Genomic DNA, 86,789 nt, shown 5'->3' on the forward strand with positions numbered 1-86,789 from the left:
CAGACGGTTTCCTGTTGCGATGCGCAGAACCGGGTGCTGGTGGACGGTAAGCCGCTGAACGAGCCCTACATCTACTACCAGCAGGGCCTGGGGAACAAGCAGGCCCCGTTCAAGCCGGTCAAGATTCCGCAGGGGCAGTTGTGGGTGATGGGGGACAACCGCAACAACTCCTACGACTCGCGGTATCAGAACGGTGCGCAGGCCGACCCCGTGCGCGGCACCGTTCCGGTGGACAACGTGATCGGCAAGGCGCGGTTGATCATCTGGCCGCCCTCGCGCTGGCAGGGTGTACGCACCGATGATCCGCATGCGATGTCGATGCCCGCTCCGCCGATCGAGCACTCGAACGTGCCACCGGGTGCGCCGCTCGGGGCCGGTTTCGTGCTCGCGGTCCCGACCGTGTGGACCGGACGAAAGGTGCGCGCGCTCGTGCGTGACAAACGTGGCAGGCGGCGGTGACCACACTCGCGCCCGCACTTCCCAGGCCGCCGCGCGCGGTGCTGCGCGGGTGGCCCGGTAGCTGGACCCTGCAGTCCGCACTCGAACGGCGTGGGCTCGGCCCGGTCGCGGGAGTGGACGAGGCGGGGCGCGGCGCCTGCGCCGGTCCACTCGTGGTCGCGGCGGCGACACTGCGCCCCGGTGATGCGGGCAGGCTCTCCGAGCTCACCGACTCGAAGCTGCTCACCGCGGCCGCGCGGGAGCGGATGTACGAGCTGCTGCTCCGCCGCTGCGCGCAGACCTCGATCGTGGTCATCGACGTCACCGAGGTCGACGCGACCGGGGTGCACTTCGCGAACATCGAGGGCATGCGCCGTGCGGTGGCGCGTCTCGAAACCCATCCCGGGTACGTGCTCACCGACGGGTTCCGGGTTCCCGGACTGACCGCGCCGAGCATGGGCGTGATCAAGGGGGACCGGGTCGCCGCCTGCGTGGCCGCCGCGTCCGTGCTCGCCAAGGTCACCAGGGACCGGATCATGGCGGGGCTGCACGAGCAGTACCCGCAGTACGGTTTCGAGGAGCACAAGGGTTACTCGACCGCGAGCCACAAGGCGGCGCTGCGCGAACACGGTCCCAGCGAGATGCACCGCTGGTCGTTCGTCAACGTCACCGCCTACGCGGCCGAGCACAACATCACCCCGCCGAGGCGGGTGCAACGCAGCGCCGCGGCGGGGCGCATGGTTCACAATGAGGGTGGTGGCGATGAAGATGGCGGGTAATCGCAGCGGAGGAGAGCTCATGAGCGAGCTTGCGAGCGAACGGAAGGCACGGCGCCAGCGCGAAGCGCCGGGCTCCCGCAGGGAGGGAGAGCGATGAGCGCGGAAGACCTCGAGAAGTACGAGACCGACATGGAGCTGTCGCTCTACAAGGAGTACCGCGACATCGTCGGCCAGTTCACCTATGTGGTCGAGACCGAACGACGGTTCTATCTCGCCAACGCCGTGGATGTCGCGGTGCGCAACGGCGACGGTGAGGTGTACTTCGAGGTACGGATGTCGGATGCCTGGGTCTGGGACATGTACCGCCCGGCCCGATTCGTCAAGCAGGTCAGGGTGATCACCTTCAAGGACGTCAACGTCGAGGAGTTGGAGAAGCCCGATCTGCGCCTCGAGGACGGGCCGTTCAACGGCTGAGCACAGGCTTCGAAGGAAACGGCACCGGTGATCGCACCGGTGCCGTTTCTCGTCTGCGCCGGTCGTTTGTATGCCGGACCATCCACAGCGAGCCCGCCCGTCCACAGATTGCCCGCGCCACCTTGCCGGGACGCGAATCGCGGGCAGACTCGGTCCCCAGGAGATGACCGATGCGACTGGGGGTCGAGGGCATGCCGGTACGGAAGCCACCGCGGAGAGCGGGCGGGCAGCGACTGGGAAAGGCGGGCGAGGACCACGCCGTGGAGTACCTCCGGGGAAAGCACTGCGTGATCCTGCACCGGAACTGGCGATGTCCGCGAGGTGAGCTGGACATCGTGGCCACCGACGGGATCCGGCTGATCGTGGCCGAGGTGAAAACCCGTTCGGGAACCGGTTTCGGCGCACCCGCCGAGGCCGTGCCACCGGCGAAGGCGGAGCGGATCCGGGAACTCACCCGTGCCTGGCTCGCCGAGTATCCCCTGCCGCTGCGGGAGATCCGCTTCGACGTGCTCGCCGTGCTGTGGCCACCGGGGCGCCCTCCGGAGGTGGAACACATCGAGGGGGCGTTCTGATGGTGCTGGCGCGCGTGTGGTCGGTCGCCATGCACGGCGTGGACGGGACCATGGTGGAGATCGAGGCCGATCTCGGACCGGGAGTGCCCGGCGTGCACCTGATGGGTCTTCCGGACGCCGCGTTGCGCGAGGCGAAGGAACGTGTCAGATCCGCGGTGCGCAACAGCGGAGTGGTCTGGCCGCAACGGCAGGTGCGCCTCGCGCTGTCCCCGGCCGATCTCCCGAAGGCGGGTGCGGCCTACGACCTCGCCCTCGCCTGCGGCCTGCTCGCCGCGGCCGAGGTGGTCTCCCCGGACTCGCTCACCGGCGTCGCCTTGCTCGGTGAACTCGCCCTCGACGGGCGCACCCGCGCCGTGCGCGGGGTACTTCCCGCGCTGCTCGCCGCGCACAAAGCGGGGTTCGGCACCGCGATCGTGCCTGCCGCGAACCTGGCCGAGGCCGGGCTGGCCGAGGGGATACGGGTGCTCGGCGCCGAGCAACTGAGCGAGGTCTTGGACTGGCTGCGCGGCGAGCCGCACGGTCTGCGCGAACCGGCTCCGGTCACCGGTGTCCCCACTACCGACGGCCCCGATCTCGCGGAGGTGGTCGGCCAGTCCGAGGCACGCTGGGCGCTCGAGGTCGCCGCGGCGGGCGGGCATCATCTCCTGCTCACCGGCCCACCGGGAACGGGCAAGACGATGCTGGCGAGCAGGCTTCCCGGGCTGCTGCCCTCGCTGTCCCCGGCACAGGCCATCGAACTGGCCGCGGTGTGCTCGCTCGCCGGAACCCTGCCCGCCGACGGCGGGCTGCTGGATCGCCCGCCGTTCGTCGATCCGCACCATTCGATATCGGTGGCCGCGCTCGTCGGTGGCGGCAGCGGAACAGCGCGGCCCGGTGCCGTCTCCCGCGCCCACAACGGGGTGCTCTTCCTGGACGAGGCAGCCGAGTTCGGCCCGCAGCGGCTCAACGCCCTGCGCACCGCACTCGAGGACGGCGAGGTGCGGCACGCCCGCCGGGAGGGGGTCGCCCGCTATCCGGCCCGGTTTCAGCTGGTGCTCGCGACCAATCCGTGCCCGTGCGCTCCGGCCCGCGATATCGACTGCACCTGCCTGCCCCGGGTGCGCAAGCAGTATCTGGGGCGGCTTTCCGGTCCGCTGCTGGACCGGGTGGACCTGCGGGTACAGATGCGCCCGATCACCGCGATCGCCGGTGGCGCCAGCGAATCGAGCGCCGTGGTCCGCGAACGGGTCACGGAGGCACGGGAACGCGCCGCGCACCGCTGGTCCGGGCACGGACTGCGCGCGAATTCGGAGATCCCCGGGCCGGTGCTGCGTGGTGAGCACGCCCTGTCCACGGCGGCGACCGCGCTCCTGGAACGGGGGCTGCGTTCGGGCGCGGTGAGCGCGCGCGGCGCGGATCGCTGTCTGCGGGTCGCGTGGACCCTCAGCGATCTGGCCGGTACCGCGCGGCCCACCCCGGACCACGTCGCGGCCGCGCTCGGGTTCCGGGAACGGAGTGCCGCATGACCGGCTCGAACCCGCGCACCGCCCGCGCCTATCTGCTCCGGGTCGCCGAACCGCCCGCGATCGCGCTGCGGGCCTTCGTCGCCCGGCACGGTCCGGAACGAGCCGCCGAACTCGTGCGCGCCGGGCAGGTTCCGGTCGCCGTGGACAAGGAGACCTCGGCGCGCAGGCACCTCGACCGGGCCGCGCGCGATCTCGAACACGCGGCCGCTGCGGGAGCCCGTCTCGTCACCCCCGAGGACGAGGAGTGGCCGAGCTGGCGGTTCCTCGCGCTCGAGCTCGCCGCGCGCCGGGGTGTCCGGTATTCCGGTGAACCCATCGGGCTCTGGGCGCGCGGGCGAGCGCTCACCGGGCTCGGCGACCGAACGCTGGCCGTGGTCGGTGCCCGGGCGGCCACCCGGTACGGCGAACACGTGGCCACCGATCTCGCCCACGGTCTCGCGCAGGAGGGCGTGGGCGTGGTCTCGGGTGCGGCCTATGGGATCGACGGCGCGGCACACAAGGGAGCGCTCGCCGCAGGCGGAACCACGGCCGCCGTCCTCGCCTGCGGAATCGATGTGCCCTATCCGGCGGGGCACGCGCGGCTGCTCGAGCACATCGCCGAACACGGCAGCGTGGTCAGTGAGTATCCGCCGGGCACCAAACCGGCCAGGTACCGCTTCCTCGCCCGCAACCGGCTCATCGCCGCGCTCGGGGACGGCACCCTCGTCGTCGAGGCGGGCAGGCGAAGCGGCGCCCGCAACACCGCGGCGACCGCGCACGCCATCGGGCGCCCCGTGCTCGCCGTCCCCGGACCGATCACCTCGGCCATGTCGCTTGGCTGCCACCAACTACTACGAGACGGGGATGCCGCGCTCGCCGGAAACCTCGCGGATGTGCGGGCGGCCATCGGACCGTTCGACGCGAGCGCGGGGGCCGAGCCCGCGGGCGAGATCGATCCGGTCGACGAACTCGATCAGGAGGCCAAACGGGTACTCGAGACGCTCGGCCGGACCGTGGCACGTGATCCGGAGCAGGTCGCGGCCGCGACGGGGATCGAACTGGCCTCCGTGCGCGCGAACCTGACCAGGCTCGAATTGTCCGGACTGGCGCGCAACGGGGAGCTCGGCTGGCAGCGAATCGTGGCCCTGTCGGCCGCCGATGCCGGACGGCACACCGCGCACGGTACTTGACCAAAAGTAGACGATGGCGCACTGTTCCTTGCGTGTCCTCGCAAACTCGTCCTACCGCTGGGCGGTCGAACCCGCGCGAGCGGCGTGCGGGTCTGCCGGTCTGGCAGCAGCGGCTTCTCGATGAGTACGAGCAGCACCTGCGGCTCGAGCGGGATCTCTCGGCGCACACAGTGCGCGCCTACCTCGGCGACGTGATGAGCCTGCTCGCCGAACTCGAGGACGAGGACGAACACCACGAGGTACCAGGGAACGGCTGTCTCGACGGGATCGACCTCGCCGGTCTGCGTTCCTGGCTCGCCGGGCAGCGCGAAGCGGGGGCGAGCCGGACGAGCATGGCGCGGCGGGCCGCGGCCGCGCGCGGTTTCACCGCATGGGCCGCAGGGCGTGGCTATCTCACGAGCGATCCGGGCCAGCGGCTCGCCGCACCACGTGCCCACCGCACGCTGCCCTCGGTGCTGCGGGCCAATCAGGCCGAGGAGGCCATGCACGCGGCCGCACTGGGCGCCGAGCAGGGAGACCCGGTCGCCCTGCGGGACAAGGCGATGCTGGAGCTGCTGTACGCGACCGGGGTCCGGGTCTCCGAACTGTGCGGGCTCGACCTCGGGGACGTGGACGAGCAGCGCAAGGTGATCACCGTGCTCGGCAAGGGACGCAAACAGCGCACCGTGCCCTACGGGGAACCGGCGCTCGCGGCCCTGCGGGACTGGCTCGGGGCCCGGCAGACGCTGGTCAACGAGCGCAGCGGGGCGGCACTGTTCCTCGGCAGCCGGGGCGGGCGCGTCGATCAGCGCGCCGTGCGCCGGGTGGTGCACGACGCCGTCGGCGCGGTGTCCTCGGCCGCGGACATGGGACCGCACGGGCTGCGCCACAGCGCGGCCACTCATCTGCTGGAAGGCGGTGCGGATCTGCGCGTGGTCCAAGAACTTCTCGGGCACGCTACCCTTGCTACGACCCAGCTTTACACGCACGTGACAGTCGAACGGCTGAAGGCCATCCATGACCGAGCGCATCCACGATCCCGCTGACCGCCCGAGGCCGGCGACGCGACTTCGGCTCGTCGATCCACCGCCCGAGCAACGCACCGGGGCTTACGGCCCCGGGCAGCCGGACGGTGTACTCGACGGCGACCGCCGCAGCGCGGACGATGTCGAGGCGGGCATCGTCGCCCTGTGGCAGTGGTTCGCGCGCGAACGCGACCGCGCCACCCGGGACCGCCTCGTCCTGCACTACGCACCGCTCGTGAAGTACGTCGCCGGCCGGGTCGGTGTCGGGCTTCCCGCGCACGTGGACATCGCCGATCTCGTGCAGTCGGGCATCTTCGGGCTCGTGGACGCGATCGAGAAGTTCGAACCCGAACGCGGGCTCAAGTTCGAGACCTACGCGATGCAACGTATCCGCGGCGCCATCCTGGACGACCTGCGCGCCCAGGACTGGGTGCCGCGTTCGGTGCGCGGCAAGGCACGCGACCTGGAGCGGGTACTCGAATCCCTCGGCGCCCGGCTGCAGCGCACCCCGACCGATTCCGAGCTCGCCGCCGAACTGGGGATCGGAGTCACCGAACTGCGCGAGCTCTACGGTCAGCTCCAGCTCACCAGCGTCATGGCACTGGACGAACTGATCGCGGGGGAGCGCACGACCGCGCTGGCCGACACCCTGCGCGACGATGCCGCGATCGATCCGGTGGCCAGCCTGGTCGACCGGGACACCCGTAAGCAGCTCGCCGATGCCATCGCGAAGCTCGCCGAACGCGACCGGGTCGTGGTGACGCTCTACTACTTCGAGAACCTCACCCTCGCCGAGATCGGCAAGGTACTCGGGGTGACCGAGTCCCGGGTCTGCCAGCTGCACACCCGGGCGGTGCTGCGGCTGCGCAACACCATGCAGGCGCAGTCCAGCGAGTAATCCGCGATCAGGGGCGGTACCAGGGCAGCAGCCGCACGTGCCCGCCCGAGAGCAGGCCGAGAGGATCGCGGTAGTCGGTCTCCCCGTACCGGGCGCCCCAGTGCAGGCAGGCCGCTACGCGCGGGGCTCCGCAGTCGTGCCCGCCCCGCAGCGTTCCGATCGGCTGGCCACCATGCACCTGGTCACCCTTGGCGACCGTGGCGGCGACCGGTTCGTAGGTGGTGCGCATGCCGTCCGCGTGCTGGATGGAGACCACACCGTGCCCGGCGACCGGTCCCGCGAACGCCACTACCCCGCCCGCGGCCGCGCTGACCCGGGAGCCCTCCGTGGCACCGAGATCCACGCCGCGGTGCCCGGGACCGTAGGGGTTCGCCGGAGCGTCGAATCCGCGCACGACCGGATGCGGGGGTGCGATCGGCCAGCCGTAGCCGACCGCGGCGGTCGCGGCGTGCGCGGAGGCGGTGACGAGCTTGCCCGGACCGGCGAGCGCGAGCCCGAGCAGCGGCACGAAGAGCACCACGGCGAACAGCTTGGCTATCGCCGCGTGCACCCGCGTCGGCGGGCTGGACCGGATCGGCATGCCACCAAGGGTGCATGCTCGGAACTCGGATGGGAAGTGCGCGCCCCCGTGTTGTGGACCGTTCACGGGTAATCCACAGGAACAGCGGCCATCCCGCATACCCATCGATACTGCGATGACGTGCGAATCGGGCCTGGTTTACACTGGTCGAGCGCCACGTCTCCGTACGTGGTGACTTCGCGTGCCGATTCTTCCCGCAGGGAGGGCACCGCGATCCGACGGTCCCCGGATGTTCCGGGGTTCGGATCGCCGATCGGCACCAGGGCCAGGTGGTCACCCGGCCGCCCGGCGAAGAACCGAACCAGCGTGCTCCGTCCGTTTCGAGCTGTCGGCCCGGCGGGGTGCGCGTGAGCAAAGACAGAGGTGTATCCGGCCATGGCCGTCGTCACCATGAAGGAGCTGCTGGACTCCGGTGTCCACTTCGGGCACCAGACCCGCCGCTGGAACCCGAAGATGAAGCGCTACATCTTCACCGAGCGCAACGGCATCTACATCATCGACCTGCAGCAGACGCTGTCCTACATCGACCGCGCCTACGAGTTCGTCAAGCAGACGGTCGCGCACGGCGGCTCGATCCTGTTCGTCGGCACGAAGAAGCAGGCCCAGGAAGCGATCGCGCGCGAGGCGCAGCGGGTCGGCATGCCGTACGTCAACCAGCGCTGGCTCGGCGGGATGCTGACCAACTTCCAGACGGTGCACAAGCGCCTGCAGCGGCTCAAGGAACTCGAGTCGATGGAGCAGACCGGTGGCTTCGCCGGGCTGACCAAGCGCGAGATCCTGACCCTGACCAGGGAGAAGAACAAGCTCGACCGCACCCTCGGCGGTATCCGCGACATGGCGAAGGTGCCGAGCGCGGTGTGGATCGTGGACACCAAGAAGGAGCACATCGCGGTCGGTGAGGCGCGCAAGCTCAATGTGCCCATCGTCGCGATCCTCGATACGAACTGTGATCCGGACGAGGTCGACTACCCGATCCCGGGCAACGACGACGCGATCCGCTCCGCCGCGCTGCTGACCAAGGTGGTCGCCGAGGCCGCGGCCGCCGGGCTGATGGCCCGTGCCGGTGCGCGCAACGGCTCCGGCGGGGACGAGAAGCCCGAGCCGGGAGTGGCCAGCGATGAGCCGCTCGCCGAGTGGGAGCAGGAGCTGCTCACCAGCCCCGAGACCGCCGAGGCGACCGTCGCGGCCGGCTCCGAGGGCGACCAGGCGTAACGCGCTCGAACCAGAGACGAGTCGTGCGGGTGGGTGTGCGCACCCACCCGCACGACTGAGCAGGCACTAACCGTAAGGAACGAGATTTCATGGCGAACTACTCAGCGGCGGACGTCAAGCGTCTGCGCGAGGCGACCGGGTCCGGCATGATGGACTGCAAGAAGGCGCTCGAGGAAGCCGAGGGCGACTTCGACAAGGCCGTCGAGATCCTGCGTGTCAAGGGTGCGAAGGACGTCGGCAAGCGGGCCGAGCGCACCACCGCGCAGGGCCTGATCGCGGCGGCCGGCCCCGCGATGGTCGAGCTCAACAGCGAGACCGACTTCGTGGCCAAGAACCCCGAATTCGTCGCGCTCGCGGACAAGATCGTCGCCACCGCGCGGGACAACAAGATCGGCGAGCTGGACGCCCTGCTCGCGGCCGACCTCGACGGCTCGACGGTCTCCGAGGCCATCGCCGCGCTGTCCGCGAAGATCGGCGAGAAGCTCGAGCTGCGCCGGATCACCCTCTTCGACGGCAACGTCACCAGCTACCTGCACCGGCGCTCCGCCGACCTGCCCCCGGCCGTCGGCGTGCTCGTCGAGTACACCGGTAGCGACGAGGAAGCCGCCCGCGGCGCGGCCATGCAGGTCGCCGCGCTCAACGCGCGCTACACCAACCGCGAGGACGTGCCGGAGGAGACCGTCGCGAACGAGCGGCGCATCGCCGAGCAGACCGCCCGCGAGGAGGGCAAGCCCGAGCAGGCCATGCCCAAGATCGTCGAGGGCAAGGTCAACGCCTACTACAAGGACTTCGTGCTCAACGAGCAGCCTTCGGTCACCGACAACAAGAAGACCGTCAAGGCCGTGCTCGACGAGGCCGGTGTCAGTGTCGTGCGCTTCGCGCGCTTCGAGGTCGGCGTCGCCTGACCTGCCGGCACGGTGTGCCACCCTTCGCGCGCGAGAGCGGAGGACCCGAGTACCGTGTGCCCCGCCTTCTTCACGAGGGCGGGGCACACGCATGTGAGGAGGGCCGAATGGGTTACAAGCGAGTACTGCTGAAACTCGGTGGCGAGATGTTCGGTGGCGGCGCTGTCGGAGTGGATCCCGATGTGGTGCACACCGTGGCTCGGCAGATCGCCGACGTGGTGCGCACCGGCGCGCAACTGGCCGTCGTCATCGGCGGCGGCAACTACTTCCGGGGCGCCGAGCTGTCCCAGCGTGGCATGGACCGGGACCGCGCCGACTACATGGCGATGCTCGGCACCGTGATGAACAGCCTCGCCCTGCAGGACTTCCTGGAGAAAGAGGGCGTGCCGACCAGGGTGCAGACCGCGATCAGCATGGGCCAGGTCGCCGAGCCCTATGTCCCGCGCCGCGCGGAACGGCACCTGGACAAGGGCCGCGTGGTGATCTTCGCGGCCGGGACGGGCATGCCCTACTTCTCCACCGATACCGGGGCCGCCCAGCGCGCGCTCGAGATCGGCTGCGAGGCGGTCCTGATGGCCAAGGCCGTGGACGGGGTGTACACCGCGGACCCGAAACTGGACCCCAAGGCCACCATGTTCGACACCATCACGCACCACGAGGTCATCGAGCGTGGTCTCAAGGTGGCCGACGCGACCGCGTTCTCGCTGTGCATGGACAACAACATGCCGATACTGGTGTTCAATCTGCTTACCGAGGGCAATATCGCCCGGGCCGTTCGCGGTGAGAAGATCGGGACACTGGTCAGTACTCCCGCATAGGCATGAGCACGCTGCACGCACGAAGGAGAAAGCAGTGATCGACGATACGCTCCTCGACGCCGAGGAAAAGATGGAGAAAGCCGTCTCGGTCGCCAAGGACGACCTCGCGTCGGTGCGTACCGGGCGGGCCACTCCCGCGATGTTCTCCAGGATCCACGTCGAGGCATACGGCGTGCCGACCCCGCTGAACGAGGTCGCGAGCGTGAGCATCCCGGAGGCACGGATGGTCGTGATCAAGCCCTACGACCCGAGCCAGCTGCGCGCCATCGAGAAGGCCATCCAGGAATCGGATCTCGGGGTGAACCCCTCCGATGACGGGCAGATCATCCGCATCAACGTTCCGCAGCTCTCCGAGGAGCGCCGCCGCGAGATGGTCAAGGTCGCCAAGGCCAAGGGCGAGGATGCGCGGGTCACCATCCGCAACATCCGCCGCAAGGGCAAGGACGAGCTGGACAAGCTGGTCAAGGACGGCGAGGTGGGCGAGGACGAGGGCGCCCGCGCCGAGAAGGAACTACAGAACCTCACCGACCAGTACATCCACCAGGTGGAGGAACTGGTCAAGCACAAGGAATCCGAGCTGCTCGAGGTTTAGCCGGGCTTGTTCAGGGTGACGCAGGTCAGCCGTGCCGTGCAGGTGCGGCGACCCTGCTCATCGGTGATCGTGATCTCGATGGTGCTCGTCGACCGCCCGGTGTGCACCGGCACCGCGACCGCGGTGACCTTCCCGTCCTTGACCCCACGGTGATGTGTGCAGGACAGCTCGAGCCCGACGACCGGGTGACCGGGCGCCGCGTTGAGCGCCGCTGCCTGCGATCCCACCGATTCGGCGAGTGAGGCGTTCGCCCCGCCGTGTATCAGCCCGTACGGCTGCCGGTTGCCGTCCACCGGCATGGTCGCGACCACCCGTTCCGGGCTCGCTTCGAGGACCTCGATGCCGAGTTTGGCATCGAGCAACTGTCCGGCCGGTTGCGCCGGGAACGGGTTGAGCTGCTGCTGTTCGGACACGGGACGGGGCCTCCAGACTTGTCGGTGCTTCACCATAGACTTCATCCGTGAGCGCGAAGACCGATACCGGAAGTGACCAACCTCGCTTGTTGCTGCTCGACGGCCATTCGCTGGCCTACCGGGCGTTCTTCGCCTTGCCCGCGGAGAACTTCAGCACCACGACGGGCCAGACCACGAACGCCGTGTACGGCTTCACCTCGATGCTGATCAACCTGCTCCGGGACGAGCAGCCGACGCATCTGGCCGTGGCCTTCGACGTGTCCCGCAAGACCTTCCGCAGCGAGGCCTATGCCGAGTACAAGTCGAACCGCTCGAGTACCCCGGACGAGTTCCGTGGCCAGGTCTCGCTGATCGAGGACGTGCTCGCCACCCTGCGCGTGCCGACCCTGCGCAAGGAGGGCTACGAGGCCGACGACCTGATCGCCACGCTGACCACCGAGGCCGTGGCCGACGGGATGCGGGTGTCCATCTGCACCGGGGACCGGGACGCGCTGCAGCTGGTCGACGACTCGGTGACGGTGCTCTACCCGCGCAAGGGCGTCTCCGATCTGGTCCGGTTCACCCCGGAGGCCGTGGAGGAGAAGTACACCCTCACGCCGAAGCAGTACCCCGATTTCGCCGCGCTGCGCGGTGACCCCTCGGACAACCTGCCGGGGATCCCCGGGGTCGGCGAGAAGACCGCGGCGAAGTGGATCAGGCAGTTCGGTTCCCTCGCCGATCTGGTCGACCGGGTGGACGAGGTAAAGGGCAAGGTCGGCGAGGCGCTGCGTGCGCACCTCGACTCGGTGCTGCTCAACCGCCAGCTGACCGAACTGGTCCGGAACGTCGAACTGGACAAGCACGCGAACGAGCTCGAGCTCCAGCCCTGGGACCGGGACGCGGTGCACCGGCTGTTCGACGACCTCGAGTTCCGGGTGCTGCGCGACCGGTTGTTCGAGACCCTGTCCTCCGCGGAGCCCGAGGCCGAGTCCGGGCTGGACATCGAGGGCGGGCGGATCGAGACCGGGGCGCTGCGGGACTGGCTCGCCGAGCACGCCTCGGGGCGCCGCACCGGCCTCGCCGTGCGCGGGAACTTCGCGATGGGCGGCGGTGACGTCTACTCGGTGACCCTCGCCGCGGGCGGGGTCGGCGGCTTTGTGGAGGTCGCCGCGATGGACGAGGCCGATGAGCGCGCGCTGGCCGCCTGGCTCGCCGATCCGGAAGCACCGAAGGCCGGGCACGACGTGAAGGGCGCGATCAACGCGTTCGCCGCACGCGGCTGGGAGTTCGCCGGGCTCACCTCGGACACCGCGCTCGCCGCCTATCTGGTGCGCCCCGGGCAGCGCTCCTTCGCGCTCGACGATCTGGTGCTGCGCTACCTGCAGCGGGAACTGCGCGCCGAGGCCGGGGAGACCCAGCTGTCCCTGCTGGACGGCGCGGACGGTGAGGACACCGCGCTGATCAACGCGGAGCTGCTGCGCGCGGTCGCGATCGCCGAGCTCGCCGACGCACTGGACGCCGAGCTCGCCAAGATCGAGGCGACCGGGCTGCTGCGCGATCTCGAGCTGCCGCTGCTGCGGGTGCTCGCGCGGATGGAGCAGATCGGGATCGCCGTGGATGTCGAGGCGCTCACCGCCCTGGAGGCGCACTTCGCCGCGCGGGTGAAGAACGCCGCGCAGGAGGCGTACGCGGTGATCGGCAAGGAGATCAACCTCGGCTCGCCGAAACAGCTGCAGGTGGTGCTGTTCGAAGACCTCGAGATGCCGAAGACCAAGCGCACCAAGACCGGGTACACCACGGACGCGGACGCGCTGCAGACCCTGTTCGAGCAGACCGAGCACCCCTTCCTCGCGCACCTGCTCGAACACCGGGACGCCACCCGGCTCAAGACGACCGCCGAGGGACTGCTCAAGACCGTCGCCGACGACGAGCGGATCCACACCACCTACAACCAGACGATCGCGGCGACCGGCAGGCTTTCCTCGACCGATCCGAACCTGCAGAACATCCCGATCCGCACCGAGGAGGGCCGCCGGATCCGCGAGGGCTTCGTGGTCGGGCGGGGCTTCGCCGAACTGATGACCGCGGACTACTCGCAGATCGAGATGCGCATCATGGCGCACCTCTCCGAGGACGCCGAGCTCATCCAGGCCTTCCAGTCGGGGACCGACTTCCACGCCGAGACCGCGGCCCGGGTGTTCGGGGTGGACGCCGGGGAGGTGTCCACCGAACAGCGCGCCAAGATCAAGGCGATGAACTACGGGCTCGCCTACGGGCTCTCCGCGTACGGGCTCTCCGGGCAGCTGCGTATCGCCGTGGACGAGGCGCGCGGGCTGATGGACGACTACTTCGCCCAGTTCGGCGGGGTGCGCGACTATCTGCGCGAGCTGGTGGACGCCGCCCGCAAGGACGGATACACCTCCACGATCCTCGGGCGGCGGCGCTACCTGCCCGACCTGAACTCGGACAACCGGCAGCGCCGCGAGATGGCCGAGCGGATGGCGCTCAACGCCCCCATCCAGGGATCGGCCGCGGACATCATCAAGGTCGCCATGCTCGGCGTCGGCAAGGCACTCGACGAGGCCGGGGTGCGCTCCAGGATGCTGCTTCAGGTGCACGACGAACTCGTGCTCGAGGTGGTCGAGGGCGAACACGACCGGATCGAGTCGATCGTGCGCGAGCAGATGGGGTCGGCCTACGAACTCCAGGTGCCGCTGGAGGTTTCGGTCGGCGTCGGCCGCTCCTGGCACGAGGCAGCTCACTAGGACCCATCGTGGCTGGTTTGCGTGGCGGTGCCAGCCGCTCGGGTGGAGCAGCGGCTCCGCCGCTGATGAAACTGCTCGAACCGAACGATGGGGGGCAAGGGATCCGGTGGATCGGGTCGGACCGCTCACGCACCTGCGCCGGGCGCGGGACGTGATCGATGCGCGGTTCGCCGATCCGCTGACCGCGCCCGAACTGGCGGGCATCGCCTGCTACCGGGAACCGAACGCTCACTGTCCGCACATTCCCGGCTGTTTCGTGCTGATGGCGACCGCGTCCCGGGAACGGTCACTCTCGGATAAGCCGGATACCGCGACGATTCCGGGAACTGGTTCTCCCTCGGCCAGCCGAACGCGGAACTCGATGCCGGCAAGCCCTGGGACGACCGCGAGGCCGAACAGGCCGGTGGAGACCGGTACGCCCCCGGTACAGCGCTAGCCGCTCGCCGACCAGCTCGCCACCCGGCTCACCCGCACGGCGATGACCGAACTGCCCAGCTCCACCTCGCCGTACTGCGGGTACTTCGCGCGCAGCAGCGCGTGTGCCTCGGTGGCCACCGCATCGCCGGAGTGCACCGCTGCCTCGCCGTCGACCCGCACCCACCACAGCAGCGACCAGTCCTCGGCGTAGCGGTCGGCGAGCAGGCTGACCCGCGGCTCGTGCGCGATGTTCGCCAGGCGCAGCAAGGGTTTCCCGCTCTTGGGCTTGCCGTCGACCGGGGTGTACACGAACTCCGCTGAGCAGGCGAACACGACGGGGACCAGATGCGGGCGGCCGTCGGCGCGCACGGTGGCCAGACTTGCGGTGCGTGCTTCGGTGAAACGGGAGTCCATGCGCCCAGTCAACACGGTTCCGCGCTTGCCTGTTCCCGTATCCTGTTGTCGATGTCACACGATCGGAGACAGCGGGCGCTGGTGATCGGTGGCGGCGGAATGCTCAGTGACTGTGTGGAGCAACTGCTCGCGCAGGGTTGGCATGTCGTGCTGCCGAGCAAGCGGTACCGCCCGCTCGGCAAGTGCCCGAAACTCGACGGCTCGGGCGGAACGGCGCGCTGGGTGCGCGCCGACTGGTCCGCGCCCGCCGCGCTCGCCCGCGATGTGGCCCGAGAGCTCGACGGGCCCGCCGATCTGCTCGTGGCCTGGCTGCCGGAGAACCACCGGGTGCCGGTACTGCGCGCAGTCGGCGGATCGCTGGCCGGTGGAGCCGGAGTGGTCGAGGTCTACTCCTGCGCGGAACTCCCCGGAGGGCTTCCCGAACCCGCGCTTCCCGAGCACGTCACCCAGCGAGTGGCGCTCGGCTACATCCCCCTGCGCCGGGGCAGGCGGCACGCCAACCACGCCGAGACGAGCGCGGCCATCACGGCGGCCGTGACGCGAGCGCTGCGGGACGCGCCGCCCGAGGCGGACCAGATCGGGGAACCCGATATCTGGCCGCACCTCGCGCAGCTGCGTTCCTGAAATCCCGGCTACAGGGCGAACTCCGGGCGCACCCGGTTCGCCGTCCACACCCGCTTGCGGCGGGCGGCGACCATGCCGAGCACCAGCCCGAGGATGCCCCACAGTATGAGTACCCCGACATCGATCGCGGTCGCGGTGAGCGTGCCGCCGTAGCAGAGCTGGCGTATCCCATCGGTCGCGTAGCCCATCGGCAGCACGGTGTTCAGCCCCTGCAGCACCGCGGGCAGGGTTTGCGCGGGATAGGCACCGCCGCTGGTGAACAGCTGCAGCACCAGCAGCGCCAGGCCGATGATCCGGCCCACCGAGCCGAACAGCGCGCCGAGCCCGTGCAGCAGCGCGGTGAAGCTGAGCCCCACGACGATCAGGAACACCGCGGCCAGGATCGGCTGTGAGGGTTTGATACCGATCGCGAACACCACGGTCACGTACACGACGATGGCCTGCACGACCGCGAACGCCGCGGCGGGCAGCCAGCCGCCGACCGCGGTGCGCCACACCGAGGCACGGGCGGCCAGCGCGCGGGAGGACAGCGGGCGCAGCAGCAGGAACAGCGCGAACGCGCCGACCCACATGGCGAGGGCCAGGAAGAACGGGGCAAGACCCGCGGTGTAGCTGCTCGCCTTGGCCACCCCGTCGGAGGAGACGTTGACCGGATCGGCGGGATTCTTGCCCGCCTCGCCGACCGGGCTCGTGGTCAGCTGCTGCTGGATCTGGCTCGCGGATCCGGCCAGCGATCCGGCGTCGTTGCGCAGCTGCGTGGAGCTGCCGACCAGTTTCGAGGTCGCGTCCGCCGCGCCCTTGGCGCTGTCCCGGGCCTGGCCCGCGGGGCCGACGAGCCGACCGGCGCTGGTGGCCGCGTCGGAGACCGGTTTGGCGATGCCCGGGGCGGCCGCGGAGAGCTCGGTGGCCTCACTCGAGGCCTGCTTCGCGCTGTTCACCGCGGTGCTGAGCTGGCTGCCCGAGTCGTGCACCTTGGTGTTCGCATCGGCGAGCTTTCCCTTGGCGTCGTTGACGATGCCGAGCACCTTGTTCAGCTCGGCGGGGGAGACCTTGCCCTCGAGCTCGTCCCGGATGTCCCCGCTCATTCCGTCGATCTGACCGGTGAATCCGCTGGCCGCCTCGACGAACTGGGAGCCGGCCGAGGAGAACGAGGAACCGGAATCGGCGGCCTTCTTGGTGTCGTCGGCGATCTTGCCCGCCTGCTGCGGAAGCTGATTCGCCTTGTCCCGCGCGGCATTGAGCCCGTTGGTCATATCGGTCATGCCGTCGCCGACCTGCTTGCTCTGCTGGGAGATCTGCTGCTGGGTGGCGTTGAGCTTGCCGATCGCGTCCGAGACGCCGACGGCTCCGTCCCGGGTCTTGCTCGCCCCGTCGGCGAGCTGCTTCGCGGTCTCTCCGGCATTGGCCAGCTGACCGCCCGCCGGGGAGAAGCCGATGAGCAGCCGGTTCGCCGCGTCCGGGCCGACCTCCTGGGAGACGGCGTCACGCACCGATTTGGAGACCGACTCGGCGATCGGTGCCGCGAGATAGTTCTGCGCGTTGCTGGTGGTCAGCCGCAGCAGGCCCTTCTGGTCCCCGCTGCGCTGCGGCGCGGTGAGCGCGGCCGAGAACTCCGGCGGGAGGGTCAGCGAGAAGGTGTACTTCCCGGACTTCAGGCCGTTCGCCGCGTCCTCGGGGTTGGTGCGCGTCCAGTCGAAGCCGCGCGCGCTCTGCAGCGCGGTCCCGACATCCTGGCCGACGTTGACCGCGTTGCCACCGGACTGCGCGCCCGTGTCCGAGACGACGAGCGCGGCGGGCAGCTTGTTCAGCTTCTTGCCCGGATCATCGTTGGTGACCAGGTACATCGAGCCGTAGACGAGCGGGACGAGGATGAGCGCGATGGTCACGAGCAAGGGCATCCTGCCCGAGGTCACCCTGCGCAGCTCCCCAAGGGCAAGGCGGATGGTGGTCACGAATCCTCCCGGTCGACAACGTGGTGCAGGGTGGTGGTCTCTTCGGGGTCGCCGCCGTGTGCGGGCGGCTGCGCCTCGCCGGTGTCGTCGCCGGCGAGCCGGGCGCTGATCCCGCTGAGCGAGTCCCAGCGCCGCGTCGGCTCGGACGGCTGCTCCGCGGGCGCGGCGGGTTCCTCGAAGTCCGCGTCGCTGTAGTGGTGCTCGCTGTACTGGTGGTCGCCGAGCCGCGGTTCGTCCTCGAGTGCCGGTGGTTCGTCCTCGAGGGCCCGATCATCCTCAAGGAAAATGGGCTGCATCGTGGTCTTCTCGGCGTCGGTCTCCTCGGGCACCTCCTCGGGGGCCCGGTCTCCCCAGAACTCCTCGTAGGAGTGCTCGCCGCTGATGTAGCCCTCTTCGGGGTGGCCCCCTGCGGGGTACACATCGCCGTACTGGGTGCCGAAGCTGGGATCGGTCGGCGGGACATCGGCGAACTGCACTCCGTCCGGGCCGATCGTGATCGGCGGCGGCTGCTGCATCTGGCCGACCTTCGCGGTCTCCGGGTGCAGTCCGCGCGCGGTGCCGTCGGCACAGAGCACGACGACCCCGAGGCCGCGCTGGGCCTGGCGCAGTGCGACCGACCACCAGGTCTGCGCATCACCGGTGTGCCGGTCCGGGGTGTCCAGGATCAGGATCCGGACCTGTTCGTCCGCGAGCGCGAGCTCCACGAGCAGCCGGGTGCGCAGCGGTGCGGGCAGGGTCTCGAAGCGGTATTTCGCGTACTGCTCGGCGTGCTGTTCGACGAGCCAGTCCTCCACGGTCGCGCGGCCCGCGGGCTGGCGGGCGAGCGCGAGCGATTCGGCGACGACCGCGGCGAGGGTGCGGGAGGGCTCCGGTTCGGTGACCCGTGGCGCGTCGACGATCGCGACATGCTCACGCAGTGCCGCCTGATTCCCCTCGCCGTCGAGCAGTACCGCGCCGTCGTCCGGTTCGATCCGCCCGGAAAGCGCGAGCGCCAGCGTCGTCGCTTCGTCGCCGAGACAGCGCACGACGGTGAGCTGTCCTTCGGCCACCAGCAGCGAGGTCGGCGGCAACAGCTGCTTGTAACGGCCGTTGACGGCTATGTGGCGAGCATGGATGTCCAACGGGGTTCCCTCTATCGAACGGTATCGAGTTTTTCGCCGGTGAGATGCACAGGCAACCTACCGTGTGGGATACACACGGTGACACACCTGTCGACTAAGCAGAGATACCGCGCATCGGCGGGCTGGCGTGGGCTTTCCCGCCCGAACCCCCCGAACGGGTGGTGCTTGCCTGAACGGGTGGTTCTCTACTGCAGCGCGCGCGCCGGGCGCACCTCCCAGACGGTCCACAATGGACGGTAACCCTGCCGTGGCCAGAACACCGAGGAAAGCGGATTTGCCGGATTGTAATAGAGATAGTCCCCCGTACGGTCCGCAGGAAGTTCCGCGTGCGCCCGCGCCATGAGCGCCCTGCCGACCCCGGAGGCGCGCCATCGCCGGTGCACCGAAAGGCAGTTCACGTAGCCCCACAGCCCTTCGGGGAGCAACCGCGGCCTGCTGTCCTCGTCGAGCAGGGCCGCGCGGAACTGCACCGTGCCCGCGGCCTCGCCGTCCCGTTCGGCGAGCAGCATCGGGAATCGGTCGTCCAGCCAGTCGCGCAGCGCCGTGGCCTTGAGCCGTTCGGCGTCCTCGCGGACCACGGCGGAACCGACCCGCGCGGCGAACCGCAGTTCGGCCATGGCCAGCTCGAGCAGGTCGGGGAGGTCGTCCTCGCCGGCCCGCCGGACGGGGGTGCCGTTCTCCCTCGGCTCCTCGACCGGGGGACCGGTGCGCACGGCGAGCACGGTCAGCGGGGCGAAACCGTGCCGCAGCAGCACCTGGGTCGCCTCGGTGTCCCGGCTCGGCCAGGTGAGCAGGCAGGCGGAGTCCACGCCCGGATCGCGGCGGTCGTCGAGCAGTTCCCGCCAGCGCCGCAGCAGCGGATCCAGCTCGGCACCCGAGGCGACCAGGGGATACAGCTGCTGGCTCACCCGCGCCGACCACAGGCTCGACGCGGTCCCCGGTGGGTGCGACTCCTCGCGGAGCAGCGCGAGCAGCGGTTTGCGGTCCTCGCTCAGCGCACCGATGGGTTCCCCGCCGTGGGGTAGCACGGGAGTGGGCAGCAGCGGGTCGAGCGCCGCGAAATGCGCCGCCTGGGCCCGGACGAAGGACTCCGGCGCGGTCACGAGAGCGGTTCCGGCGGCTTGTGCGTGCAGAAGATGGCGGTCCCGGGGAACAGCGCGCCGCGCAGCGGGGTCCACTGTCCCCATTCCCGAGTGAACCCCGGCGGCCACTCCGGTTCGACCAGCCGGTGCAGCACCAGCCCCGCCGCGGCGATCGCGCCCACGAAGTCCCCGAGGGTGCGGTGGTGCTCCACGTAGGTGGCGTGGCCGTGCGCGTCCACCTCCACGTACGGGGTCCGGTCGAAGTAGGACTGGGTCACCGTCAGGCCGGCCGGTCCGCCGACATCGGGGAAGGCCCAGCGCATCGGGTGGCTCACCGCGAACACCCAGCGGCCTCCCGGTTTCAGCACCCTGGCGACCTCGGTGAACACCGCGGTGACCGAGGCGACGAACGGGACCGCGCCGAACGCGGAGCAGGCGTGGTCGAAGGATCCGGAGGCGAACGGCAGGTGTTCCGCATCGGCCTGGATCAGGGCGAGCGTGTCCGAGGCGGATCGGGCGTAGCCGAGCATCGCCTCGGACACATCCAGCCCGACCGGGCGGGCGCCCTGCCCGGCGAGCCAGCGCGAACAGGGCGCCGATCCGCAGCCGAGCTCGAGGATCCGCCGCCCGCTCAGTTCACCGGGCTCGCCGAGCAGCCGGGCGTCCTGCTCGCGCAGCCCCTCCGGGCACCACACGAAGTCGGCGGCACCGTTCGCGCCGAGGAATTCGCCGTGTGTCCGGTGATAGTCCTCGGCATCGGCGTTCCACCAGGCGCGGTTGGCGCGCGCGGACTCCGCGGAACCGGCCTCGCGGGCCTCGATTCCCACCGTGCCAAGCATTTCCTCGGCCCGTGCGTGCCGGTTCTCGGTCACCGGAGTACCCTTCTTCCCTGTTCATCCGACCCTGGTTTGCCGCTGCGCAAGCCCGCCGCGTACCATACTTTTGCGCAGTGGGTAGATGCTGTCTGCGATAGTCACCTCTGGCGTCAGACGCTGTTTCTCGTGGGGTCGTCGCGTTCGATTCGCCTCAGCGTAGGCCCGCGGCGCGCGCACATTGTCCAAAGCACATACCTACGATCATCCGTACCGGAGCCACCTACCACATGTCCATCGACACCACCGCCGCCCCGACGACCACACAGGTCGCGATCAACGACATCGGGTCGGAGGAAGACTTCCTCGCCGCCATCGACAAGACGATCAAGTACTTCAACGATGGCGACATCGTCGAAGGCACCATCGTCAAGGTCGACCGCGACGAAGTGCTGCTCGACATCGGTTACAAGACCGAGGGCGTGATCCCGTCACGCGAACTGTCCATCAAGCACGATGTCGACCCGAACGAGGTCGTCACCGTCGGCGATGAGGTCGAGGCCCTCGTCCTCCAGAAAGAGGACAAGGAAGGCAGGCTGATCCTGTCCAAGAAGCGCGCTCAGTACGAGCGCGCCTGGGGCACGATCGAAGAGCTCAAGGAAAAGGACGAGCCGGTTCGCGGCACCGTCATCGAGGTCGTCAAGGGCGGCCTCATCCTGGACATCGGGCTCCGCGGCTTCCTCCCCGCCTCGCTGGTGGAGATGCGCCGGGTTCGCGACCTGCAGCCCTACGTGCACAAGGAGCTCGAGGCCAAGATCATCGAGCTGGACAAGAACCGCAACAACGTGGTGCTCTCCCGCCGCGCCTGGCTGGAGCAGACCCAGTCCGAGGTGCGCAGCGAGTTCCTCAACGCGCTGGCCAAGGGCCAGGTCCGCAAGGGCGTCGTGTCCTCCATCGTCAACTTCGGTGCGTTCGTGGACCTCGGCGGCGTCGACGGTCTGGTGCACGTCTCCGAGCTGTCCTGGAAGCACATCGACCACCCGAGCGAGGTCGTCGAGGTCGGCCAGGAAGTCACCGTCGAGGTGCTCGACGTGGACATGGACCGCGAGCGCGTCTCCCTCTCGCTCAAGGCCACCCAGGAAGACCCGTGGCGCCAGTTCGCCCGCACCCACGCGATCGGCCAGATCGTGCCGGGCAAGGTCACCAAGCTCGTCCCGTTCGGCGCGTTCGTGCGCGTCCAGGACGGCATCGAGGGTCTGGTGCACATCTCCGAGCTCGCCGAGCGGCACGTGGAACTGCCCGAGCAGGTCGTGCAGGTCGGCGGCGAGGTCATGGTCAAGGTCATCGACATCGACCTGGAGCGGCGGCGTATCTCGCTCTCGCTCAAGCAGGCCAACGAGGGCTTCACCCCGGACTCGGAGTTCGACCCGACGCAGTACGGCATGACCGCCGACTACGACAACGAGGGCAACTACATCTACCCCGAGGGCTTCGACCCGGAGACCCAGGAGTGGCAGGAAGGCTTCGACAAGCAGCGTGAGGAGTGGGAGCGGCAGTACGCCGAGGCCCACCGCCGCTACGAGCAGCACATGGCGCAGGTCGCCCGCGCGGCTCAGCTCGACGCCGAGGCCGGTGCCGAGGGCGGCGAGGACACCGGTGCCCCCGCGACCGACGGCGGATACTCCTCCGCTCCGGCCGCGCCGTCCACCAACGGCGGCACCCTCGCCTCCGACGAGCAGCTCGCCGCACTGCGCGAGAAGCTCTCCGGTAACTGAGCGACAGTTCCCGAAGGAACGGCCCCACGCGTTTGCGTGGGGCCGTTTCTCGTGTCCGGTGGTGTGCCCCGGCACAGTGAACCACCCAGGTCATGAGCCGATCGTGGGGCGGCATTAGTCTGGTCTCGTGACATCTTGGACCGTCGACATCCCGGTTGACACCCTTCCGGAACTACCGCCCCTTCCGCCGCACCTGCGTACCAACCTCGACGAGGCGCTCGCCCGCCCCGCGGCACAACAGCCGCAGTGGCCGGATGCCGAGCAGACCCGGCAGGTGCGCACGGTGCTGGAGAGCGTGCCGCCGGTGACGCTGCCGAACGAGGTGGCCCGCCTGCAGGAGCGGCTCGCCGAGGTGGCGCGCGGGGAAGCCTTCCTGTTGCAGGGCGGCGACTGCGCGGAGACGTTCGAGACCAACACCGAGCCGCACATTCGCGGCAACATCCGCACGCTGCTGCAGATGGCGGTGGTGCTGACCTACGCGGCCTCCACCCCGGTGGTGAAGGTGGCGCGGATCGCCGGCCAGTACGGCAAGCCGCGGTCCAACGAACTGGACGCCTTCGGGCTCCCGGTGTACCGGGGCGACATCGTGAACTCGCTGCACACCAGCGAGCAGGCCCGGATTCCCGATCCCTCGCGGATGATCCGCGCCTACGCGAACGCGAGCGCGGCGATGAACCTGGTGCGCGCGCTGACCTCGGAGGGCATGGCCGATCTGCACCGGGTGCACGACTGGAACAAGGACTTCGTGCGCACCTCGCCCGCGGGTGCCCGGTACGAGGCGCTCGCCGGGGAGATCGACCGCGGGCTGCGATTCATGAACGCCTGCGGGGTCACCGACCATTCGCTGCACGGCACCGAGATCTTCGCCAGCCACGAGGCGCTGCTGATCGACTACGAGCGTGCCCTGCTGCGCATGGACACCTCGGATCCGGCCGACCCGAAGCTGTACGACCTGTCCTCGCACTTCCTCTGGATCGGGGAGCGCACCAGGGAACTCGACGGGGCGCACATCGCGCTCGCCGAGCTGCTGGCGAACCCGGTCGGGGTGAAGATCGGCCCGAAGACCACCCCGGAGCAGGCACTCGAATACGTGCACCGGCTCGACCCGCACAATGTGCCCGGCAGGCTGACCCTGGTCTCCCGGATGGGGAACACGAAGGTGCGCGAGGTGCTCCCGGCGATCATCGAGAAGGTCGAGGCCAGCGGGCACAAGGTGATCTGGCAGTGCGACCCGATGCACGGCAACACCTACGAGTCCTCCACTGGCTACAAGACCCGGCACTTCGACCGGATCGTGGACGAGGTGCACGGCTTCTTCGAGGTGCACAACTCGCTGGGCAGTCACCCCGGCGGCATGCACGTCGAGCTGACCGGTGAGGACGTCACCGAATGCATCGGCGGTGCCCAGGACATCTCCGACACCGATCTGTCCGGGCGCTACGAGACCGCGATGGACCCGAGGCTGAACACCCAGCAGTCCCTCGAGCTCGCCTTCCTGGTCGCCGAGATGCTGCGCGGCTGAACGAGCCAACAGAGGAACCCGGCCACCGACCAGGTGGGCCGGGTTTTTCGCGTCCTGCGGCCGTTACGGCAGCGCGTTCAGGGTGATCTCGGTGCCCGGGGCGACCGTGGTCTCCGGCGGGGTGGACTGGGTGAGCACCTGCGAATCGTCACTCTGCAGGAACTGGTGCACCTGCACCTTCAGCCCGAGCCCTTCCAGGGTGGAGCGTGCCTCGCCGACCTTCTTACCGGTCACATCGGGTAGCTGCACCCCGGTGGATACCACGACCCCGACGCGGCGGTCGGCGTCCGCGGGCACGCTGGCGCCGGCCGCGGGATTGGTCTGCAGCACGGTGCCCGGTTTGCCCGAGCCGGTGAACTGCCCGGGCAGGTCGTAGGGGCTCAGCCCGGCTTTGCGTAGTGCCTGGAACGCGTCGTCGTGCGCGGAACCGGTGACATCCGGGACCTTGATCGGCGCGACTCCCTTGGACAGCACCAGGGTCACCTCGGCGTTCCCGGGCAGCGGGGTGCCGGGGGAGGGGGTCACGGCGAATACCGCGCCCTTGGCCACCGAGGGGCTGTAGCGGTCCCCGGAGGAGTCGTGCACCGGCCGCAGCCCCGCGTTCCGGATCGCCTGCTCGGCCTCCTGCCTGCTGGTGCCCGGTTCGATCTTCGGGACCTTCGGCTTCCCGGTGGACACCACGAGCTCGACCTGGCTGCCACGCAGCGCGTCCGCCCCGGTCGACGGATTGGAACTGATCACGGTGCCCGCGGGAACCGTGTTGTTCTGCCGCATGGTCAGCCGCGTGGTCAGGTCGGCCTGTTCCGCGTTGTGCTGGGCCTGCGTCTTGCTCAGCCCGGACAGCGCGGGCACCGCGGTCCATCGCCCGGAGCCGAACCACCAGGCGCCCACGCCGATGAGCGCGGCGAGCAGCAGCACGAGTACCAGGACCACGGCCAGCCAGCGCCTGCTCCGCCGCCGGTCCTTGCGGTACCCGGCGCTCGGATCCGGTGCGACCGGCTCGGCCTGGGTCTCGGTGGCCGGTTCCGGTTCGAGCACCTCCGCGGCCGAACGGGTGAACATCCTGGTCCCGGACGGGCCGCCGTGGTCGACGGGTCCGGTCGCCGCTTCGAGGTTGGTGAGCGTGGGCGGCGCGGCAACCGGGACGGGAACCTTCGGCAGCCCGAGGCCACCGCGCACCCGTTCGATGGCGAGCGCCAGATCGGCCGCGTTCTGCTGGCGCGCCGCCGGGTCCCGCCGGGTGGCCTGCAGCACGAGGTTGTCCAGCGCGGGGGCCAGATCCGGGCGCAGCTCACCGGGGGCGGGCACGTCCTCGTGCACGTGCCGGTAGGCGACCGAGAGCGCGGTGTCCCCGTTGTACGGCGGGCGGCCGGTGAGCATCTCGAACAGCAGGATCCCGAGCGCGTACACGTCGCTGCGCGGATCGGCGTCCCCGGTGGCGACCTGTTCGGGGGACAGGTAGGCGACCGTGCCGAGGATGACGTTCCCGGTGGAGAGGCTGGACCCGCTCAGCGCGCGCACCAGTCCGAAGTCAGCCACCTTGACCGCGCCCCCGCCGTGCTCCTGCCAGCCGATGAGCACGTTCTCCGGCTTGATGTCGCGGTGCACGAGCCCGGCCCGGTGCGCGGCGGTGAGCGCGGAGGCGACCGGTTCGGCGATGGCGAGGGCGAGCGCGGGATCCAGTGGCCCGCGTTCCTCGAGCAGATCGCGCAGGGTTCCCCCGGAGACGAGCTCCATGACCAGGTAGACGGCCGCCTCGTCGATGCCCTGGTCGTACACGGCGACGATGTTCGGGTGGTGCAGCTTCGCCGCGGCGCGCGCCTCCAGCTCGAAGCGGCGCATGAAGGTGGGATTGTCTGCGAGTTTGCGATCCATCACCTTGATCGCGACCGGTCGCTCGAGCCGCAGGTCAAGGCCTGCGTACACGGTCGACATACCACCTGTGGCGAGCAGCGAGTCCACCCGGTACCTGCCCTCGAGCACCGTGCCTGCCATGTCCGCGACTCCACTCGTCACAGCTGTTGATCGTACTGGTGCGCGCCGAAACCCCGTGCTTGCCGGCCGCCGCGTGTGGCACAGTAGTCGCCGTGAGTTCGATTCCCCTCGCCGAGGACGTGCTTGACGCCGACTCGGCCGTCATCCCGATCTCCGAGCTCGCCGGCCAGGTCGGCGTTCCCGTGTCCAAGCTGCAGCAGATGGTGCGTGACGGGCAGCTCATCGCGCTCCGGAGGGACCGCGAGGTGTGCGTGCCCGCGGACTTCGTCGACGAGTCCGGCGTGGTCAAGGGCCTCACCGGCACGATGACGGTGCTCTCCGACGCCGGGTTCACCCGCTCCGAGTCGCTGCGCTGGCTGTTCACCGCCGACGAGTCCCTTCCCGGGCGCCCGATCGACGCGCTGCGCGGGAACCGGGGCACCGAGGTCAAGCGCCGCGCCCAGGCGATGGCCTTCTAGGCGGACCGCTCCGGCGATCCCGGTCCGGCGGCACTGTCCCGCGCGAGCAGGAAGTCCGGTTCGTGCGCGGACAGCCGCAGCGGGTCCGGGCGCACCAGCGCGAGGGCGGCGAGCGCCGCGACCACGGCACAGCAGGCCACGTAGAGCCAGTTGTACAGCGCGGTGTCCCCGGACGGATAGGTCACGAGCACCAGCCACACCGAGGCGCCCGTGATCGCGACCAGTCCGGTCCCGGAGTAGACGAGGACCGCACCGAGGGTGATCGGCCAGCTGAAGTACCAGGGCAGGCAGGCCGGGCCGAGCAGGGCCAGCGCGAGCAGGGCGATGTTCGAGCGGCGCACCGCCTCCGATCCGCCGACCCGGGCACGCCACCACTGCCAGATGACCAGCACGGCGAGCACGGCTTCCCCGATCAGCCGCATGCTCTCGATGAACAGGCCACCGGGCAACCGGGCGAACCAGCCGCCGACCATGTCCAGGAACTGGCCGATCGCGCTCGGGATGGAAAGCCAGTTCACGATCGCGCTCGAGGAGGACAGCGCGGGGATCCAACCGAGGTCCACCCCGGCGAGCAGGGTGATCCCGCCGAACACGACCGCGACCACGGCGATCCCGCCCGCGGCCGCGATGACGAACCGCCGCCAGGCCGGACCGCGCAGCTTGCCCGCCCACACCCACACCAGGAAGGGCAGCACCAGGGCGGCACTGGCCTTGATCGCGACCGCCACGGTCACCATGGCGAATCCGCTCACCGGTTTGCGCTCCAGCACCAGCACGATGCCGAGCAGCATGAACCCGACCATGGGCAGATCGTTGTGCCCGCCGCCGATGAGGTGCACCAGGATCAGCGGGTTCGCCGCGCCGAACCAGAGCGCGAGCTCGGGGCGCCCGCCGAAATGCCTGGCCAGCCTCGGGATGGCCCACACGATCAGCGCGAAACCGGGGAGCATGAGCAGCCGGATCAGGATCACCCCGGGGATGATCTGCTGTCCGGTCACCGCGACCGTGGCCTTGGCGACCAGCACGAACAGCGGCCCGTACGGTGCCGGGGTGTTCTGCCACACCCAGCTCACGTTCTCCGCGAGCGCGCCGGAGAGCACCGAGGGGCCCACCTGGTAGGGATCGAAGCCGTGCAGCGCGATATCGCCCTGTGCCAGGTAGGAGTAGATGTCCTTGGAGAACAGCGGCGGGGCGAACACCAGCGGGAGCGTCCACGCCGTGATCGCGTACAGCACGCAGCGTTTGCCGAGGCGGCGCGCGCGCACCGCACGGCCGAGCCGGATCCACGCCCAGATCAGCATGGCGAGCCCGGCGTAGAGGGCCACGGTGGCCAGCTGGCGCCCGTGCCCATAACGGATCCAGGCCAGCGGCCCGGTGGAGAGCAGGGGGTCGTGGGCGAGCGTGGCACCGGCACCGACCGCGGCCAGCGCCATCACGCAGGAGCCGAGGAAACCGAGCAGGAGCAGGGCTCTCGGCAGCTGCCCGACGCGCTCGGATTCCGGGGAGTCAGGGCTTTCCCCGGCATGACCGACCGGCGTCGAACCCTGTTCGGCGCTGCTGATCGAGAGTGAACGAGTCGTGGCCATCGCGGCACGTATGGTCGCACAACGGCGTTCGGGGGAATTCGCGGTCCCCATATCAGGGACTGGGAAATCGGTCGATGACCCGCACGAATCGGGCTTACCTTGTCACACAGCACTCTACGGGGTGCCGGATTGTGACTAAGGTTGTTCGTTATGACCTCGGTAGTACAACGACTGGAAACTGGCCAGCCAACGTTCTCCGTGGAGTTCTTCCCTCCTCGTGACGCGGAGGACGAGCAGATCCTCTGGCGGGCCATCCGCAATCTGGAAGTGCTCGATCCCGCCTATGTCTCGGTCACTTATGGCGCGGGAGGACACAACAGGGACCGCACCATCCGGACCACGGGCAGGATCGCGAGCGAGACCACCTTGGTGCCGATGGCGCACCTGACCGCGGTCGACCACTCGGTGACCGAGTTGCGCAATGTGCTCGGCTGGTACGCGGCCGTCGGCGTGCAGAACGTGCTCGCGATCCGTGGCGATCCGCCAGGAGACGTGAACGGGGAATGGATCCCGCACCCCGAGGGGCTGCGCTATGCCGAAGAACTCGTGGAGCTCGTGCGCGAGCTCGGCGACTTCTGCGTCGGGGTCGCCGCCTCGCCGTACGGACATCCCCGTTCCACCGATCTGGAAAGCGACACCAAGTACCTGGTACGCAAGCTCAACGCGGGTGCGGACTTCGCGATCGCGCAGCTGTTCTTCGCCCCGGAGGACTTCCTCCGGCTGCGGGACCGGATCGCGGCAGCGGGCTGCGAGAAGCGGATGATCCCCGGAATCCTCCCGCTGACCACGAAGAAGACCCTCGCCAAGACGGCGGAGCTTTCCGGGGCGCCGATCCCGGACTGGCTCGCGCGCAGGCTCGACCCCTACGCCGACGACCCCAAGGGGTTCCGGGCCGCGGGCATGGATGTGATCGCCGAGAACTGCCGCAGGCTGCTCGACGAGGGAGTGGACAACCTGCACTTCTACACCTTCAACCGGTCCAAGGCGACCAGTGAGCTGGTCGAGCGCCTCGGCCTGGTGCCCGCGCGCACCGGGTAACGTGCTCGGGCATGCGAGACAACAGCGTGCATGCCCGGGTGGATGAGTACGTTCGCGACTATGTCGGGCTCGACCCGGTCACCGCGACCGTGATCGGTGAGCAGGGCAGTGATGCCCTGCTCACCGATTTCTCTCCGGAGGCGGTGACCGAGCGGGCCGAACTCGGCAAGCGTGCACTGGCCGAGGTGCGGCGCATCGAACCGGCCGATGACGCCGAACGGATCGCCAAGGCCGTGTTCACCGAACGCATGGAGGTCGCGGGGGAGCTGTTCGACGCCGGTGCGGAAATCGGTGCGCTGAACGTCATCGAGAGTCCCGTGCACTCGCTGCGCGAGGTCTTCGACCTCATGCCTGCCGAGACCGAACAGCAGTGGGCCACGCTGGCCGCGCGCATGCGTGCCCTGCCGCGTGCCCTCGAACAGGTGCGCGCGGGACTCGAGCAGGCGGCCCGCACCGGGCACACCGCCGCGGTGCGCCAGGTGGACAAGGTCGCCACGCAGTGCGCGCGCTGGTCGGGGGACGGTGGCCGGTCCTATTTCCACGGGCTGCTGGACGGCGCACCCGAGGCGCTGGCCGATGAGCTCGGCGCGGCCGCGGACACGGCGGCGGGCGCGTACGCGGGGATGAGCGAGTACCTGCGCGAACAGCTGGCCCCGAAGGCGCCGCGGGCGGACGCGGTCGGTGCCGAGCGGTACCGGTTGCACTCCCGGCAGTTCACCGGGGCGGTGCTGGACCTGGACGAGGCCTATCAATGGGCCTGGGAGGAGTTCGCCCGGATCGAGGCCGAGATGGTCGAGGTCGCCGGGCGTATCGAACCGGGAGCGAGCCCCGCGCGGGCCGCCGAACTGCTGGACGCCGATCCGCGCCACCGGGTCAGCGGTATCGACGGGCTCGCCGCCTGGCTGCAACAGGTCTCCGACGAGGCGCTGGATTCCCTGCGGGACACGCACTTCACGCTGCCCGAAGAGCTCATGCGGCTGGACTGCAAGATCGCCCCGCCCGGTGGGGTGCTCGGCGCGTACTACATCGGGCCGACCGATGATTTCGGCAGGCCGGGCAGCATGTGGTGGTCGGTGGACCACGAGCAGCCGAGCTTCCCGGTCTGGCGGGATGTGACCACCGTCTACCACGAGGGTGTTCCCGGACATCACCTCCAGGTCGCCACGGCCGTCTACCACGCCGACCGGCTCAACCGGTTCCAGCGGCAGCTGTGCTTCATCTCCGGGCACGGCGAGGGCTGGGCACTCTACGCGGAGCAGCTGATGCGCGAACTCGGCCACCTCGGTTCGGACCACGCCCTGCTCGGCCTGCTCGACGCGCAGATCTTCCGCACCGCGCGGGTGCTCGTGGACATCGGCATGCACCTCGAACTGCCCATTCCGGCGGGCACCGGGTTCCACGAAGGGCAGCGGTGGTCACCCGAACTCGGGCTGGAGTTCATGACCACGCGCACCCTCGGCGCGCACGACTATCTCGCCGACGAGGTGGACCGCTACCTCGGCTGGCCGGGGCAGGCGCCCTCGTACAAGCTGGGCGAGCGTGCCTGGCTGGCCGCGCGGGAACAGGCCCGTTCCCGGGCGGGGGAGTCGTTCGACAGCAAGGCCTTCCACGGGCGGGCGCTCGAACTGGGCCCGATCGGGCTGGACGCGCTCGGCGCCGAGCTGGCCCGGTCGCTATAGCGGCAGGGTGCGGCCGAGCACCGCGAACGGCCGTGGATCGCCGACGAACTGGTGCCTGCGGAGCACATCCAGGAAACCGAGCCGCCGATAGAGCCGCCAGGCCCGGCTCTCGCCCTCCGGGGTGGACAGCAGCACGTGCCGGGAGCGCACATCCCGGAGCAGCGAGCGCAGCAGCCGCTCCCCGAGACCGGTGCCCTGCCGGTCCGGGCGCACGTGCAGCTCGGTCAGCTCGAAATAGTCGCTCATCCAGGCCGACGCGGCCGCCTCGCCCCCGGTCTTGAGCAGCCCGCCGCGTACCTGTTCGTACCACCACTGGCCGCGCTGGCCGGTGTAGCCGTACGCGATCCCGGAAAGCGAGTCGCCGTGCAGCGCGGCGACGCAGCGCCAGCCGGGACGGAGCATGTGCGCGAGCCACATCGGGGCACGCGCGTCCACCGTCCCCTTCGGATACCCCATCGCCTCGACATAGATCGAGAGCGCTTCCCGCAGGTGTGCTCGCAGATCCTCCGCGGTGAACTCGAGAATCTGGGCGTCGTCTGGTTTCTGCTGCGGCGTCATGGCCGTTCCGGTCAGGCGACGGTCGCTTCGGAGCCGCCGGTGAGTGCCACCAGATCGGCGAAGCTGGTCGGGTAGACCGTCTTGGGATGCCCGGCGGCGGCCCAGACCACCGGGTACTCGGCGAGCGCGCGGTCCACGAGGGTGCGGATCGGTTCCGGATGCCCGATCGGGGCGACCCCGCCGATCACCTGGCCGGTGTGCTCACCGACGAAGGCCGCGTCGGCCTTGCCGACCGTGTCCGCGCCGACGAGTCCGGCGAGCTTGCCGGTGTCCGCGCGATGCGCTCCGGAGGTGAGCACCAGCAGCGGGCTGTGCCGGGTTCCGTGTACGGCGGTGAACACGAGGCTGTTCGCGATGGCGCCCGGTACGACGCCCAGTGCCGCGGCCGCGGCCGCGGCGGTGCGCACCTCGTCCCCCAGGACGCGAATGCCCTCGGCCGCCTCCCGCTGGCCGGAAGCGAGCAGGGCGGCGCGCACTTTCGCCACCGAGCGGTGATCGGTCTCCGGCTGCGCGGTCATATCGCTCCTTACCTCGTCCCTGCCGTAGACAGGGGTTCATCAGATCACGCGGCGCCACCTCGGCGATAGCGGGTTTGACCGTGCCACGGGAAGAGGGGTTGAGCGGGGCCGCCCGGCGAGCTACAGTGGTGTTCGAACATACGTTCGATAGAGCTTCGGTGAAGTCCGGAGAAGGCACTCGGTGCCTGTCTTCGGTGAAGGTCTTCAGTGAATGTCTTCGACGGTGGCCTGGACGATGGCTTGGAGGAGGACGGAATGTCGGCGCTCATTGATTTCCCAGTCGGCGTGCGGCGTGGACCGGGGCGGGTCCTGGAACGGAAGGTGGCGTTCGACCCGGCCTCGGCTGCCGTTCCGCTGCTGCGCGAGGCCGACCGTGCCCTGCTCGAAGCGGAGTGGGAGGCGGAACCGACGGGCAAGTTCACCTCCGCCTATCTCGCCGCGCTGCGCGGTGCGGCCGCGATGCTCGCGCTGCGCGGGCGGCCGCACCGGGGCAGGTCCAAGCCGACGAGCGCGTGGCTGCTGTTGTCGAAGGTGGCTCCCGAGCTCGGCGAGTGGGCGGAGATCTTCGCCGCGGTCTCCCCGGTCAACGCCGCGGTCAGCGCGGGGATCCACAAGCCGATGACGCCCGGGTTCGCCGAGGACATGGTGCGCAAGACCGGGCAGTTCCTCGCGGTCGTGGAACGCGCGATGACCCAGCGGGAGCCGTGATCGTGTACGGAGGCACCGGTACCGCACCGAGGACGCCGAGGCAGTGGCGTTCCCGGGGACCGATGCTGGGCGAACCTCCGGGGGCGGCGCGGTTCGCGCGGTGGAGGAACGACCGGGGGAGCGAACGGGGAAGGGAGACGGGGACGGTCATGGGTGAGCCGGGCATCGACTACGGGCGGATGCTCGAGGTGCTCGACCTCGAGGTGGAGCTGCTCGCCGATGCCACGCACCGGGCGCCAAGCGATCGGGTGGTCACCGCCTGCCCCGGTCTCACGCTCGGCGAGACGGCCCGGCATGTCGGGGCCATCTACCGGATGCTGTTCACCTGGCTCAGCGACGGGGTGCGGCCCACGGAATGGCGGCGCACCCCGAAGAAGGGGCAACCGGTCGTGGACTACCTCCACGAGGGCTACGCCTCGCTGCGGTCCCGGTTCGCCGCGCACGGTCCCGCGGATCCCTGCGTCACCTGGTATCCGCCCCAGCAGCACTACGGATTCTGGGTGCGCAGGATGCTGCACGAGACCACGGTGCACCGCTACGACGCGCAGATCACGGCGGGGATCGAGCGGGCCCCGGTCGCGCAGGAGATCGCCACCGACGGCGTGGACGAGGTGCTCTCGGTCTGGTTCGAGCACCGCCTCGCCGAACTCGGGATCCGGGCGAACAAGACCGCGGGCGTGCTCGTGGAGACCGGGGGCAGGCGCTGGCTGGCCCGGATGAGCAGGCAGAACATCGAGGTGCGCGAGGTCGAGGGGCAGGGCGAACGGCTCGGCGAGGACAACGGCAAGGTGCGCTACGTGGTGGATGCCGTGGTGCGCGGTTCTCCCCTCGACGTGTATTTGTGGCTGTGGGGGCGGGCGCCGTTCGGCAGGGGGTTCGTCGAGGTGATCGGTTCCGCGGGGGAAGGGACCGAACACGAGGATGCCGTCGCCCAGATGTGGGCACTGCTACGCCTGGCGACCCGGTGATCCGTGCGGGCCGCCCGCGTGGCGCTCGCGGATTCGCAGGGCAAGGAGTTCTGCATTCCGGCGCCGCGTTGACAATGAGTTCGCCGTGTGATTGAGGCCATACCCTGCGAGGATGAATCCGGCGGGGTGCACGTGCAGACTGTGCGGGTGCCTCGCGTCCGCGAACTGAGCCCGTATGTCGAACTGAACCGTGACCAGTGGCGAGAGTTGCGGGCCACCACACCGCTTCGTCTCACCGATGCGGAACTGAACAGACTGCGCGGTATCGGCGAATCCATCGTGCTCGATGAGGTGGCCGATATCTACCTGCCGCTGTCCCGGTTGATCAACCTCCAGGTGGCGGCCCGGCAGCGGCTGCACGCCGCCACGACGACGTTCCTGGGGGAGCGTGCCGAGCGGGTGCCGTTCGTCATCGGGATCGCGGGCAGTGTCGCGGTCGGCAAGTCGACCACCGCGCGGTTGCTGCGCGCGCTGCTCGCGCACTGGCCGGATCACCCGAGGGTGGATCTGGTGACCACGGACGGCTTCCTGCTCCCGACCGCGGAGCTGGAGCGGCAGAACCTCATGCACCGCAAGGGCTTCCCGGAAAGCTACGACCGGCGCGCCCTGGTGCGGTTCGTCTCCGAGGTGAAGGCGGGCGCCGAGGAGGTGCACGCCCCGGTCTACTCCCATCTGAGCTACGACATCGTGCCCGGCGAGTCCCAGGTGGTGCGCAAGCCGGACATTCTCATCGTGGAGGGGCTCAACGTCCTCCAGCCCGCCGCCCGGCTCGCGGTCTCCGACCTGTTCGACTTCTCGATCTACGTGGACGCGCACGTCGAGGACATCCGCAACTGGTACGTGAACCGCTTCCTGCGGCTGCGGGACACCGCCTTCGCCGATCCGCAGTCCTACTTCCACCACTATGCCGCGCTCAGCGACGAGGAGGCGCGGGCCACCGCCGCCGGGATCTGGACGAGCATCAACGAACCCAACCTGGTGCACAACATCCGCCCGAGCCGGGGCCGCGCCAAACTGGTGCTGCAGAAGGGGCCCGATCACTCGATCAACCGGGTGCGGCTGCGCAAACTCTGAACGCCGCCGGGCTCAGGCGCGCAACCGCAGTCCGGACGGGGTGGAGCGGAATCCGGCCTCGGCGAGGATCCCGTGCAGCGCCGAGGTGAGCGCGGAGGCGCCATCGGCCTTGCGCACGGTGAGCGTGTCGAGCCTGCCGTCGTGCACCGCCTCGGCCAGCGCCCGGGCCGCGGCACCGAGCAGCGCCTGGTCCTCGGTGAAGCTCAGCAGCGAGCGGCCGCCGCGTTCGAGGTAGAGCGCCGGTGCCCCGTCGGTGAGCACGACCACGGCCCCGGCCTTGCGCCCCGGCCGGTGCCGCGTCTCACCGAGCGCCTCCGGCCAGGCGAGCGCGGCCCCGTAGGGCTGCGCCGGATCGGTCGCGGCCAGTACGAGCACCGAGCCCGGATCGGTTTCCCCGCCCCGGCCGCCCGGTTCTCCGGGGCCCGCGAGCGCGCGCAGCCGGTCGACGGCCCCGTGCGCGGCGAACTGCGCCGCCCCGAGCCCCTCGACCACATAGCCGCGCACCACCTGGCCGGATTCCTCCATCGCCCGCAACACCCGGTACACACCGGAGAATCCGCCGCTGACCCGTTCGGTCTCCAGCGCGCCCCTGGTGAGCACTCCGTGCCGTTCGAGGAACACCTCGGCGCGCGCGTGCGCCCGCCGGGTCGGACCGGTGTCCCGCGCGGGAATCAGCGACCAGCGCCCGGCCACGGTGGGCGGGCCGGTGCGGGAGGGCATCGGAGCGCGGCCGTAGCTTCCGCGCACCCGGGCGTAGCGCCCGCGCGCGGGCGGGCGGCGCTGGCGATGCGCCGTGCCCGATCCGGACAGCAACGAACGCAGTGGGCTGAGCGTGTCATTGGTGACCAGTCCGGCCCAGACCAGATCCCACAGCGCGGCGACCAGATCCGCATCCGCCGGTGCCCGTTCCCCTTCGGCGGAGAAGGCGGCGCCCACCTTGTCGGCGAGCTGCCGGAAGAACAGTGCCCCGCCCTCGAGTGCGTCCCGCAGCCTCCGGTGCACCGCGGTGTCCGGTGGGTCCGGCTCCGCCTCGGGCAGGACGAGCTCGGCGATATCGGCCGGGGCGAGGCAAAGCCAGCCGTCGTTGCCCGCGAGCGTCCCGCACCCGGTCCACACCACCTCACCGGCCGCGGTGAGTTCGTCGAGCAGCGCGGGGGAGTAGCCGGGCAGCCGGGCCCGGAACACGAGCGGTTCGAGCGCGGAGGCAGGCAGCGGAACCCCGGCGAGCTGTTCGACCACGCCGAGCACGTCGTCCACGGTCGGGGCGGCGTTCAGCCGGGACCGCCTGCGTTCCGCCTCGTCCGCGGGTGGCGCCGCGATCCCGTGCCAGACCGGGAGGAACCGGCCGAGCGCGCGCTGTTCCACCGGTTCGACCTCGGCGCGCAGCCGGGCCAGCGAGGCGCGCCGCAGCCTGCGCAGCACCTCGGCGTCGCAGTACTCGACGCCGCCGCTGCCCTCGGGGTGCAGTTCGCCGCGCACCAGCCGCCCGGAACCGGCCATCCGCTCGAGCACCCCGGTGACCACCGAGACGCCGAGCCCGAACCGGGCGGCCGCCTCGCTCGCCGGGAACGGCCCACGGCAGCGGGCGTACCGGATCAGCAGTTCGCCGAGCGGGTCGGCGACCGGTTCGAGGAACGCCTCGGGGATCCCGACCGGAAGGGCGACCCCGAGCGCGTCCCGGAACCGGCCCGCGTCCTCGATCGGGATCCACCGCAGGCTGCCCGCGATGCGCACCTCGAGCACCCGCCGCTCCCGCTCGAGTTCGGTGAGCCAGTCCGGTTCGATGCCCCGCTCGGCTGCCTCCTCGGTGCTCAGGTCGCCGAGGAAACGCAGCAGATCGGCGGCCTGCTCGGGAGAAGTGGCCCGGCGATCCTCGGCGCGCCGCTGCAACTGCGCCTCGATCTCGGCGAGCACATCCGCGTCGAGCAGTTCCCGGATCGCCTCGGTGCCGAGCAGCTCCGCGAGCAACGTGGAATCCAGTGAGAGCGCCGCGGCCTTCCGTTCGGCCATCGGGATCTCGCCCTCGTAGAGGTACATCCCCACATAACCGAACAGCAGGCTGCGCGCGAACGGGGACGGTGCCTGGGTGGTCACATCCACCACCCGGACCTTGCGCGTGCGGATCTCGGTCAGCAGGGTGCGCAGCCCGGGGACGTCGTACACGTCCTGGATGCACTCCCGCATCGCCTCGGCGACAACGGGGAACTGTTCGAACCGGGAGGCGACCGAGAGCAGCTGCGCGGCGCGCTGGCGCTGCTGCCACAGCGGGGAGCGCTTGCGCGGATCGCGGCGGGGCAGCAGCAGGGAGCGTGCCGCGCATTCCCGGAACCGGGCGGCGAACAGCGCCGAGGAGCCGAGTTCCGCAGTGATCACCTGGGCGATCTCCTCGGGATCGAGCAGCACATCCTCGGCGAGGATCAGCGGATCCCGCTCGGTCTCGGTTTCCTCGAGCTGTTCGAAGGAGGTGGGCAGCCGCAGCACGATCCCGTCATCGGAGTGCGCCAGCTGCACGTCGAGGCCGCGCCGCTCGCGCAACCGGGCCCCGATCGCCAGCGCCCACGGGGCGTTCACCTGGGCACCGAACGGGGAGTGCACCACGACCCGCCAGTCGCCGAGCTCGTCCCGGAACCGTTCCACGAGCACCGTGCGATCACTGGGCACGTGCCGGGTCGCCGCCCGCTGTTCGTCCACATAGGACAGCAGGTTCTGGGTCGCCCATTCGTCGAGACCCGCTGCGGCGCACCGGTTTCGCGCCGGGTCCGGGTCCGCGGACGAGATCTCCCGCAGGAACGCGCCGACCGCCCTGCCCAGCTCGAGCGGGCGCCCTACCGTCTCGCCCTTCCAGAACGGCATCCGCGCGGGAACCCCGGGAGCGGGTGTCACGATCACCCGGTCATGGGTGATGTCCTCGATCCGCCACACCGAGGTGCCGAGCAGGAAAGTGTCCCCGACCCTGGACTCGTAGACCATCTCCTCGTCCAGCTCACCGACCCGGCGACCGGTGCGCGCGCCGTTCTCGTCCGGCGGCGTGGTCACCGTGTACAGGCCGCGGTCCGGAATGGTGCCCCCGGAGGTGGCCGCGAGCCGCTGCGCTCCCGGGCGCCCGCGCAGGGTTCCGGTGACCCGGTCCCAGGTGATCCGTGGGCGCAGCTCGCCGAAGTCCTCGCTCGGATACCGCCCGGAGAGCATGTCCAGCACCGCGTGCAGCGCCTGCTCGGGCAGCGCGGCGAACGGTGCCGCCCGGCGCACGAGCGCGGCGAGCCGGTCGAACTGCCAGTCCTGCACCGCGACCATCGACACCACGTGCTGGGCGAGCACATCCAGTGGATTGCGCGGATACCGCACCGCCTCGATCGCGCCCTCGGACATCCGTTCGCTCGTCACCGCCGCGGACACGAGGTCGCCGCGGAACTTGGGGAACAGCACGCCCGCCGAGGCCGCGCCGACGTGGTGGCCCGCCCTGCCGATGCGCTGCAGCCCGGATGCGACCGTCGGCGGGGCCTCGACCTGTACGACGAGGTCAACCGCGCCCATGTCGATACCGAGCTCCAGCGAGGAGGTCGCGACCACGCAGGGCAGGGTGCCCGATTTCAGCTCCTCCTCGGCGATGGTGCGCTGTTCCCGGGACATCGAGCCGTGATGGGCGCGCGCGATCGTCGGCGCCGCGCCGTAGGAGATCCCGGACTCGCCGATCGCCTCGGCGGGGAACTCGGTCAGTTCGACCGACTCCGCGGCGAGCTCGTTGAGCCGGGTGGTCAGCCGTTCGGCGAGCCGCCGCGAGTTGGTGAACACGATCGTGGAGCGGTGTGCGGTGACCAGTTCGTGGATCCGCCGTTCCACCGCCGGCCAGATCGAGGCGGAGGGCTGGCCAGCGGTGTCGGTGTCCTTGTCCTCGCCGAGGGTGCCCAGATCGGGAACCGGGACCTGCACCGAGATGTCGATGGTCTTCGTGTTCGGCGGGCGCACCACGGTGACCGGGCGGCCCCCGGTGAGGAAATCGCCGACCTCCTCGACCGGGCGCACCGTCGCGGAAAGGCCGATGCGCTGGGCCTGGACACCGGTCAGCTCGTCCAGCCGTTCCAGGGAAAGGGTCAGGTGCGCGCCCCGCTTCCCACCGGCGAGGGCGTGCACCTCGTCCAGGATCACCGTGCGCACTCCGCGCAGTGACTCGCGCGCCTGCGAGGTCAGCAGCAGGAACAGTGACTCCGGGGTGGTCACCAGGATGTCCGGTGGCTTGGTGTGGAACGCCCGCCGTTCACTGGCCGGGGTGTCCCCGGTGCGCATGCCGACGGTGATCTCGTCCACCGGTTCACCGAGGCGCCGCGCCGCGCCGCGGATCCCGGTCAGCGGGGCGCGCAGGTTGCGTTCCACGTCGACCGCGAGGGCCTTGAGCGGGGACACGTAGAGCACCCGGCAGCGATGCTCGCGCTGCTGCGGCGGATCCGCGCTGGCCAGTGAGTCGATCGCGGAGAGGAAAGCGGACAGCGTCTTGCCCGAACCGGTCGGGGCGACGACGAGGGTGTGCTCTCCGCGCCCGATCGCCGTCCAGGCGCCCTCCTGGGCGGGCGTCGGCTCGGCGAACGCCTCGCTGAACCACAGCCGGGTCGCCGGGGAGAACCCGTCGAGCGCGGCGGTCTCGGTTCGGTCGTCGGGGCACATGCCACCAGTGTGCGGCAGGAGTACGACATTTTTCGGGCACATACCCCGGACCGGGGCTTGACATGGCACGATCACCTCGAAACAGCTGGGTGTGCGAACGAGGGAGAGCTGTGCACGTCCTATCGGTTGACCTCGGTACGTCGAACACGGTCGCGGTACTCGCCGCGCACGGCAGGCAGCCGCGCGTGGTCGAGATCGACGGTTCGGCGACCATGCCGTCCGCGGTGTTCGCCGCCGAGGACGGATCCCTCGTGGTCGGCAAGGACGCCGAACGCCGGGCGCGGCTCGATCCCTCCCGGTTCGAACCGAACCCGAAGCGGCGCGTCGACGAGCAGCAGTTGCTGCTGGGTGACCGGGTGATCACCGTGATCGACGCGCTCGCCGCGGTGCTCTACCGGGTCGGTGAGGAGACCGTGCGCCAGCTCGGCGGGCAGCGCCCGGACGAGGTCCGGCTCACCCATCCCGCGCAGTGGGGCGAGCTGCGCCGTGCCGCGCTGGTACGGGCCGCGCGGGCAGCGGGGCTCGGGCACAACCTGCTGCTGGTTCCCGAGCCGGTCGCGGCCGCCGCGCACTTCGCGTCCTTTCCCGGCAAAGCGCTCGCTCCCGGCCAGGCGCTCGCCGTCTACGACCTCGGGGCGGGGACCTTCGACTGCGCGGTGGTCGGCGCCACCCAGAACGGGTACTCGGTGCTCGCCGAGGCCGGGCTCCCCGATCTCGGCGGGCTGGACGTGGACCAGGCGCTGTTCGAACACGTCGGCAGGCAGATCTCGCAGTACGATCCGGCGCGCTGGCAGCGGTTGATCCGCCCGCAGGAGACCGCCGACCGGCGGGCCCAGCGCGCGCTGCGGGAGGACGTGAAGGCCGCGAAGGAGGCCCTTTCCCGGCACCCGCAGGCGGATGTGCCGATGCCCGAACCCTTCGAGGATGTGCTCGTCACCCGCCCGGAACTGGAATCGCTGATCCGGCCGAGCATGCTGCGCAGTGTCGAGCTGCTCGCCGCAACCGTGCGCGGTGCGGGCTTCGACCCCAACCGGCTCGCCGGGATCTACCTCGTCGGCGGATCGAGCAGGATTCCGCTCGTGGCCACCCTGATCGGGGAATCGCTGCACGTGGTGGCCACCAGCCTGGACCAGCCGGAGACCGCGGTGGCGCTCGGCGCGCACCATGTCTCGCGCGAGGGGATCGCCGGCCGCACCCAGGACTATCCGCGCCACGCCCCCGCACCCTGGCCGGCACCGCAGCAGCCGCAACACCCCGGCCCACCGCAGCAGCCCGGTTTCCCGCCCGGACACCCCGGCGGGCCACCGCAGGCGTTCCCGCAGCCGAATCCCGGGTACCAGCAGGCTCCCGCGCCGGCGCAGCCCGCGGCCAGGCGCCGTCCCGGCAATCGCACCCTGATCGGCGCCGGTGCGGCCCTCGTGGTCGTGGCCGCGCTCGTGGTGGGCGGGCTGTTCCTGTTCGACGGCTCGGGCAAGACCGTCGACGCGGCCGAATGCGGAAACCTCGGTGCGCAGCGGGACAGCGAGGGATTCACCGACTGCCTGCGCCAGCTCGCCGGGGGCATCGGCGGGCAGGGCAGCTGCAATTCGGCGCAGGGCAAGAATCCTGCCCCGATCGCGGTGACCTGCCGGGTCGATTCCGGGGCCCACACGCTCAGCTACTACCAGGGCAGCGACACCCCGGAGGTACCGGACGGGCCGAGCGGGGACAACAAGGAGATCACCGCCAAGTGGCAGGGCAACGGGCTCACCGGCGACTACACCGCGGGCAACGACGAGTCGGGCAAGGCCGTGCTCGAATTCAGCGTCCAGGGAAGGCCGATCGCGGGCAAGGTCGTCGCGGGTGCGGACAAGGATCCGAACAAGCTCGCCGACTACTTCGAACAAGAGGTCATGCCGGGCAGCTAAGCTGTATCCGATGAGGATGACGGTCTTCCGGGGATTGATGGCAGGCGAATTCGGCACCGCGCGCGCGGAGCTGCTCGCCGATTCGCACGTGTTCGCCGAACTCGGTGGTCGCACCATCGATCAGGCCCTGGACAACGGTTACGACCCGAAACAGGTGTGGCGCACGGTGTGCGAGACCTTCGCCATCCCCAAGGAACGCCGCTAGATCGTGAACGGGATCGTCGTGGCCAGCCGGGTGAACCCGGTGCGCGCGAGGATCGGTTCGGAATCCGGGGAACAGTCCGAGTACAGATAGCGGTAGCCACGTGCCGCGGCAAGGGCGGCCCGGTGCGCGACGAGTGCCCGATACGCCCCGCGGCCGCGGAATCCCGGAAGTGTCCCGCCGCCCCACAGGCTCGCGAATCCGGTGCCCGCGTGGAATTCGATCCGGCCACCGCACGCCGGTTCCCCGTCCACCAGCGCGAGCACCAGGGCCAGGTTCCCGGCACGCACCCCGGCCAGCAGCCGCTCGCGCATCGCGGCGTGCCGGGTGTGGCCGAATGCGCCCCGCTGCACGGAAAGCAGCCGTTCGTATCCGGTTTCCTCGGTGACGGCACGGATTTCCACCCCGGCCGGGGTGTACGGGGCCAGCAGTTCGGTCTCGGCCAGCATGAAGGCCTCGGGCTCCTCGGCGCGCAATCCGGCCGCGCGCAACCGCTCGGGCAGATCCACGGGCCGGTCGTGGGAGTAGTACTTCCACTCGCCGCCGTGTTCGGCGAGCCAGCGCGCCTCCCCGGCGATCACCTTCCCGGGGTCCCCGCCGCCGTCGTAGTACAGCACCGCCGGCGGGGCCTGCGCGGGCAGATAGCGGACCGTGTGCGCGGTGCGCTCGACCCGGTCCCCGGGCTGCTCGAGCGCCGGATCGAGGCGCAACCGGGCATCGAACTCGGCGAGTACCGCTGCGGTGTCCATGGGCTCACCGCAGCAGGAACCGGTCCGCGCGGCAACGGAATTTCCCGCTCACCAGCGCCAGCGCGTGTGGCTCGCGATGCCCCTGCCGAATCCGTACGCGGTCTCCGTGCCGATCCGGTACACCTCGGCCACGCCGTCGCCGGGATGCCGGAACGCCCCTTCGCGCACCGTGAACCGCCAGTCCTCGCCGTACTTCGCCACGTAGTCCTCGGCGAGCGAGCACAGCAACCCGTGCCCGGTCACCCGCTCCGCGGGGCCGTTCAGCATGACGTCGAACCCGCTCTCGAAGTCCCCGCCGCCGACGGTGAGCACGCAGTGCGGATTGACGGCCAGATTGCGGGCCTTCTGCTCCTCCGGCCCGGTCGCGAAATGCGCGGCCCCGTCCCGCAGCACGAACAGCACCGGGGTCACGTGCGGACGGCCGTCCCCGCGTACGGTGGACAGTCGGGCCAGCGTGCTCCTGTGCAGGTGTTCGAGCGCGTCCGGCCAGCTCACCGCCGTGCTGCCGGGATCGCTGTAGCGCCGGTCCAGTTCGGTGACCGGGGTGTTCGCGGGCATGGGGACCTCCGTCGTCGGCGGGTTTCGTTCCGGTACCCGGTTCGACTCGGCGACCCGCGCAACCTCATCGGCGTGTCCTGTTCGCTTCGAACAGGTGTTCGTCTATTGTGTTGTCCACAGCGGTACCCGGTATCCACAGATTCGCGGGCCGCCCTTGGATTGTCGGTCCTTGGTCGTAGCTTGGGCACGACAGCACGAACCGGAACAGAACAGACCTCGGACAAGGCAGGTGGTGGCTCACCATGGCACCGGCAGCACCCGACAAGGGCAAAGCGCTCGACCTCGCGATGTCGCAGATCGAGAAGCAGTACGGCAAGGGCTCGGTCATGCGGCTCGGCGAGGGAAGCAAAGCCCCCGTCGAGGTCATCCCGACCGGAGCCATCGCGCTCGACGTGGCGCTCGGTATCGGCGGCCTCCCGCGCGGGCGGGTCGTCGAGGTATACGGACCGGAATCCTCCGGTAAGACGACCGTCGCGCTGCACGCGGTGGCCAACGCGCAGGCCGCGGGCGGGATCGCGGCGTTCGTGGACGCCGAGCACGCGCTCGACCCGGAGTACGCCAAGAAGCTCGGCGTGGACACCGATGCGCTGCTGGTCTCCCAGCCGGACACCGGGGAACAGGCGCTGGAGATCGCGGACATGCTGATCCGCTCCGGCGCACTGGACATCCTGGTCATCGACTCGGTCGCCGCGCTCGTACCCCGCGCGGAGATCGAGGGCGAGATGGGGGACTCGCACGTCGGTCTGCAGGCTCGGCTGATGAGCCAGGCGCTGCGCAAGATCACCGGTGCGCTGAACAACTCGGGCACCACCGCGGTCTTCATCAACCAGCTGCGCGAGAAGGTCGGCGTCATGTTCGGCAGCCCGGAGACCACCACCGGTGGTAAGGCACTGAAGTTCTACGCCTCGGTGCGGCTCGACGTGCGCCGGATCGAGACCCTCAAGGACGGCGGGGAGCCGGTCGGCAACCGCACCAGGGTCAAGGTGGTCAAGAACAAGGTGGCCCCGCCGTTCAAGCAGGCCGAGTTCGACATCCTCTACGGGCACGGTGTTTCCCGCGAGGGTTCGCTGATCGACATGGGGGTCGAGCAGGGCATCCTGCGCAAGTCCGGTGCCTGGTACACCTACGAGGGAGACCAGCTCGGGCAGGGCAAGGAGAACGCCCGCAAGTTCCTCAAGGAGAACCCGGACATCGCCGACGAGGTGGAGAAGAAGATCAAGGAAGCACTCGGGATCGGCGCCCAGCTCGACGCCGACGAGACCGAGCCCGCTCCCGTCGACTTCTGATCCGTGGCGGGCAAGAAGGAGATCCTCGATCCCTACGCGGCCGCGCGGGACACCTGCTATCGCCTGCTCGCCACACGTCAGCGCAGCACCAAGGAACTCCGGGATGCCCTGCTGCGCAAGGGGATCGACGAGGACACGGTCACGGATGTGCTCGCCAAGTTCGAGAAGGCCGGACTCGTCGACGATGCCGCCTTCGCGGAGAGCTGGGCGCGCTCCCGGCACGCCGGGTCCGGCCTGGCCCGTAGTGCCGTGCGTGCCGAACTCCAGCAGCGCGGTATCGACGCCGAGCTCGCGGCGGAGGCGGCCGGGCAGATCGGCGAGGACGAGGAGCAGCAGCGCGCGCGGGAGATCGTGCGCAAGAAGCTGCGCGGTTCCTCCGGGGTCGCCGCGACCCCGGAGGAGACGGTGAAACTGCAGCGCCGCCTCGTCGGGGCCCTCGCGCGCAAGGGGTACCCGGCCGGAACCGCGTACCGCATCGTTCGCGAGGAACTCGGTGACCGGGCCGCGAACCTGGCCGATGCCGAAGAGATCGACTAGGCGCACGTTCGGCGAAGCGGGAAACACACACTTCGCACTCCTGCGGGTACTGTGATGGATAGCACAGTCTTGATCTACGATGTGTTACTTGTCACAACGACGGTGGCAAGGCACAGTCACAGACACCAGCCGCCGGGCACGACGTGGTGGCCGGCGATGGACCAGCGGGAGGAGTGGGTTATGTCGAGCACGGACATCACCAGACTGCACGAGACGATCGGTCAACTCCGGGCTTGTGTGGGCAGTTTGCGCAGTCAGCTCGGCGACTCGCCTGGGGTGCGCAGGCTCTATAACGATCTCGAACGCCTCGACATCGACGCCAGCGAAGTGGCCGGACCGCGCGGCCGGGTGCGCCCGGTTCCCGAGCAGGAACGGGTCCGTATCTCCGACACCCCGTACGACCCGGACCTCTGGGCCGACGCGGACGACGAGGGTGTCGGAGGCAGCAGGGTCAAGTAGCTTCGCGGGCGGCAACTGGGTATGGTTCGGTATTCCCCCACCAAGGACGGTGGGGGATACTTAACCGATTGGTGCGTACTAGCATCGATAAAACCGGTGAAACGGGACGGAATTCAATGAAGAATTCAGTGGTGCCGCGATGACCGCAAACGTGTCGGAGACGCCGAGTGCACCGTTACCCGAATCCGCGGAACGCGCGGGGCGGGCCCAGCTACCCGGAAAGACACTGCGAACCGATCGATGGTGGTTGCAACCGACCCTGACCGTGGCCGGGCTCGCGGTGTTCGTGATCTACGCGGGCGTGCGCGCTTTCATGGGCGCGTATTACTGGGTTCCCGCCTACCACTATCTGACGCCGTTCTATTCGCCGTGCACCACGGCCTCGTGTGCTCCCGGATCGCAGCATCTCGGCACCTGGTTCGGCGAATTCCCGGGCTGGCTGCCGTACGGGATCATCGCGCTTCCCTTCCTGCTCGTGTTCCGGCTGACCTGCTACTACTACCGCAAGGCTTACTACCGTTCGGTGTGGTTCTCGCCGCCGGCCTGCGCGGTCGCCGAGCCGCGTGCCAAGTACACCGGTGAGACCCGGTTCCCGCTGATCGTGCAGAACGTGCACCGCTACTTCTTCTACGTCGCGGCCCTGCTCGCCCTGCTGAACACCTACGACGCGATCATGGCCTTCCATTCCCCGAGCGGATTCGGATTCGGCCTCGGTAACCTGATTCTGCTGCTGAACGTCGTCATGTTGTGGGCGTACACGCTTTCCTGTCATTCCTGCAGGCATGCCACGGGCGGGCGATTGCGGCATTTCTCGAAACACCCGGTCCGCTATTGGTTGTGGACTCAGGTTTCGAAGCTGAACACGCGCCATATGCAATTCGCCTGGATCACCATCGGGACCCTCATCCTGGCCGATTTGTACGTGATGCTCGTTTCCGCGGGCGCGTTTCCCGATCCCCGATTCGTCGGCTGAACGGACCGGATCCCGATTCCGGACGACAAGGAGTTCTCGTGGCAGAGGTCGAACGACTGCCCTACGACGTCGTCGTGATCGGCGCGGGCGGAGCTGGCCTGCGCGCGGTCATCGAGGCACGCCAGCGCGGGCACCGGGTCGCCGTGGTGTGCAAGTCGTTGTTCGGCAAGGCACACACCGTGATGGCCGAAGGTGGCTGCGCGGCCTCGATGGGCAATGTCAACGACAACGACAACTGGCAGGTGCATTTCCGCGACACCATGCGCGGCGGGAAGTTCCTGAACAACTGGCGGATGGCCGAGCTGCACGCCAAGGAGGCGCCCGACCGGGTGTGGGAGCTGGAAACCTACGGCGCGCTGTTCGATCGCACCGCCGACGGGCGGATCAGCCAGCGCAACTTCGGCGGGCACACCTACCCGAGGCTCGCGCACGTCGGGGACCGCACCGGGCTCGAACTGATCCGCACGATGCAGCAGAAAGTCGTTTCGCTGCAACAGGAAGACCACGCGGCTACCGGCGACTACGAGGCCAACATCAAGGTGTTCGCGGAATGTACGGTCACCGAGCTGTTCACCGAAGGGGACCGGGTGACCGGGGCGCTGGCGTACTGGCGCGAGTCCGGCCGGTTCGTGGTGTTCGAAGCGCCCTCGATCGTGCTCGCCACCGGCGGCATCGGCAAATCCTTCCAGGTGACATCGAACTCCTGGGAGTACACCGGGGACGGGCACGCGCTGGCCGCGCGGGCGGGCGCCTCGCTGATCAACATGGAGTTCGTGCAGTTCCACCCGACCGGCATGGTGTGGCCGCCATCGGTGAAGGGGATCCTGGTCACCGAGGGCGTGCGCGGGGACGGCGGAGTGCTGCGCAACGCCGAGGGCAAGCGGTTCATGTTCGACTACGTGCCCGAGGTGTTCAAGGGGCAGTACGCGGAGAGCGAGGAGGAGGCGGATCGCTGGTACGCCGACCAGAACGCGAACCGCCGCACCCCGGATCTGCTCCCGCGCGATGAGGTGGCCCGCGCGATCAACGCCGAAGTGAAGGCCGGCCGGGGGTCCCCGCACGGCGGGGTGTTCCTGGACATCGCGAGCCGGATGTCGGCCGAGGAGATCAAACGGCGGCTGCCCTCGATGTACCACCAGTTCAAGGAACTCGCGGATGTGGACATCACCGCCGAACCGATGGAGGTCGGGCCCACCTGCCACTACGTGATGGGCGGGATCGAGGTGGATCCCGATTCCGGGGCGGCGGCCGGGGTCCGCGGCCTGTTCGCCGCGGGGGAGTGCTCCGGCGGGATGCACGGTTCGAACCGGCTCGGCGGCAACTCCCTTTCCGATCTGCTCGTGTTCGGCCGCAGGGCGGGACTCGGCGCGGCGAACTACGTCGAATCCGGGGCCGGGCACACCGGGATTCCCCAGGCCGAGGTGGATGCGGCGATGGAGCGTGCGCTCGCCCCGCTGACCGCCGAACAGGGGGAGAATCCCTACACCGTGCACGCCGAGCTGCAACAGACGATGAACGAGCTCGTCGGGATCATCCGCACCGAGGCCGAGATCGCCGACGCGGTCGGAAAACTCGAGACCTTCAAGCAGCGCGTCGCCGGCGTGTCCGTGAGCGGGGTGCGCGAGTTCAACCCCGGCTGGCATCTCGCGCTCGATCTGCGCAACATGCTGCTGGTCAGCGAATGCGTGGCGCGCGCGGCACTCGAACGCACCGAGAGCAGGGGAGGGCACACCCGGGAGGACTATCCGGGAATGCGCGCACCCTGGCGCAACCAGCTCATCCGGTGTCTCTACACCGGGGAAGGGGTACGGCTGCACAAGGCCGATCAGGTCCCGATGCGCACGGACCTGCTCGAGCTGTTCGAGTACGAGGAACTGCAGAAGTACTTCACCGAGGAAGAACTCACCGGGCTCGCTACCGGCGCGACCACCGGGAAGGAGTGACATGGCCTACGATGCGCGGTTCAAGGTCTGGCGCGGCGACGCGGAATCCGGTCAGCTGTGCGATTTCACCGTCGAGGTCAACGAGGGTGAGGTGGTGCTGGACATCATCCACCGGCTGCAGGCCACCCAGGCCCCGGACCTCGCCGTGCGGTGGAACTGCAAGGCGGGCAAGTGCGGTTCGTGTTCGGCGGAGATCAACGGTCATCCCCGGTTGATGTGCATGACCCGGATGTCCACCTTCACCGAGGACGAGACCATCACCGTCACCCCGATGCGGACCTTCCCGGTGATCCGCGATCTGGTCACCGATGTGTCGTTCAACTACGAGAAGGCCCGTGAGGTCCCCTCGTTCACCCCGCCGGAGGGGGTGGCCGCGGGCGAGTACCGCATGGCGCAGGTCGATGTGCAGCGCTCCCAGGAGTTCCGCAAGTGCATCGAATGTTTCCTGTGCCAGAACACCTGCCACGTGGTGCGCGATCACGAGGACAACAAGCGCTCGTTCGCCGGGCCGCGGTTCCTGATGCGGGTCGCCGAGCTGGAGATGCATCCGCTCGACGCGGCCGACCGGGTCCCCGCGGCACAGGAAGAGCACGGGCTCGGCTACTGCAACATCACCAAGTGCTGCACCGAGGTGTGCCCCGAGGGCATCCACATCACCGACAACGCGCTCATCCCGATGAAGGAACGCGTCGCCGACCGCAAATACGATCCGATCGTGTGGCTGGGCAACAAACTGTTCCGCCGGGACAAGCGCTGACCTCGCTGCCGCGCCCCGCAGGACGCGGCAGCGAAGCGGTCACTGCTTCTTGTCGTGCTGGATTCCGCCGCTGACCTCGGTTCCCGAGGCGAGGGCGATCTGCTCGACCTGTTCGGCTTCCGGGCCCTCCAGGACCACGCGCTTCTTGCTGCGCCGGTTGCGCTTCTCCAGGTAGGTGGCCAGCCAGGACAGCAGCAGGCACATCACGACATAGATCGCGGCCACCGAGATCGCCGAGGGCACCGCGGGCTGCCCGAACTCGAGCTGCCCGCCGATGGCCTGGCGGAAGTAGTAGAGCAGCTCCTGGAACAGCACGAGCGAACCGAGTGCGGTGTCCTTGAGTAGCACCACCAGCTGGCTGATGATCGTGGGCAGCATCGCGCGCAGCGCCTGCGGGAGCAGGATCAGCAGCATCACCCGGGTCTTGCGCATACCGAGTGCGTACGCCGCCTCGGACTGCCCGTGCGGCACCGCGAGGATCCCGGCCCGGAAGATCTCGGCCAGCACCGAACCGTTGTAGAGCATCAGGCTCACCACGACCGCGACGAACGGACTGAAACCCGCTCCGAAGCTGTTGAACCCGAAGTAGAACATGAACATCAGCACGAGCAGCGGGATCGCCCGGAACAGTTCCACGATGAAGCTCGCCGGGATCCGTACCCACCGATGCTCGGAGAGCCGCCCCGCCGCGAGCAGCGCGCCGAACACCAGGGCCAGCACCGCTCCGACCGCGAATGCCTCGAGCGTGGTCAGCAGCGCGGACAGGATCCCGAGCTGAATCTGCTGGTACTCCAGCCAGCTCCACAGTTCCGGATCGAACTGTCCGCTGGCCGCCAGCCGGTAGATGACGAACCCGAGGATGCCGAGGATGACGATCGTGCCGATCACGCCGTACAGGGCATGCCGTGCCCGCGCCTTGGGGCCGGGCAGATCGGTGAGCACGCTTGCACTCATCGCGCAACCCTCCATCGTTTCTCCAGCACTCGCTGGGTGACCAGCAGCGGCGTGACCAGGATGATGAACGCCAGCGCCACCCAGCACAGCGCGATCATCGTGTTGTACCCGCGCTCGTTGAGCGTGGTGTACACCAGACCGAGCTCGCTGACCGAGAACCCGGCCGCGACCGTGGTGTTCTTCAGCAGCGCGTTGAGCTGGTTGATCAACGGCGGTACCACCGAACGGATCGCCTGGGGCAGCACGATGTTCGCCAGCGACTGGCCGAAGGAGAGCCCGACGGCGCGGGCAGCCTCCGCCTGTCCGAGATCCACGGTGTTGATCCCGGACCGGATCACCTCGCAGATGAACGGGGCGGTGTAGACGATCAGCGCGATCACCGCGGACACGAACGGATCGATATTGGCGATCTGCAGCACCGGCAGCCCGAACAGGAACAGCAGGAACAGGACCGTGAGCGGCGTGTTGATCACGATGGTGACGAACACGGTCCCGAACCCGCGCAGTACGGGAACCGGCGAGACGCGCATGATCGCGAGGATTCCCCCGAGAATCAGCGCGCCGATCGCCGAGAACACGAACAGCAGCACGGTGTTCAGTAACGCACTGCCGTAGACGTCGAGGTTATCGGTGAGAACATTCATCGACGACGAATCAGTACCGTTCGATGGTCGGCTTCTGCGGAGCGGGCGAGCCGGACTTGCCGAGGGTGCCGTCGTAGAACTTCTGCCAGTCCCCGTCGTCCAGCGCCTTCTGCAGGTAGTCGTCCAGCTTCCCGCGCAGCACCTTGTCGTCCTTGTTCAGGCCGACCCCGTAGGGCTCCTTGGTGAACGTCTTGCCGACCACCTTGAACAGGTTCGACTGCTGGGCGGCGTACCCCTTGAGGATGGCGTCGTCCGTGGTGACCGCGTCCACCTGCTTGTTCTGCAGCATCTTCACGCAGTCGGAGTACTTGTCCTGTTCACGGACCTCCTTGGCGAGGTTCTTCTCCTTGACGTTCTGGATCGGCGTGGACCCCTTCGCCGAGCAGACCGTCTTGTCCTTCAGCGACTCCGGACCCTTGATGCTGTTGTCGTCCTTGCGCACCAACAGGTCCTGGCCCGCGACGAAGTACGGACCGGCGAAGCTGACCTGCTGCTTGCGCTTGTCGTTGATGGTGTAGGTACCGACGTAGAAGTCGACGTCGCCGTTGCTGATGGCGGCTTCCCGGCCCGCGGACTGCACCTGCTTGTAGACGATCTTGTCCGGCCCGTAGCCGAGCTGAGCGGCCAGGTAGTTCGCGATGTCGATGTCGAAACCGGTGAACTTCTGGCTCACCGAGTCCTTGTAACCAAGGCCCGGCTGGTCGTCCTTGACCCCGATGGTGATCTTGCCGTTCTGCTTGATCCGGTCGAAGGTGGGCGAGCCGGTGATGTTCACGTCCTTGGCCACCTGCATCTGCGGCGGCGGCTCGATGGTGCTCTTACCGCCTTCGCCGCCCTGGCCGGGGGCACCCGGTTTACCGCAGGCGGCGAGTGAGAGGGCAAGCCCGCCGACCAGGGTTGCCGTGGCGATATTGCGGATTCTCATGGGGTTGCTCCTTGTCGCTGGCCGGTTTTCGGCCGATTCGGGGGATCGCTAGTGGTGCAGGATTTTGCCGAGGAAGTCCTTGGCGCGGTCGGAGCTCGGCGCGGTGAAGAATTCCTCGGGGGAGGTGTCCTCGACGATCTCGCCGTCGGCCATGAACACCACGCGGTGCGCGGCCTTGCGCGCGAAGCCCATTTCGTGGGTGACGACGAGCATCGTCATGCCGTCCTCGGCCAGCCCGGTCATCACGTCGAGCACCTCGTTGACCATCTCCGGGTCGAGCGCGGAGGTCGGCTCGTCGAACATCATCACCTTCGGGCGCATGGCCAGCGCGCGGGCGATCGCGGCGCGCTGCTGCTGGCCGCCGGAGAGCTGCGCGGGGTACTTCTCCGCCTGATTGGCGATGCCGACCCGGTCGAGCAGTTCCATCGCGGTCTTGCGGGCCTGCTCGGCGGCCGTCTTGCGCACCTTGACCGGCCCCAGGGTCACGTTCTCCACGATCGTCTTGTGCGCGAAGAGATTGAACGACTGGAACACCATGCCCACCTCGGAGCGCAGCGCGGCGAGCGCCTTGCCCTCCTCGGGAAGGCGGTTCCCGTCGACCTCGATCAGGCCGGAGTCGATCGGCTCGAGCCGGTTCACCGTGCGACACAGCGTCGACTTCCCGGAGCCGGAGGGACCGATGACCACGACGACCTGACCGGACGGTATCTCGAGGTTGATGTCCTTGAGCACATGCAGGTCGCCGAAGTGCTTGTCAACACCGGCGAACTTGATCATTGGCGGCGCGTCGGGGGCAGCCGTCATCGAATCTCCTACTCGCTTGCTGGCACCGGCTCGTGTCGGAGCTGCCGTATCGGGGGTGTGGCCAGGGAGGATCAGGGTTCTTCCCCTCTGTCCGGGGACGAAACCTAGCGGTCGCGCCCGGGTTCGTAAAGCGCAGCGGCGCGGGCCCCTGGTTGCAACTCGATCACACCACCGAGTGGCTAACCTACCGTAATCAGCCGGATGCCGCAGGATACTGGACACGTCTGTGAGGATGAGACTAACCACGAGGAGTGACCCCGGGGGAGGTATCTGGTGCGGGTGCTCTTGGTCGAGGACGATGACCGGGTGGCGGACGCACTGATGCCGGTGCTCACCAAACGGGGGTTCGAACTGGGCCGGCTCGACTCGGGGAAATGGGCCGCCAGCCTGGCCGCGCAGTTCGATGTGGTGCTGCTCGATCTGGGGCTGCCCGATGTCGACGGTTTCGAACTGTGCCGCCGGATCCGGGCCCGGTCATCGGTGGTGATCATCGTGGTCTCCGCGCGTGCCGAGGTCGGCGACCGGATCAACGCGCTGCAGTCGGGCGCGGACGACTACCTGGTCAAGCCGTACGACGTCGGCGAGCTCGTGGCACGCATCGAAGCGGTCTCCCGGCGCGCCGAACCGCGGACCTCCGGCGCCGCGCCCGCGGCACTGGTGCGGTTCGCGGGCGGGGCGGTCGAGGTGGACGTGGAGCGGCACGAGGTGCGGGTGCACGGGAGGCCGATCACCTTGTCCCGCAAGGAATTCCAGATCCTCGCACTGATCGTGCGGGCCCAGGGGGCGGTGTGCTCACGGGAGCGGATCCTCGCGCAGGTGTGGGGACGGAGCTGGCCGGGCGCGCACCGAACGCTGGACGTGCACATCGCCACGCTGCGCACGAAACTGGATCTGCCCACCTTCATCCAGACGGTACGCGGTGTGGGGTACCGGTTGTCCGCAGAGTACCTTGAGTAGCCGTGCGAACCCGGTTGGTCGCCATCTTCATGCTGCTCGGCGGGCTGATCGTGATCGCGCTCGGCATACCGCTCGGCACGGTCGTGTCCTACTCGACGGGGCAGCGGCTCTTCCTCGACCGGGCCACCGATACCGAGCGGTTCGCCTCCGAGGCCGCGCGGGCACTGTACGCGAACCGTCCGGCGCTGCTCCGGTCGAGCATGGACCGCTTCCGTGAGGTCTACGGGATCCGGGTCGCGGTCGTGGACATCGAGTACAAGCTGGTCGCCTCCGGGGGCGGGATCCGCCTCGACGACCCCGAGGTGCGCACCGCGTTCGACGAGGCGGTCGCCGGGAACACCCACCGGGACGAAGAGCTGATCACGCCCTGGTCCCCGCGCACCTTCCGCACCTCGGAGCGGGTCCTCGTCGACGGTGAGCCCCGGGGCGCGGTGATCATGGAGTCGCCGACCTATCCGGCGCGCATGCACGTGCTGCGTTACTGGCTGCTCATCCTGCTCGGCGGGCTGCTGTTCCTGGGTATCGCGGAGCTTCTCTCGATCCCGCTCGCCCGGTGGTTCCTGCGCCCGGTCCGGCGGATGGACGCGGCGACCGTGGAGTACACCGCCGCCGTGCTGGCCGGGCGCCCGCTCTCGGACACCGGGGTCGGCGGCGGCCCACCGGAGTTGCGCAGGCTCGCCGACTCGGTGTTCACCATGGCCGAGGCCCTGGCCAAGGCCATGCACGCGCAGCGTGAGTTCGTCGCCGATGCCTCGCACCAGCTGCGCAACCCCCTGACCGCGCTGCAGCTGCGGCTGGTCGCCATGCGCGAGGCGCTGCCCGAGGAGGACCTGCCCGCCGCGGACGCGGCGGCCGCCGAGATCGAACGGCTGAGCAGGACCCTCGACGATCTGCTCGTGATGGCCCGCGCCGAACAGGACTCCGGCACCCCGGAACCGGTCCGGGTCGGCGCCGTGTTCGAGGCCCGGATCGCGGCCTGGCGCGCCGCGGCACAGGCGAGCTCGGTGAACCTGCGCGGTTCGTGTGCCACCGAGGCAAGCGTGCGGGTGCACCGGGACGGCCTGGACATCGCGCTGGACGCGCTGCTGGACAACGCGGTGAAGTTCACCGAACCGGGTACCGAGGTGGAACTCGCCGCCTGGGAGGAGTCCGGGCCCGAGGCCGCGGTAGTGGTCATCGAGGTGCGCGACCACGGCCCCGGACTGCGGGCGGGGGAACTCGAACGGGCCACCGACCGGTTCTGGCGCTCCCGCAGGGACCAGAACGTGGCCGGGTCCGGGCTCGGGCTCGCGATCGTGGAACGGCTGGTGCGCCGGTCCCAGGGCACCATCGAGGTGCGCAACCGCGCCGAGGGGGGACTGGTGGTGCGGCTGACGCTGCCCGCTTCCGGAGATCAGTCCTTGGTCGAGCGGTAGTACGACACCGCGCCCGGATGGAGCGGGACCGTTCCGGTGTCCACGGCTGTGGTCTTGTCCAGTGCGGCGGCCATCGGCATCCGGGCCGTGATGTCCGAACGTCCCTCGAAGAGCGCGTCGAGCAGTGCGGCGGCCAGTTCGTCCGGCATCCGTTCCGAGGCGAGCAGATAGTTCGGCACCTGGACCGACTCCACCCGGGGCTGGCCGGGTCCGTAGGTCCCGGCGGGCACGGTGAACGGCTGGTACAGGCTGGGCCCGCTGAGCAGCCGTTCGGTGATGTTCCCGAGATCGAGGACGCGCAGCGGATGCCGCCTGCTCGCCTGTTCGGCGGCGGGCAGCGGGAGCCCGTCCACGGCGCACAGCGCGTCGATCTCACCGCTGAACAGCGCGTCGAGCACCTGCCGCAACGGTAGCGAGACCGCGGTGAAGGACTCCCCGTCCACCAGGCCCGCCGCCGCGAGTGCCCGCGCGGTGACCGGGATGGGCCGCTGGTTCGGGATCGAGGTGCACACCCGTTTGCCGCGCAGGTCCGTCAGTCGCCGGTACGGCGCCTGCGCGGGCACGAAAACCTGGGCGACATCGCTGTACATCCGCCCGAGGGCAAGCGGCCGCTCGGCGAACCGGATCCGGTCCTGGTGCGCTTGTTCCAGCAGGTCGGAGCTCTGCATGGCCAGATCGGGGCGACCCGAGGCGAGCAATCGCACCGATGGATAGGCGCCGGGGGAGGACAGCATCGCTGGGGTCGGCAGGTCGAGCCGGCGCCGCCACTGTCCGGCGAGCAGCGCGGCGAACCGGGCCCAGAGCCCGCCCTCGGGACCGACGGCGAAGCGCAGCCGGGTTCCGGCGAACCGGGACCCGCATCCCGCGGCCGCGCCGAGCGTGCCCGCGGTCCCCAGCAGGAACGCCCGCCGTCCGAGTGGGCCGCCACCGCTCACCTGATCGCCCCCTCCTGTCCTCGGTCGGCTGTCCGCGGGTTCTACCCTGGAGAGGGCAGGCACACGGGAAAAGGGAAACAGGTGCGTACCTACCAGATCAAGACGTACGGGTGCCAGATGAACGTGCACGACTCCGAGCGGCTCGCCGGGATGCTGGAGAGCGCGGGGTACGTGGCCAGCGACACGGACCCGGACGTCGTCGTGCTCAACACCTGCGCGGTACGGGAGAACGCGGACAACAAGCTCTACGGCAACCTCGGCCACCTCGCCCCGCACAAGCGGGAGCGCCCGGGCATGCAGATCGCCGTCGGCGGCTGCCTCGCGCAGAAGGACCGCGGCGAGATCGTGCGCCGCGCCCCGTGGGTGGACGTGGTGTTCGGCACGCACAACATCGGCTCGCTGCCCACCCTGCTCGAACGGGCGCGGCACAACGAGACCGCGCAGGTGGAGATCGCCGAATCGCTCGAGGTGTTCCCCTCCACGCTGCCGGCCAGGCGTGACTCGGCGTACTCGGGCTGGGTGTCCATCTCGGTCGGCTGCAACAACACCTGCACCTTCTGCATCGTACCCTCGCTGCGCGGCAAGGAGGTGGACCGGCGGCCGGGGGAGATCCTTGCCGAGGTCGGCGCGCTCGTGGACGAGGGCGTGCTCGAGGTGACCCTGCTCGGGCAGAACGTGAACGCCTACGGGGTCGAGTTCGGGGACCGCTACGCCTTCGCCAAGCTGCTGCGCTCCTGCGGGGAGATCGACGGACTCGAGCGGGTGCGGTTCACCTCGCCGCATCCGCGGGACTTCACCGACGACGTGATCGCGGCGATGGCCGAGACCCCGAACGTCTGCCACCAGCTGCACATGCCGTTGCAGTCCGGTTCGGACTCCGTGCTGCGCGCGATGCGCCGCTCCTACCGCTCCGCGCGGTACCTGTCCATCGTGGACAAGGTGCGGGACGCGATGCCGGACGCGGCCCTGACCACGGACATCATCGTCGGCTTCCCGGGTGAGACCGAGGAGGACTTCGAGGCCACCCTCGAGGTGGTGCGGCAGGCCCGGTTCGCCAAGGCGTTCACCTTCCAGTACTCGAAACGTCCCGGAACCCCGGCCGCGGAGCTGCCCGGCCAGGTGCCCCCGGAGGTCGTCGCGGAGCGCTACCAGCGGCTGACCGCGCTGCAGGACGAGATCTCGCTCGCGGAGAACCACAAGCTGGTCGGCAGCACGCTCGAGCTCCTGGTCGCCGACGGGGAGGGCCGCAAGGACGGCGCGACCCACCGGATGAGCGGCCGGGCGAGGGACGGGCGGCTGGTGCACTTCAACCCGGACGGAGCCGCCGTGCGCGCCGGCGATGTGGTCGAGGTGCGGGTGGACAAGGCCGCGCCGCATCACCTGATCGCCGACCATGCGCCGCTCGGTCACCGGCGCACCAGGGCGGGGGACAACAGCGAACTCGGCAAACGGCCGAAAACCGATGGCGTCAGCCTCGGCCTGCCCTCCTTCGGCAGGCCCGAACCGATGCCCCAGATCCAGGGATGCGGGCGATGAACGACGACCAGGCACTGGACCGGCTCGGCAAGGAGATCGACGAGGTCGGTGAACGGACCCGGCACCAGTTCGATCCGGGACCGCGGGCGCTGTTCATCGCGGTCGCCGTGCTCGTGCTGCTCGTCTCGGTCGCACTGCCGTTCGTCTCCGGACGCTACGGCTGGCAGGTGCTCTCCGGGGAGGACAGCGTCTTCGGCGCGGCGGGCATCGTGCCGACCGTGTTCCTGGTGCTCGCGCTCGTGTTCGGCGCGGGCGGCTCGCTGCTCGCGCTCGCCATGCGCCGCTACGGGGCGGCCTGGGTGACCTCGCTCGGTTGTGACCTCGCGGTGGTCGCCGGGGCACTGGCGGTGTGGTCCCAGCAGACCAGCGCCACCAAGGCGGCGGGTCCGGGGCCGGGTCCCGGCCAGATCATCGCGCTCATCGCGGTGATCGTGCTCGCCGTGCTGTGGGCGGGCATCACCTGGGCACGGCGCCCGGACGATCCCCGCCGCCGGGACGACACCGGTTAACGGTCGGCCACCGCATTCTGCGCGGTGGTCAGCCACTCCCGCCACTGGGCGGCCTGCTCCTCGGCCTTGCGCGCGCGCCGCTCGTCACCGGCCGCGCGTGCCTTGCGGGCCTGTTCCTCGAACTGGGCGACTCGTTCGGCGAACTGCTCGGCGCGCGCCTGCGCCTCCGGATCGGTGCGCCGCCACGAGGCCTGCTCGGCCGAGCGGACCCGCTCCTCGACGGCCTTGAACCGGTTCTCCAGCTCGCGCATCCGGTCCCGTGGCACCTTGCCGATCGAGTCCCAGCGTTCCTGCAGTTTGCGCAGCGCCGCCTTGGCCGCGTCGAGACCGTGCTGCGGGTCGATCGACTCGGCTTCGGTGAGCAGTTCCTCCTTGTGCTTGGCGTTCTCCGCGAACTCCGCGTCCCGCTCGGAGAACGCCTGGCTGCGCGCGCCGAAGAAGGTGTCCTGCGCGGCGCGGAACCGCTTCCACAGCGCGTCCTCGGCGTTCTTGTGCGCCGCGCCCGCGGCCTTCCACTCGCTCATCAGCTCGCGGAACTTCGCGGCCGTCGCGCCCCAGTCGGTCGAGTCGGCGAGCGCCTCGGCCTCCTCGACCAGTTCGGCCTTGCGCTGCTTGGCGCTGCCCCGCTGCTTGTCGAGCTCGGCGAAGTGCGCGCCGCGGCGCCGGTTGAACGACTCGCGCGCCTTGGCGAACCGCTTCCACAGCGCGTCGTCGGTCTTGCGGTCGACGCCCTTGACGGTCTTCCACTCGTCGAGGATCGCGCGCAGCCGGTCCCCGTCGGCCTTCCACTGGGTGGAATCGGCCCCGATCCGCTCCGCCTCGGTGAGCAGCTCCTCCTTGCGCGCGATGGCCTCGGCCCTGGCCACCTCGCGATGCCGCTTGGCCTCCTGCTGTTCGACCTCGGCGTGCGCGAGGACAGCGTCGATACGGGCCCGCAGCGCGGCGATGTCCCCGACCACGGCGGCCTCGGCGAGCGAGTCGAGCAGATGCCGGGCGCTCGTGGCCGCCTGCTTGGTGTCCCCGCTTCCCGAGGAGACCCGCGCGTGCAGCAGCTCGACCTCGGTGCGCAGATCGTCGAACCGGCGGGCGAAGTGCGCGAGCCCTTCCTCCGGTGATCCCGCCTGCCAGGAACCGACCTCGTGCTCGCCCTCGGGACCGAACACGTACACCACGCCCTCGGCGTCCACCCGCCCCCAGCGGGACGGCTGCGTGCTCGCCGCGGGAACCGGGGAATCCGGCTCGGCGTGCTCCTCGCCCGCGGGCTTGGCTACCGGCGGGTGCGGCTTCTTACCCAGCGCTGCCGGGGTCGGGATCCCGGGCTTCGGACCCGGCTTCGGTGGCTTGGGGAGCGCTGCGGCCTGGGTCTCGTTCTCGGTCGGGTCGTGCTCGGTCACTGCAGGCTCCTTCTCGTGCGCCAGCCTCGTGGCGGGCGGCCCCCGCGGGGTTCGCGGGGACGTGCGGACCGGTTCGTTCTCGGTCCGCGTGGTTGTGTGCGTGTGCGTATTGAAACAGGTCAGCGCGTACGGAGAAAGTCAGAACGGTACCGTCGCCAGTCGTGACTACGCCAGCGCAAACACCGGTGGCGATCGTCGGGCCGACCGCGACGGGGAAATCGGATCTGGCGATCGAGCTCGCCGCCCGGTTCGAGGGGGAGATCGTCAACGCCGACGCCATGCAGCTGTACCGGGGCATGGACATCGGCACCGCGAAGGTCCCCCCGGAGCAGCGCCGGGGGATCCGGCACCACCAGCTGGACGTGCTGGAGGTGAGCGAGACCGCCTCGGTGGCCGCGTATCAACGGCACGCCCGCGCCGCGGTGGAGTCGGTGCTGGCCGCCGGACGGGTTCCGGTGATCGTGGGCGGCTCCGGTCTGTACGTGCGCGCGATCCTGGACGAGCTCGAGTTCCCCGGCACCGATCCGGCCATCCGGGAACGGCTGCACGCGCAGGCCGACCGGGAGGGCACCCCGGCGATGTACGAGCGGCTGCGGACGTACGACCCGGTGTCCGCGGCCGAGATCCTGCCCAGCAACACCCGCCGGATCGTGCGTGCTCTCGAGGTCTTCGAACTGACCGGGCGCCCGTTCTCGGCGAGCATGCCGAAACCGGGACCCGCGCGCTACGGGGCCACGCTCATCGGGCTGGACCGCGAGGTCGACGAGCTCGACGAACGCGTGGACGCGCGGGTCGGGCACATGTTCGCCGCCGGGCTGGTCGAAGAGACCGGGGAACTGTGCACCCAAGGGCTGCGCGAGGGACTCACCGCGTCCAGGGCACTCGGCTACCGGCAGGTGCTGGAGTACTTCGACGGGACCCGGACCCTGGACGAGGCGCGGGAGGAGACCGCACGGGCCACCCGGCGGTTCGTGCGCAGGCAGCGTTCCTGGTTCCGCAGGGACAAGCGGGTGCGCTGGTTCGACGCGGGGAGTGCCGGGCTGCTCGAGCGGGTTCTAGACTCGGTGCCGTGAGTGAGTTGAACGTCCGATTCTGCAAGGGACACGGCACCGAGAACGACTTCGTGGTGCTGCCCGATCCGGCCGGTGAGCTCGCGCTGACCCCCTCGCTGGTGCGCGCGCTGTGCGACCGGAGGGCCGGGATCGGCGCGGACGGGGTGCTGCGCGTGGTGCGCTGCGCAGCGGCCGAGGACGCGCCGTCCGGGGTGGACGGATGGTTCATGGACTACCGCAACGCGGACGGTTCGCTCGCCGAGATGTGCGGGAACGGTGCCCGGGTGTTCGCCCGTTACCTCGTGGAGAACGGCTGGCAGCAGCGCGGGGCGTTCACCGTGCACACCCGTGCGGGTGCGCGCCCCGTCGAGGTGCACCAGGACGGCTCGGTCACCGTCGCGATGGGGCCCGCGCGCGTTCACGACGAGTCCGCGGCTACCGTGCACGGGGTGAAGTACCCGGGCAGCGCGGTCGACGTGGGCAACCCGCACCTGGTGTGCCTGACCGAGGTCCCGGTCGCCGATATCGACCTGTGGGCCGCGCCGGAGTTCGACGGGGTGCTGTTCCCGAACGGCGTGAACGTGGAGTTCGTGAACCGGCTCGCGCCCGACCGGCTGCGGATGCGGGTGTACGAGCGCGGTTCGGGGGAGACCCGCTCCTGTGGCACGGGCACCGTGGCGTCCGCGGCGGCCGCGCTGCACGCCGAGAGCGTGGCCACGGGCACGGTCACCGTCGAGGTCCCCGGTGGCCGGGTCACGGTCGGGATCACCGAGGACGGCAGCAGCCTCACCGGTCCGGCGGTGCTCGTCGGCTCCGGTGTGCTCGATCCCCAGTGGTGGGCGGCACACTGAGCCGTGTTGGTAGACACCGATCCGACCTCCGGTCAGCCGACCCTCGTATCCGCTGAGGATTCTCAGCTGTCGAAGTCGGCTCACCTCCGTTCTCCTTGGTAAATCGCTCGACAGTGCGGCCGGACGTGCCACACTGGAAGCAACATGACAGAACCATTGCGTATCGACACCGACGAGGCCACCGACCTCGGCGGCGTCTACATCTCCGGAGACCCCATCGGCACGCCCGAGCAGGCGCCCTCGACCGGCGAGCTCGAGCTGGAGGAACGTTCCTCGCTACGCCGGGTCGCGGGCCTGTCCACCGAGCTCACCGAGGGCTACGAGGTCGAGTACCGCCAGCTGCTGCTCGAACGGGTCGTGCTGGTGGGGGTGTGGACCCAGGGCAGCGCGGAGCACGCCGAGGCCTCGGTCGCCGAACTCGCCCGGCTCGCCGAGACCGCGGGTTCCCAGGTGCTCGAGGCCCTCGTGCAGCGCAGGCAGCGGCCCGACCAGTCGACCTATATCGGCTCGGGAAAGGTGCAGGAGCTGCGCGACATCATCGTCTCGACCGGGGCGGACACGGTGATCTGCGACGGTGAGCTCTCCCCGGGCCAGCTGCGCAATCTCGAGGAGAAGCTGAAGGTCAAGACGATCGACCGGACGGCGCTGATCCTGGACATCTTCGCCCAGCACGCCCGCTCCAAGGAGGGCAAGGCGCAGGTCGAGCTCGCCCAGCTGAACTATCTGGTTCCCCGGTTGCGCGGCTGGGGGCAGACGCTGTCCAGGCAGGCCGGTGGTCGCGCGGGCGGCAGCGGTGGTGGTGTCGGGCTGCGCGGTCCCGGTGAGACCAAGCTGGAGACCGACCGGCGGCGGATCAACAAGCGGATCGCGAAGCTGCGCAGGGAACTCGCCGAGATGCGCACCGTGCGGGAGACCAAGCGGGGGCGCCGGCTCGCCAACGCCGTGCCCAGTGTCGCGATAGCCGGGTACACGAACGCCGGTAAGTCCTCCCTGCTCAACGCGGTGACCGGGGCGGGTGTGCTGGTGCAGGACGCGCTGTTCGCGACCCTGGACCCGACCACCCGGCGGACGAAGTCCCCGCAGGGCAGGACCTACACGCTCACCGACACGGTCGGGTTCGTCCGGCACCTGCCGCACCAGCTCGTGGAGGCGTTCCGGTCCACCCTGGAGGAAGTGGCCGAGGCGGATCTGCTCGTGCACGTGGTCGACGGCTCGGACACGATGCCGGAAACCCAGGTCAGCGCGGTGCGGGAGGTACTGGCGGACATCACCGCGGACACCGGGCGCGAGATGCCGCCGGAGCTGCTCGTGGTGAACAAGATCGACGACGCCGATCCGATCGTGCTCACCAAACTGCAGGGTGAACTGCCCGATGCGCTGTTCGTCTCCGCGCACACCGGCGCCGGGATCGACAAACTGCGCGCCGCGATCGGTGACCGACTGCCCAAACCGGGCATCGAGGTCGAGGCACTCGTGCCGTATGCCAGGGGTGATCTGCTGGCGAAGGTGCACGAGCAGGGAGAGGTACTCGGCAGCGAGCACGAGGACGAGGGCACCAGGGTGCGCGCGCTCGTGTACGGCGATCTCGCCGCGGCACTGGAGCCCTACGCGCGGCACTAGCCCTACGCGTGGCACCGGCCCCACGCTGTGCTGGAGCCCGGTGCGAGGGACGGTGCCGCTCCGCGAATTTTCCCGGAGCGACCGGGGCACGAACCCGTGCGCTGTGCTTACCGGCGCACGGGTCGGCGACCGGATCAGAGCCGGCGCAGCACCGCGACGACCTTGCCGAGCACGCTCGCCTCGTCTCCGAGGATCGGCTCGTAGGCGGGGTTGTGCGGCATGAGCCAGATGTGTCCGTCCCGGCGCTTGAACGTCTTCACCGTCGCCTCGCCGTCGATCATGGCGGCCACGATGTCCCCGTTCTCCGCGTTCGGCTGCTGGCGCACCACGACCCAGTCGCCGTCGGTGATGGCCGCGTCCACCATCGAATCGCCGACCACGTTGAGCAGGAACAGCGAACCCTCGCCGACGATCTCCTTCGGCAGCGGGAACACGTCCTCGACCGCTTCCTCGGCGAGGATCGGCCCGCCGGCGGCGATCCGCCCGACCAGCGGTACGTAGGAGGGGGTCGGATGTGTCGAGGACTCGGCCTCGGCATCCTCGGGGACCGCGGCCGCGGTCAGCACTCCCACCGCGCGCGGCCGGTTCGGGTCGCGGCGCAGGTAGCCCTTCTGCTCGAGCGCGCGCAACTGGTGGGCGACCGATGAGGTCGAGGTCAGCCCGACCGCGTCCCCGATCTCCCGCACGCTCGGCGGGTAGCCGCGTTCGCTGACCCAGGTCCGGATGACCTCGAGCACCTTGCGCTGGCGCACGGTCAGTACACCGAGTTCGTCGTCCTGTTCCGGGAACGGATGGACCTCGGCCTCGTGCTCGTTCGCGTCCGTTCCCCCGCCCGGCGGGTCTTCCCGCGCGCCGCCCCGGGCCGGTTTCCTTGGCTGGCCAGCCACGTGTGCCTCCTTGGTTCTCGCTCGTCCTCGTTCGCCGACTGTCGTCCCAGCCGTGTCGAGTTGTCTCAGCCGTCTCGAGTTGTCTCAGCCGTGTCGGTCGTTCAGCCGTGTCGGCCTGTCGCACGCCGTGTCGCTCACTGCGCAACCTCGCTGTTCAACCTAACCCCATTCGAGCCGCGGATCAAACACGTGTTCGAGCGACACGCCGCTCGCTGTCGATTTTTGTCGGTGCTTGGTGGTAGAACTTCGCACAGACATTCGATCGAACTCATGTTCGATCGGCCGTGAGATCGAGGAGGAAGTCATGACGGCGGTGATGAATTCGGCGGCGCGGACGGGTGGGGAGCGTCGTGGGCGCGGGCACGTGGCGCGGGTACGGCGGTCGGCGACCCGGTCGCTGGCGCTCGTGAGTCCGGAGGCACCCGATCGGGCGGTTGCTCCGGAGCATTCCGAGGTGCCCGTTCAGCTGGTGCCGCCGCGGGTGGCTCCGGCGCGGGTGTCTGGGACGGCTTCCGGGGAGCGCACCCTGCGCAGGGCTCCCGGTGCCGGTGTGCGCCCGCGTGGCAGGCGTTCCGCGGCTCCGCTCGCGGTGGCCGGCGGTTCGGGCACGGCCGCGGCCTGCGCGCCGCGGTTCGCGTCCCGTCCCGCGCTCGTACTCGTGGTCGCCGGGGTGTGCACCGCGCTCGCGATCGCACTGCTCGCCGTGCTCTCCTCGGCGAGTTCCCCCCGGGTTCCGGAGCGCACGGCGATGGTGCAGGTGCGCGAGGGGCAGACGCTGTCCGCGATCGCCGAGGCCGCCGCGCCCGAGGTGGACGATTCGGCGATGCTGCGGCGCATCCAGGAGCTCAACGGGCTCACCTCGACCGCGGTGCGGGTCGGGCAGCCGATCGTGGTTCCCGTTTCGGAGGGATCCCGGCTCGCTCGGTGATCACCGCAGCTCGCGCCCGGCATGTCGGAGCCGGGCGACACGTTGCCGGTGTCGGCTTGCGGTCTAGTGATCGACCACTTAAGCTCACCCCTACATCTAGTAGTTACAGTGGTGTTGTTAGTCCACAGGTTGGGGTTGACGAGCCGGAGTTATCCACCGGCTGTCCACCGCCAGTCCACAGTGCGACCAACAGGATGTCCGTCGTCGAAGGGAGTGAGTCGTCGTGCGGTGCCCGTTCTGCAGGAGCACGGATTCGCGCGTTGTCGACTCCCGCGAGGTCGACGAGGGGCAGACGATTCGCCGGCGGAGGTCTTGCTCGGCATGTGACCGTCGATTCACGACAGTGGAACAGACGGTGCTCGCCGTGGTGAAACGCTCCGGGGTCACCGAGCCGTTCTCCAGGGACAAGGTCGTCCGCGGTGTGCGGAGGGCCTGCCAGGGGCGGCCGGTCGACGAGGACGCGCTGCAGCAGCTCGCTCAACAGGTCGAGGAGACCGTGCGGGCGAGTGGATACTCCGAGGTGCCCACCGGTGAGGTCGGGCTCGCGATCCTCGGGCCGCTGCGGGCGCTGGACGAGGTCGCCTATCTCCGCTTCGCGAGCGTGTACCGCTCGTTCGAGTCGGTCGAGGACTTCGAGAAGGAGATCGCCGAGCTGCGCCTGGCGATCGCCGCGAAGTCGGAGGCCGCCGCGAAGGGCGAGGCGGGGGCGCGGACCGAGGCCAAGGCGAAGGACGGCACTGCCAAGGACGAGAAGGCGGGCGGCAGGCGGAAGGCCGAAGGCCAGACCTGACGGGTGTTCCGGTGCGGTAGGGCGCCGGATGGACAGGTGACATCGAACGTGGGAGCAAAGGGAGAGCTGGACATGACGGAATCGGTGCCGACATCGGCCGATGGTGACGCGGTCGAGGCCGCGCGGATCGCCGAGGGGGCGGCCGCCCAGGGCGTCAACGGCTGGAACGCCCCCGGTAAGGGGCTCGAGCTGCAGCGCGTGTACACCACGGCGGGGGTGCACCCCTACGACGAGGTGCGCTGGGAGCACCGCGACGTGGTCATGACCAACTGGCGGGACGGCTCGGTCAACTTCGAACAGCGCGGCGTGGAGTTCCCCGAGTTCTGGTCGGTGAACGCGACCAACATCGTCACGAGCAAGTACTTCCGCGGGGCGATCGGCTCAGAGGCGCGGGAACACAGCCTCAAGCAGCTCATCGACCGGGTGGTGCGGACCTATGTCGCCACCGGTGTCGACCACGGCTACTTCGCCAGCCCGCAGGATGCCGAGATCTTCGAGCACGAGCTCACTTACATGCTGCTGCACCAGGTGTTCAGCTTCAACTCCCCGGTCTGGTTCAACGTCGGGACCGCTTCCCCACAGCAGGTCTCGGCCTGCTTCATCCTGTCCGTCGACGACACGATGGAATCGATCCTCAACTGGTACAAGGAAGAGGGACTGATCTTCAAGGGCGGCTCCGGTGCCGGCCTCAACCTCTCCCGTATCCGTTCCTCCCGTGAGCTGCTCTCCTCCGGCGGCACGGCGTCCGGTCCGGTCTCGTTCATGCGCGGTGCCGACGCGTCCGCGGGCACCATCAAGTCCGGCGGTGCGACCAGGCGCGCGGCGAAGATGGTCGTACTCGACATCGACCACCCGGACGTCGAGGAGTTCATCGAGACCAAGGCCCGTGAAGAGGAGAAGATCCGCGTCCTGCGCGACGGCGGGTTCGACATGGACCTCGGCGGTTCGGACATCTCCTCGGTGCAGTACCAGAACGCGAACAACTCGGTCCGGGTCACCGACGAGTTCATGCGCGCGGTCGAGTCGAACTCGAACTTCCCGATGCGCGCCCGGATGACCGGGGAGACCATCGACGAGGTGGACGCGAAGTCGCTGTTCCACAAGCTCGCGAAGGCCGCGTGGGAGTGCGCCGACCCCGGGGTGCAGTACGACGACACGATCAACGACTGGCACACCGCGCCCGAGTCCGGCCGGATCACCGCCTCGAACCCGTGCAGCGAGTACATGCACCTCGACAACTCGAGCTGCAACCTGGGTTCGCTCAACCTCATGAAATTCCTCGGTGAGGACGGCACCTTCGACGGGGTGACCTTCGCGAAGGCGGTCGAGTACACGATCACCGCGATGGACATCTCGATCAGCTTCGCCGACTTCCCGACCGAGGCGATCGGGGAGACCACGCGCAACTTCCGCCAGCTCGGCATCGGCTACGCCAACCTCGGTGCCCTGCTGATGGCGACCGGTCACGCGTACGACTCCGACGGTGGCCGTGCGCTCGCCGCCGGGATCACCTCGCTGATGACCGCCACCGCCTACCGCCGTTCCGCCGAGCTGGCCGGGGTGGTCGGCCCGTACGCCGGATACGCGCGCAACGAGCAGGCACACCGCAGGGTCATGCGCAAGCACGCGGCCGCGAACGACATGATCCGCACGATGCACGGGAACGACCGTGCGGTGCAGAAGCTCGCCACCGAGGAATGGCAGCACGGCATCGAGCTCGGGATGCGCAACGGTTGGCGCAACGCGCAGGCCAGCCTGCTCGCGCCGACCGGGACCATCGGGCTGATGATGGACTGCGACACCACCGGTATCGAGCCGGATCTGGCGCTGGTCAAGTTCAAGAAGCTCGTCGGCGGCGGCTCGATGCAGATCGTCAACCAGACGGTGCCGCGTGCGCTGTCCTCGCTCGGTTACCAGGACGAGCAGGTCGAGGCGATCGTGGAGTACGTCGCGGAGCACGGCAACGTCGTCGACGCACCCGGGCTGCGGCCCGAGCACTACGAGGTGTTCGACTGCGCCATGGGCGACCGCTCCATCAGGCCGATGGGACACGTGCGGATGATGGCCGCCGTGCAGCCGTTCCTCTCCGGGGCGATCTCGAAGACGGTCAACATGCCAGAGGCGGCGACCATCGAGGATGTCGAGGAAATCTACTTCGAAGGCTGGAAGCTCGGCCTCAAGGCCCTCGCCATCTACCGCGACAACTGCAAGGTCGGGCAGCCGCTCTCGGCGGGCAAGAACTCGAAGGAAGAGGCCAAGGAGACGGTCGTCGAGTACCGGCCCGTCCGCAAGCGCCTGCCGAAGAAGCGCCCGAGCCAGACCGTGTCGTTCACGGTCGGCGGTGCCGAGGGGTACCTGCACGCCGGTTCCTACCCGGACGACGGGCTCGGCGAGATCTTCGTCAAGCTCGGCAAGCAGGGCTCCACGCTCGCCGGTGTGATGGACGCCTTCTCCATGTCGATCTCCGTCGGTCTGCAGTACGGCATTCCGCTCGAGTTCTACGTGCAGAAGTTCTCCAACCTGCGCTTCGAGCCGGCCGGGATGACCGACGACCCGGACGTGCGGATGTCCACCAGCGTGCTCGACTACCTGTTCCGGCGTCTGGCCCTGGACTACCTGCCGTACGAGAAGCGGGTCCAGCTCGGCATCTTCACGGCTGAGGAGCGCACGGCGGCGGTGGCCGCCGAGAGCTCCGACGGCGACGATGTCGACCTCGAGGGCCTGCGGACCACGGTCGACTCCACCGCGCGGCGCGAGGAGATCGACAGCGGTGAGAAGACGAGCGGGGCGCACAGTTCGACGGAACTGGTCGAGCTCCAGCTGGGCAAGGCCGCCGACGCCCCGCTGTGCATGACGTGCGGGACCAAGATGCGTCCCGCGGGCTCCTGCTACGTGTGCGAGGGCTGCGGTTCGACCTCCGGCTGCAGCTAGCCGGTCGTCGGATCGACGGATCCTGAACCGAACGAGCGCGAAGCGGTGTCGAACGCCGCTTCGCGCTCGTTCGTGTCTGACTACCCGCGGAAAGGGAATATCCATGGCGGACAGCCATTCGCTTGCGGTGGCCCAGCGATCGCTCGGTGATCCGGCCGTTCACTATCCGCTGTGGCCACCGCTGACCAGTGGCTGTCCGCGGACGAGCAGTGCGGAGTTCGCCTACCCGGTCGAGGTCGACTACGACTACGAGCGGGTCCCCGGGGAACTGTTTCCGGACTCGTGGAACGGAGACGGCCTCGAGCGCTGGGCTCCGCTGCTCCCACCGCTGCTCGCTCCCGGACTCGGCGAGGGCGGCACACCGCTCGTGGAGCTCGCCGGAAACGTCTACGTCAAGGACGAGTCGCGCAATCCCACGTGGAGCCACAAGGACCGGCTGAACCGCTGCGCGGCCAGTGCCGCCGTCGGAGTGGGCGCGGAGGGCATCGTCGTGGCCTCGTCCGGCAACCATGGTGCCTCGGCTGCCGCGTACGCCGCTCGCGCGGGCCTGAAATGCGTGGTGCTCGCCTCGGCGGGCGCGCCGCCCGCCGTCGAGTCCTTCCTCCGTGCCTACGGTGCCACCGTGCTGACTGTTCCGGCGGATGCCCGATGGCCCCTGCTACGGCGGATCGTGGCGGAGTTCGGCTACCACCCGGTCAGCAACAGCACCCGGACGCACACCGGACACGCATTCGGTGCCGAGGGCTACAAGACCATCGCCTACGAGATCTTCGCCGACCTCGGAGTACCGGACTCCGTGTTCGTCCCGACCGGGTACGGCGAGGTGCTCTTCGGTGTGTGGAAAGGATTCGTGGAGCTGAACCGGATCGGGCGCACCGGTCGGATTCCCCGGATGTTCTCCTGTGAACCCGCCGCCGGTGGCCCGCTCGCCCAGGCTGTCGCCCTCGGGCGCGATGCCATGCAGGTGAACGTCGGGCCGACGGCGGCTTACGCGATCGACACGCCCGTGGGTGGCTATCGGGGCGTCCGCACGGTCCGGGAGAGCGGTGGGGCCGCTCTGCTCGTCGACGACGCCGAGATGACGCGCGCCCAGAACGAACTGTGCCGCAATGGCCTGTGGCAGGAGTTCTCGGCGACTGCCGGGCTGGCGGGCTTCCGGCAGCGGGCTCAGGGTGAGGAATTTCCCGGTCCGGTGGTATGTATCGCTACGTCGAGCGGTTTCAAGGATCAAGGTGTCGCAACCGGTATCCCGGGTGCCACCGAGCCCGATTGGGAGACGGTCCGCGAGGCGGTTCGCCGCGCCTGACCGAGTCGCTTCCGGGGGATGACGCGGGTGCCCAGACCCCCAGTCCGGACACCCGCGCCGGTAGGGCTCGTCATCCGCGGGAACGGATCGGTTCGGCGAGGGGATGGGGTGACTCGCCGACTCGGGGCACTCGATCCGTGGGTGGTCTGTGCGGGAAACGCCACCCGTGGCATCGCGGCCTGACTGCCCTTGCTGTGACGACCGGAGTCACCGGTCAGTTCCAGATCTCCACCGCGCGCACGACGAACGGTGCTGAGGGCACTTCGGTGGCCTCCGGATAGGTGCGGAAGTCCCCCTCGGTCGAACAGTGATCGCCCTCGTAGAGGGTGATCTCCTGGGCACGGTTGTTCACGAAGGAACGTGCTTCGGCGCCGTCGGGGAGCGGAACGCAGGTGGAACTGGAAGCCGAGCTGAGATCGAGGAGCTGGGGCTTTCCGTGATAGTCGGCATCGGCCCAGTAACAGAACTGCTCGGGTGCGCACGCCGGTCGAGGTGGTGTCGGCGCGGAATCGGCAAAGGCGAGCTCACCTGAGGCCGGCAGGGCAAGGACGACGCCGATGCCGACGGTCGCGCACACGCGTCTCGTGATGGACCGGGTCCTGCTGGTGTGCCCATTTCGGCTGTTCGTCTTGCGTCGGAACGAGATCATTATTTTCCCCTGTTCGTGTTATTGCGCGATCTTGATGGCGGTGACGGTGATCGGGATTTTTGGCGTGAAAGTGCCACCACCCGGATAGGTCGGATGAGGCTTGTCGGGATTGCAATTCCGATCGGAATAGACGGTCAGATCGCGATCCGATCGATTGGCAAGGGATTTCGGGGTGAAGTCACCCGAGAGTGGGACGCAATCGCCGGGATTCGTGTTCCGCAGATCCTTGGTCAGCAAGGCGTCATCGTATTCTTGTCCTCCCCACAGGCACGCCATGCCTCGTTCACAGGCGCTCCGCGCCAAATCGGGTCCTTCGCCCGGGTGGGTGACCGAGGCCGAAGCGGATGCCGCTGTCGCCAGTGCGGCGACCATGGCGGCCCCCAGTGCCGTGGACAGCCGGAATCCCGTCGGGCCCTGTGCTTTTCGTGCCGCGTTCTGGTGGTGAAACCGCGTCATTGTGGTTCTCCCTTCTCGCCCGCCGTGGCGATCGGATCGATGAATCGGGGGTGTGATGACGGTGCTACCGGGCCGGTTCCTTTTCACGCTAAACATTCCCCGAACGGGTGCCAAGTGATGGACCGCGTGAATGGACCATTCACGCGGACAAGGGTTCCTGTGGACAACTTGACGCTGTCCACAGGAACAAAAAATCGAGTTTGCGCGGCCATCGGAATGCTGGGAGATGTTGATGCCATGACAGCGACACGCCATTCCGTTCTCCGCCTCGAGGAACCCGGATCCGTCATCGCGGCGGTGCCGTTGTTGCTCGGATTCAATCCGTCCGATTCGCTTGTGCTGCTTTTGCATCGCGGGCCGGAACGGGACGAGCTCGGCCTGGTGCTGCGCGCCGATCTCCCGGATACCGGCAGTGTCTCGGTGACCGCCGAGCACCTCCTGGAGCCGGCGCAACTGCAGGGCGGCACGGCCGCGACCGTCGTTCTCGTCGGGGGACGACTGTGCTGGGAGCATCTGCGCGCGGTCGCCGTGTCCATCCGGGATCGTTTCCGGCATGCCGGGATCCCGGTGCTGCACATGCTCTGGACCTCGCACATCACGGCCGGGCAGCCATGGCGCTGCCTGGATGAGGACGACTGTCACGGTCTGGTCGAGGACCCGGAGGCCGGAACCCTCGTCGCGCTCTCACCCTCCGGCGGAGGGGAGGCGGGTATCTCCCGGTCCGATCTCGAACAGCGGCTCGCGCGCGCCCCCGACGAAGTGCTCGCTCGCAGGGCGGCGGTGCTCGCCCGTGGTCCCGATGACCGGCAACGGAGACCGGAGCAGTGGTATGCGCTGGTGCGCGATGCCGCCAATGCCGATACGGGCACCGAGCCGGACGACCGGCGACTGGCCGAGCTTGCCCAGGCGCTCCGTATCACCGATGTGCGTGATGCGTTCCTCGTCGGCCGAACCGATCGCGAACAACACGCGTTCCATGCGCTCTGGACCATGCTGACCAGGGCACTCCCGGATCCCGCCGGCGCGCCCGCTGGCTGTTTGCTCGCGGTAAGCGCCTATCTCGCCGGTGATGGCGTACTGGCCGGTATGGCCTTGGAACGGGTGCACGCCGCCGAGCCGGGCTATCAGCTGGCGAATCTGCTCTCGACGGCACTGCGCGCCGGAGTGCAGCCGAGCGCGCTCACCCGCCGCCTGAGTCCACTCGCCCAGGCGGCGCGTGCCCGGCTGGGGGTGTGCTGATGGATCAGCCGGATCAGTTTCCTGTCCGGCCGGCCACGAAGGTCCACGCGTCCCCGACCATGGTGGCGAGATCCGCATGCTCGGGTTGCCAGCCGAGTTCGCGCTGCGCGGCCGCGCTGGACGCGACGAGCACCGCGGGGTCACCGGCCCTGCGTTCAGCGAGTTTCGCCGGGATGTCGTGCCCGGTGACCTCCCGACAGGCGTCGATGACCTGGCGCACCGAGAAACCGGTGCCGTTGCCGAGGTTGAAGATCTCGTGTGTCCCCGGCTTCGCGGCGGCCACCGCCAGCAGATGTGCTTCGGCGAGGTCGGTCACATGGATGTAGTCACGGATGCAGGTGCCGTCCGAGGTCGGGTAATCGTCCCCGAAGATCTGCACGTGCTCCCGTTGTCCGAGCGCCACCTGCAGGACGAGCGGGATCAGATGGGTCTCGGTCACGTGGCGTTCGCCGAACCGGTCGAAGGCGCCCGCGACATTGAAGTACCGCAGGCTCGTGGCCGCGAGCCCGTGCGCCTTCGCGTACGAGGTGATCGCGTGGTCGATCGCCAGTTTCGTCGCCCCGTAGGTGTTCGTCGGCCGGGTCGGTGCGTCCTCGGTGATGGGTACCTGCTCGGGCTCACCGTAGGTGGCCGCCGTGGAGGAGAACACCAGACGCGGCGTGCCGTGGGCGCGCATGGCGTCGAGCAGCCGCACCGAGGTGAGCACGTTTCCGTGCCAGTACTTGCCCGGATCCTGCATCGACTCACCCACGAGCGATTTCGCCGCGAAGTGCAGGACACCGTCGAAACCACGGGAGAGCACCGCGTCGGCCTGCTCGGCGACGTCCCCCTCGATGAACTCCGCCCCGTCCGGTACGGCGTCCCGGTGCCCGGTGGACAGGTCGTCCAGCACGACGACCTCGTTACCCGCCTCGAGCAACCGTGCCGCGCACACGCTGCCGATGTAACCGGCGCCTCCAGTGACAAGCAGCTTCACGACTGCCGCCCTTTCCGTTCGATGCCTTGTGTGCCGAAGACTATGGCATCGAACGCGCGGCGAGCTGATCCCGGCCCGCACCCTGCGCGGGAACCGCGACGAACATCCGCGGCTCGGCGAGTGACTCCGCGGCGAAGGCAGCGCGCACCGCCGCCATGTGCTGCTCGAGTGACTCGGTCCGGACGAGCGCGATCGCCGAGCCACCGAATCCGCCACCGGTCATCCGTGCACCCGCCGCTCCTTCGGCGAGGGAGACGTCCACGGCGAGATCGAGTTCCCTGCAGGAGATGCGGTAGTCATCGCGCATGCTGACGTGCGAGGCCGTGAGCAGGGGGCCGATCGCCTCGAGGTCGTCATCGCGCAGTGCTTCGACCACGGAGAGCACCCGGTCGTTCTCGGTGACCACGTGCCGGACGAGCGGCCGGAGCTCCTCGGGGAGCCGGGCGAGGCTCGGTTCGAGTCCGGCGAGCGAGACATCCCGCAGCGCGGGCACGCCGAGTAGCTCGGCCGCACGCTCGCACCCGCGCCTGCGCTCGCCGTAGCCGGACTCGGCGTGCTGGTGACTCGCGCGGGTGTCGATCACGAGCACCGCGAGCCCCCGGTCGGCGAGGCCGAACGGGACCTGTTCGCTCTCGCCGGAACGCACATCGAGGAACAGGACGTTGTCCGCGATGCAACACAGGGAGGCCGTCTGATCGAGGACACCGGTCGGAGCGCCGACGAACTCGTTCTCCGCGCGCTGAGCGAGCCTGGCGAGCGCGGGCCGGGTCAGCGTCTCGTGCGAGTCGGGGTCGATCCCGGCGAGCCCGAGTAGTGCGAGGGCTACCGAGCACTCGAGCGCCGCCGAGGAGGACAGGCCCGCCCCGGCCGGCACATCCCCGGTGACGACGAGGTCGGCGCCACCTCGGATGTCGACCTCGGTGTACTCGCGCAGTGCCCAGGCCACACCCGCCGGGTAGCTCGCCCACCCGCTCAGTTCCCCGGGGCGGACCGTGGCGATATCGACCGCGGGCGCGCGCTGCGGACGTCCGTCGTCACCGACCGTGGTCAGGCTCAGTGCTCCGTCGGTCCGGGCGCCCGCGGCGACCGCGATGCGGTGTGGCAGGGCGAACGGCAGCACGAAACCGTCGTTGTAGTCGGTGTGCTCACCGATGAGGTTGACCCGCCCGGGCGCGAACCAGACGCCGTCGGCCTGCCTGTCGTGCACTCGCCGGAAGTAGGCCGCCGCGCGGTCCGGTACACCGGAGCCCGCCGTCGTGGCGGCCCCGGGGGCGAGGTCCTGCCGCGCGCTCAACGGGGCTGCGCGAACACGGCGTGGGCGATGTCGGCGTCGACCCGGACCTGGGTGCCACCGCCGATGATCTCGATCTTCTCGTCCTGTGGGTGCGCACCCGCGACATCCACGATCGAACCCGGCCGCAGCCCGACGCTCTTGAGGTCGTTCATCACCGCGGGGTCGAGCTGCACGTGTTCGGCGATCCGGCGGACCTCGATCTTTCCGCCGCCGCGCCGGGCGACCTCGTCGACCCGGACGAGCCCCGACTCGACCGGCGTGGTCTCGATGTCCACCCCCAGCTCGGCGAGCCCCGGAATGGGGTTCCCGTATGGCGAGGTAGTCGGGTTGTCCAGCAGTTTGACCAGCTTGCGCTCCACGGCCTCGCTCATCACGTGCTCCCAGCGGCACGCTTCGGCGTGAACCTGCTCCCATTCGAGCCCGATCACGTCGACGAGCAGCAGTTCGGCGAGCCGATGCTTGCGCATGACGGCGACCGCCCGGCTGCGCCCGGCGTCGGTGAGCTCGAGATGCCGGTCGCCCGCGACCCGGACGAGCCCGTCGCGCTCCATCCGCGCGATAGTCTGGCTCACCGTCGGCCCGCTCTGCTCGAGACGTTCCGCGATCCTGGCGCGCAGCGGGACGACCCCCTCTTCCTCGAGGTCGTAAATCGTCCGGAGATACATCTCCGTGGTGTCCACAAGATCATTCATCAGCTACCCCTAACTTCTGTGTCCATGGTAGTCGGTGGCACCGACACGCCGGGACACGACGACTCGCTGCCTTCCCGCGGCATGCCGGACGAAGCTCGCGACGGCCGTGGTCGTGGTGCGGTGGCAGGTGGAGTCATAGCGGGACAAATGACAGTATGACGCGGTGCGCGGGTTGATTTCCACTACTGAGGCTGCGGAGCTCATCGACGGCGGCGCGGCCGTCGTACTGGATGTGCGCTGGCGGCTGACCGGCCCGCCGGGGCGCGCCGACTACGAACGGGCGCACCTCCCGGGCGCGGTGTTCCTCGACATCGACACCGATCTGGCCGATCCGCCGAGCACGGAGCGGGGCCGTCACCCGCTGCCGGAGCCGGACCGGCTCGTCGCGGTGTTCCGGGCGGCGGGGATCGGCGGGAACACCCAGGTGATCGCCTACGACGACGCGGACGGTTCGGTGGCGGCCCGGGTGTGGTGGCTGTTGCGCTGGCTCGGTCACGAACAGGTGGCCGTGCTCGACGGCGGGTTCGCGGCCTGGCAGGCCGAACGGCGCCCGCTCACCCCGGACATCCCGCACCCCGCGGCGGGGGACTTCACCGGCATACCGGGTTCGATGCCGGTACTCGACGCGGACGCGGCGGCGGAGCTCCCGGGAACCGGGGTGCTGCTCGATGCCCGCGCACCGGCTCGTTACCTGGGGGAGACGGAACCCGTGGACGCTCGCCCCGGACACATCCCGGGCGCGCGCAACAGCCCGGCGTCCGCGCATCTCGGCCCGGACGGGCGCTGGCGTCACGCATCGGAGCTGGCCGAACACTTCGCCGCGCTCGGGGCAGGCACCGGGAAGGTCGGGGTGTACTGCGGTTCCGGGGTCACCGCCTGTTCGGTGGTGCTCGCGATGGAACACGCGGGGATCGGGGCGAGCCCGGCACTGTATCCGGGGTCCTACTCGCAGTGGAGCGCCGACGAGCGCCGCGAGGTGGCCCAGGGACACGAAGGCGGCGAGGTCGCTCCCTGAGCGCGGTCTCACCGGTTACGCTGGCGGATATGCGCAGCGTAGTGTGGGACAAGGCGTTACTCGCCTACGACCTCGGTGAGATGCATCCCTTCAACCCCGTACGCCTCGCGTTGACCATCAAGCTGGCCACCGAACTCGGTGTGCTCGAGGATGTCGAGTTGCTGGTGCCCGGCGCGGCGGGGGAGGACGAGCTGCTCCGGGTGCACGCGAAGGGATACCTGGACGCGGTCCGGGAGGCACCGGGGCTCGGCGCCGATCTCGCGCACGGGCTCGGTACCGATGACAATCCGGTGTTCCCCGATATGCACGAGGCCTCCGCGCTGGTCGTCGGTGGCACGCTGCTGGCGGCGAAGCAGATCGCGAGCGGGGCCGCGGAGCGCGCGGTGAACATCGCGGGCGGCCTGCACCACGCCATGCCCGATCGCGCGTCCGGGTTCTGTGTGTACAACGACTGCGCGATCGCGATCTCCTGGCTGCTGGACAACGGATTCGATCGGATCGCTTATCTGGACACCGATGTGCACCACGGCGACGGGGTGCAGGCGGCCTTCTACGGGGATCCCCGGGTGCTGACGATCTCGCTGCACCAGCACCCGAGGACCCTGTGGCCGGGTACCGGGTACGCGCGGGAATTGGGCGCGGGCAAGGGAAACGGCTACGCGGTGAACCTGCCGCTGCCGCCGGGAACCCGGGATCCGGCGTGGCTGCGGGCCTGGCACGCGGTGGTTCCCTCGCTGCTGGAACAGTTCGAGCCGCAACTGATCGTCTCGCAGTGCGGAGTGGACAGTCACGCCGAGGATCCGCTCGCGGATCTTTCGCTTTCGGTGGACGGCCATGCGGCGATCTACCGCAACGTGCGAGAACTGGCCCGGCGCTATGCGGGAGGGAAGTGGCTCGCCATCGGTGGCGGTGGTTATCAGCTGGTGCGGGTGGTGCCGCGGTCCTGGACGCATCTGCTGGCCACCGTGCTGGACCGGGATATCCCCGAGGACACCGCGATTCCGGAGAGCTGGCGCGATTTCGTCGGTGGCCTCGCGCCGCGCATCGAGCTGCCCAAGGCGATGTTCGACCGGACGGACACGGATTTCCTCGCCTGGGGCGGGGATGTCTCGGATGCCACGGACGGCTCGATTCTGGAGACCAGGCGTGCGGTGTTCCCGCTGCACGGCCTGGAACCGGACGATCCGCGGGATTGAGGGGAGGCGGAGATGAGCACCGAATCCTCACCGGACGACCTGCGCCGCGCCTACATCTACCCCGCGCACTGGGAGGCGGATGTCGTCCTCAGCGACGGCGGCACCGTCCACATGCGACCGATCGTGCCGAACGATGCCGAGGCACTGCGCGAATTCCACGCGAAACTGTCCGAGCGGACCCGCTACTTCCGTTATTTCGGGCCCTATCCGCGTATCCCGGACAAGGATCTGCGCCGGTTCACCACGGTCGATCACTCGGGCCGGGTCGCCTTCGTCGCGACACTCGGCGGGGAGATCATCTCGGTCGGCCGCTACGAACGGCTGGACGACGGGGATTCCGCCGAGGTGGCCTTCGTGGTCGCGGACGCGCATCAGGGCCGCGGCCTCGGCTCCATCCTGCTCGAGCACCTGGCCGCCGCCGCACGGGAGAACGGGTTTCGCCGGTTCGTGGCCGAGGTGCTCGCGGAGAACGCGACCATGGTGCGGGTGTTCCGCGATGCCGGGTACCAGGTCTCGCGTGCGATCGAGGAAGGCGTGCTGCACCTGGAGTTCGACATCGATCCGACCAAGGCCTCGATCTCGGTGGCCCGCGCCCGCGAGCAGGCCGCGGAGGCGCGCAGCGTGCACAATCTGCTGCATCCCAGGGCGGTCGCGGTCATCGGTGCTTCCGCGGACCCGACCAAGGTCGGCTATGTGGTGTTCACGAACCTGCTCTCGGCCAGTTTCGCGGGCACCGTCTATCCGGTGAACTCGGAACACTCCTCGGTGCGCGGGGTGCGGGCATACGCCTCGGTGGTGGACATTCCCGATCCGGTGGATCTCGCGGTGGTCGCGGTGCCCGCCTCGGGGATGGACGAGGTGCTCGACGCCTGCCTGGCGAAGGGGGTGACCACGCTGGTCGTGGTGTCCTCCGGGTTCAGCGACGCCGGGCCGCGCGGTAAGGAAGCGGAACGCCGCATGGTGGCCGAGGCGCGGGCGCACGGCATGCGGGTCGTGGGCCCGAACGCGCTCGGCGTGATCAACACCGACCCGCGGCTGCGGCTCAACGCCACCCTGGCGACCACCCTTCCCGCACACGGCAGGGTCGGCTTCTTCTGCCAGTCCGGTGCGCTCGGCACCGCGATCCTCGCCGATGCCGCCGAACGCGGGCTCGGCCTCTCCACGTTCGTCTCGGCGGGCAACCGCGCCGACGTCTCCGGCAACGATCTGCTGCAGTACTGGGAGACCGATCCGGAAACCGATGTGGTGCTGCTGTATCTGGAATCGTTCGGCAACCCGCGCAAGTTCGGCAGACTGGCCCGGCGGCTGGCCAGGCACAAGCCGGTGATCGCGGTGAAATCCGGGCGGCACACCACCCGGCCGGCGCTCACCCCGACCTCGGTGCCGCTGGAGGACGCCGGTGTGGCGCGGCTGTTCGAACAGGCGGGCGTGATCCGGGTGGAGACGATCGCGCAGCTGTTCGACACCGCGCTGCTGCTGGCCAACCAGCCGTTGCCGCGCGGCAACCGGCTCGCCGTGGTCGGGAACTCGACCGCGATCGGGGTGCTTGCCGCGGACACCGCGCGCGACGGTGGCCTGGAGCTGGCCCGCGAGCCCATCGACACCGGGGCGCAGCCGACCCCGGAGGACTTCGCCGAGGCGGTCCGCTCGGTCCTGGCCGACGAACAGGTGGACGCGCTCGTGGTGGTGTTCGTGCCGCCGATCGCGATCCCCACCGCCGCGTACGCCGCCGCCCTGCGCACCGTGGTCGACGAGACCGAACAGGCGAAGGTCAAACCGATCGTGTCCACCTTCGTGGGCGCGGAGGGGATGCCCGAGCAACTGGCCATCGGGGACGGGGCGGTCGGCTCCATCCCCTCGTATCCGAGCCCGGAGCGCGCGACCCGGGCGCTGGTGCGGGCGAACACCTACGCGCGCTGGCGCGAGCAGCCGCGCGGGGAACACCTGCGCCCGGCAGGGATCGACACCGATGCCGGGGCGGGCATCGTGCACTCCGCGCTCGCCGAATCCGATGCGGCCGAGACCGAACTGTCCGAGCAGCGGGCCCAGGACCTGCTGGCCGCCTATGGCATCGAGATCGAGCCCTACCGGGTGGTCGGCACCGAGCAGGAGGCCGAGCAGGCTGCGGCCGAGCTCGGTTATCCGGTCGTGCTCAAACAGGCGGCCTTCGGTGAGGTGCCGCTGGCCGAACTCGCCGATGTGCGCCTCGACATCACCGGGGCCGCGGACCTGCGCGCCGCCTACCGTTCGCTGCGCGAGACCGGGGCCGACGGGCAGCTCTACGTGCAGCGGATGGCCCCGCGCGGGCACTCCTGCCTGTTCAGTGTGCAGGACGATCCCTCGTTCGGTTCGGTGCTGGCCTTCGGTCTTTCCGGTCCCGTCTCCGATCTGGTCGGTGACCGGGCCTACCGTGCCGTCCCGCTCTCCGATGTGGACGCGCGCTGGCTCATCCGGGCACCGCGCACCGCCCCGCTGCTGACCGGCTGGCGGGGCCGCAAACCGGTGGACACCGCCGCGCTCGAGGAACTGGCCCTGCGCTGCAGCGCGCTCGCCGAGGACCTGCCGCAGGTGCGCTCGCTGCTGCTGGATCCGGTGATCGTGACCGCGCAGGGCGCGCGGGTGGCGCGTGGCCGGATCATCCTCGGCCTTCCGGAACTGGCCGCGGACGAGGGACCACGAAGGCTGGGCTCGTACCGTACTAACGAGTAGCCTGTGCTTCCATGACTGGACGTACTGTCACGGCCGCGCGCACGGTCGCCGCGAAACCCGAGGACATCTTCGCGCTGCTGACCGATCCGGCGCGGCACAGCGAGATCGACGGCTCCGGCATGGTCCTGCGGGCGCGCGGCGCCGCCCAGCGACTGCGGCTCGGCGCCAAGTTCGGCATGGACATGCGCATGTTCGGGGTCCCGTACCGGATCAGCAACACGGTCGTCGAGTTCGAGGAGGGCCGGTGCATCGCGTGGCGGCACTTCGCCGGGCACCGCTGGCGCTGGGAACTGGCGCCGAACGAGGACGGAACGACCCTGGTCACCGAGACCTTCGACTACTCGACCACCCCGGTGGGACGGCTCTACCCACTGGTCGGCTGGCCCGAACAGAACCGGAAGGCGGTCGAGGCCTCCCTCGACCGGCTCGCCGCGCGGTTCGCCGCGCCATGAGAGCGGCCGCGGTCCTGCTCGCGGTGCTCCTGCTGGCCACCGCGTGCGGGACACCGCGGCACCACGCGCGCACGCGCACCGGTCCGTTACCCGCCGCGCAGCTCGACGCGAGCGCGCTGCCCAGGGACTACCCGCGCACCGTCGGAATCCGCGACGAGGGGCGCACCCTGCTGGTGCGCGGCAAGGAAGGCGGCTGCTCGCACGTGAGCGCCGCGGTGACCAGGCAGGACGCCGATTCGGTGCACGTACTGTTCACCGAGAGCCGCCCGCCCGGGCGGCCGTTGTGCACGATGGACCTGCGCACCCCGGAACTGACCGTGCGGCTCGCCGAACCCCTCGGGGACCGGGTGGTCGAACTGTCCGCGCGCAGCGTCGCCGGGAAACGGCCCGGTTAACTGCGGAAGGCGATCTGCAGTACCGGTTCGAGGGTCTCGGCGAAGAAATCGTTTCCCTTGTCGTCCACGACGACGAACGCGGGGAAATTCTCGACCTGGATTTTCCAGACCGCTTCCATACCCAGTTCCGGATATTCGAGTACCTCGAGCGCGGTGACGCAGTCCTGGGCGATCTTGGCGGCCGGTCCGCCGATCGAACCCAGGTAGAAACCGCCGTGTTCGGCGCAGGCGTCCACGACCTGTTTCGAGCGATTTCCCTTGGCCAGCATGACGAATGAGCCGCCAGCCGCCTGGAAACGGTCCACATAGGAATCCATGCGTCCCGCGGTCGTCGGACCGAACGAACCGGAGGCGTAACCTTCCGGGGTTTTCGCCGGTCCCGCGTAATAAACGGGATGGTCGCGGAAATAATCCGGCATCGGTTCACCGGCGTCCAGGCGCTCGGCGATTTTCGCGTGCGCGATGTCCCGGGCGACGATCATCGGACCGGAAAGCGAGACCCGCGTTTTCACCGGGAGTTCGGACAATTGCGCGCGGATGTCGGACATGGGCTGGTTCAGATCGATGTGTACCACGTCCGCGGAGAGTTCCTCGGATCCCACTTCCGGCAGGAACCGCGCCGGATCGCGTTCGAGCTGCTCGAGGAACACACCATCCCGGGTGATCTTGGCCTTGGCCTGGCGGTCCGCCGAGCAGGAGACCGCGATCCCGATCGGCAGCGAGGCGCCGTGCCGGGGCAACCGGATCACCCGCACATCGTGGCAGAAGTACTTGCCGCCGAACTGGGCACCGATGCCGAACTGCCTGGTCATCTCGAGCACCTGGGCCTCGAGGTCCGTATCGCGGATCCCGTGCCCGGACGGTGACCCCTGGGTCGGCAGATCGTCCAGCGCGCGGGCCGAGGCGAGCTTGGCGGTCTTGAGGGTGAACTCGGCCGACATGCCGCCGACCACGATCGCGAGGTGATACGGGGGACAGGCGGAGGTGCCGATCGCGCGCAGTTTCTCCTCGAGGAATCCGGCGAGCTTGTCCGGGTGCAGCAGTGCGGGGGTCGCCTGGAACAGGAAGGTCTTGTTCGCCGAACCGCCGCCCTTGGCCAGGAACAGGAACTCGTACGAGGGTTCCTCCCCGTCCGCGTGGTACAGCTCGATCTGCGCGGGCAGATTGCTCTTGGTGTTGCGCTCCTCCCAGAAGGACAGCGGCGCCTGCTGCGAGTAGCGCAGGTTCAGCTCCTGGTAGGCGTCGAAGACCCCGCGGGCCAGTGCCCGCTCGTCGGCACCGCCGGTGAGCACGGACTCGGTGCGCTTGCCGATCACGATCGCGGTCCCGGTGTCCTGGCACATGGGCAGCACCCCGCCGGCGGCGATGGCCGCGTTGCGCAGCAGATCGGTCGCGACATAGCGGTCGTTCCCGCTCGCTTCGGGATCCTCGATGATCGAGCGCAGCTGGGCGAGATGTCCCGGCCGGAGCAGGTGCTGGATGTCACCGATCGCCGTGCGGGCGAGCAGGGTGAGCGCTTCGGGGTCGACCTCCAGGAAGCGCCGGCCCGCCGCTTCGACGAGGCGCACTCCGTCCTCGGACACGAGCCGGTACTCGGTGGTGTCCTCCGCGGCGTGCGGCAGGACCTCGGTGAAGTCGAATTCGGGGGTGGTCAACGCGGGCTTCCTCGTCTGCGGTGGTGGGATCGGCCAGTGGGGACGTCCAACCTACCGCACACCGGGAATCGGCCCCCGGACGTTCGGAAGGCCGGGTCGGCCCCGAAACCGTCCCGGCCTTCCGTGGCAACGCGGATACTCACCGTCGATCGAGTAACCGCTGAAAGTAACACCGCATCTACGACCATGCCCGTGGCGGTCGTCACATGTCCAGCGGCCAATCGGGTGATTGCCGCCCGGAAATGCCGATGCCCGCCGGGGAACCCTTCCCCGGCGGGCATCGTTTGCCCAGCTCAGCTGGCGTAAGCGCGCAGTCGCTCGGCGCGGTCGCCCTGGCGCAGTTTCGCCATGACCTCTCGCTCGATCTGCCGCACCCGCTCGCGGGAGAGACCGAAGGTCTTGCCGATCTGGTCGAGGGTCTTGGGCTGTCCGTCCCCGAGGCCGTAGCGCATCCGGATCACGGCCTGCTCCCGCTCCTCGAGGGTGGCGAGCACGCGCCGCAGATCGTCCTGCAGCAGCCCGGAGATCACCGCGTTCTCCGCGTCCCCGGAGTCGGAGTCCTCGATGAAGTCGCCGAGCGGGGCGTCCTCCTCGGAACCGACCGGCATGTCCAGCGAGACCGGGTCACGCGAGTGGTCGAGCAGATCGGCGACCTTGGCCGCGGCGATGCCCGACTCGGCAGCGATCTCGTCGTTGGTGGCCTCGCGGCCCAGCTGCTGGTGCAGGTCGCGCTTGATCCTGGCGATCTTGTTCACCTGCTCGACGAGGTGCACCGGGAGGCGGATGGTGCGGCCCTGATCGGCCATGCCCCTGGTGATCGCCTGCCGGATCCACCAGGTCGCGTAGGTGGAGAACTTGAAGCCCTTGGCGTAGTCGAACTTCTCCACCGCGCGGATCAGGCCGAGGTTGCCCTCCTGGATCAGGTCGAGCAGCGGCATTCCCCGTCCGGTGTAGCGCTTGGCGAGCGAGACGACCAGCCGCAGGTTGGCCTCGAGCAGGTGGTGCTTCGCTCGCTCCCCGTCGCGCACGAGCAGCCGCAGTTCCCCGCGCCGAGCAGCGGAAATGCCCTCTTCGGTGTCGAGCATGTGCGCGGCGAACACACCGGCCTCGATGCGCTTGGCGAGCTCGACTTCGTCCTGCGCGGTCAGCAGCGCGGTTTTTCCGATGCCGTTCAGGTAGACTCGAACGAGGTCGGCCGCCGGGCTCTGGTTGTCGATTTCGGCTTCGACGCTCGGAGTGGAGTCGATTGTGGCTGGGACGGTCATGGTGCTCCCTCCCCAAGGGACTGAGTGCGTGCACCATCGCGGCAACGGCGCTTCCGCATTGTGTGCGTGGCGGCCGTTTCACGTGTCGTGTATGGCGCTGCTTTGCTTGTCACTGGGATCAACGCCGGTGGTTGCCAAATCGTTCCCGGCGCTTTCACTTAGGGAGACGTCGTATCCGTCACAAGGTTGTGCGATTCAGTACCGGTTTCGCTGAGAGCCGCACCACGTCGGCGGCGCTCACTCGGTTTCGACCAGAACGGTGAACGGACCGTCGTTCGCGCTGTGTACGGTCATCTGCGCGCCGAACCGGCCGGTGGCCACGTGCGCGCCCCTGGCCCGCAGTTGCTCGATCACCCGGGTCACCAGCGGCTCGGCCTGTTCCGGGCGGGCGGCGGCGCTCCACGAGGGGCGACGGCCCTTGCGCGTATCCCCGTAGAGGGTGAACTGGCTGACCACGAGCAGCGGTGCGCCCGCGCTCGCACAGGACTGTTCCCCGTCCAGGATGCGCAGCTCGTGCAGTTTGCGCGCCATCGTGTCCGCGCTCACCTCGGTGTCGGTCACCGCGGCCCCGAGCAGGACGAGCAGGCCCGGTTCCTCGATCGCGCCGACGACGGCACCCTCGACCTCGACGGCGGCGTGCTTGACCCGGGCGGTGACCGCGCGCATGGGACTCCTCCTTCGACGGCGCTTGTGGGCGGTGGGAGAATGACGGCGGGGCCGCGACAAGAGAGGTGGTGTCGTGAAACGCAGCGAGGAAGCCGACACCCCTGTGTTGATCACCGAGGCGAAACCCTCCTACGACGAGGAGCTCGCGCACCGTAAACGGCGGTACATGCTGACCATGGGGTTGCGGTTCCCGTGCCTCATTCTCGCCGCGCTCTTCTATCACACCTGGTGGCTCGCGATCGGGTTCGTGGTGCTGTCCGTGCCGCTGCCGTGGATCGCGGTGCTGATGGCCAACGACCGGCCGCCGCGCAAGAGCGAGGACGTCAACCGCTACAGCCACGAACCGGGCAACCGGCTCGAGGCGGCCGAGCGGCAGACCATCGAAGGACGGCAGGACTGAGCACGGCCGGTGCCGGGTGAGGCATCATTGAGGGCGTGAGTACGCCTACCCAGGTCTTGCCGGACACCGATACTCGGCCGGAAGGTACCGAGACGACCGGCGATGACACGCCGAAGATGTTCCACTACGTCCGCAAGGACAGCATCGCCGAGAGCGCGGTCATGGGCAGCCATGTCGTGGCGCTGTGTGGCGAGGTCTTCCCGGTGACCAAGTCACCGAAGCCGAACTCCCCGGTCTGTCCCGAGTGCAAGCGGATCTATGAAGGTATGCCGCGCGGCGGTGACGACGGCTCGGACGGCTGAGTCGCGAACTCGGCCGTCTCGGTGCCCGGGGCGGCCGGGTCCTGCGGGGCCTGGTCCGTGCCGGGCTCCCGCTCGCCGTCGTCCGGGTCCGCGACCTCGGCTGTTTCCGCGTCCGGGCCCGTGCCGCGCGCGTCCAGCACCTCGGTGTCCTGTACCCGCTCGTAGTCCGCGAGCCGCTTCCAGCGCTTGCGGCTGCGCCGGGACGGCTTCGCGGGCCATAGTGTCTGGATGGCCGCGTTCAGGTTGGCGCCCGCGACGATGGCGATCCCGATGAAGAAGGTGAACAGCAGGAACGCGATCGGGGCGGCGAGTGCCCCGTAGCTGTACCCGGTGCGCGTGATGATCGAGATGTAGATGCGCAGCCCGATCGAGGCGAGCAGCACGATCACCATGGCGAGCACCGCTCCGGGCAGCCCGCGGTGCCACGGCAGCTTGCGGGGGAGCGCGAGCTTGTAGAGCGTGGTCAGCGCGAGCGCCAGCAGCAGCGCGATCACCGGGTAGTAGAAGATGCCGACCAGTTCGGAGATGTTCTTCGACCAGGCGTTGGGGAACACCGAGGGCAGATAGGTCGGTCCGAGCGCGATGATCGGCAGCCCCACGATGACCACGATCAGGGCGGCGAGATAGAGCAGCAGGGCGTAAATACGCTGCCAGACGTCGTTGCGCACCCCGTACTGCCCGTAGGCCGAGGTGATCGAGTCGACGAAGGCGGCCATCGCCGAGGAACCGGCCCACAGCGAGATCAGGAAACCGACCGAGGCCACCTCGCCCTGCGCGGTGGTCAGGATCTGCTCGACGGTCGGCTTGATGATCGTGGTGACCACGTTCTGCGTGAACACCTTGTCGGCGAGGTTGATGATGGTGCTCTCGACGTCGGTGACCACCTGCCTGCCCACCCACTTGCCGAGCAGGCCGAGGCTGCCGAGCACACCGAGCAGCAGTGGGGGCAGCGAGAGTGTCTGCCAGAACGCCGCCTTGGCCGCCTCGGAGAAGATGTTGCCGTGCCAGACGTTGAGCAGGGTGCGGCGCACGAGCAGCAGCGGTGCCCGTTTCCCGTACCGCTGCTTTCCGGTGTTCGCCTCCGCCGTACCCATGACACCCCTAGCATGGTGTATCGCCTTCGCGTCCGCGCGGCGACCCGCGCATGTGGCGCGTCGCGCACTGACCGGACCGGGCGGGTCCGATAAACTGACCGACGGCCGCGAGGACGGGGTGTTTCCTTGTCGTGGCGGTGTTCGCGCGCCATCGCGGTAGCGTTCGAGGACCCGAGGGAGCCCTTGTGACCACGGCCCGGGAGTGTTGGATTGGGAGCCGGGACCGTGCCGGGTGGGAAGGAGCAGCGAGTACGTGACGTCCGCGTCGACCGAAGCCGGGGAGCAGACCCAGCAGAGCCGTCAGCCGTTGCGTGCGTGGCAGCGCCGCGCGCTCACCCGTTACCTCACCGAGAAGCCCAAGGACTTCCTCGCCGTCGCCACACCCGGTGCCGGTAAGACCACGTTCGGCCTGCGGGTGGCGGCCGAACTGCTCGCCGATCGCACCGTCGACCAGATCACCATCGTGACCCCGACCGAGCACCTCAAGCACCAGTGGGCCGCGGCGGCCGCGGCCGCGGGGATCGCCATCGACTCCCGGTTCACCAACTCGACGGGTTCGACCTCCTCGGACTACCAGGGGGTCGCGGTCACCTACGCGCAGGTCTCCATGCATCCGGCCAAGCACCGGGTGCGCACCGAGCGCCGCAAGACGCTGGTGATCCTGGACGAGATCCACCACAGCGGGGACGCCAAGTCCTGGGGGGACGCGACGCGGGAGGCGTTCCTGCCCGCGGTGCGCAGGCTCGGGCTCACCGGAACCCCGTTCCGCTCGGACGACTCGGCGATCCCGTTCGTGACCTACGAGGAGGACGCGGAAGGGCACCAGCGGTCCAAGGCCGATCACTCCTACAACTACTCGGACGCGCTGGCCGACGGCGTGGTGCGGCCGGTGGTGTTCCTGGCCTATTCGGGCGAGGCGTCCTGGCGCACCTCGGCCGGTGAGGAGTTCAGCGCCCGGCTCGGCGAGCCGCTGACCGTGGAACAGACCGCGCGCGCCTGGCGCACCGCGCTGGACCCGTCCGGGGAGTGGATCCCCTCGGTGCTGCAGGCCGCCGACCGCCGCCTCTCCCAGCTGCGCGCCGATGGCATGGCCGATGCGGGCGGACTGGTCATCGCCTCGGACCACGAGACGGCGAAGGGCTACGCGCGGGTGCTCGAGCGCGAGACCGGGAACGAACCGGTCGTCGTGCTCTCCGACGATCCGGGGGCCTCGCGCAAGATCGCCGAGTTCGCCGCCTCCGAGGAGCGCTGGCTGATCGCGGTGCGGATGGTCTCCGAGGGGGTGGACGTGCCGCGGCTCGCTGTCGGGGTGTACGCCACCTCCGCATCGACCCCGCTGTTCTTCGCGCAGGCGATCGGGCGGTTCGTGCGCGCCCGCAAACAGGGGGAGACCGCCTCGATCTTCCTGCCCTCGGTTCCGGTGCTGCTCGAGCTCGCCGCGCAGCTGGAGACCGAGCGCGACCACGTGCTGGGCAAGCCACACCGGGAGAAGGACGGCCTCGAGGACGAACTGCTCGCCGCG

General features: G+C 69.4%; 80 protein-coding genes. 50 read left to right on the forward strand and 30 right to left on the reverse strand.

The genetic code is table 11. The annotated features are described in order from the left end of the window. The 8 genes from lepB to AD72_RS09625 all read left to right on the forward strand — a co-directional run. On the forward strand, positions 1 to 459 hold a 459-nt coding region (gene lepB / locus AD72_RS09590), incomplete at its 5' end, for a signal peptidase I (RefSeq protein WP_031466090.1). Beyond that, positions 456 to 1,217, forward strand: coding sequence for a ribonuclease HII (locus tag AD72_RS09595; protein ID WP_031466091.1), 762 nt, complete (start codon positions 456 to 458; stop codon positions 1,215 to 1,217). The genes lepB and AD72_RS09595, both read left to right, overlap by 4 nt. 93 nt (positions 1,218 to 1,310) lie before the next feature. After that, positions 1,311 to 1,631, forward strand: coding sequence for a DUF2469 domain-containing protein (locus AD72_RS09600; RefSeq protein WP_031466092.1), 321 nt, complete (start codon positions 1,311 to 1,313; stop codon positions 1,629 to 1,631). 170 nt (positions 1,632 to 1,801) lie between these two features. Continuing rightward, positions 1,802 to 2,203, forward strand: a complete 402-nt coding sequence (locus tag AD72_RS09605; RefSeq protein ID WP_425480760.1) for a YraN family protein — start codon at positions 1,802 to 1,804, stop codon at positions 2,201 to 2,203. Next, positions 2,203 to 3,708, forward strand: a complete 1,506-nt coding sequence (locus AD72_RS09610) for a YifB family Mg chelatase-like AAA ATPase (RefSeq protein ID WP_031466094.1) — start codon at positions 2,203 to 2,205, stop codon at positions 3,706 to 3,708. The genes AD72_RS09605 and AD72_RS09610 overlap by 1 nt, the downstream gene beginning before the upstream one ends. Further along, a complete protein-coding gene (dprA, locus tag AD72_RS09615) occupies positions 3,705 to 4,877 on the forward strand; it encodes a DNA-processing protein DprA (RefSeq protein ID WP_037345257.1) in 1,173 nt (390 codons plus the stop codon). Before AD72_RS09610 ends, dprA begins: the two co-directional genes overlap by 4 nt. Positions 4,878 to 4,909: 32 nt before the next feature. Continuing rightward, positions 4,910 to 5,902: a tyrosine recombinase XerC gene (locus AD72_RS09620; RefSeq protein ID WP_031466096.1), complete on the forward strand. Its 993-nt coding sequence runs from the start codon at positions 4,910 to 4,912 to the stop codon at positions 5,900 to 5,902. Next, the gene (locus tag AD72_RS09625; protein ID WP_037345258.1) at positions 5,874 to 6,779 is read left to right on the forward strand and encodes a FliA/WhiG family RNA polymerase sigma factor; all 906 of its coding nucleotides are present in this window, start codon (positions 5,874 to 5,876) and stop codon (positions 6,777 to 6,779) included. The genes AD72_RS09620 and AD72_RS09625 overlap by 29 nt, the downstream gene beginning before the upstream one ends. A 7-nt stretch (positions 6,780 to 6,786) precedes the next feature. Here AD72_RS09625 and AD72_RS09630 read toward each other — a convergent pair whose 3' ends face one another. Further along, the gene (locus AD72_RS09630) at positions 6,787 to 7,359 is read right to left on the reverse strand and encodes a peptidoglycan DD-metalloendopeptidase family protein (protein WP_037345260.1); all 573 of its coding nucleotides are present in this window, start codon (positions 7,357 to 7,359) and stop codon (positions 6,787 to 6,789) included. A gap of 375 nt (positions 7,360 to 7,734) precedes the next feature. On the opposite strand from AD72_RS09630, the gene rpsB reads away from it, so the two are divergent. The 4 genes from rpsB to frr all read left to right on the forward strand — a co-directional run bounded on the left by rpsB (position 7,735) and on the right by frr (position 10,886). After that, complete coding sequence (rpsB, locus tag AD72_RS09635; RefSeq protein ID WP_031466099.1) at positions 7,735 to 8,571, forward strand: 30S ribosomal protein S2; 837 nt, start codon at positions 7,735 to 7,737, stop codon at positions 8,569 to 8,571. Between the two features lie 89 nt (positions 8,572 to 8,660). Continuing rightward, entirely contained in the window at positions 8,661 to 9,476 is an 816-nt protein-coding gene (gene tsf / locus AD72_RS09640) for a translation elongation factor Ts (protein ID WP_031466100.1), read from the forward strand. Positions 9,477 to 9,583: 107 nt separating this feature from the next. Further along, the gene (gene pyrH, locus AD72_RS09645) at positions 9,584 to 10,294 is read left to right on the forward strand and encodes a UMP kinase (protein ID WP_031466101.1); all 711 of its coding nucleotides are present in this window, start codon (positions 9,584 to 9,586) and stop codon (positions 10,292 to 10,294) included. Between the two features lie 34 nt (positions 10,295 to 10,328). Then, positions 10,329 to 10,886 (forward strand): ribosome recycling factor, encoded by a 558-nt coding sequence (gene frr, locus AD72_RS09650; protein ID WP_020495165.1) that lies wholly within the window; start codon positions 10,329 to 10,331, stop codon positions 10,884 to 10,886. Here frr and AD72_RS09655 read toward each other — a convergent pair. Further along, on the reverse strand, positions 10,883 to 11,299 hold the full coding sequence (locus AD72_RS09655) for a PaaI family thioesterase (protein ID WP_031466102.1): 417 nt from the start codon (positions 11,297 to 11,299) through the stop codon (positions 10,883 to 10,885). The genes frr and AD72_RS09655 overlap by 4 nt on opposite strands. A gap of 47 nt (positions 11,300 to 11,346) precedes the next feature. On the opposite strand from AD72_RS09655, the gene polA reads away from it, so the two are divergent. Beyond that, entirely contained in the window at positions 11,347 to 14,043 is a 2,697-nt protein-coding gene (gene polA, locus AD72_RS09660; RefSeq protein ID WP_031466103.1) for a DNA polymerase I, read from the forward strand. Between the two features lie 432 nt (positions 14,044 to 14,475). Here polA and AD72_RS09670 read toward each other — a convergent pair whose 3' ends face one another. Beyond that, the gene (locus AD72_RS09670) at positions 14,476 to 14,874 is read right to left on the reverse strand and encodes a TIGR03668 family PPOX class F420-dependent oxidoreductase (RefSeq protein WP_031466105.1); all 399 of its coding nucleotides are present in this window, start codon (positions 14,872 to 14,874) and stop codon (positions 14,476 to 14,478) included. Positions 14,875 to 14,925: 51 nt separating this feature from the next. Between AD72_RS09670 and AD72_RS09675 the strand changes: the two genes are divergently transcribed. Next, entirely contained in the window at positions 14,926 to 15,498 is a 573-nt protein-coding gene (locus AD72_RS09675) for a Rossmann-fold NAD(P)-binding domain-containing protein (RefSeq protein ID WP_063890728.1), read from the forward strand. Between the two features lie 8 nt (positions 15,499 to 15,506). On the opposite strand, the gene AD72_RS09680 is transcribed toward AD72_RS09675, so the two are convergent. From AD72_RS09680 to AD72_RS09695, 4 genes are all read right to left on the reverse strand, one after another. After that, positions 15,507 to 17,450, reverse strand: a complete 1,944-nt coding sequence (locus tag AD72_RS09680; RefSeq protein WP_031466107.1) for a YhgE/Pip family protein — start codon at positions 17,448 to 17,450, stop codon at positions 15,507 to 15,509. Then, positions 17,447 to 18,571, reverse strand: coding sequence for a hypothetical protein (locus AD72_RS09685; RefSeq protein WP_051898351.1), 1,125 nt, complete (start codon positions 18,569 to 18,571; stop codon positions 17,447 to 17,449). Before AD72_RS09685 ends, AD72_RS09680 begins: the two co-directional genes overlap by 4 nt. A gap of 185 nt (positions 18,572 to 18,756) precedes the next feature. Further along, positions 18,757 to 19,674 carry a GNAT family N-acetyltransferase gene (locus AD72_RS09690; protein ID WP_031466109.1) on the reverse strand — a complete coding sequence of 306 codons (918 nt, stop codon included), beginning with the start codon at positions 19,672 to 19,674 and terminating at the stop codon, positions 18,757 to 18,759. Beyond that, positions 19,671 to 20,492 (reverse strand): class I SAM-dependent methyltransferase, encoded by an 822-nt coding sequence (locus tag AD72_RS09695; RefSeq protein ID WP_051898383.1) that lies wholly within the window; start codon positions 20,490 to 20,492, stop codon positions 19,671 to 19,673. The genes AD72_RS09690 and AD72_RS09695 overlap by 4 nt, the downstream gene beginning before the upstream one ends. 263 nt (positions 20,493 to 20,755) lie before the next feature. On the opposite strand from AD72_RS09695, the gene rpsA reads away from it, so the two are divergent. Both rpsA and AD72_RS09705 read left to right on the forward strand, forming a co-directional pair. Continuing rightward, a complete protein-coding gene (rpsA, locus tag AD72_RS09700) occupies positions 20,756 to 22,240 on the forward strand; it encodes a 30S ribosomal protein S1 (RefSeq protein WP_031466111.1) in 1,485 nt (494 codons plus the stop codon). Between the two features lie 127 nt (positions 22,241 to 22,367). Next, positions 22,368 to 23,762 (forward strand): class II 3-deoxy-7-phosphoheptulonate synthase, encoded by a 1,395-nt coding sequence (locus AD72_RS09705; protein WP_031466112.1) that lies wholly within the window; start codon positions 22,368 to 22,370, stop codon positions 23,760 to 23,762. A gap of 63 nt (positions 23,763 to 23,825) precedes the next feature. On the opposite strand, the gene pknB is transcribed toward AD72_RS09705, so the two are convergent. Then, positions 23,826 to 25,778 carry a Stk1 family PASTA domain-containing Ser/Thr kinase gene (gene pknB, locus AD72_RS09710; protein WP_231644775.1) on the reverse strand — a complete coding sequence of 651 codons (1,953 nt, stop codon included), beginning with the start codon at positions 25,776 to 25,778 and terminating at the stop codon, positions 23,826 to 23,828. A gap of 71 nt (positions 25,779 to 25,849) precedes the next feature. Between pknB and AD72_RS09715 the strand changes: the two genes are divergently transcribed. Further along, complete coding sequence (locus AD72_RS09715; protein WP_020495151.1) at positions 25,850 to 26,215, forward strand: Rv2175c family DNA-binding protein; 366 nt, start codon at positions 25,850 to 25,852, stop codon at positions 26,213 to 26,215. Here AD72_RS09715 and mptB read toward each other — a convergent pair. Then, positions 26,212 to 27,801 (reverse strand): polyprenol phosphomannose-dependent alpha 1,6 mannosyltransferase MptB, encoded by a 1,590-nt coding sequence (gene mptB, locus AD72_RS09720; RefSeq protein ID WP_037345265.1) that lies wholly within the window; start codon positions 27,799 to 27,801, stop codon positions 26,212 to 26,214. The two genes, AD72_RS09715 and mptB, sit on opposite strands and share 4 nt — an antisense overlap. A gap of 150 nt (positions 27,802 to 27,951) precedes the next feature. On the opposite strand from mptB, the gene AD72_RS09725 reads away from it, so the two are divergent. Continuing rightward, positions 27,952 to 28,839 (forward strand): methylenetetrahydrofolate reductase, encoded by an 888-nt coding sequence (locus AD72_RS09725; RefSeq protein WP_031466115.1) that lies wholly within the window; start codon positions 27,952 to 27,954, stop codon positions 28,837 to 28,839. 11 nt (positions 28,840 to 28,850) lie between these two features. After that, positions 28,851 to 30,518 carry a DUF885 domain-containing protein gene (locus tag AD72_RS09730; RefSeq protein ID WP_031466116.1) on the forward strand — a complete coding sequence of 556 codons (1,668 nt, stop codon included), beginning with the start codon at positions 28,851 to 28,853 and terminating at the stop codon, positions 30,516 to 30,518. Here AD72_RS09730 and AD72_RS09735 read toward each other — a convergent pair. Together AD72_RS09735 and AD72_RS09740 are read right to left on the reverse strand one after the other, a co-directional pair. Then, positions 30,513 to 31,076 (reverse strand): GNAT family N-acetyltransferase, encoded by a 564-nt coding sequence (locus AD72_RS09735; RefSeq protein WP_031466117.1) that lies wholly within the window; start codon positions 31,074 to 31,076, stop codon positions 30,513 to 30,515. The two genes, AD72_RS09730 and AD72_RS09735, sit on opposite strands and share 6 nt — an antisense overlap. A gap of 11 nt (positions 31,077 to 31,087) precedes the next feature. Beyond that, positions 31,088 to 31,594 (reverse strand): YbaK/EbsC family protein, encoded by a 507-nt coding sequence (locus AD72_RS09740; RefSeq protein WP_031466118.1) that lies wholly within the window; start codon positions 31,592 to 31,594, stop codon positions 31,088 to 31,090. Positions 31,595 to 31,849: 255 nt separating this feature from the next. Between AD72_RS09740 and AD72_RS09745 the strand changes: the two genes are divergently transcribed. From AD72_RS09745 to coaA, 3 genes are all read left to right on the forward strand, one after another. After that, on the forward strand, positions 31,850 to 32,302 hold the full coding sequence (locus AD72_RS09745) for an SAV_6107 family HEPN domain-containing protein (protein ID WP_082468838.1): 453 nt from the start codon (positions 31,850 to 31,852) through the stop codon (positions 32,300 to 32,302). A gap of 149 nt (positions 32,303 to 32,451) precedes the next feature. Further along, entirely contained in the window at positions 32,452 to 33,270 is an 819-nt protein-coding gene (locus AD72_RS09750) for a maleylpyruvate isomerase family mycothiol-dependent enzyme (protein WP_031466120.1), read from the forward strand. Positions 33,271 to 33,417: 147 nt separating this feature from the next. Next, a complete protein-coding gene (gene coaA / locus AD72_RS09755) occupies positions 33,418 to 34,344 on the forward strand; it encodes a type I pantothenate kinase (protein ID WP_031466121.1) in 927 nt (308 codons plus the stop codon). A 12-nt stretch (positions 34,345 to 34,356) separates the two neighbouring features. Here coaA and AD72_RS09760 read toward each other — a convergent pair whose 3' ends face one another. Then, the gene (locus tag AD72_RS09760) at positions 34,357 to 39,003 is read right to left on the reverse strand and encodes an ATP-dependent helicase (protein ID WP_031466122.1); all 4,647 of its coding nucleotides are present in this window, start codon (positions 39,001 to 39,003) and stop codon (positions 34,357 to 34,359) included. A 110-nt stretch (positions 39,004 to 39,113) separates the two neighbouring features. Here AD72_RS09760 and AD72_RS09765 point away from each other — a divergent pair, with 110 nt between their 5' ends. Both AD72_RS09765 and AD72_RS09770 read left to right on the forward strand, forming a co-directional pair. Next, positions 39,114 to 40,910, forward strand: a complete 1,797-nt coding sequence (locus AD72_RS09765; RefSeq protein ID WP_031466123.1) for an Hsp70 family protein — start codon at positions 39,114 to 39,116, stop codon at positions 40,908 to 40,910. A gap of 10 nt (positions 40,911 to 40,920) precedes the next feature. Then, the gene (locus tag AD72_RS09770; protein WP_026196818.1) at positions 40,921 to 41,115 is read left to right on the forward strand and encodes a DUF3046 domain-containing protein; all 195 of its coding nucleotides are present in this window, start codon (positions 40,921 to 40,923) and stop codon (positions 41,113 to 41,115) included. Here the strand turns inward: AD72_RS09770 and AD72_RS09775 are convergent. Together AD72_RS09775 and AD72_RS09780 are read right to left on the reverse strand one after the other, a co-directional pair. After that, complete coding sequence (locus tag AD72_RS09775; RefSeq protein ID WP_031466124.1) at positions 41,112 to 41,861, reverse strand: GNAT family N-acetyltransferase; 750 nt, start codon at positions 41,859 to 41,861, stop codon at positions 41,112 to 41,114. The two genes, AD72_RS09770 and AD72_RS09775, sit on opposite strands and share 4 nt — an antisense overlap. A gap of 48 nt (positions 41,862 to 41,909) precedes the next feature. Further along, entirely contained in the window at positions 41,910 to 42,419 is a 510-nt protein-coding gene (locus tag AD72_RS09780; protein ID WP_031466125.1) for a pyridoxamine 5'-phosphate oxidase family protein, read from the reverse strand. Positions 42,420 to 42,661: 242 nt separating this feature from the next. Between AD72_RS09780 and recA the strand changes: the two genes are divergently transcribed. From recA to AD72_RS09810, 6 genes are all read left to right on the forward strand, one after another. After that, complete coding sequence (gene recA, locus AD72_RS09785; RefSeq protein ID WP_031466126.1) at positions 42,662 to 43,705, forward strand: recombinase RecA; 1,044 nt, start codon at positions 42,662 to 42,664, stop codon at positions 43,703 to 43,705. 3 nt (positions 43,706 to 43,708) lie between these two features. Beyond that, positions 43,709 to 44,242, forward strand: coding sequence for a regulatory protein RecX (locus tag AD72_RS09790; protein WP_051898354.1), 534 nt, complete (start codon positions 43,709 to 43,711; stop codon positions 44,240 to 44,242). A 180-nt stretch (positions 44,243 to 44,422) separates the two neighbouring features. Then, positions 44,423 to 44,701, forward strand: coding sequence for a hypothetical protein (locus tag AD72_RS09795; protein ID WP_031466128.1), 279 nt, complete (start codon positions 44,423 to 44,425; stop codon positions 44,699 to 44,701). Between the two features lie 139 nt (positions 44,702 to 44,840). Then, positions 44,841 to 45,674 carry a hypothetical protein gene (locus AD72_RS09800; RefSeq protein WP_031466129.1) on the forward strand — a complete coding sequence of 278 codons (834 nt, stop codon included), beginning with the start codon at positions 44,841 to 44,843 and terminating at the stop codon, positions 45,672 to 45,674. Between the two features lie 38 nt (positions 45,675 to 45,712). Continuing rightward, entirely contained in the window at positions 45,713 to 47,617 is a 1,905-nt protein-coding gene (locus AD72_RS09805; RefSeq protein WP_031466130.1) for a fumarate reductase/succinate dehydrogenase flavoprotein subunit, read from the forward strand. Between the two features lies 1 nt (position 47,618). After that, positions 47,619 to 48,374: a succinate dehydrogenase/fumarate reductase iron-sulfur subunit gene (locus AD72_RS09810; protein WP_031466131.1), complete on the forward strand. Its 756-nt coding sequence runs from the start codon at positions 47,619 to 47,621 to the stop codon at positions 48,372 to 48,374. A 39-nt stretch (positions 48,375 to 48,413) separates the two neighbouring features. Here the strand turns inward: AD72_RS09810 and AD72_RS09815 are convergent, their stop codons facing one another. From AD72_RS09815 to AD72_RS09830, 4 genes are read right to left on the reverse strand one after another with little or no spacing between them, the layout of a single operon-like run. Then, on the reverse strand, positions 48,414 to 49,328 hold the full coding sequence (locus AD72_RS09815; RefSeq protein WP_037345267.1) for an amino acid ABC transporter permease: 915 nt from the start codon (positions 49,326 to 49,328) through the stop codon (positions 48,414 to 48,416). Beyond that, on the reverse strand, positions 49,325 to 49,972 hold the full coding sequence (locus AD72_RS09820; protein ID WP_031466133.1) for an amino acid ABC transporter permease: 648 nt from the start codon (positions 49,970 to 49,972) through the stop codon (positions 49,325 to 49,327). The genes AD72_RS09815 and AD72_RS09820 overlap by 4 nt, the downstream gene beginning before the upstream one ends. A 10-nt stretch (positions 49,973 to 49,982) precedes the next feature. Continuing rightward, on the reverse strand, positions 49,983 to 50,897 hold the full coding sequence (locus AD72_RS09825; protein WP_031466134.1) for a glutamate ABC transporter substrate-binding protein: 915 nt from the start codon (positions 50,895 to 50,897) through the stop codon (positions 49,983 to 49,985). 48 nt (positions 50,898 to 50,945) lie between these two features. After that, positions 50,946 to 51,674: an amino acid ABC transporter ATP-binding protein gene (locus tag AD72_RS09830; protein ID WP_197284916.1), complete on the reverse strand. Its 729-nt coding sequence runs from the start codon at positions 51,672 to 51,674 to the stop codon at positions 50,946 to 50,948. Between the two features lie 300 nt (positions 51,675 to 51,974). On the opposite strand from AD72_RS09830, the gene AD72_RS09835 reads away from it, so the two are divergent. Further along, entirely contained in the window at positions 51,975 to 52,658 is a 684-nt protein-coding gene (locus AD72_RS09835) for a response regulator transcription factor (RefSeq protein ID WP_031466136.1), read from the forward strand. Positions 52,659 to 52,660: 2 nt separating this feature from the next. Beyond that, positions 52,661 to 54,073, forward strand: coding sequence for a sensor histidine kinase (locus tag AD72_RS09840; RefSeq protein WP_031466137.1), 1,413 nt, complete (start codon positions 52,661 to 52,663; stop codon positions 54,071 to 54,073). On the opposite strand, the gene AD72_RS09845 is transcribed toward AD72_RS09840, so the two are convergent. Continuing rightward, positions 54,052 to 55,008, reverse strand: a complete 957-nt coding sequence (locus AD72_RS09845) for a TAXI family TRAP transporter solute-binding subunit (RefSeq protein WP_031466138.1) — start codon at positions 55,006 to 55,008, stop codon at positions 54,052 to 54,054. The genes AD72_RS09840 and AD72_RS09845 overlap by 22 nt on opposite strands. Before the next feature lie 81 nt (positions 55,009 to 55,089). Between AD72_RS09845 and miaB the strand changes: the two genes are divergently transcribed. Together miaB and AD72_RS09855 are read left to right on the forward strand one after the other, a co-directional pair. Next, positions 55,090 to 56,544 (forward strand): tRNA (N6-isopentenyl adenosine(37)-C2)-methylthiotransferase MiaB, encoded by a 1,455-nt coding sequence (miaB, locus tag AD72_RS09850; protein WP_031466139.1) that lies wholly within the window; start codon positions 55,090 to 55,092, stop codon positions 56,542 to 56,544. Continuing rightward, the gene (locus AD72_RS09855) at positions 56,541 to 57,053 is read left to right on the forward strand and encodes an Rv2732c family membrane protein (protein WP_156365120.1); all 513 of its coding nucleotides are present in this window, start codon (positions 56,541 to 56,543) and stop codon (positions 57,051 to 57,053) included. The genes miaB and AD72_RS09855 overlap by 4 nt, the downstream gene beginning before the upstream one ends. Here AD72_RS09855 and AD72_RS09860 read toward each other — a convergent pair. After that, on the reverse strand, positions 57,050 to 58,447 hold the full coding sequence (locus AD72_RS09860; RefSeq protein ID WP_082468834.1) for a DUF349 domain-containing protein: 1,398 nt from the start codon (positions 58,445 to 58,447) through the stop codon (positions 57,050 to 57,052). The two genes, AD72_RS09855 and AD72_RS09860, sit on opposite strands and share 4 nt — an antisense overlap. Positions 58,448 to 58,608: 161 nt before the next feature. Between AD72_RS09860 and miaA the strand changes: the two genes are divergently transcribed. From miaA to hflX, 3 genes are all read left to right on the forward strand, one after another. After that, positions 58,609 to 59,520 (forward strand): tRNA (adenosine(37)-N6)-dimethylallyltransferase MiaA, encoded by a 912-nt coding sequence (gene miaA, locus AD72_RS09865; protein WP_031466142.1) that lies wholly within the window; start codon positions 58,609 to 58,611, stop codon positions 59,518 to 59,520. After that, positions 59,517 to 60,350, forward strand: coding sequence for a diaminopimelate epimerase (gene dapF / locus AD72_RS09870; RefSeq protein ID WP_082468835.1), 834 nt, complete (start codon positions 59,517 to 59,519; stop codon positions 60,348 to 60,350). The genes miaA and dapF overlap by 4 nt, the downstream gene beginning before the upstream one ends. Positions 60,351 to 60,494: 144 nt before the next feature. Then, on the forward strand, positions 60,495 to 61,970 hold the full coding sequence (hflX, locus tag AD72_RS09875; RefSeq protein ID WP_051898360.1) for a GTPase HflX: 1,476 nt from the start codon (positions 60,495 to 60,497) through the stop codon (positions 61,968 to 61,970). Positions 61,971 to 62,104: 134 nt separating this feature from the next. Here hflX and lexA read toward each other — a convergent pair whose 3' ends face one another. After that, entirely contained in the window at positions 62,105 to 62,857 is a 753-nt protein-coding gene (lexA, locus tag AD72_RS09880; protein WP_037345270.1) for a transcriptional repressor LexA, read from the reverse strand. A gap of 304 nt (positions 62,858 to 63,161) precedes the next feature. Here lexA and AD72_RS35525 point away from each other — a divergent pair, with 304 nt between their 5' ends. The 4 genes from AD72_RS35525 to AD72_RS09900 all read left to right on the forward strand — a co-directional run bounded on the left by AD72_RS35525 (position 63,162) and on the right by AD72_RS09900 (position 68,812). After that, a complete protein-coding gene (locus AD72_RS35525; protein ID WP_051898363.1) occupies positions 63,162 to 63,785 on the forward strand; it encodes a LysM peptidoglycan-binding domain-containing protein in 624 nt (207 codons plus the stop codon). Positions 63,786 to 64,008: 223 nt separating this feature from the next. Next, positions 64,009 to 64,575: a transcriptional regulator NrdR gene (gene nrdR / locus AD72_RS09890; protein WP_031466147.1), complete on the forward strand. Its 567-nt coding sequence runs from the start codon at positions 64,009 to 64,011 to the stop codon at positions 64,573 to 64,575. 72 nt (positions 64,576 to 64,647) lie between these two features. After that, positions 64,648 to 67,506, forward strand: a complete 2,859-nt coding sequence (locus AD72_RS09895) for a vitamin B12-dependent ribonucleotide reductase (RefSeq protein WP_031466148.1) — start codon at positions 64,648 to 64,650, stop codon at positions 67,504 to 67,506. Between the two features lie 103 nt (positions 67,507 to 67,609). Continuing rightward, a complete protein-coding gene (locus tag AD72_RS09900) occupies positions 67,610 to 68,812 on the forward strand; it encodes a threonine synthase (protein WP_031466149.1) in 1,203 nt (400 codons plus the stop codon). 214 nt (positions 68,813 to 69,026) lie between these two features. Here AD72_RS09900 and AD72_RS09905 read toward each other — a convergent pair whose 3' ends face one another. Then, a complete protein-coding gene (locus AD72_RS09905) occupies positions 69,027 to 69,389 on the reverse strand; it encodes a peptidase inhibitor family I36 protein (protein WP_051898366.1) in 363 nt (120 codons plus the stop codon). A gap of 90 nt (positions 69,390 to 69,479) precedes the next feature. Then, entirely contained in the window at positions 69,480 to 69,917 is a 438-nt protein-coding gene (locus AD72_RS37145) for a peptidase inhibitor family I36 protein (protein ID WP_063890729.1), read from the reverse strand. Between the two features lie 237 nt (positions 69,918 to 70,154). Here AD72_RS37145 and AD72_RS09915 point away from each other — a divergent pair, with 237 nt between their 5' ends. Further along, entirely contained in the window at positions 70,155 to 71,156 is a 1,002-nt protein-coding gene (locus AD72_RS09915; RefSeq protein WP_051898373.1) for a DUF4192 domain-containing protein, read from the forward strand. A 13-nt stretch (positions 71,157 to 71,169) separates the two neighbouring features. On the opposite strand, the gene galE is transcribed toward AD72_RS09915, so the two are convergent. Genes galE through AD72_RS09930 form a run of 3 tightly spaced genes read right to left on the reverse strand, consistent with a single transcriptional unit; the run spans position 71,170 to position 74,118 of the window. Then, on the reverse strand, positions 71,170 to 72,132 hold the full coding sequence (gene galE / locus AD72_RS09920) for a UDP-glucose 4-epimerase GalE (protein WP_031466153.1): 963 nt from the start codon (positions 72,130 to 72,132) through the stop codon (positions 71,170 to 71,172). A gap of 40 nt (positions 72,133 to 72,172) precedes the next feature. Beyond that, positions 72,173 to 73,426, reverse strand: coding sequence for a galactokinase (galK, locus tag AD72_RS09925; RefSeq protein ID WP_037345274.1), 1,254 nt, complete (start codon positions 73,424 to 73,426; stop codon positions 72,173 to 72,175). After that, positions 73,423 to 74,118, reverse strand: a complete 696-nt coding sequence (locus AD72_RS09930; RefSeq protein WP_031466155.1) for an iron-dependent transcriptional repressor DtxR — start codon at positions 74,116 to 74,118, stop codon at positions 73,423 to 73,425. Before AD72_RS09930 ends, galK begins: the two co-directional genes overlap by 4 nt. 163 nt (positions 74,119 to 74,281) lie before the next feature. Between AD72_RS09930 and AD72_RS09935 the strand changes: the two genes are divergently transcribed. Genes AD72_RS09935 through AD72_RS09955 form a run of 5 tightly spaced genes read left to right on the forward strand, consistent with a single transcriptional unit; the run spans position 74,282 to position 79,885 of the window. After that, positions 74,282 to 75,133 carry a sulfurtransferase gene (locus AD72_RS09935; RefSeq protein ID WP_031466156.1) on the forward strand — a complete coding sequence of 284 codons (852 nt, stop codon included), beginning with the start codon at positions 74,282 to 74,284 and terminating at the stop codon, positions 75,131 to 75,133. 29 nt (positions 75,134 to 75,162) lie between these two features. Next, a complete protein-coding gene (locus tag AD72_RS09940; RefSeq protein ID WP_031466157.1) occupies positions 75,163 to 76,329 on the forward strand; it encodes an acetoin utilization protein AcuC in 1,167 nt (388 codons plus the stop codon). A gap of 12 nt (positions 76,330 to 76,341) precedes the next feature. Beyond that, complete coding sequence (locus tag AD72_RS09945) at positions 76,342 to 79,038, forward strand: bifunctional acetate--CoA ligase family protein/GNAT family N-acetyltransferase (protein WP_031466158.1); 2,697 nt, start codon at positions 76,342 to 76,344, stop codon at positions 79,036 to 79,038. An 11-nt stretch (positions 79,039 to 79,049) separates the two neighbouring features. Further along, the gene (locus AD72_RS09950) at positions 79,050 to 79,490 is read left to right on the forward strand and encodes an SRPBCC family protein (protein ID WP_031466159.1); all 441 of its coding nucleotides are present in this window, start codon (positions 79,050 to 79,052) and stop codon (positions 79,488 to 79,490) included. Next, a complete protein-coding gene (locus AD72_RS09955) occupies positions 79,487 to 79,885 on the forward strand; it encodes a hypothetical protein (RefSeq protein WP_051898377.1) in 399 nt (132 codons plus the stop codon). Before AD72_RS09950 ends, AD72_RS09955 begins: the two co-directional genes overlap by 4 nt. Here AD72_RS09955 and AD72_RS09960 read toward each other — a convergent pair. The 3 genes from AD72_RS09960 to dtd all read right to left on the reverse strand — a co-directional run bounded on the left by AD72_RS09960 (position 79,882) and on the right by dtd (position 83,471). Beyond that, the gene (locus tag AD72_RS09960; RefSeq protein WP_031466161.1) at positions 79,882 to 81,540 is read right to left on the reverse strand and encodes a fumarate hydratase; all 1,659 of its coding nucleotides are present in this window, start codon (positions 81,538 to 81,540) and stop codon (positions 79,882 to 79,884) included. The genes AD72_RS09955 and AD72_RS09960 overlap by 4 nt on opposite strands. 293 nt (positions 81,541 to 81,833) lie before the next feature. Further along, positions 81,834 to 82,805, reverse strand: coding sequence for a sigma-70 family RNA polymerase sigma factor (locus AD72_RS09965; RefSeq protein ID WP_031466162.1), 972 nt, complete (start codon positions 82,803 to 82,805; stop codon positions 81,834 to 81,836). A 237-nt stretch (positions 82,806 to 83,042) separates the two neighbouring features. Beyond that, the gene (dtd, locus tag AD72_RS09970; protein ID WP_031466163.1) at positions 83,043 to 83,471 is read right to left on the reverse strand and encodes a D-aminoacyl-tRNA deacylase; all 429 of its coding nucleotides are present in this window, start codon (positions 83,469 to 83,471) and stop codon (positions 83,043 to 83,045) included. A gap of 73 nt (positions 83,472 to 83,544) precedes the next feature. Here dtd and AD72_RS09975 point away from each other — a divergent pair, with 73 nt between their 5' ends. Together AD72_RS09975 and AD72_RS09980 are read left to right on the forward strand one after the other, a co-directional pair. Further along, on the forward strand, positions 83,545 to 83,871 hold the full coding sequence (locus AD72_RS09975; protein WP_031466164.1) for a DUF3099 domain-containing protein: 327 nt from the start codon (positions 83,545 to 83,547) through the stop codon (positions 83,869 to 83,871). 26 nt (positions 83,872 to 83,897) lie between these two features. After that, entirely contained in the window at positions 83,898 to 84,173 is a 276-nt protein-coding gene (locus AD72_RS09980; RefSeq protein WP_031466165.1) for a DUF3039 domain-containing protein, read from the forward strand. On the opposite strand, the gene AD72_RS09985 is transcribed toward AD72_RS09980, so the two are convergent. Beyond that, positions 84,128 to 85,267 (reverse strand): YihY/virulence factor BrkB family protein, encoded by a 1,140-nt coding sequence (locus tag AD72_RS09985; RefSeq protein ID WP_037345278.1) that lies wholly within the window; start codon positions 85,265 to 85,267, stop codon positions 84,128 to 84,130. The two genes, AD72_RS09980 and AD72_RS09985, sit on opposite strands and share 46 nt — an antisense overlap. Positions 85,268 to 85,520: 253 nt before the next feature. Here AD72_RS09985 and AD72_RS09990 point away from each other — a divergent pair. Beyond that, positions 85,521 to 86,789 (forward strand): DEAD/DEAH box helicase (locus AD72_RS09990; protein WP_037345280.1); only part of this gene is annotated, 1,269 nt, incomplete at its 3' end.

It is taken from the genome of Sciscionella sediminilitoris, assembly GCF_000737195.2.
Classification (GTDB): domain Bacteria; phylum Actinomycetota; class Actinomycetes; order Mycobacteriales; family Pseudonocardiaceae; genus Sciscionella; species Sciscionella sediminilitoris.

Coding starts and splice junctions, on each gene's coding strand:
- AD72_RS09600 (WP_031466092.1), top strand. CDS start 1,311: ATGAGCGCGGAAGACCTCGAGAAGTACGAGACCGACATGGAGCTGTCG.
- AD72_RS09605 (WP_425480760.1), top strand. CDS start 1,802: ATGCGACTGGGGGTCGAGGGCATGCCGGTACGGAAGCCACCGCGGAGA.
- AD72_RS09610 (WP_031466094.1), top strand. CDS start 2,203: ATGGTGCTGGCGCGCGTGTGGTCGGTCGCCATGCACGGCGTGGACGGG.
- dprA (WP_037345257.1), top strand. CDS start 3,705: ATGACCGGCTCGAACCCGCGCACCGCCCGCGCCTATCTGCTCCGGGTC.
- AD72_RS09625 (WP_037345258.1), top strand. CDS start 5,874: ATGACCGAGCGCATCCACGATCCCGCTGACCGCCCGAGGCCGGCGACG.
- AD72_RS09630 (WP_037345260.1), bottom strand. CDS start 7,359: ATGCCGATCCGGTCCAGCCCGCCGACGCGGGTGCACGCGGCGATAGCC.
- rpsB (WP_031466099.1), top strand. CDS start 7,735: ATGGCCGTCGTCACCATGAAGGAGCTGCTGGACTCCGGTGTCCACTTC.
- tsf (WP_031466100.1), top strand. CDS start 8,661: ATGGCGAACTACTCAGCGGCGGACGTCAAGCGTCTGCGCGAGGCGACC.
- pyrH (WP_031466101.1), top strand. CDS start 9,584: ATGGGTTACAAGCGAGTACTGCTGAAACTCGGTGGCGAGATGTTCGGT.
- AD72_RS09670 (WP_031466105.1), bottom strand. CDS start 14,874: ATGGACTCCCGTTTCACCGAAGCACGCACCGCAAGTCTGGCCACCGTG.
- AD72_RS09675 (WP_063890728.1), top strand. CDS start 14,926: ATGTCACACGATCGGAGACAGCGGGCGCTGGTGATCGGTGGCGGCGGA.
- AD72_RS09695 (WP_051898383.1), bottom strand. CDS start 20,492: ATGCTTGGCACGGTGGGAATCGAGGCCCGCGAGGCCGGTTCCGCGGAG.
- rpsA (WP_031466111.1), top strand. CDS start 20,756: ATGTCCATCGACACCACCGCCGCCCCGACGACCACACAGGTCGCGATC.
- mptB (WP_037345265.1), bottom strand. CDS start 27,801: ATGGCCACGACTCGTTCACTCTCGATCAGCAGCGCCGAACAGGGTTCG.
- AD72_RS09725 (WP_031466115.1), top strand. CDS start 27,952: ATGACCTCGGTAGTACAACGACTGGAAACTGGCCAGCCAACGTTCTCC.
- AD72_RS09730 (WP_031466116.1), top strand. CDS start 28,851: ATGCGAGACAACAGCGTGCATGCCCGGGTGGATGAGTACGTTCGCGAC.
- AD72_RS09735 (WP_031466117.1), bottom strand. CDS start 31,076: ATGACGCCGCAGCAGAAACCAGACGACGCCCAGATTCTCGAGTTCACC.
- AD72_RS09740 (WP_031466118.1), bottom strand. CDS start 31,594: ATGACCGCGCAGCCGGAGACCGATCACCGCTCGGTGGCGAAAGTGCGC.
- AD72_RS09745 (WP_082468838.1), top strand. CDS start 31,850: ATGTCGGCGCTCATTGATTTCCCAGTCGGCGTGCGGCGTGGACCGGGG.
- AD72_RS09750 (WP_031466120.1), top strand. CDS start 32,452: ATGGGTGAGCCGGGCATCGACTACGGGCGGATGCTCGAGGTGCTCGAC.
- AD72_RS09760 (WP_031466122.1), bottom strand. CDS start 39,003: ATGTGCCCCGACGACCGAACCGAGACCGCCGCGCTCGACGGGTTCTCC.
- AD72_RS09770 (WP_026196818.1), top strand. CDS start 40,921: ATGAGGATGACGGTCTTCCGGGGATTGATGGCAGGCGAATTCGGCACC.
- AD72_RS09775 (WP_031466124.1), bottom strand. CDS start 41,861: ATGGACACCGCAGCGGTACTCGCCGAGTTCGATGCCCGGTTGCGCCTC.
- AD72_RS09780 (WP_031466125.1), bottom strand. CDS start 42,419: ATGCCCGCGAACACCCCGGTCACCGAACTGGACCGGCGCTACAGCGAT.
- recA (WP_031466126.1), top strand. CDS start 42,662: ATGGCACCGGCAGCACCCGACAAGGGCAAAGCGCTCGACCTCGCGATG.
- AD72_RS09795 (WP_031466128.1), top strand. CDS start 44,423: ATGTCGAGCACGGACATCACCAGACTGCACGAGACGATCGGTCAACTC.
- AD72_RS09800 (WP_031466129.1), top strand. CDS start 44,841: ATGACCGCAAACGTGTCGGAGACGCCGAGTGCACCGTTACCCGAATCC.
- AD72_RS09810 (WP_031466131.1), top strand. CDS start 47,619: ATGGCCTACGATGCGCGGTTCAAGGTCTGGCGCGGCGACGCGGAATCC.
- AD72_RS09815 (WP_037345267.1), bottom strand. CDS start 49,328: ATGAGTGCAAGCGTGCTCACCGATCTGCCCGGCCCCAAGGCGCGGGCA.
- AD72_RS09820 (WP_031466133.1), bottom strand. CDS start 49,972: ATGAATGTTCTCACCGATAACCTCGACGTCTACGGCAGTGCGTTACTG.
- AD72_RS09825 (WP_031466134.1), bottom strand. CDS start 50,897: ATGAGAATCCGCAATATCGCCACGGCAACCCTGGTCGGCGGGCTTGCC.
- AD72_RS09830 (WP_197284916.1), bottom strand. CDS start 51,674: ATGATCAAGTTCGCCGGTGTTGACAAGCACTTCGGCGACCTGCATGTG.
- AD72_RS09855 (WP_156365120.1), top strand. CDS start 56,541: ATGAACGACGACCAGGCACTGGACCGGCTCGGCAAGGAGATCGACGAG.
- hflX (WP_051898360.1), top strand. CDS start 60,495: ATGACAGAACCATTGCGTATCGACACCGACGAGGCCACCGACCTCGGC.
- AD72_RS35525 (WP_051898363.1), top strand. CDS start 63,162: ATGACGGCGGTGATGAATTCGGCGGCGCGGACGGGTGGGGAGCGTCGT.
- AD72_RS09895 (WP_031466148.1), top strand. CDS start 64,648: ATGACGGAATCGGTGCCGACATCGGCCGATGGTGACGCGGTCGAGGCC.
- AD72_RS09900 (WP_031466149.1), top strand. CDS start 67,610: ATGGCGGACAGCCATTCGCTTGCGGTGGCCCAGCGATCGCTCGGTGAT.
- AD72_RS37145 (WP_063890729.1), bottom strand. CDS start 69,917: ATGACGCGGTTTCACCACCAGAACGCGGCACGAAAAGCACAGGGCCCG.
- AD72_RS09915 (WP_051898373.1), top strand. CDS start 70,155: ATGACAGCGACACGCCATTCCGTTCTCCGCCTCGAGGAACCCGGATCC.
- AD72_RS09930 (WP_031466155.1), bottom strand. CDS start 74,118: ATGAATGATCTTGTGGACACCACGGAGATGTATCTCCGGACGATTTAC.
- AD72_RS09940 (WP_031466157.1), top strand. CDS start 75,163: ATGCGCAGCGTAGTGTGGGACAAGGCGTTACTCGCCTACGACCTCGGT.
- AD72_RS09945 (WP_031466158.1), top strand. CDS start 76,342: ATGAGCACCGAATCCTCACCGGACGACCTGCGCCGCGCCTACATCTAC.
- AD72_RS09950 (WP_031466159.1), top strand. CDS start 79,050: ATGACTGGACGTACTGTCACGGCCGCGCGCACGGTCGCCGCGAAACCC.
- AD72_RS09955 (WP_051898377.1), top strand. CDS start 79,487: ATGAGAGCGGCCGCGGTCCTGCTCGCGGTGCTCCTGCTGGCCACCGCG.
- AD72_RS09965 (WP_031466162.1), bottom strand. CDS start 82,805: ATGACCGTCCCAGCCACAATCGACTCCACTCCGAGCGTCGAAGCCGAA.
- dtd (WP_031466163.1), bottom strand. CDS start 83,471: ATGCGCGCGGTCACCGCCCGGGTCAAGCACGCCGCCGTCGAGGTCGAG.
- AD72_RS09985 (WP_037345278.1), bottom strand. CDS start 85,267: ATGGGTACGGCGGAGGCGAACACCGGAAAGCAGCGGTACGGGAAACGG.